This window comes from Streptomyces sp. NPDC008001 (genome assembly GCF_042958085.1).
GTDB lineage: Bacteria > Actinomycetota > Actinomycetes > Streptomycetales > Streptomycetaceae > Streptomyces.
Map to the genome: position 1 here is coordinate 113,171 of NZ_JBIBIZ010000010.1, position 112,959 is coordinate 226,129.

Below are 112,959 nucleotides of genomic sequence, written 5' to 3' on the forward strand. Positions count from 1 at the left end.
TTGAGGTCTACAGCGCCCTGGTCGCGGACCGGACGCGCGTCCAGGGCCCCGAGGATCCGGAGACCTTACGGGCCCGGCACGGCCTCGGCGTCAATCTCGGGCGGCTCGGCCGGTGGGAGGAGGCGCTGGCCGAGGCGCGTGCGGCGTGTGCCGTCCGGGAACGCGTCCTCGGCCCGGACCACCCCGACACGCTCGTCAGCCGCCGGGAGATCGCCGTGGCCCTGGGCTGGCTGGGCCGGTGGGAGGAGGCGCTGGACTCGTACCGGCAGGTGACACGAGGCCGTGAGGAGGCCCTCGGCCCGGCTCACCCGGACACTCTCGCCAGCCTCAACGACGAAGCCCACTGCCTCGAACAACTCGGTCGTGCGGACGAGGCCGTCGTGCTGTTCCGGCGGGCGGCCGCCGCGCGTGCCGCAGGGCGCCCGCGCGGCGTTGACGGGGCATGAGACCTCTCACCGCAACCGCATCCGCTCCTGTTTCCTTCAGAGCGCTGTTCGCCGCACTGCTCCTGGCCGTCGCGGGTGTGCTCGCCCTCGTCCCCCTCCCGTCCCGCGCCGCCGCCCCCTCCCCCGTCCCGGACCTCTTCGGCAAAGAGGTCAGGCTCCTGCCGGCCGAACGCCCCGTCGTCGCGCTGACGTTCAACGCGGCGTGGGACGAGGCCGGGATCGGGGACGTCCTGGCGACGCTCCGGCGGGAGGGGGTGCCGGCGGCGTTCTTCCCGACCGGGGACTTCGCCGAGCGGCATCCGGGGGCGGTGCGGGCGATGGCCGCGCAGGGGTTCGGGCTGGGCAACCATTCGTACAGCCACCCGCATTTCGACCGGCTGGGCGCCGGGGAGGCGGCCGCGGAGGTGCTGCGGGCGGACCGGGCGATCCGGGCGGCGGGGCGGGTGGAGCCACTGCCGTTCTTCCGCTTCCCCTACAGCGAGACGACGCCGGGCGGGATCGCGGTGGTCAACGCGCTGGGGTTCGCGGACCTCGAATTCACCACGGACACCAAGGGATACCTGGGGGCCTCCGGCGGCATGACGGCGGACCGTGCGGTCCGGCGGGCGCTGGACGCGGTACGGCCCGGGGCCGTCATCCAGATGCACGTGGGCAGCGACGACGGCGGTCCCGTACTGGACGCCCTGGCGCTTCCGCGGATCATCGCGGGCGTGCGGGCACGGGGGTACGGATTCGCCGACCTGCGGGCATATGCCCCGCAGGCCTGCCCGTTCATCCGTTCCGGTCAACTACCCGACCCATCCCCCTACTCTGCGTATTCACGTGTCACTCTGTGTGCATGACGCTGACTTGGGCGAAGCCCGCGGCGCCGGCCGGGATCGAGGACGTGCTGGCGCAGATGCGGATGCTGGACGGAGCGCTCCCCCCGAGGGACGGGCTGCATGTCTTCAACCGCGTGTATCTGTCGGTCACGCGGCGGGTCGCGGAGCGGGCGGAGGCCGGTGGGTTCCGGGAGGGCGCGGCGGCCACGGAGCTCGCCGTCCGGTTCGCGGCGCGGTATCTGGCCGCCGTCGATCACGTGGCGGCGGGCCGGCGCCCGCCGGCGTGCTGGCAGCCGCTGTTCCAGCTGCGCGGCCATCCGGCCGTCCGCCCGCTGCAGTTCGCGCTGGCGGGCATCAACGCGCACATCGGGCACGACCTCGCGCTGGCCCTCCTGGACACGTGCCGGTCGCTGCGCGTCCAGCCGTACGTGATGGAGGGCGACTTCGACCGGGTGGGCGGCCTGCTGGTCGCCATGGAGGAGCGGATCCGCGAGGATCTGATGCCCGGCCCGGATCTGCTGGACGTCGCCGATCCGCTGACGCACCTGGTGGGTTCGTGGTCCCTGCAGGCGGCGCGCCGCGGGGCGTGGGCGTCCTTCCGCGCGCTGTGGGCGGTGCGCGGGATGCCCGACGTGGCCGAGGAGCTGACCGAGCGGATCGACGCGAGCGTCGGGCTGGTGGGGCGCTGCCTGCTCACGCCCCTGGGGTGAGGCTCCCCGGCTGGGGGGCCGGGGAGCCTCTGTCAAGGGAGGAGGACCTCAGTCCTCCGGCAGCTCGACGGGCGCGAGCTCCTCGTAGCGGTCGCCGGGGCCCGGGTTGGACGGGTCGGTCGCGCCGCCGAACTGGTGCATGATGCCCCACACGGCGTTGAGCGCGGTCTGCACGGCGCCCTCGGCCCAGCCCGCCGTCCAGGAGATGTCGTCGCCGGCGAGGAAGAGCCCGCGCTTGTCCTCGGGCAGGCGGTCCTGCATGAAGTGCGTGAACAGGCGCCGCTGGTAGCGGTAGTGGCCCGGCAGGTTCGCCTTGAACGCACCCATGAAGTAGGGCTCGTTCTCCCAGGAGACGGTCACCGGGTTGCCGATGATGTGCTTCCGGATGTCGACCTTGGGGTAGATCTCGCCGAGCGACTTGAGCATGACCTCCATGCGCTCGTTGGCCGACAGCGGGAGCCACTTGAGGCTGTCGTCGCACCAGGTGTACGAGAGGCAGATGACGGCCGGCTTGTCCGGCCCGTCGTCCAGGAGGTAGGTGCCGCGCGTCATCCGGTCGGTGAGCGTCATCGACATGACGTCCCGGCCCGTCTCCTCGTCCTTGTCCAGCCAGAACGGCCGGTCCACCGGCACGAACAGCTTGGACGACTCCATGTAGTGGGTGCGCTCCATCGCCGTCCAGTGGTCGATGGGGAACAGCGAGTCGTCGCAGGCGATCTTCGACAGCAGCATCCACGACTGGGCGGTGAAGACCGCCGCCTTGTAGGTGCGGATGTCGCCGGAGGCGTCGGTGACGGTGATGCCGTTGTTCGCGGTGCGGTGCAGGCGGGTCACGGCCGGGCGCGGGTCGCCGCCGTGCAGCGAGGACAGCGAGGTGCCCGGCGCCCAGTGGACGATCTTCCCCGGCTCGCGGTCCCACAGCCGCAGCGGGAGCTGCTGGCTGCCGCCGACGATGCCGCGGTGGTGGTCGTCCGCCTCGGTGTAGACGACACGCAGGATCTCCAGGATGGAGTTGGGGAAGTCGGTGTCCCAGCCGCCCGTGCCGAAGCCGACCTGGCCGAAGATCTCCCGGTGCCGGAAGGACTTGAACGCCTCCGACTCGCACAGGAAGCCGTAGAAGGTCTGGTTGTCGAGCTTCTCGACGAGCTTCGCCCAGATCTCCCGGATGCGCGGCACGTCGCGCTCGCGCAGGGCGCGGTTCATGTCGGAGAAGTCCGCGCCCTCCTCCAGGCAGGCGCTCCAGGCGTCGGCGACCTCGCGGTAGACCGGCGGCAGGTCGTCGATGGTCTGCGCGTAGTGCGACTCGCCCTTGAGGTCGACGACGGTCGACGGGGTGTCGGGCGCGAGCGGGTTGGGGAACGGCTTGGTCTCCAGGCCCACCAGGTCGATGTAGTGCTGCAGCGCCGTGGAGCTCGGGGGGAAGCGCATCGCGCCCATCTCGGCGGTCAGCGACGGGTCGCAGCCCTCGAAGCCGACGGTGCGCAGCCGGCCGCCGATCTTGTCGGCCTCGTAGACGACGGGCTTGAGGCCCATCTTCATCAGCTCGTAGGCGGTGATGATGCCCGACAGGCCGCCGCCGATGACGGCGACCTCGGTGCCGTGCTCGGTCGCCGGTATCTGGCCGAGCCCCGCCGGGTGGGCGAGGAAGTCGTCGTAGGGGAAGGGGAAGTCCGGGCCGACCATGGTGATCGGGGGCAGGGCCGGCTCCGACGGCTCGTCGTGGGCGGCGGTGGGCACCATGGACGTCATCGGCTGAACTCTCCTGCGAAGTGGGGGTTGCGGCTCTGGAGCGGCGGGGGCGGGGCGGGGCGGGGCGGTCAGACGAGCGAAACGTACAGCTCCGGCCGCCGGTCGCTCAGGTAGGTGTTCTCGGCGCGCGAGGCCTTCAGCAGCGCCGGGTCCACGTCGGCGGTGATCAGGTCCTCGGCGTGCCCGGCCCGCGCCCGTACGGTCCCGTCGGGGGCGGCGAGGCAGCTGAGGCCGGCGAAGGCGAAGTCCCCCTCGTCGCCGCAGCGGTTGGCGTAGGCGATGTACAGCTGGCTCTCCCAGGCGCGCACCGGGATCACGCTCTGCGGCACGATCTCGTACGGGCGCATCAGCGCGGTGGGCGCGAGCAGCAGGTCCGTGCCGGCCAGGGCGTGGGCCCGGACGGGCTCGGGGAACTCGACGTCGTAGCAGATCAGCAGGCCCAGGCGGAGGCCCGCGAAGTCCGCCTGCACGACGGGGTCGGTGCCCGGCCGGAACTGGGCGGTCTCGTACGCGCCGAAGAGGTGGGTCTTGCGGTAGTTCGCGAGGCGCGCGCCGTCGGGGGCGATGAGCTGCAGGGCGTTGTAGACCACGGCGGGGTCGTCCGCGTCGCGCTCGGGGTAGCCGTAGGCCACGGCCAGGCCGTGCTCGGCGGCGATGCGGGCGACGGCCCGGGCGCCGGGGCCGTCGGCCGTCTCGGCGCGGTCGGCGACCGCGGAGCCGAGGGCGTAGCCGGTGAGGAACAGCTCGCTGGTCAGCAGCAGCCGGGCCCCTGCGGCGGCGGCCCGGCGGGCGGCGGCGTCGAGGGCGGCGAGGCTGTCCGAGGTGGAGGAGGGAACGCCGGCGGGGCCCTGGTACAGCGCAATACGCGGCGGCGTCATGCGGCCTCACTTCACCTGGATCGGAGGGGGCGTGCGGGGCCCCTGAGGGGGCGTGCGTTAAGACGCCTTGACGGTACGGGCCGCCGTCGGGGCCGGACAAGGCTCGTCCGTTGCGTGCGGCCGGGCGATTCGTTGCGCCTTTCGGGGCTTTCGGCGCGATTCGTTGCGTGGACCTCTCCGGGGCGTGAGGGGCGGGCGTCCGGCCGTGCCGGATCCGGAGCCTCACACGGTCCCGCGCACCGTGTCGCGGACGATGCCGCGCAGCCAGCGGTGCGCGTTGTCGGCGTCGTGGCGGGGGTGCCAGGCCATGGAGATGGCCAGCGCCGGCAGGTCGAGGGGGACCTCGAAGGTCACCAGGCCCAGGGCGGCCGCCGCGGGGCGGCCGATCCGCTCCGAGACGAGGCCGACCGCGTCGCTGCCCGCGATGACGAAGAGGGCGGAGGCGAAGGTCGGGGCGGTGCCGGCGACGCGGCGCCGCAGGCCGTGCGCGGCCAGGGCCTCGTCGACGGGCCCGGAGAGGCGGCCGCGCCGGGAGTCGACGAGATGGCTCGCGGCGGCGTAGCGGCGCAGGGTGACGGGCCCGTCGAGGAGGGGGTGGCCGGGCCGGGCGACGCCGACCATGCGGTCCTTCGTGAGGGGCTCGACGCGGATCTCGGGTTCGTTGCGGTCGATGACGCCGATCTCCAGGTCGAGGGCGCCGTCGCGCAGGGAGGGCACGCCGGCGGCGCCCTCGGCGAGGAAGCGGAGGGTGACGCCGGGGGCCTCCCGGGCGGCGCGGCCGAGGAGCGGCGCGCCGAAGGCCATCACCTGGCTGTCGTGGGCGCTGAGGGTGAAGGCGCGCTCCAGGGCGGCCGGGTCGCACGGCGCCGAGGGGGCGAAGAGGGAGCGGGCGTCGGCCAGGACGCGCCGCACCTCGGCCCGCATGGCGAGAGCCCGGGGCGTGGGGACCATGTGGCGGCCGGCCCGGACGAGCACGGGGTCGCCGAGCGCGCGCCGGATGCGGCCGAGGGCGCGGCTCATGGCGGGGCCGGACAGACCGAGACGGTCGGCGGCGGCCGTGACGCTCTCCTCGGTGAGCAGGGCGTCGAGAGCCACGATCAGGTTCAGGTCGACTTTCGCCAGCCCGCCCGCCGGGGAGGAGGGGGTCACACGCCGCTCATCTGCTTCCTTGCGCATGGCGCAAGTATTCCCTGCACTCATTGCATGGGAAAGCAATCCACGGGATCGTCCGCCGTGGTCGTCGTGGTCCTGGCCGCCGCGGTGGCGGCGGGGCTCAGGACGGAGCGCCGGAGCTGAAGCGGCGCAGCAGCGGGGAGAGCACGAGCACCGACTTGGTGCGCTCGACGAACGGCTCCCCGGCGATGCGCTCCAGCACGCGCTCGAAGTGGCGCATGTCGGAGGCGAAGATCTGCACGATGGCGTCGGCCTCACCGGTGACGGTGGAGGCCGAGGCCACCTCCGGGTAGCGCGAGAGGCCGCGGTGGATGGCCTCGGGCGAGGTGTTGCGGCGGCAGTAGAGCTCGATGAAGCCCTCCGTCTCCCAGCCGAGCGCCGCGGGGTCCACGCGGACGGTGAAACCGGTGATGGCGCCCTCGGCGCGCAGTCTGTCCACACGCCGCTTCACGGCCGGCGCGGACAGACCGACCTCCGCGCCGATGTCGGCGTAGGAGCGCCTGGCGTCTTCGGCCAGGGCATGCACGATGCGTTCGTCGAGCTCATTCAATCGCACGGCGGGTGGATCACATTTCTACGGGTAACCAGCTGCTGCTACGAGCAGTAGATCACGTACCCGGCGGTGTTCCCGACCCGGACGCCGCGCACCGCCCCCGGCGGGCCGGGGGCGGTGCGGTGTTCCTTTTGATCCCGGGCGGGGATCACGGGGGCGGCGGGCAGGAGGTCACTTCCTCTTGCCGCGTCCCTTCTTCTTCTGCGACTTCGGCCGGCTCTTGCCACCGGTCCTCGCGCCGGAGGTGCCCGCGGACGCGTTCCCGGCCTTGCGCGCCGGGGCGGCAGTGGCAGCCTTCTTCGCCGTCGCGGTCCCGGCCTTCGCACCCGCCTTGGCACCGGCCTTGGCCGGGCTCTTGGCACCGGTCTTCGCGCCGGCCCCTGCGGCCGCCTGCTCCGTCACCGGGGCGAGCTCGGCCGCACCGTCACCGGCCAGTCGCGACCTGCGCATGCCGTAGGCGAAGTAGATCACCAGGCCGGCGAGCATCCAGCCGCCGAAAACCTTCCAGGTGACGACGTCGAGGCTGAACATCATGAAGACGCACATCCCGAAGCCCAGGACCGGGAAAATCAGGCCGAGCGGCACCTGCACCCGGCCCACCAGGATGCGCACGCCCGACAGCGGCACCTGGAAGCTGCGGTGCATGTCCGGCCGGGTGAAGCGCAGCACGATGACGGCGACGTTCACCAGGGCGAAGGCGAAGAGCGTGCCGATGCTGGTGGCGTCGGCGAGCTGGCCGAGCGGGATCGCGGCGGCCAGGACGCCGCAGAACAGCGAGACGATCACGGTGTTCGCCATCGGCACGCCCTTGCGGTTGACCTTGGCGAAGGCCTTGGGGACCAGGCCGTCGCGGGACATCGCGAAGAGGATGCGGGTCTGGCCGTAGAGGACGGTCAGGACGACGCTCGCGATGGCGATGACCGCGCCGGCGGCGAGCAGCACGGCCCAGAAGCTCTGGCCGGTGACGTCCTTCATGATCCCGGCGAGGGCGGCCTCGGAGCCCTCGAACTTGCCCCACGGCATGGCGCCGACCGCGACGGCCGCGACCAGCACGTACAGCGCCGTGACGATCAGCAGCGACAGCATGATCGCCTTGGGCAGGTCCTTCTTCGGGTTCTTGGCCTCCTCACCGGCGGTGGAGGCGGCGTCGAAGCCGATGTACGAGAAGAAGAGCGTGGCGCCCGCGGCGCTGACGCCGCCGAGACCGAGCGGCATGAACGGCGCGTAGTTGCCGGCGCGGATGCCGGTGAAGGCCACGGCGCAGAAGAGCAGCAGGGCCACGATCTTCACGCCGACCATGATCGTGTTGGCGCGGGCGCTCTCCTTGGCGCCGCCGATCAGGAAGGCCATGCACAGCAGCACGACGAGCAGGGCGGGCAGGTTGAAGATGCCGCCGTCGGCGCCGGGCGGATTGGCCAGGGCGGCCGGGATGGTGACGCCGATGGTGCCCTCGAGGAGCTCGTTGAGGTACTGGCCCCAGCCGACGGCCACGGCCGCGACGGAGACGCCGTACTCCAGGATCAGGCACCAGCCGCAGACCCAGGCGATGATCTCGCCGAGGGTGGCGTAGGCGTACGAGTACGAGGAGCCGGAGACCGGGATGGTGCCGGCGAGCTCGGCGTAGGACACCGCCGAGAACAGCGCGGTGACGCCCGCGAGCACGAAGGAGATGACGACGGCCGGGCCGGCCTGGGGCACGGCGTTGCCCAGGACCACGAAGATGCCGGTGCCGAGCGTCGCGCCGATGCTGATCATGGTCAGCTGCCACATGCCGAGCGAGCGGCGCAGCGAGCCGCCCTCGCCGTGGCCGCCCTCGGCGACCAGGCGCTCGACGGGCTTGCGGCGCATCAGGCGGGCGCCGAAGCCGGTGGCCGGAAGCGGGGAAGGCCGCTTGTCACCGGTGACGGGGGGCGCGATGCCTTGGTCCAACACGGGGTTGCTCCGTTCATGACTGCCGGTCGGGGGATGCCGGTCAGGGAGCGGCGACACACGGCGGCCCCGGGGGCGCGCGGGCATGACAGAGCAAACCCGTAGCGAGGGGGTACCGCCGAGCAAGCGGTACCCGCCACTCCACGTTCTGCGCAGACCCTACGAGGTCAGGGCCCGCGCTCGTAATGCACCATTCTTGCGTATGCCCGGCTGATCATTGCGTCGGGGGGTCCAGAACGGGCGATCGTTGCACGTCGCGTTATGAATCGGTATATGGGCAGCAAAAAGGGGGCGCGACCCGGTGAACCGGATCGCGCCCCCATGGGGCCCGTGGAGGCTACTGCCAGCTGGCGTGCAGCGGCTTGCCCTCGGCGTAGCCGGCGGCGCTCTGGACGCCGACGACGGCACGCTCGGCGAACTCGGCCAGGGAGCCGGCGCCCGCGTAGGTGCAGGAGGAGCGGACGCCCGCGATGATCGAGTCGATCAGGTCCTCGACGCCCGGGCGGGCGGGGTCGAGGAACATGCGCGAGGTGGAGATGCCCTCCTCGAACAGACCCTTGCGGGCCCGGTCGTAGGCCGACTCCGTGGACGTGCGGTTCTGCACGGCGCGGGCGGAGGCCATGCCGAAGGACTCCTTGTAGGAGCGGCCGTCGGCGGTCTGCTGCAGGTCGCCCGGGGACTCGTAGGTGCCGGCGAACCAGGAGCCGATCATCACGTTGGACGCGCCGGCGGCGAGGGCCATGGCCACGTCGCGCGGGTGACGGACGCCGCCGTCGGCCCAGACGTGCTTGCCGTACTTCTTCGCCTCGGCGGCGCACTCCAGGACGGCGGAGAACTGCGGGCGGCCCACGCCGGTCATCATGCGGGTGGTGCACATGGCGCCCGGGCCCACGCCGACCTTGATGATGTCCGCGCCGGCCTCGACGAGGTCGCGCACGCCCTCGGCGGCGACGATGTTGCCCGCGACGATCGGGACCTGCGGGTCCAGGCCGCGGACGGCCTTGATCGCGGCGATCATCGACTCCTGGTGGCCGTGCGCGGTGTCCACGACGATCGTGTCGGCGCCGGCCTCCAGCAGGGCCTTGGCCTTGCCGGCCACGTCGCCGTTGATGCCGACGGCGGCGGCGATGCGCAGCTTGCCCTGCGCGTCGGTCGCGGGGGTGTAGAGCGTGGCGCGCAGGGCGCCCTTGCGGGTCAGGATGCCGGCGAGCCGGCCGTCCTTGTCCACCGCGGGGGCGAGCTTGCGGTGGGCGGCGTCGAGCTGGTTGAACGCCTCGCGCGGGTCGATGTCCGCGTCGAGGAGCAGCAGCTCGGTGGACATGACCTCGGACAGCTGGGTGAAGCGGTCCACGCCGGTCAGGTCGTGCTCGGTGACGACGCCGACGGGGCGCCGGTCCGCGTCGACGACGACGCCGGCGCCGTGGGCCCGCTTGGGCAGCAGGGACAGCGCGTCGGCGACGGTCTGGGAGGGGCTGAGGACGATCGGGGTGTCGAGCACGAGGTGGCGGCTCTTGACCCAGGAGATGACGTCGGTGACGACCTCGATCGGGATGTCCTGCGGGATGACCACGATGCCACCGCGGCGGGCGACGGTCTCGGCCATGCGGCGGCCGGCGATGGCGGTCATGTTCGCGACGACGAGGGGGATGGTGGTCCCGGTCCCGTCCTGCGCGGACAGGTCCACGGCCTGACGGGAGCCGACCGCGGAGCGGCTCGGCACCATGAACACGTCGTCGTACGTGAGGTCGTACGGCGGCTTCTGGTCGTTAAGGAAACGCATACTGGCTCTCTCACCTGCGATTTTACGTACAGAGCGGGTGGGGAGTCAGACCGGGCCGACACCGGAACGGGCTGAGGTTCCTGGACCCATCATCCACGATTACGGGCCGTTGTGGCGAACTGAAGTCGCATTCTGTGACTTCGGCCAAGCGACTCGGGCGCGGCCTGTGGCTTCGCCCGAGCCGTCCGGCTTGATGGCGTTTGCACCGTTATTCATGCGGTGCGGGCGTCCGGTGCATTCACGCGGTGCGGGTGCCCGGTGCCGCGCCGGCCCTCACGCCGTGCTGGAGATCCCCACTCCCGCGAGGTCCGTGTACTGCAGGCCCCGCGGGCTCCGGTGGCTGCCGACCAGCTGGTGCCGGTTGGCGCGGGCGACCGACAGGAAGTTCGCCACCACGAGCGACCGGGTGGCCCGGCGCCAGGCCAGGGCGATCTTCGTGACCGGCACCGGGGCGGTGAAGCGGCGCACGGACATGCCGTGACGGACGAACCGCTCGGCCACCCGCCGGTCCATGACGGCCACCGCACTCCCCCGCTCGACGAACGAGCACACGCTCTCGTAGTCCGGCTCCTCCTGGACGATGCGCGGGGCCGCGCCGTCGCCCCACACCTGGCCGACGATGCGGTCGTACAGCTCGGGGGCGAGCTTCCGGGGCCACATCACGAGGGGCTCGTCCCGGAGCTGCTCGCGGGCGACGCGCAGCGAGGAGCCGAGGCGGTGGCCGGACGGGAGGACGGCCACCAGCTCCTCCTCGGCGAGGACGAAGGAGTCCACCTCCGGGCAGCGGGCCTCCTGCCGGATGAAGGCGACGTCGACCTGCCCGTCGAGCAGCATGTCGAGGTTCCGCGCCGAGCAGCCCGAGTCGGTCTCCACCCGTACGGCCGGGAAGCGCTTGCGGAATGCCTCGACGATGTCCTGCTGCCCGAGCGAGGCGCCGGAGAGGCTGTAGGCCAGCGCGATCGAGCCGGCCCGGCCGGTCGCCACGTCGTGCAGGCGGGTGGTGAGGTCGTCGCAGAGGGAGAGGATGCGGTCCGCCCCCTCCACCAGCTCCCGGCCGGCCTCGGTGAGCTCGGGCCCCTTGGCCCCGCGGCCGGTGATGAGGTCGGCGCCGACGTCCTTCTCCAGAGCCTTCACCTGTTGCGACAGCGCCGACTGCGTGATGCCCAGGGCTTCGGCCGCACGTCCGAAGTGGAGCTCTCTCGCGAGCACGACGAAGTATTTCAGGCGCCGCAGGTTCAGCATGTGGCCCGGATCCCCCTTTGTGGTGCTGCTTTTGCCGATGTATGGGTGCCCAGCGGAATCAGCGTGGAATCCCCGCCCGGCTCCCCTGCCGATTTCTCTGCCGATTCCTCTGAGGTTCTTCTGAAGTTCCTCTGCCGGCTCCCGGTGGACTCCTGAGTGGGGTCAGGAGCGGGAGTCGACGGGCCCGGCGGACGTCTGCGGTGCCGCCGCCACCGTGGCCGCTGCGCCGCTCTCCGTACGGACCGCCGCCCGTGCGCCGATCGCGAGGACGACGAGGGCGAGCACCTCGAAGCCCGCGCCCGCCAGGGGCAGCTGCCGCAGGTGGCCGGCATCGGCGAAGAGGCCGCCGACCACGGCCGCCGCGGTCTGGCCGATGTAGACGGCGCTGTTGTTCAGCGCGAGGAGCATGTCCCCGTTCTTGCCGCCGATGGCGAGCAGGCGGTGCTGGATGAGCGGGAAGCTCGCCCAGTGGACGAGGCCCCAGACGGCGAGGCCGATGGCCGCGCCGACGACGGACTGCAGGGCGAGGGTGAGCGCCGCGAGAACGGCTGCGAGCACGGCGACCGTGCCGGCGAGGCCGCGGGTGGAGTCGACGCGGTCGGCGAGGCGGCCGCCGCCCATGACGCCGGCGAAGCTGCCGATGCCGAACAGCAGGAGCAGCCACGTCCGGTCCGCGTCGGCGGCACCGCTGACCTTCTCCAGCATCGTGCCGAGGTAGGTGTAGACGACGAACGTGCCGACGACCCAGAGCGTGGTGGTCAGCATGGCGGTGGGGGCGCGCTTGATGCGCACGGCGCCGAGGCGCTCGCGGACGCCGAGGCCCGCGGTGCCCGCCACGGAGGGGATGCCGGCCGCGGCGCCGAGCGCGGTGACGAGGGCGAGCAGGGCGACGAAGCCGAACGCCCAGCGCCACGAGGAGAGCTCGCCGATGGCGTTGCCGATCGGGACGCCCAGGGCGATGGCGCTGGTCATGCCCGCGTAGACGATCGCGAGGGCGCGGCCGCGGCGCTCGGGCGCGGTGATGCGGGCGGCGACGGCGGACGCGGTGGAGGCGTAGAGCGCGGCGGCCGCGCCGGCGACGACCCGGCTCAGGAGCAGCACGGCGTAGTTCGGGGCGAAGGCGGAGAGGGCGTTGCCGACGGCGAAGACGACGAGCACGGCCAGCAGCAGGGTGCGCCGGTCGAGCCGGGACGTGACGCTCGCGAGGATCGGCGCGGCGACGGCGTACGTGATCGCGAAGACGGTGACCGTCTGGCCGGCCGCGGCCGTCGACAGGTGCAGTTCGTCGCCGAGCGCGGGCAGCAGCCCGGACACGATGAACAGGTCCGTGCCTATCGCGAACATGCCGAGGGCCAGGAGCCAGACCTTCGCGGCCCCCGACCACCCCGCCTTCGACGCTCCGGCCACTGCCTGCTGGGACATCGCACAACCTCTCTCCCGGTCCTGCTAACCGGTAGTACGGTTACTGGGTCCGGGTAACCTACCATGGGGTTATGGCTGTGGAACAGGTACAAGATCGCTGGGTCTGGTACGGCGGCCGGCTGAGCGCCGACTTCGTGAACACCCTCCGCGACCGCTTCAAGGGCGGCCGGGAGCTGCTCGTGCACCCCGCCGACCTCGCCGAGTGGTTCGCCGCCGCGGGCCTCACCCCGGAGGGCGTCGCGGTGGACGAGGCGCTCCTCGTGCAGGCGCGGGAGCTGCGCGAGGCCGTCGACGCCGGGTACCGGTCGGTCGTCGCCGGCGAGGCCTTCCCCGCGGCCGCGGCCGGGACGATCAACGAGTGGCTCACGCGCCTCGCGGAGCACCCCTCGCGCCTGGACGTCGAGGACGGCACGGCCGTCTTCCGCGCGGACACCGCGCCGCCGGACGCCCGGCGGGCGCTGTGCCGGATCGCCGTCGACGCGGCGATGCTGCTCGGCGGCGGGGACACCCGGCCGCGGCTGCGCATCTGCGCTGGGCACAACTGCAGCGCCCGGTTCGTCGACAAGTCGGCGGGCAAGCGGCGCCGCTGGTGTTCGATGGCGGGCTGCGGCAACCGCGCGAAGGCCGCGCAGCACCGAGCGCGGGCGCACTGACCCGACGACGACGAGCGGGGCGGGCCGGATGGATCCGGCCCGCCCCGCTCGTCGCTGGTGGGAGGTTTACGGCAGGGCGCCCGCCAGCACGCGCCGGTCGGCCCGCTCCGCCTCGAAGCCGTCCCGTACGAGCCTGTGCAGCACTTCCTCCGCCCTGAGGGAAGCCACGGCCAGCTCCACCTCCAGCCCGCCCGGGCCGCCGCCGCGCGGCGAGACGTCGTCCGCCCCGACGCCGAAGCCGGCCACCGAGGCGAGCAGCCGCGCCAGCTCCCCCGGCCGGTCCCCGAGGACCACCCGGAGCCGCACCGGGCCGGCGGCCGGAGCGCCGCCGCGGCCCTGGATCGCGCTCATCCCGGCGATGCCCCGGTCCAGGAGGCCGGTGAGCTCCGCGACGCCGCCCGGGCTGCCGCCCGCGGGCGCGGCCGACAGCTCGGTGAGCGCGGCCAGCAGATCGGTGAGATCGGCCTGGAGCTCCCGCAGGACGCCCGCCACGGCGGCGGCGTTGGACTGCAGGATGTCGCACCACAGCCGGGCGTCGCCCGCGGCGATGCGGGTGACGTCGCGCAGCCCCTGCCCGGCGAGCCGGGACGCCTCCCGCGGCGCGTGCTGCAGGCGCGCGGCCATGAGGCTGGCCACCACGTGCGGCACGTGGGAGGTCAGCGCCACGGCGGCGTCATGCTCCTGACTGCCCATCAGCACCGGCACGGCACCGCACAGGGAGATCGCCTCCAGGGCACGGTTGAGGGTCTCCTGCGAGGTGGCCTCCGACGGGGTCAGCACCCACGAGCGGTCCTCGAAGAGGTCCGCCCGGGCGGCGAGCGGCCCCGACTTCTCCCGGCCGGCCAGCGGGTGGCCGCCCACGTAGGACGAGGCGTCGCCGAGCCCGGCCAGCACGTGCCGCTCGGGCACGGACTTCACGCTCGCGACGTCGGTGTAGGCCCGGGCGAGCCCGCGCATCTGCTGCTCCGCGAGGACGGGCGCGAGCTGGCTGGGCGGGACCGCGAGCACGGCGAGGTCCACCGGCCCGTCGGGGGCGGCCAGGACCCCGGCGCCGAGCGCCGCCGCGGTCCTGGCCGCCGTCTCGTCCCGGTCCATGAGGTGGACGGTCACGCCGTGCCGGCTCACCGCGAGCCCCACCGACGTGCCGATCAGCCCGGTGCCGACTACTGCCATCGTGCGCATCACGGTTCACGCCCTCTTTCGGATGAAGCCGGTCCCGACGGGATCGGGCCGGGGCTACGGGGTCGGCAGAGCGATGGACTGCGGGTGCCGGAAGACGTTCCCGGGGTCGTAGGCGGCCTTGATCCGCTGCAGGCGCGGGTAGTTGCCGCCGTAGTAGAGCGTCTGCCAGGGCACTCCCGACTTGTTGCAGGCGGGATCGGTGATGTCGGTGTCCGCGTAGTTGATGTAGCAGCCGTCGGTGGCCGGGCCGGGGACGGGATAGCCGCCGGTCGCGGCGAACACCTCGGCGTAGGACTCGCGGGTCCAGCGGACGTTCGCGTCGTCGTCGGCCGGGTCCGCCCACAGGGACTGGAACAGGGCCTTGTAGACCGAGTCGCGCTGCACGGAGGCGGTGTCCCCCGGGCGCACGGAGTTGATCCGCCCGCCGAAGGACAGCAGCGACACCATCGAGCTGGGGTTGCGGTGGTCGGTGCGGGTCAGGTGACGGTGGATGGCGGCGATCTGCCCGTCGGTGAAGGTCTTGCGCATGTACGCGGACTTGTGCGCACCCCGCAGGGTCGGGTTGACCAGCGCCGCGTTGTTCGTGCCGAGGAACTTCGTGGCGGTGAGCCAGGGCAGCCGGCGGGGGTGGAAGAGGTCCGGCATGGGGACGTTCTCCCCCGCCGGGCCGGTCATGGGCCGGGCCGTCCCCTTGCCGAGGGAGGCGGTGACCGCCGCGATGTAGTCGTGCAGCAGCTCCTCCGCGCCCGGCACGCCGGCGTCCATCTGCGTGAGCAGGCTGACGCTGCCGTTCGCCTGGTGGCACAGGGTCAGGAAGCTGCACAGCGAGGCGTAGGGGGAGTCGGCTCCGGCGTTCTTCTCGTGCCAGGTGCCGTAGTTGCGCACCAGCCCGGTGAAGGCCTTCTCGTCCAGTGCGCCCCAGGGCAGCGCCAGGGCGCTGACCAGCACTTCCTTGGGCGGGTGGATCAGCTGGGCGGCGGGGTCGGCGCCCTTGGCGCCGGGCGAGCGGAACCAGTAGCGGGTGATGACGCCGAAGTTGCCGCCGCCCGCTCCGGTGTGGGCCCACCACAGGTCCCGGTGCGGGTCGCCCTGCTCGCGCGTGGCGACGACGGGGCGCGCCTTGCCGTCGGCCCCCACGACGACGACCTCGACGGCGTACAGGTGGTCCACGGTGAGCCCGTGCTTGCGCGAGAGCATGCCGTAGCCGCCGCCGCTGACGTGCCCGCCGACGCCGACCGAGTGGCAGCGGCCGCCGGGAATGGTCACGCCCCAGCCCTTGTAGAGGGCTTCGTAGACGTCGAGGAGGGTGGCCCCGGCCTCGACGCAGAAGGCCCGGCGCGCGGCGTCGTAGGACACGGCGTTCATCGGCGTCATGTCGATGACGGTCTGCACCTGCGGGTTGAAGACGAAGTCGGCGTAGCAGTGGCCGCCGCTGCGGACCGAGATCCGCTTCCTGCCGTCGACGGCGTCCTGCACGGCGCGGACGACGTGCTCGGTGGTGCTCACGAGCCGCACGGTCTCCGGCTTGCCCACCCAGCGGGCGTTGTTGCCCACGACGAGGTCGCCGTAGCGGGGGTCCCCGGGGCCCACCGTGACGGCCGGCAGGGCGGCCGTACCCGCGAGGCCGCCGGGCGCGGCGGCCGGGGCGGCCGCCGCGGGGCGGGCGGTGAGGGCGGCGGCGGTGCCCGCCACGGTCCCCGCGAGGAGGGATCTCCTGCTCGGTCCGGTCATGCGGGCCTCTTCTCGTCGGTCAGCCACTCGGGGCGGGAGGAGCCGCGCGGCACGAGCACCTGCCGGTAGCCGCCGGGCGTCGCCGACATCCGGACCTGGTCCGTGACGCCCTGGTAGGCGCCCAGCGGGGTGTCGGCGGTGAAGGTCTCGGGGTCGAGGTAGAGGTGGCGGGGGCTCGATCCGGCGACCTGGTGGGCGTAGTCCCGGTCGAAGACGCCCATGCTCAGGATCCACAGGGCGGCCCGGACGAGGGAGACGTGGACGCGGTAGCTGCCGCCCTCGCGGGCGCGGCGGGCCAGGGCCTCGACGATGCCCACGGTGGTGAGCCAGGAGGTGATGTAGTCGTTGACGACCTGGACGGGCGGCAGCTGGGGGCGGTCGCCGTCGCCTTCGAGGTTCATGATGCCGGTGAGGCTGCCGGCGGTCTGGTCGAAGCCGATCCGGCCGGCCCACGGGCCCGTGCGGCCCGCCAGGGAGTTCGTCGCGTAGACGATGCCCGGCCGCAGGGCCGCGGCCTCCTGCTCGGAGATGCCGATCTTGTCGAGGTAGCCGGGGCGGCGGTTGGCGTAGAAGACGTCCGCGCCCCGCAGGAGCGTCCGGAGGCGCTCGGAGCCCTCGGCTCCGTACGGGTCGAGGTAGGTGGAGCGGACCCCGACGTTCGCGCTGATGTAGCTGCGCTCGTGCTCCAGCTCGTCCGGGCGCCAGAGGTTGAGCACGTCGGCGCCGTGCAGCGCGAGGGCGCGGCCGATCCCGGCGCCGGCGATGACGTGGCCCATGCCCAGGGCGCGGATCCCGTCCAGCGGCTGGGCGGCGCCCGGCGGCAGGGGCTCGGGGTCGCTGTCGCCGATCTTCTCGATCTCGATGAGCGGGGCGTGCGCGAGGACGTCGCGGTACTGCGGCTCGGCGAGGAACTCGCGGGTCTCGCGCAGCATCGCCATGACGATGCCGGCGGCGTTGCCCGCCTCCTCCAGCTCACGGGCGTCGCGGGCGGCGATGGCCGCGGCCACGGCGTCGGCGTCGTCCGGCACCCCCAGGAACCGCTGCGCCTCGACCTTGATCTTGGGGTACATGTTCTGCGGCATCATCCAGCGGCCGTCGCGGCTGCGGTAGAAGGCCCAGCCGAGGGCGTTGCTGGGGTTGGAGGACTCGCTGAGCGGGCTGCCGTTGATCAGCTCCCACTTGCGGTCGTAGAAGGGGCAGAGCCGGTGCGGCGCGACCCGTAGGTCCATGGAGATGTCCTGGCCCGCGCCGCCGCGCAGCCGCCACAGCTTGGCGACGGCGGCGGACTTGGCGACGAGGGCGATCCCGGCCGCCGCGCCCAGGCGCAGGGTGGAGGGTACGACGGGGTCGGCGCCCTCGAAGGTGATGGTGCCGCCGGTGTCGGCGGCGGTCATGCCGACGCCCGCGAGGACGTCCTCCAGGGCGGCGTGGACGTCGAAGGCGTCGTCGGTCGCCGGGGCGGCGAGGGCCTTCTCGATCCGCGCGGTGAGACCGTCCTGCCCGGTGGGGTTCCCGCTCACGCCCGCGCCTCCGCCGTGTCGTAGTCGGTGGACAGGGCGACATGCCGCCACGCCTCCAGCTCCCCGGCGACGTGGGCGAGCTTGGCCTCGATGCGGGCCACGCTGTCGCTGCCCAGCGGCAGCCGCAGCGGCGGTTCGGCGGTGTGCGCGAGGGCCACGACGGCCTGCGCGGCCTTGACCGGGTCGCCGGGCTGGCGGTGGTTGGTCCGGGCGAAGTCGGTGCGGCGGGCGCCGGCGGTCTCCGCGTAGTCGTCGATGGTGTGCGCGGCGGGGCGCAGGCTCGACGCGTCGAAGAAGTCGGTGCGGATCTGGCCGGGTTCGACCACCGTGACCTTGATGCCGAGGGCGGCCACCTCGGCGTGCAGGGCCTCGGTGATGCCCTCCAGGGCGAACTTGCTGGCCCCGTAGATGCCCGAGCCCGGGCCCTGGGCGAAGCCTCCGACGGAGCCGATGTTGATGACGTGGCCCGCGCGCTGGGCCCGCAGGACGGGCAGGACGGCGCGGGTGACCTTGAGGAGCCCGAAGACGTTCGTCTCGAACAGGTCGCGGACCTCGTCGTCCGAGGTCTCCTCGATCGCCCCGACCACCCCGTAGCCGGCGTTGTTCACCAGCACGTCGATCCGGCCGAAGTGCTCGGCGGCGCGGGCGGCGGCCGTACGGGCCTGCTCCTCGTCCGTGACGTCGAGCGGCAGGACGAGGAGGTTGCCGGTGGTGTCCGGCAGGGTGTCCGCGAGGGCGCGCGGGTCGCGGACCGCGGCGACGACCCGGTCGCCGTGGGCCAGTGCGGCCCGGACGAGTTCCAGGCCGAGGCCGCGCGAGGCGCCGGTGATGAACCACACCGTCATGTGATCAGCTCTCCAGAGGTTGTGCGTGGTGCTTCGTCGGTGCGGTGGGGTCAGAGGTTGCCGCGCAGCGCCTGCTCGCGCTCGATGGCCTCGAACAGCGCCTGGAAGTTGCCCTTGCCGAAGCCCTTGCACCCGCGCCGCTCGATGATCTCGAAGAAGACGGTGGGGCGGTCCTGGACCGGCTTGGTGAAGATCTGCAGCAGGTAGCCGTCCTCGTCGCGGTCGGCGAGGATGTTCAGCTCGCGCAGCTCGTCCACGGCCACCCGCATGTCGCCGATGCGCTCGGCGAGGACGTCGTAGTAGGCGCCCGGGGTGGTGAGGAACTCGGCGCCGGCCGCCTTCATGGCGCGCACGGTGGCGACGATGTCGTCGGTGGCGAGGGCGATGTGCTGCACGCCGGGGCCGCCGTAGAACTCCAGGTACTCGTCGATCTGCGACTTGCGCTTGCCGGCGGCCGGCTCGCTGACGTTGAACTTGACCTTGCCGCTGCCGTCGCCGAGGGCCTTGGACATCAGCGAGGAGAGCTCGGTGGCGATGTCCTCGTCGGTGAACTCCTGGATCTGGGTGAAGCCCATGACCTCCTGGTAGAAGTCGATCCACTTGTTCATGGCGCCGAGCTCGACGTTGCCGACGACGTGGTCGATGAGCTCGAACAGCGGCTCGCTCTGCGGGCCGAAGCGGCCGGGGTCGACGGCCTCGTAGCCCGGCAGGTAGGGGCCGTCGTAGCGGGTGCGGTCGACGAGCGTGTGGACGGTGTCGCCGTAGGCGGCTATGCGCGCGAGGGTGACGGTGCCGTGCTCGTCGGTCAGCTCGTGGGGCTCGGCGAGGCCCTGCGCGCCGCGCGCGACGGCGTGGGCGTACGCGGCGCGGGCGTCGGGGACCTGCAGGGCGACGTCGGTGACGCCGTCGCCGTGCGCGGCGATGTGCTCGGCGAGGACGCGGCCGGGGCCGGACTCCGGCTGGACCGGGGAGGTGACGACGAAGCGGACGTCCTTCGACTCCAGCACGTAGGAGACGGTCTCGGGGGTGCCGGTCTCCGGGCCGCGGTAGGCGGTCACGCGCATGCCGAACGCGGTCCGGTAGAAGTGCATGGCCTGGTAGGCGTTGCCCACGGCGAAGACGACCGCGTCGTTCCCGAGGAGCGGGAAGGGGTCGGCGGCGAGGGCGGCGGGGGGAGCCAGCGGGGCGGAGGAGGGGGCTGCCAGGGTCGTGGTGGCGGCGTTCATCGGTTGTTCCCGTCTCTGTCGTGGGGCAAGAGGGATCAAGGGAGGTCGGGGGAGACCAAGGGGTTCGGGGGGATCCGCGTGCTGCGGGGCCGGCCGGTCAGTCGCTGATGCGGGACCAGGTGACGGGCAGGGCGTCGAGCCAGCGCACGACCATGCCCTGCTTCCAGCTGAGCTCCTCCTCGGGGACCGCGAGCTGCAGGTCCTCGACGCGGCGGGCGAGGGCGGCGATGGCGACCTGCAGCTGCATCCGGGCCAGGTGCGCGCCGGGGCAGAAGTGGGCGCCGAGGCCGAAGCCGAGGTGCGGGTTGGGGCTGCGCTCGAAGTCGAGCTCCTCGGGCGAGCCGAAGACGTCCTTGTCCCGGTTGGCGGCGCAGATCGAGCCGACGACGGCCTCGCCCGCGCGCACGACCGTCCCGCCGAGCTCGACGTCCGCGGTCGCGTACCGGGGGAACATCGTCGACGTGTGGAAGGGGACGTAGCGGATGAGCTCCTCGACGGCGGTGGGCACGAGCTCGGGGTTCGACCGGATGCGGTCGAACTCCTTCGGGTGCTGCATGAGGGTGAGCACGAAGTTGGCCAGGGTGAGCACGGTGTTCTGCACGCCGGGGGCGAGCAGGCGGACCGCGACCAGCACCAGCTCGTCCTCGGTGAGCCGCTCGGGGTCCTCGTCCCGGGCCTGGATCATGCCGTTGAGGAGGCTGTCGGTCGGTTCGCTGCGGCGGATGCCGACCAGCTTCGCCATGTAGCGGTGGAGATTTCCCATGTATTCGCTCATCCGCTCCGGGGAGAGCGAGGTGGTGGAAACCACCGCCTGGGACCATTCCTGGAAATCTGCACGGTCCTCGAAAGGCACGCCGAGCAGTTCGCAGATGACCGTGACCGCCAGCGGGTTGATGAATTCCGCCATCAGGTCGGTCGGGGAATCCGCCGGGGATTCCTTGCGGGCGAGCGCGTCGAGCAGTTCGTCGGCCTTCTGCTCGGTGAGCGGGCGCAGCCGCTCGGTCTGCCGGGGCGTGAGGCCGGCGTTGGCGACGCGGCGCAGCCGGGTGTGGTCCGGCGGGTCCATCGACAGCAGACCGCGGTCGACGACCTCCTCGCCGATCCGGGGCTCGTCCCGGTGGAGCGTTTCCGCCCTGCTGAAGGTGTTGTCGGTCATCACCTTGCGGATGTCCGCGTAGCGGGTGGCGAGCCAGGCCTCGTCGCCGTACGGGAGTTTCACCCGGCTCAGCGGCTCGTTTTCGCGGAGCTCCGCGTACAGCGGGTCCAATTCGAGACCGGACGGCTCGCCGAATGGGTAGGACCGCACCTGGAGTGTCTTGTCTTCATTCACCTTCAGGACGTCCTTTCCGGAAGCTGCTGTGCACGGAAATTAAGTCTGCTGAGGCGAATTTGCAGTGTCAAGCAATCTTGTCTACTGGAGCCATTAGGGTTTGCTTGTCTTCGCTGGTGAAATTGGCTGAGGAAGGAACGGGCGAGCACCCATGACCTCGGTCACACGCCCGGAAAACCGGATCGCCGACCGGTGAATTAACCAATGGAATGCAAAGTTCCGCCCTGCGTTCTTACAAAGCTGAAAACGCGAAGGGAACAAGACGGAACCGGAAAGGAAAAAGCGGGCGCCGTGCCCGGTGGCACGTGCGCCCGCTCCCTGCCGGGGTGCTCCCCGCCCGCTCCTGCGGCTACAACCCGTCCGGGTCCGCCCGGTCGAGCGCCGGCCGCGGTCCCGGGCCGGTCTCCAGCAGCAGATAGTCGGCGGCGGCGGTGTCCGTCACCAGGCTCGTGACCAGCCCGGAGCGCAGCACCGCGCCGATGGCCGCGGCCTTGCGCAGGCCGCCCGCGATGGCGACGACCTCCGGTATCCGGCGCAGCCGGTCGGCCTCCACGGTGATGCAGCGCTCGCCCAGGTCACGCCCGATCCGGCGGCCCTCGGCGTCGAAGAGGTGCGCGGACATCTCGGCGGCGGCGCCGAGGGAGGCGTAGTGGGCCCGCTCCTCCTCGGTCAGCATGTCGTAGACCGTCGAGATGCCGGGCGCCCACGAGCCGATGGAGACCGCCGCGACGGTCACCTTGTCGAAGTAGTCGAAGGCGCGCGCGATGCCCGTCTGGCCGCGCAGCGCGGCGGCCGTCGCCGGGTCGGGCAGCAGCATCGGCGCGTAGATCGGGTGCGCCTCGCCGCCGGAGACCTGCGCGGCCCGGCGCACGGCCTCCACCGAGCCGCGCTCCGCCGTGCCCGCGTCGTAGACGCCGGTGAGCTGGACGACGGTGCACGGCGGCAGCCGGTGCAGGGCCGCGGCCATGTGAATGGTCGAGCGGCCCCAGGCGAGGCCCAGCACGTCGCCCTCGTGCACGAGCTCGCCGAGCAGGTCCGCCGCCACCTCGCCGAGGTTCTCGGGGTCGGGCGCGTCGTCGGCGGCGTCGGCCGGGGATTCGACGACGACCGCGTGGCGCAGGCCGTAGCGGGCGCGCAGCGCGTCGGAGCGCTCCGCGTCCAGCTCGGCGGGAACCCGGATCTCGATCCGCACGAGATCGCGTTCGAGCGCCGTCTCCAGCACCCGGGCGACCTTGAAGCGGCTCACGCCGAACTCCTCGGCGATCTGGATCTTCGACTTGCCCTCGAGGTAGAAGCGGCGGGCCATGGCCGCCGCCTGTACCAGCTCGGCGGGCCCCATCGGCGCGGCTGAACGGCCCGTCGACACCACCGTCTCCTCACTGTTCTTCATGCTGTTCGAGCTTGGACTCCACCGTCATCCTGTCAGAAACGGCGGTCCTTGATCAGACCTTGACCTTCGCGCTCAGCATTTCGGGCGAGCGCGGTGCCCCCCTCAGTGCCCGCAGGCCCAGGCCGCACCGGCCGTGACCTGCTTCGCCCGGGCGCGCAGGGCCCGTACGGTCGCCGCCGGATCCTCCGTACCGTAGACGGCGGATCCGGCCACGAACACGTCCGCGCCGGCCTCCGCGCACCGCTCGATCGTCTCCGCCGAGACACCGCCGTCCACCTGCAGCCACATCTGCAGGCCGTGCCGCGAGATCAGCTCCCGGGTGCGGCGGATCTTGGGCAGCATGATGTCCAGGAACGCCTGACCGCCGAAGCCGGGCTCGACCGTCATGATCAGCAGCATGTCCAGCTCGGGGAGCAGGTCCTCGTACGGCTCGATCGGCGTCGCCGGCTTCAGCGCCATCGAGGCGCGGGCCCCCTTCGCCCGGATCTCCCGCGCGAGCCGCACGGGCGCGGCGGCGGCCTCCACGTGGAAGGTCACCGACCCGGCGCCGGCCTCGACGTACTGCGGGGCCCAGCGGTCCGGGTCCTCGATCATCAGGTGGCAGTCCAGCGGGGTGTCCGTGGCGCGGCTCAGCGACTCGACGATCGGCATGCCGAGGGTGAGGTTGGGGACGAAATGGTTGTCCATGACGTCCACATGGAGCCAGTCGGCGCCCTTCACCGCCTCCGCCTCGTCGGCGAGGCGGGCGAAGTCAGCGGACAGGATGCTGGGGTTGATCTGCACGGCCATGCCTTAAGCCTGCCATGCCCGCCGCGCTCAGTTGTGCGGGGGCCTGCTTGAAGGGGCGCGGCCCCTACGGTTCCGTGCTGCTCCGTGCCGCCGCGGCGGCGATCAGCCACGGCGGGGGTTACGCGCCGCGGCGGCGGCGGAACGAAGAGGCACGGCCTCTTCGCTTTGTGCCGCCGCAACGGCGACCGGCCACCGCGGCGGAGCCCGGCGGTGCCGGACCAGCCCCGGCTGCAGCAGAAACCCGGAAGCCCGCCGCTAGGCGGTGCGGCGGAGCAGCGCCAGATACATCGCGTCCGTGCCGTGCAGATGCGGCCACAGCTGTACGTCCGGCCCCTCGCCCAGTGCCGGAACGCCCTGCATGTGGGGGCGCGCGTCGATCCACTCCGCGCTCACGCCGTCCCGCTTCAGCACGTCGTCCACGACGGCCTTCGTCTCCGCCGGGTGCGGCGAGCACGTGGCGTAGCCGACGACGCCGCCCACCCGCACGGCACGCAGCGCCTCGCGCAGCAGGTCGCGCTGGAGCGAGGCGAAGCCGGCGACGTCCTCCGGGCGGCGCCGCCAGCGGGCCTCCGGGCGCCGACGCAGGGCGCCGAGCCCGGTGCAGGGCACGTCGACGAGGACCCGGTCGAAGACGCCCTCGCGCCACGGCGGCCGCGTGCCGTCGGCGGCGATGACCTGGTACGGGCCGGGGTTCCCGGCGAGCGCCCGGCCCACCAGACGCGCGCGGTGCGGCTGCTTCTCGGAGGCCAGCAGCGCCGCTCCCCGCTCGGCGGCCAGCGCCGCCAGGAGCGCGGCCTTGCCGCCGGGCCCGGCGCAGCCGTCCAGCCAGCGGGTGTCCGGCCCGTCCACCGGCACCGACGCGAGGGCGAGCGCGACCAGCTGGCTGCCCTCGTCCTGGACGCCGGCCCGGCCCTCCCGGACCGCGTCCAGCGCCCCGGGCTCGCCGCCCTCGGCGAGCCGTACGGCGTACGGCGACCAGCGGCCCGGCAGCGCGGAGTCCTCGCCGACCGCGGCCAGCAGCTCCTCCGTCGTCGCGCGCCCCGGCCGGGCGACCAGTGTGACCTCGGGCCGCTCGTTGTCGGCCTCCAGCAGGTCCTCGATGCCCGCGCGGCCGCCGCCGAGGGCGTCCCACAGGGCGGAGACGACCCAGCGCGGGTGCGCGTGCACCACGGCCAGGTGCTCCTCGGGGTCGTCGTCGTACGGCGGGGCGACCTCCTCCAGCCAGCCGTCCATGTCGTGCGCGGTGATCTTCCGCAGCACGGCGTTCACGAACTTCGCCCGCCCGTCGCCGAGCACGACGCGCGCCAGCTCCACGCTCGCGGACACGGCCGCGTGCGGCGGGATGCGCGTGCCGAGCAGCTGGTGGGCGCCGAGGCTGAGGACGTCCAGGACCGGCGGGTCCACCTCGCGCAGCGGCCGGTCGACGCACGCCGCGATGATCGCGTCGTACGTGCCCTGGCGGCGCAGCGTGCCGTAGACGAGCTCCGTGGCGAGCGCGGCGTCCCGCGCCTCGAAGTCCCCGTTCTCCCGGGCCTTGCGCAGCAGCGGCGGCAGGACCAGGTTCGCGTACGCGTCCCGCTCGTCGACCGCCCGCAGCGCCTCGAAGGCGAGGATCCGCACCGGGTCCTTCTTGGGCCGGCGGTAGGGCTTTGCGGGGCGGCGGGCTGGGCGGTCGTTCACGAAAGGTGCTCCGGGGCTGGGGTGGCGAAGGTGTCCAGCCTACGCTCTGCGCTCAGGCCGCGCCGAGCCGCTCGCCTGCGGCGATACGGACGCCACGGGCCCAGTCGGCGGCCTTCATCGGCTTCTTGCCCTGCGGCTGGACCCACTGCAGCTCGACCGCGTGGGAGCCGGTGCCGACGTGCACGGAGTTCTTGGCGGCGGCGATCTCACCGGGGGCCAGGCCGGCCCGGTCGGGGGCGGGCGTCACGGACATGACCTTCAGCCGCTCGCCGCGGAAGACCGTCCAGGCGCCCGGCGCGGGGGCGCACCCGCGCACCACGCGGTCGACCCGCAGGGCCGGGGCGGACCAGTCCAGGCGGGCGTCCTCGACATTGATCTTCGGGGCGAGGGAGATGCCCTCGGCGGGCTGCGGCACGGCCTTCAGCGTGCCGTCCTCGATGCCGTCCATGGTCGCGGCGAGCAGCCCGGAGCCGGCGAACGCGAGCCGGGTCAGCAGGTCGCCGCTGGTGTCGGTGGGCCGCACCTGCTCGGTGACCACGCCGAAGACCGGGCCCGAGTCCAGGCCCTCCTCGATGAGGAAGGTGGAGGCGCCGGTGACCTCGTCGCCCGCGAGGATCGCGTGCTGCACGGGCGCCGCGCCGCGCCAGGCGGGCAGCAGCGAGAAGTGCAGGTTGACCCAGCCGTGCGCGGGGATGTCCAGGGCGGCCTTCGGCAGCAGCGCGCCGTAGGCGACGACCGGGCAGCAGTCCGGGGCGATCTCGCGCAGCCGGGCGAGGAAGTCCTCGTCGCGCGGGCGCGCGGGCTTGAGCACCTCGATGCCGGCCTCCTCCGCGCGCTCGGCGACCGGGCTCGCGACCAGGCGGCGGCCGCGGCCGGCGGGGGCGTCGGGCCGGGTGACGACTGCGACGACCTCGTGGCGGTCCGAGGCGAGCAGGGCGTCGAGGGCGGGAACGGCGACCTCGGGGGTACCGGCGAAGACGAGCCTCATGGGTGGCGAACTACCTCTCCTCGAGCGCCGAACGGAACGGCCCACCAGTCTAAGGGCCGCAGCCTCGGGGGGCGTACGGATTGTCACGCGCCTCATTCCGGCGGATGTGCGCCCCCATACCGTGACCCGGCGGCCAATGGCGCGTTGTGGTCAAGAGAGATTGACCGCACCGGGCCGCCGCCGCGGCCCTCTTCCGTTGCTCGTCGACTGACGCGTCAACTCTCGCCATTTTCCGTCCTTTTACCCCGCCGGTCCGAGAGGCTTCTTCATGGCCGACCACGCAACCCACGACGCCCAGGCACGGGCCAGCCTGCATCTGTTGGTCCGGGACATCGAGCGGGTCCGCAGGCAGGTGGACGCCCTGCGCACCCTCACCGCTCAGCTGGGCAACGTCTACCGCCCGCGGCGCACCGGCCCCTCGGCCGGCTTCGTCGTCTACGGGCGGGCCCCCGCGCCGACCGTACGGCTGGCGCAGGAGCTGCGGGACAGCGTCGAGACCCTGGTGACGGCCGCGGTCGACTTCGACCGCTCGCTCGGCTTCTCGTGGGACGCGGTGGGCTCGGCGCTCGGGGTCACCAAGCAGGCGGTGCACCGGCGTTACGGGGCGCGCCGTGCGAACGGGCAGGGGGCGGCGGAGGCCGCGGAGGCGGTCCGTACGGCCGAGCCGGCCCCGGTGCCGGTCGTTCCGGCCGCCCGCACGGTGCCCGGCCAGGCCCCGTCCCCGTCCCACCGCGAGGAACAACGCCCCCCGGCCTTCCCGGCCCCCCGCAACGGCTGACCTGCGGCCGGCGCGAGACATTCCCTCCGCCGCAACGGCGAGCAACCCACCACAAGCACATCGGCGGCGCCCGGCCCACCTCAGGCCGGCGGGGCACCGCCGGATCCGGCCGCGGGGGCTGGGCGCCATCGCGGCGGAGTAGAGACCGCCACAACGGCGATCCGCGCGAAACACCGCAGCGGTGCCCAGCCCGCCTCAGGTCGCCGGGCACCGCCGGACCCCGACGCGAGAGCCGAGCGCCGTCGCGGCGGAGTAGGGGCCGCCGCGACAGCGGCCAGCGCTGAGCAATTCCTCCGCCACGGCGGTGCTCCGCCCACCGCCAGGCCACTGGCCGTGCGGGTCACGCCGGGCCAAGGCCGACGGGCCCCCGCCGGAGGCAAGCCGTCAGCCGATGTCCGGAGGGTCGATCCGGAGGCGGACCGGTTCGCCGTTGCGGCGGGCCAGTCTCGCCGCCTGGGCGGTCTTGAGCGCCGCGGCGAGCGCCGCGCCGCGGCCGGGGCGGACCCGGACGAGGGCCCGGTCCCACCGCTCCCCCGGCTGGGGGTGCCCCCGGCCGGGAGCCGGGCGGCCCGCGGCCGGCACCGGCAAGGGCACCGGCCCGAGCACCTCCGCATCGTCCGGCAGCTCCGCCGCGGCGAGCAGGTCCGCGACGTCCTCCGGCGGGCCGGAGACCGACGCCATCCGGGACACCGGCGGAAATCCCAGCTCGGCCCGGTCGGCAAGCTCCCGCATCGCATGCCCGGCGGGATCCCACCGCACGAGCGCCTGCACGGGCCGCAGCGTGGGCTCGGCGACCACGACCACGACGCCGCCGTCCTCCTGCCCGCGGACCAAGGCGGCCGCGGACAGCCAGCGCCGCAGCGCCTCCTCCCCCGCCCGCAGGTCGGGGAAGCCGAGCAGCGCCCAGCCGTCCAGCAGCAGGGCCGCGGCGTAGCCGCCTTCGGCGACGGGCTCCGCGCCGGGCGTGGAGACGACGATCGCGGGCCGGTCGGGCACCGTGTCGAGGATGTGGTCACGCCCGGAGGTCCGTACGGGCACGGACGGGAAGGCCCGGCCGAGCTCCTCGGCGGTGCGTCGCGCACCGACGACCCGGGCCCGCAGCCGGGAGCCGCCGCACTCGGGGCAGTGCCAGCCGGGTGGCGCCTCCTGCCCGCACCACCCGCACCGCAGCGCGCCGTCGGCGTCCCCGGCCTCGAGCGGCCCCGCGCAGTGCCCGCAGCGGGCGGGCTCGCGGCACCGCTCGCAGCCCAGCCGGGGCACATAGCCGCGCCGCGGCACCTGCACCAGCACCGGCCCGTGCTTGAGGCCCTCGCGGGCGGCCTGCCAGGCGTGACTGGGCAGCCGGGCGGCCCGCGCGGCCTCGTCACGGGCCTCGTCGCTGTCGCCGACGGTCCGTACGACCGGGGCGACGGCCCGCACGGTCTCGCGGGCGGCGGCGAGCGGCAGGGCCCATCCCGTGTTCACCAACTGGGCGGCGTCCACCGTGCAGCCGAAGCCGCCCAGCAGGAACGCCGCCTTCTCGTGCACCGCACGCTGCACCAGCACCTCGCGCGCGTGCGGATACGGGGCGTTCTGCGCGCTGTGGCTGGAATCCCCGTCGTCCCAGACGGCGGCGAACCCGAGGTCCCGCACGGGCGCGAACATCGCCGCCCGCGTGCCGACCACGGCCCGCACCGAGCCCCGGCTGACCGCGAGCCAGCGGCGGTAGCGCTCCTCGGGGCCGAGCTCGGCCGTCAGCAGGACGTGCCGGCCCTCCCCCAGCAGCTCCCCGAGCGCGGCGTCGACGCGCGCCGCGGCCCGCCCGTCCGGCACGACGACCAGCGCACCGCGCCCGGCCGACAGCGCCGCGGCCGCGGCCCGCGCGAGCTCGTGCGGCCAGTGCGGGCCGGGCAGGGCGGTCCACACCGCCCGCGGGGTGTCCCCGCGGGCCACCGCGTCGAGAAACGCGGGCCCCGTGGGATACCGCGACCAGCTCCCGGCCTCCGGCGCCCCCGGCGGAGGCAGCGGCGCGGGCGAGGGCTCGGCCTCGATGCGGGCGTGCCGCGGCGGCACGGCCAGCTGCAGCACGTCGGCGAGCGAACCGGCGTACCGGTCGGCGACGGCCCGGCAGAGCTCGTAGAGCGCGGGGCTGAGCACGGGCTCGGGCGAGAGCACCTGGGCGATCGCGGCGAGCGGCCCCTGGAAGTCGGACTCGGCCACGCGCTCGACGATGTACCCGTCGAGCAGCCCGCCGCCTTCCCGGCGCCCCCCGCGCACATTGCGCGTCCCGGCGCCGAACCGCACCCGCACCCGCACGCCCGGCCGGGCATCGGCGTCGAGCTCCTCGGGGACCGCGTAGTCCCACAGGCGGTCCAGGTGGACGGGCCCCTTGTCCACGAGCACCCGCGCGACCGGCAGCGTCTTGGCCAGCGGCGCCCCCCGCCACGTGCGCGGCTTGGCCTTGGGCGCCTTGGCCTTGGCCGCGCGCACGCTCTCACGTATCAGCGCGAGCTGCTCCCCCTGCTCCGGGGTACCGCCCTGAGACCGCCCGTTCTCCCTGCTCACAGCCACAGTCCTACCAGACCCCACTGACAACGCCGGGCGGGCCGGAGTTCCGGCCCGCCCGGCGTCCGGACAGCGGTGACCGGGGCGTCGCCCCGGACTGCTTACAGCCCCGCGGCCTTCTTCAGGGCCTCCACGCGGTCCGTGCGCTCCCACGTGAAGTCGGGCAGCTCACGGCCGAAGTGGCCGTACGCGGCGGTCTGCGAGTAGATCGGGCGCAGCAGGTCGAGGTCGCGGATGATCGCGGCCGGGCGGAGGTCGAAGACCTCGGCGATGGCGTTCTCGATCTTGTCGGTGTCGATCGTGTTCGTGCCGAAGGTCTCGACGAACAGGCCGACCGGCTCGGCCTTGCCGATCGCGTAGGCGACCTGCACCTCGCAGCGCGAAGCCAGGCCCGCGGCCACGACGTTCTTCGCGACCCAGCGCATCGCGTACGCGGCCGAGCGGTCGACCTTGGACGGGTCCTTGCCCGAGAACGCGCCGCCGCCGTGGCGGGCCATGCCGCCGTACGTGTCGATGATGATCTTGCGGCCGGTCAGGCCGGCGTCGCCCATGGGGCCGCCGATCTCGAAGCGGCCGGTCGGGTTGACCAGGAGGCGGTAGCCGTCGGTGTCCAGCTTGATGCCGTCCTCGACGAGCTCCTTGAGGACGTGCTCGACGACGAACTCGCGGATGTCGGGTGCGAGGAGGGAGTCGAGGTCGATGTCGGAGGCGTGCTGCGAGGAGACGACCACGGTGTCGAGGCGGACGGCCTTGTTGCCGTCGTACTCGATGGTGACCTGGGTCTTGCCGTCGGGACGCAGGTAGGGGATCGTGCCGTTCTTGCGGACCTCGGAGAGGCGGCGCGAGAGCCGGTGGGCCAGCTCGATCGGGAGCGGCATCAGGTTGGGCGTCTCGTCGCAGGCGTAGCCGAACATCAGGCCCTGGTCGCCGGCGCCCTGCTTGTCGAGCTCGTCCTCGTCGCCCTCGACGCGGGCCTCGTAGGCGGCGTCGACACCCTGGGCGATGTCGGGCGACTGGGCGCCGATGGAGACCGAGACGCCGCAGGACGCGCCGTCGAAGCCCTTCTTGGACGAGTCGTAACCGATCTCGAGGATCTTGTTGCGCACGAGCGTGGCGATCGGCGCGTAGGCCTTGGTCGTCACCTCACCGGCGACGTGGACGAGGCCCGTGGTGATGAGGGTCTCAACGGCGACGCGGGACGTGGGGTCCTCGCGCAGCAGGGCGTCGAGGATGGTGTCGCTGATCTGGTCAGCGATCTTGTCGGGGTGACCCTCGGTCACGGACTCCGAGGTGAACAGGCGGCGGGACACATCGCTCCCTGGGGTTGCAGCGGCTGCTGGCTGATCATTGACGGACCCGGCCGAGAGCTGCGCTCGGCGCTGGGTCCTCGGTCAGTTTATCCGGCGTTCTCGTGGTTGGGGCATCCTGTCTCGTATCACCGGCCTGGTGACCTGCGACACCGGCACGCTCCGGCGCGCGGAAGGCTCACGGGAAGCGCCGTACGACGAGGTCCCAGACGGTGTCCGCGAGGTCCTCCTTGGGACCGTGGGGCACCGGGGTCTCGGAGCCGTCGGGGGCCAGGACGACGGCCTCGTTCGTTTCCGAACCGAAGGTCTTCCGCTCCCCCACCTCATTGACAACCAGCAGGTCACAGCCCTTGCGGGCGAGCTTGGCACGACCGTTGGCCAGGACGTCGTCGGTCTCCGCGGCGAAGCCCACGACGATCTGCCCGGGGCGCGGCCGGTGCGCCGAGAGCTCGGCGAGGACGTCAGGGTTCCGGACGAGCCCGACGGCCGCCGGCTCCTCGCCGTCCTTCTTCTTGATTTTGCCCTCGGCATAATGCGCAGGGCGAAAATCGGCCACCGCCGCGGCCATCACGACGGCGTCCGCGTCCTCGGCGGCCTTCAGGACCGCCTCGCGCAGCTGGAGGGCCGTGCCCACCCGTATGACGTCGGCGCCGGCCGGGTCGGGCAGCTCGCTGTTGGCGGCGACGAGCGTCACGCGGGCTCCGCGCGCGACGGCGGTACGGGCCAGGGCGTACCCCTGCTTGCCGGAGGAGCGGTTGCCGAGGAAGCGGACGGGGTCGAGCGGCTCGCGGGTGCCGCCGGCGCTGATGACCACGTGGCGGCCGGCGAGGTCGGCGACCGGGCCCTCGGGGCCGCGGGCCAGCACCCGGCGGCAGACCTCGAAGATCTCCTCGGGGTCGGGCAGCCGGCCCTTGCCGGTGTCGGCGCCGGTGAGGCGGCCGACGGCGGGCTCGATGACGATCGCGCCGCGGCGGCGCAGCGTCGCCACGTTCTCCTGGGTGGCCGGGTTCTCCCACATCTCGGTGTGCATGGCGGGCGCGAAGACGACCGGGCAGCGGGCGGTGAGGAGCGTGTTCGTCAGCAGGTCGTCGGCGAGGCCGTGGGCGGCCTTGGCCAGCATGTCGGCCGTGGCGGGGGCGACCACGACGAGCCGGGCCTCCTGGCCGATGCGCACGTGCGGCACCTCGTGGACGTTCTCCCACACCTCGGTGCCGGCGGGGTGGCCGGACAGCGCCGACCAGGTCGCCTCGCCGACGAAGTGCAGGGCCGAGGCCGTCGGCACCACGCGGACGTCATGGCCCGACTCGGTGAGCCGGCGCAACAGCTCGCACGCCTTGTAGGCGGCGATCCCGCCGCTGACTCCCAGGACGACCTTGGGCTTGTCCATCGCTCGCGCTCTCCCCATCCTTCGGTTGCGTACAGGTCCCATGACACACCAAGGGCCCGGCAGCGGCGCTACCGGACCCGTGGTGACGAAAAAGACGAAGGCGACGCGTGCGCCGCCGCGCGCTTACTGCGCCGGGGCCTCGATGGCCTCGGAGGTCAGCAGGCCCGCGTTGATCTCGCGGAGCGCGATGGAGAGCGGCTTCTCGTGGACGTGGGTGTCCACCAGCGGACCGACGTACTCCAGCAGGCCCTCGCCGAGCTGGGAGTAGTACGCGTTGATCTGACGGGCGCGCTTGGCGGCGTAGATCACCAGGCTGTACTTCGAGTCGGTTGCCTCGAGCAGCTCATCAATCGGCGGGTTGATGATGCCCTCGGGCGCGGTGATGGAAGAGGACACTCTCTGCCTTCCGAAGGGGGGTGAAGAAAGATGGTCAACGGAGCAAGGCTAGCAGTTCACGCGCAACGTCCTCGACGGAGGTGTTGACCAGCGTGACGTCGAACTCCGACCCCGCGGCGAGCTCGACCTCGGCCGCGGCGAGGCGGCGCTCGATCACCTCGGGCGACTCGGTGCCCCGGCCGGTGAGCCGGCGGACCAGCTCGTCCCAGCTGGGCGGCGCCAGGAAGACCAGCTGGGCGTCCGGCATGGTCTCGCGGACCTGCCGGGCGCCCTGCAGGTCGATCTCCAGCAGCACCGGCTCGCCGGCCTCCAGGCGGTCGAGGACCGCCCGGCGCGGCGTGCCGTAGCGGTTGCCCGCGAACTCGGCCCACTCCAGCAGCTCGCCGTTGGCGACGAGCTTGTCGAACTCCTCGTCCTCGACGAAGAAGTACTGGACACCCTCCTGCTCGCCGGGGCGCGGCTTGCGGGTGGTGGCCGAGACCGAGAGCCAGACCTCGGGGTGTGCCTTGCGCATATGGGCGACGACCGTGCTCTTACCGACCCCGGAGGGGCCGGAGAGCACGGTCAGCCGCGGTTGTCTGGCCGGGGGTACGGGGGACGTCCCCCGGGAGACTGCAGTACTCATGCAGCGATTATCCCGGTTCGCGGGAGTGCCTGGGAACGTCAGGCGGCCTTGCCGCCGAACTCACGCTCCAGAGATGCGATCTGGTTCGAGCCGAGCCCGCGCACCCGGCGGCTCTCGGAGATCCCGAGCCGCTCCATGATCTGCTTGGCGCGGACCTTGCCCACGCCCGGCAGGCTCTCGAGGAGTGCGCTGACCTTCATCTTGCCGATCACTTCGTTCGTCTGGCCCTGCGCGATGACATCGTGCAGCGAGGCACCGGAGTGCTTGAGCCGATTCTTGACCTCGGCGCGCTCCCGGCGAGCCGCGGCGGCCTTTTCGAGCGCGGCAGCGCGCTGTTCAGGGGTAAGGGGCGGAAGAGCCACGCCTACGTCACCTCGGATATCGAACTGTCGGATAACGGACCGGTGAGGAACCTAGTCGGCCCACACCTGGGGAGCAACGAGCAACGCGCTTGCACGTTCGCTCTCGTCGGAGACTAGCGGCCGATTCCGCTCCAGTCAGCGAGAACAAGCGAAAAGTCCTGGTCAGACTCGCTCGACCAGGACTTTTCCGGACATATAGACCAACAATTTTGACGCTTCCGCGGCGGACGGTGGCACGGCCGCCCGCGCCGCGGACCCCCGGCGGCTACCCGGCCGACGGATCCGCGGCGCTCACGGCCTCCCGGACCTCGCCGGCGAACCGCTCGGCGCTCGCCCGCAGCGCCGTCACGTCCGGGCCGTGCCGGAGCACGCCCCGGCTGACGTTCGGCACCACGTCGCGCACGGCCGCGCCGAAGACCTTCGGCAGGTCGGCCGCGGTCGCGCCCTGCGCGCCGATGCCGGGGGCGAGCAGCGGGCCGTTGATGTCCAGATCCGCACGGGCCGCGCCGAGGGAGCCGCCCAGGGTGGCTCCGACGACCGCGCCGTACGAGCCCATGGGCGCGGCGTCCGCGTTCTCGGCCCGCAGGTGGTCCAGCATGGTCGCGGCGACGCTCGCCCCGTCGGCGCGCACGGCGTGCTGCACCTCGGCGCCCTCCGGGTTCGAGGTGAGCGCGAGCACGAACACGCCGGTGCCGCTCTCGCGGGCCAGCTCCAGGGCGGGGCGCAGCGAGCCGTAGCCGAGGTAGGGGCTCACGGTCACGGCGTCGGAGAAGAGCGGCGAGGCGGGGTCGAGGTAGGTGGCGGCGTAGGCGGCCATGGTGGAGCCGATGTCGCCGCGCTTGGCGTCCATGAGGACCAGCGCGCCGGCCTCCCGGGAGTCGGCGACGGCCTGCTCCAGGACGGCGATGCCGCGCGAGCCGAAGCGCTCGAAGAAGGCGGACTGCGGCTTGAGGACGGCGACGCGGTCGGCCAGGGCCTCCACGACGGTGCGGGTGAAGCGCTCCAGGCCGTCGATGTCGTCGGAGAGCCCCCAGTCGGCCAGCAGCGAGGCGTGCGGGTCGATGCCGACGCAGAGCGGGCCGCGCTCGTCCATGGCGCGGCGCAGCCGGGCACCGAAGGGTTCGAGGGTCATGCGGCAGCCTTCTTCCGGGTCTCGGCGCCGACCGCTTCGGCGAGGGTGGCGTACGGGCTCGCCGCCAGGCGCTCGGCCAGACCCGCGTGGATCTTCCGGCACCAGAACGGGCCCTCGTAGATGAAGGCGCTGTAGCCCTGGACCAGGGTGGCGCCCGCCAGGATGCGCTCCCAGGCGTCGTCGGCGGTCTCGATGCCGCCGACCCCCACGAGGGTGATCCGGTCGCCCACGCGGGCGTACAGGCGGCTCAGGACCTCCAGGGAGCGGGCCTTGAGCGGGGCGCCGGACAGGCCGCCGGCGCCGATGGCCTCGACGGTGCGCTTCGGGGTGCGCAGGCCCAGGCCGTCGCGGGCGATCGTGGTGTTGGTGGCGATGATGCCGTCCAGGCCCAGCTCGACGGCGAGGTCGGCGACGGCGTCGACGTCCTCGTCGGCGAGGTCGGGGGCGATCTTCACCAGCAGCGGGACGCGGCGCGAGGTGACCGTGCGGTCGGCGGCCTCGCGGACGGCGGTGAGCAGCGGGCGCAGCGCCTCGGTGGCCTGGAGGTTGCGGAGCCCGGGCGTGTTGGGCGACGAGACGTTGACGACGAGGTAGTCGGCGTGGGCGGCGAGGCGCTCGGTGGAGGTGACGTAGTCGGCGACGGCCTCCTCCTCCGGCACGACCTTGGTCTTGCCGATGTTGACGCCCACCGTGGTACGGCCGTGCTTGTTGCCGAGGGCCGCCTTGCGGGCCGCCAGGCGCTCCGCCACGGCCGCCGAGCCGTCGTTGTTGAAGCCCATGCGGTTGATGAGCGCGCGGTCCGCGACGAGGCGGAAGAGGCGCTTCCGGGGGTTGCCGGGCTGCGGCTGCGCGGTGACGGTGCCGATCTCGACGTGGTCGAAGCCGAGCATGCTCATGCCGTCGATGGCGGCGGCGTTCTTGTCGAAGCCGGCGGCCAGCCCGAAGGGGCCGTGCATGCGCAGGCCGAGGGCCTCGGTGCGCAGCTCCTTGTGGCGCGGGGCGAGGACGGCCGCGACGAAGGTGCGCAGGACGGGGACGCGGGCGGCGGCGCGGATCCAGGCGAAGGCCAGGTGGTGGGCCTTCTCGGGGTCCATCCGCTGGAAGATCAGTCGGAAGAAGAGCGAGTACATGGTGGTGCCGGGCCTTCCGCGGGCGAGAGGGAGGTTCCGAGGGACCGCCCACCCGCCCCCGGTGGTGACCGGGGGCGGGTGGGCGGGAGGGGTCAGGACCGGGCGGCGGTCAGGTGTTCGGCGTGCTCCTGCAGGGAGCGCACGCCGACGTCGCCGCGGGTGAGCGCCTCGATGCCCTGGACGGCGGCCGCGAGGGCCTGGACCGTGGTCAGGCACGGCACCGCGCGGGCGACCGCGGCCGTACGGATCTCGTAGCCGTCGAGGCGGCCGCCGGTGCCGTACGGGGTGTTGACGATCAGGTCGACCTGGCCGTCGTGGATCAGCTGGACGATGGTCTTCTCGCCGTTGGGGCCCTCGCCCTCGCTCTGCTTGCGCACCACGGTGGCGTTGATGCCGTTGCGGCGCAGCACCTCGGCGGTGCCGGAGGTGGCGAGCAGCTCGAAGCCGTGGGCGACGAGCTCGCGGGCCGGGAAGATCATCGAGCGCTTGTCGCGGTTGGCGACGGAGACGAAGGCGCGGCCCTTGGTGGGCAGGGCACCGTAGGCACCGGCCTGCGACTTGGCGTACGCCGTGCCGAAGAGGTTGTCGATGCCCATGACCTCGCCGGTGGAGCGCATCTCCGGGCCGAGGACGGTGTCGACGCCGCGGCCGTGGATGTCGCGGAAGCGCGACCACGGCATGACGGCCTCCTTGACGGAGATCGGCGCGTCCATCGGGAGCGTGCCGCCGTCGCCCTCCCGGGGCAGCATGCCCTCGGCGCGCAGCTCGGCGACGGTGGCGCCCAGGGAGATCCGGGCGGCGGCCTTGGCCAGCGGCACGGCGGTCGCCTTGGAGGTGAAGGGGACGGTGCGGGAGGCGCGCGGGTTGGCCTCCAGCACGTAGAGGATGTCCCCGGCCATGGCGAACTGGATGTTGATCAGGCCGCGCACGCCGACGCCCTTGGCGATGGCCTCGGTGGAGGCGCGGAGCCGCTTGATGTCGAAGCCGCCGAGGGTGATCGGGGGCAGCGCGCAGGCGGAGTCGCCGGAGTGGATGCCGGCCTCCTCGATGTGCTCCATGACGCCGCCGAGGTAGAGCTCCTGGCCGTCGTAGAGCGCGTCGACGTCGATCTCGATGGCGTCGTCGAGGAAGCGGTCGATGAGGACCGGGTGCTCGGAGATCAGGCCCGCGTGGCGCTCCAGGTAGCCGGCGAGGGAGGGCTCGTCGTAGACGATCTCCATGCCGCGGCCGCCCAGCACGTAGGAGGGGCGGACCATGACCGGGTAGCCGATCTCGGCGGCGATGGCCTTGGCCTCGTCGAAGGAGAAGGCGGTGCCGTACTTCGGGGCGGGCAGGCCGGCCTCGGTGAGGACGCGGCCGAAGGCGCCGCGCTCCTCGGCGAGGTCGATGGCCTCGGGCGAGGTGCCGACGATCGGCACGCCGTTGTCCTTGAGCGCCTGGGCGAGGCCCAGCGGGGTCTGGCCGCCGAGCTGGACGATGACGCCCGCGACGGGCCCGGCCTCCTGCTCGGCGTGGACGATCTCCAGGACGTCCTCCAGGGTGAGCGGCTCGAAGTAGAGCCGGTCGGAGGTGTCGTAGTCGGTGGAGACGGTCTCGGGGTTGCAGTTGACCATCACGGTCTCGTAGCCGGCGTCGCTGAGGGCGAAGGAGGCGTGGACGCAGGAGTAGTCGAACTCGATGCCCTGGCCGATGCGGTTCGGGCCGGAGCCCAGGATGATCACCGCGGGCTTCTCGCGGCGCGCGACCTCGGTCTCCTCGTCGTAGGACGAGTAGAAGTACGGGGTCTTCGCGGCGAACTCGGCGGCGCAGGTGTCGACCGTCTTGTAGACGGGGCGGACGCCGAGGGCGTGCCGCACCTCGCGGACGACGGCCTCGGGCAGGCCGCGGATCGCACCGATCTGGGCGTCGGAGAAGCCGTGCCGCTTGGCCTCGGCCAGCAGCGCGGGCTCCAGCCGGACGGCGGCGGCCAGGTCGTCCGCGACCTCCTTGATCAGGAAGAGCTGGTCGACGAACCACGGGTCGATCCGGGTGGCCTCGAAGACCTCCTCGGGGGTGGCCCCGGCGCGGATCGCGGCCATGACGGTGTTGATCCGGCCGTCGGTCGGGACCTTGGCCTTGGTCAGCAGCTCGGTCTTGTCGCCGGGGGCGGAGACGAAGTCGAACTGGGAGCCCTTCTTCTCCAGCGAGCGCAGGGCCTTCTGCAGCGCCTCGGTGAAGTTGCGGCCGATGGCCATGGCCTCGCCCACCGACTTCATGGTGGTGGTGAGGGTGGCGTCGGCGGCCGGGAACTTCTCGAAGGCGAAGCGGGGGGCCTTGACCACGACGTAGTCGAGCGTGGGCTCGAAGGACGCCGGGGTCTTCTCGGTGATGTCGTTGGGGATCTCGTCCAGCGTGTAGCCGACGGCGAGCCGGGCCGCGATCTTGGCGATCGGGAAGCCGGTGGCCTTGGAGGCGAGCGCGGAGGAGCGCGAGACGCGCGGGTTCATCTCGATGACGATGACCCGGCCGTCCTCGGGGTTGACCGCGAACTGGATGTTGCAGCCGCCGGTGTCGACGCCGACCTCGCGGATGATCGCGATGCCGACGTCGCGGAGGATCTGGTACTCGCGGTCGGTGAGCGTCATCGCCGGGGCGACGGTGATGGAGTCACCGGTGTGCACGCCCATGGGGTCGAAGTTCTCGATGGAGCAGACGACCACGACGTTGTCGTTCTTGTCGCGCATCAGCTCCAGCTCGTACTCCTTCCAGCCGAGGATGGACTCCTCCAGGAGCACCTCGGTGGTCGGGGAGAGCGTGAGGCCCTGGCCGGCGATGCGGCGCAGCTCGTCCTCGTCGTGGGCGAAGCCGGAGCCGGCGCCGCCCATGGTGAAGGAGGGGCGGACGACGACGGGGTAGCCGCCGAGCTCGTCGACGCCGGCGATGACCTCGTCCATGGTGTGGCAGATGACCGAGCGGGCGGACTCGCCGTGGCCGATCTTGGTGCGGACGGCCTCGACGACGCCCTTGAACAGGTCGCGGTCCTCGCCCTTGTGGATCGCCTCCACGTTGGCGCCGATGAGCTCGACGCCGTACTTCTCCAGGACGCCGTTCTCGTGCATGGAGATCGCGGTGTTGAGCGCGGTCTGGCCGCCGAGGGTGGGCAGGAGGGCGTCGGGGCGCTCCTTGGCGATGATCTTCTCGACGAACTCGGGGGTGATCGGCTCGACGTAGGTGGCGTCGGCGATCTCCGGGTCGGTCATGATCGTGGCCGGGTTGGAGTTGACGAGGATGACCCTCAGGCCCTCGGACTTCAGCACGCGGCAGGCCTGGGTGCCGGAGTAGTCGAACTCCGCGGCCTGGCCGATGACGATCGGGCCGGAGCCGATGACCAGAACGGACTGGATGTCGGTGCGCTTAGGCACGCTGGCCCTCCATCAGGGAGACGAAGCGGTCGAACAGGTACGCGGCGTCGTGCGGGCCTGCGGCTGCCTCGGGGTGGTACTGGACGCTGAATGCCGGCTGGTCGAGCAGCTGGAGGCCTTCCACCACGTTGTCGTTGAGACACACGTGGGAGACCTCGACCCGCCCGTACGGCGTGTCGGTCGCCCGGTCGAGCGGGGCGTCGACGGCGAAGCCGTGGTTGTGCGCGGTGACCTCGACCTTGCCGGTCGTGCGGTCCTGCACGGGCTGGTTGATGCCCCGGTGGCCGTACTTCAGCTTGTACGTGCCGAAGCCCAGGGCGCGGCCGAGGATCTGGTTGCCGAAGCAGATGCCGAACAGCGGGGTCTTGCGGGAGAGGACCTCGCGCATGACGGCGACGGGGTGGTCGGCGGTGCTCGGGTCGCCCGGGCCGTTGGAGAAGAACACGCCGTCGGGGTTCACGGCGTAGACGTCCTCGGCGGTGGCCGTGGCGGGCAGGACGTGCACCTCGATGCCGCGCTCGGCCATCCGGTGCGGGGTCATGCCCTTGATGCCCAGGTCGACCGCGGCGACGGTGAAGCGCTTCTCGCCGACCGCGGGGACGACGTAGGTCTCCTTGGTGGCGACCTCGGCGGAGAGGTCGGCGCCCGACATCTCGGGGGCCTGGCGCACCTCGGCGAGCATCGTGCCCTCGTCGGGCAGGGAGTTCCCGGAGAAGATGCCGACGCGCATGGCGCCGCGCTCGCGCAGGTGGCGGGTGAGGGCGCGGGTGTCGATGCCGCAGATGCCGACGACGCCCTGCTTGGCCAGCTCCTCGTCCAGGGACCGGCGGGAGCGCCAGTTGGACGGGACGCGGGCGGGGTCGCGCACCACGTAGCCGGCGACCCAGATGCGCGCCGACTCGGGGTCCTCGTCGTTGACGCCGGTGTTGCCCACGTGCGGGGCGGTCATCACGACGACCTGGCGGTGGTAGGAGGGGTCGGTCAGGGTCTCCTGGTAGCCGGTCATGCCGGTGGAGAACACGGCCTCGCCGAAGGTCTCCCCCACGGCCCCGTAGGCCCGGCCGCGGAAGATCCGGCCGTCCTCCAGGACGAGTACGGCGGGGATCTGCCTGTCCCGCTGGGAGAAGCTCCCCCTTGTGGAGGTCGTCATCGTGCGCCTTCCGTGTCGCTGTTCAGGTGGTGCAGGTGGGTGAGGGCCTCGACCCAGGCGGGGTGCTCGGCCGCCTGGTCGGAGCGGAAACCGGAGTCGATCTCCCGGTCGCCGTGCACCCAGGTGATCACCAGCAGGCCGCCCTCGGTGAGGACCTTGCCGGCGATGCCCTTGTCGAGCCGGGCGCCGCGCACCCGGTCCGCGGGGATGAAGAAGTCCTGGGCGCCAAGGCGTACGACGGTGACGCCCTGCTCCGTCAGGGTGAGCTCGGCGCGGCTGCGGGTGCCGAGGCCGTGCGCGACGATGCGGTCGAGCCACTGGCCGGCCGTGGTGGAGCCGTGGTAGCGGCCCGTCATCGTCAGGGTGGGGTCGCCCCGGCCGGCGGGGGCGGCGGGCAGCTCGGGCAGGTCGCCCTGGAGCGTGCCGCGCCACTTCCAGCCCTCGCGCATCAGCCAGTAGACGAGCGCGATGAAGAGCAGCAGCCCGACGACCCAGCCGGCGCGTGCGGCCCAGTCGGTGACCGCCTGCGACTTCTGCTCGTCCGCCAGATTGATCAAAGGTGTCACGCCAGATTCCCGTCCACGACCGTTGCCCGGCCCCGCAGGAAGGTGTGGGTGACGCGTCCCGGCAGCTCGCGGCCCTCGTAGGGGGTGTTGCGGCTGCGGGAGGCGAAGCCCGCGGGGTCCACGACACCACGGTAAGCGGAATCGACCAGGGTGAGGTTGGCGGGCTCACCGGCGGCGACGGGGCGGCCGTGGCCGGCGAGGCTGCCGATGCGGGCGGGCTTGAAGGACATGCGCTCGGCGACGCCGGCCCAGTCCAGCAGCCCGGTCTCCACCATCGTCTGCTGGACGACGGACAGCGCGGTCTCCAGGCCCACCATGCCCATGGCGGCCGCGGCCCACTCGCAGTCCTTGTCCTCGTGCGGGTGCGGGGCGTGGTCGGTGGCGACGATGTCGATCGTGCCGTCGGCCAGGGCCTCGCGCAGGGCCATCACGTCGCGCTCCGTGCGCAGCGGCGGGTTCACCTTGTAGACCGGGTTGTACGAGCGGACGAGCTCGTCGGTCAGGAGCAGGTGGTGCGGGGTGACCTCGGCGGTGACGTCGATGCCGCGCGACTTGGCCCAGCGGACGATCTCGACGGAGCCGGCCGTGGAGAGGTGGCAGATGTGCACCCGGGAGCCGACGTGCTCGGCGAGGAGGACGTCGCGGGCGATGACCGACTCCTCGGCGACGGCCGGCCAGCCGCCCAGGCCCAGCTCGGCGGAGACGACGCCCTCGTTCATCTGGGCGCCCTCGGTGAGCCGCGGCTCCTGGGCGTGCTGGGCGACGACGCCGCCGAAGGCCTTCACGTACTCCAGGGCGCGGCGCATGATCACCGCGTCGTCCACGCACTTGCCGTCGTCGGAGAAGACGGTGACGCCGGCGGCGGAGTCGTGCATGGCGCCCAGCTCGGCGAGCTGCTTGCCCTCCAGGCCGACGGTGACGGCGCCGATGGGCTGCACGTCGCAGTAGCCGGACTCCTTGCCGAGGCGCCAGACCTGCTCGACGACGCCGGCGGTGTCGGCGACGGGGAAGGTGTTGGCCATGGCGAAGACGGCCGTGTAGCCGCCGCTCGCGGCGGCGCGGGTGCCGGTCAGGACGGTCTCGGAGTCCTCGCGGCCGGGCTCGCGCAGGTGGGTGTGGAGGTCGACCAGGCCGGGCAGCAGGATCTTGCCGGCGGCCTCGATGACCTGGGCGCCCTCGGCGCTGAGGCCCGTGCCGACCTCGGCGATGGTCTCGCCGTCGATCAGGACGTCCTGGGGCTCACCGCCGAGGACCTTCGCACCGCGGATCAGGATCTTGGACATTACTTGTTCTCCTCGGTGCGGGCGGAATCAGCGGGGCGGCGCGAAGCGCCTCCATCAAGGGTGGTGGTGGGCGACGGGTGGGCCACGGCGGGCTCGGAGCCGCCGAGCAGCAGGTAGAGGACGGCCATCCGGGTGCTGACGCCGTTGGCGACCTGCTCGACGGCCGTGCAGCGCGCGGAGTCGGCGACCTCGGCGGTGATCTCCATGCCGCGGTTCATCGGGCCGGGGTGCATCACGACGGCGTGCTCGGGCATCTTCGCCATGCGGTCGCCGTCCAGGCCGTAGCGGCGGGCGTACTCGCGCTCGGTCGGGAAGAAGGCGGCGTTCATCCGCTCGCGCTGGACGCGCAGCATCATCACGGCGTCGGACTTCGGCAGCACCGCGTCGAGGTCGTAGGAGACCTCGCAGGGCCACGTCTCGACGCCGACCGGCACCAGGGTGGGCGGGGCGACGAGGGTGACCTCGGCGCCGAGGGTGGTCAGCAGGTGGACGTTGGAGCGGGCCACGCGGCTGTGCAGCACGTCGCCGACGATCGTGATGCGGCGCCCGGAGAGGTCGCGGCCCAGCCCGGCGTCCCGGCCGACCAGGCGGCGGCGCATGGTGAAGGCGTCCAGCAGGGCCTGGGTGGGGTGCTCGTGGGTGCCGTCGCCGGCGTTGACGACGGCTCCGTCGATCCAGCCGGAGTTCGCCAGCCGGTAGGGGGCGCCGGAGGCGTGGTGGCGGATGACGACGGCGTCCGCGCCCATCGCCTCCAGGGTCAGGGCGGTGTCCTTCAGCGACTCGCCCTTGGAGACCGAGGAGCCCTTGGCCGAGAAGTTGATGACGTCGGCGGAGAGCCGCTTGGCGGCGGCCTCGAAGGAGATGCGGGTGCGCGTCGAGTCCTCGAAGAAGAGGTTGACGACGGTGCGGCCGCGCAGGGTGGGCAGCTTCTTGATCGGCCGGTCGGCGACCCGCGCCATCTCCTCGGCGGTGTCGAGGATCAGGACGGCGTCGTCGCGGGTGAGGTCGGCGGCCGAGATGAGGTGGCGCTTCATCCGGGTGACTCCGTGGGTAGGAGGTATGTCCGTATCCGGGGGATACGGGATACGGGTGACGGGTGCGGCCGGGCGCGGCCGGGCATGCGGGGGCACGGCCCCGCGGCGGCGGGGTCCGGGAGGAGCTCGCTACTGCGCGTCGGCAGGGGTGGCCGCGCGCACGCCGAGCAGGACGCTGTCGCGCCCGTCCTCCTCGGTGAGCTGGACCTTGACCGTCTCCCGCAGTGACGTCGGGAGGTTCTTGCCTACGTAGTCGGCACGGATGGGGAGTTCGCGGTGGCCGCGGTCGACGAGGACCGCGAGCTGGACGGCGCGCGGACGGCCGATGTCGTTCAGGGCGTCCAGCGCGGCGCGGATCGTGCGGCCGGAGAAGAGCACGTCGTCGACGAGGACGACCAGGCGGCCGTCGAGGCCCTCACCGGGGATCTCGGTGCGGGCGAGCGCCCGCGCCGGGCGGAGCCGCAGGTCGTCGCGGTACATGGTGATGTCGAGGGAGCCGACCGGGGTCTTGCCACCGGTGATCTCTTCGAGCTTGGCGGCCAGCCGGCGGGCGAGGAAGACGCCGCGCGTCGGAATGCCGAGGAGCACCACGTCGTCTGCGCCCTTGGCGCGCTCGACGATCTCGTGGGCGATGCGGGTCAGGACCCGGGCGATGTCCGGTGCCTCGAGCACGGGACGGGCGGCGGAGCCCGCGGGGCTCGCCTCGGAAATTGCGTCCATACGAAACGGACCTCCTTCTCCGCCTCACGGGACGGACATTAAAGGACGTCGGATTTACCCCTTCACCGTACCAGGCGCGGTGCGGGGCGCTCGCCGTCACCCCTCCTGGAGGACGGTATGGACCATTCGGCTTGACGAAGTCAGATTACGCTGCGTAACCTCACAGTGAGTTACCAGACACGCGGCAGTCGGAGAAGACGCCGTCGCACGTCGATACAGCGTCCGGGGAGCTTTATGTCCAGCGAATACGCCAAACAGCTCGGGGCCAAGCTCCGCGCCATCCGCACCCAGCAGGGCCTCTCCCTTCACGGCGTGGAGGAGAAGTCCCAGGGTCGCTGGAAGGCCGTCGTAGTGGGTTCGTACGAGCGCGGCGACCGTGCCGTGACCGTGCAGCGCCTGGCCGAGCTGGCCGACTTCTACGGGGTTCCCGTGCAGGAGCTGCTGCCCGGCACCACGCCGGGCGGCGCCGCCGAGCCGCCGCCGAAGCTGGTTCTGGACCTTGAGCGCCTGGCCCACGTGCCGGCCGAGAAGGCCGGCCCGCTCCAGCGTTACGCGGCGACCATCCAGAGCCAGCGCGGCGACTACAACGGCAAGGTCCTCTCGATCCGCCAGGACGACCTGCGGACCCTTGCCGTCATTTACGACCAGTCGCCCTCGGTGCTCACCGAGCAGCTGATCAGCTGGGGCGTGCTCGATGCGGATGCGCGCCGCGCGGTCCAGCACGAGGACGCCTGACGGCTGGTCCGCTTCATCACTACAACCGCCTGGGGGCGGGAAGACCTCAAGGTCTTCCCGCCCCCAGGCGGTTTGCTTTGTGTGCGGTCACAGCCGCGCGTGCCCGGGCCGGGCAGTCGCGAGCGGGCTCGCTACTGCTCGTCCCGGCGCAGGCTCGGCTTGAGCTCCTTGAAACGGCCGAGCAGACCGTTGACGAAGGCCGGCGACTCGTCGGTGGAGAACTCCTTGGCGAGCTGCACCGCCTCGTCGATCGCCACCGCGTCCGGGGTCTCGTCCTCCCAGATCAGCTCGTAGGCACCGAGCCGCACGATGTTCCGGTCCACGACCGGCATCCGGTCCAGGTCCCAGTCGACCGCGTAGGTGGAGATCAGCTCATCGATCCGGGACACGTGCTCGGCGTACCCCTCGACCAGCTGCATCGTGTACTCGTTCACCGGCGGCTGGCGGTCGTCGGACCGCGAGTGCCGGATCCAGTCCGCGAGGACGTTCTGCACGGTGATGCCGCGCTGGTCCGCCTCGAAGAGGATCTGGAAGGCGCGCTTGCGGGCCTTGCTGCGGGCGGCCACGGTTAGCTGTTCACCCGGCCGAGGTAATCGCCGGTGCGCGTGTCGACCTTGATCTTCTCGCCGGTGGTGACGAAGAGCGGGACCTGGATCTCGTAGCCCGTCTCCAGCTCGGCGGGCTTGGTGCCACCGGTGGAGCGGTCGCCCTGGACGCCCGGGTCGGTGTGCTTGATGGTCAGCTCGACGGCGGCCGGCAGCTCGACGTAGAGCACCTCGCCCTCGTGCGTGGCGACGGTGGCCTCGAAGCCCTCGATCAGGAAGTTCGCGGCGTCGCCGACGGCCTTCCGGTCGATCATGAGCTGGTCGTAGTCCTTCATGTCCATGAAGACGAAGTAGTCGCCGTCCATGTAGGAGAACTGCATGTCGCGGCGGTCGACAGTGGCCGTCTCGACCTTCACGCCGGCGTTGAAGGTCTTGTCGACGACCTTGCCGGAGAGCACGTTCTTCAGCTTCGTACGGACGAAGGCGGGGCCCTTGCCGGGCTTGACGTGCTGGAACTCGACGACGGACCAGAGCTGGCCGCCTTCGAGCTTGAGCACCATGCCGTTCTTGAGGTCGTTCGTGGATGCCACGGTTGCGGTATCTCCTGGACTGGTGGAACCAGAAAGTGCGGTGCGCCCCGCTAGAGCGCGAGCAGCTCTTTGGTCGTGATGGTGAGTAGCTCGGGTCCGCCGTCCGCCTCGGGGCGGACGACGAGCGTGTCATCGATCCGGACTCCGCCGCGGCCCGGGAGGTGTACCCCCGGATCTACGGTGACCGGCACGCAAGCGTCCAGTTTACCCATTGCCGAAGGTGTCAGCCGAGGGTCCTCGTCGTTTTCGAGCCCCACGCCGTGTCCGATCCTCGGCCCGACCCGCTCACCGTGCCCCGCGGCCTCCAGCACCACCCGCGCCGCACGGTCCACCTCCCGGTACGGCGTGCCCGGCGCGAGCGCCTCCCGGCCGGCCCGCTGCGCCGCGAACACCTGGTCGTACAGCTCGATCTGCCAGTCCGCCGGGCTGGTGCCGATCACGAACGTCCGGCCGATCTCGCTGCGGTAGCCGCCGTAGTCGGCGCCCACGCACACGCTGAGGAAGTCGCCCTCCTCCACCCGGCGGTCGCCGGGCAGGTGCCCGGCCAGCCCCGAGTTCGGGCCGGTGCCCACCGAGGTGGGGAAGGCCGGGCCCGTCGCACCGTGGTCGACCAGCCGGCGCTCCAGCTCCAGCGCCAGGTGCCGCTCGGTCCGCCCGACCAGGATCGACTCCAGCAGCTCCCCCAGCGCCTGGTCGGCGATCTCCGCGGCGATCCGGAGCGAGGAGATCTCCTCGGCGTCCTTGACGAGCCGCTGCTGCTCCACGGCGGTCCCGAGGTCGGTCAGGCGCAGCCGGGGAGCGGCGGACTGCAGGGCGCGGTGCCGGGAGACCGTCAGGTGGTGCTCCTCCACGGCGAGCGAACCGGCCCCGGCGGCCGCGGCGCGCTCGGCCCCGGCGACGGCCGGGTCGCCCTCCGCCTCCGGCACCACGACGACCTGCAGGTCCTCCGCGGCCCGGGGGCCGGCGGTGTCGCCGCTGGGATCGTCGCGCGGGCACAGCAGGACGTCCCGGCCGGGGCACACGAGCAGGGCCGCCCCGGCCGGGGCGGTGCCGGCCAGATAGCGGACGTTGGCGTTCCCGGTGACCAGGGCGGCCGCGCTCCCGCCCGCGTGGCAGCGCTCGCGCAGCCGGTCGCGGCGCGCCGCGTAGACCTCGGACATGGCACCGAGCCTACGGCGGCACCGCGTTCCCGGCCGTCCCAGCGCGTCCGACCGGGCGCCCGCTGCCGGAGGGGCGGCCGGGAGCCGGTCACCAGCTGGGCGGGCTGGCCAGCGAGCGGGCGACGACCTCGTCGAGGAGGCGGGCGGTGGTGGTGACGTCCTGCTGGGAGTTGTCGATGATCGGCAGGCCCGAGCCGTACCAGCCGGCCATCCGGCCGTGGATCCGGGCGACCTCCTCGTCGCCGAGGCGGCGGTTGCCCGTGCGCTCGGCGTTGCGCTCCAGGACGACCTCCAGGCCGGGGAGCAGGACCACGGGCAGCAGGCCGGGGCCCACGTGGCGCTTCCAGCCGCCGAGGCCGACGGCGGGCCGGTCGGGGAAGACGGCGTCGTCGAGGATGCAGGAGATGCCGTTGGCGAGGAAGTTGCGGGCGGCGAAGCCGCAGGTGCGGCGGGCCAGCCGGTACTGCGCCTCGGAGTGGTCGTTCCAGCCGGACTGCGGGTCGGCGAAGCCCGAGCGGACCCACTCGCGGACGTCGTCCAGGCTGATGTGGGCGGTGGGCACGCGGCGGGTGTCCGCCCAGTGCCGGGCCACGGTGGTCTTCCCGGCGCCGGCCGGGCCGATGAGGAGCACCGCGACGGCCGCGTGGGCGGGGTCCGGCGGGGGCGCGCCGGGCACGGATCCCGGCGCGGGCGCGCCCTGCGGGACCATGAGGTGGCCGGTCGGGTCGGCGGGCGCCGGGGCCGGCGGCGGGACCTGCGGGTGCGCGTGCGGCTGCGGGGCGGGCCAGCCCGGCGCGGGACCCGCGGCGGGCGGGGCCACGGGGGCGGGCGGGACGGGAGGTACGGGGTGGGACCCCAGGGGCGGGTGGCCGTTCGGCCGGCTGCCCGGCCCCTGCCCGGGGGGCGGTGGCAGCGGCGCTCCCACTGCGTGCTGCATGCGGTGGCACTCCGTCTCGTGCGGGCGACTGGCGCGTGGTGATGGGCCGCGAGGCCGGCCAGGAGGGGAGAGTACCGGAGAGGCCCGGGCCTCCCCCCTTGCCCCGGCCGCCGTGGGATGAACGGCCGGGGAAGGCGGGAAGTGCCCGAAGTGGGCGGAATCAGCCGGGAAGTGAGCCGGAAGCCGGCTCAGCCGGGTGCGCCCGGGAGCTCCTCGGCCAGGGCCCGCAGCGCGAGCCGGTACGAGCCGATGCCGAAGCCCGCGACGGTGCCGCTGGCGACCGCGGCGATCACCGAGGTGTGGCGGAACTCCTCGCGCGCGTACGGGTTGGAGATGTGCACCTCGACGAGCGGCGCGGTGCGCTGGGCGGCCGCGTCGCGCATGGCGTACGAGTAGTGCGTGAACGCACCGGGGTTGATGACGACGGGGAGGGCGCCGTCGGCCGCCTCGTGCAGCCAGCGGACCATCTCGCCCTCGTCGTTGGTCTCGCGCACCTCGACGGCGAAGCCGAGCTCCGCGCCGAGCCGGGTGCACTCCTCGACCAGGCCCTTGTAGGAGGTCGAGCCGTAGACGTCGGGCTCGCGGGAGCCGAGGCGGCCCAGGTTGGGGCCGTTGAGGACCAGGACCTTCTGCGGCTGTTCCGGCACGGCGCTCACGCCGCGATCTCGGCGTGCGCCGCGAGGAGCATCGCCGGGTCGGGGCCCTCCAGGACCGTGGGCCGGGCCAGGCCGTCCAGGACGATGAAGCGCAGCAGGTCCCCGCGCGACTTCTTGTCGACCTTCATGGTGTCCAGCAGCTTGGGCCACTGGTCGCCGCGGTAGGTGACCGGCAGGCCCACGGACTGCAGGATCGCCTTGTGCCGGTCGGCGGTCGCGTCGTCGAGCCGGCCGGCGATGCGGCCGAGCTCGGCGGCGAAGACCATGCCGACGGAGACCGCCGCGCCGTGCCGCCAGTTGTAGCGCTCGTTCTTCTCGATGGCGTGCGCGAGGGTGTGGCCGTAGTTGAGGATCTCGCGGCGGCCCGACTCCTTGAGGTCGGAGGAGACCACGTCGGCCTTGACCCGGATCGCCCGCTCGATCAGCTCGGCGGTGTGCTTGCCGGCGGGGGTGCGGGCCGCCTCCGGGTCCTCCTCGATCAGGCCGAGGATGGCCGGGTCGGCGATGAAGCCGGCCTTGATGATCTCGGCGAGGCCGCTGACGTAGTCGTGGACCGGCAGCGACTCCAGCGCGGCCAGGTCGCACAGGACCCCGGCCGGCGGGTGGAAGGCGCCGACGAGGTTCTTGCCCTCGGCGGTGTTGATGCCGGTCTTGCCGCCGACGGCGGCGTCGACCATGCCCAGCACCGTGGTGGGCACGGCGATCCAGCGCACGCCGCGCAGCCACGTCGCGGCGACGAAGCCGGCGAGGTCCGTGGTGGCGCCGCCGCCCACGCCGACGATGACGTCGGTGCGGGTGAAGCTGGTCTGCCCGAGCGCCTTCCAGCAGTAGGCCGCGACCTCGACGGTCTTGGACTCCTCCGCGTTCGGGAGCTGGATCGCGATGGCCTCGTAGCCCTGCTCGGCGAGGTCCTGCCGGAGCACCTCGCCGGTCTCGGCGAGCGCCTCGGGGTGGAGCACGGCGACCCGCTTGGCCTTGGTGCCGATGAGGCCGGGCAGCTCGCCCAGCAGCCGGTGTCCGACCAGGACCTCGTACGGGTCGGTGCCCGCGCTGCCGGCGACCTGGATGCGGGTGGGGGCGTCGGTCATGCGTTCCTCACTGCGTGGTGTCCTGTGTGCGGTCTCCGGGCACCGGCGCCAGGTGCAGGGCCTCCAGCACGGCGTCGGCGACCTCGTCCGGCGTGCGGCCGCCGGTGGCGACGGTGGCCCGGGCGACCTCCGTGTAGAGCGGGCGGCGGGCCTCCATCAGCTCGCGCCAGCGCTGCCGCGGGTTGACGGCGAGCAGCGGGCGCGGGGCGTCGAGGCCGACGCGCCGCACGGCGTCGGCCAGGTCGACGTCGAGGAAGACCACCGGCAGCCCCGCGAGGAGGGCGCGGGTCCCGTCGTCCATGATCGCGCCGCCGCCCAGCGAGAGCACGCCGGGGTGCCCGGCGACGGCGGCGCGCACGGCCTGCCGCTCCAGCTCCCGGAAGTGCGGCTCGCCCTCGTCGATGAAGATCTCCGGAATGGGCTTGCCGGCGGTCTTCTCGATGTCGGCGTCGGTGTCGCGGTAGCCGGTGCCCAGCCGCTGCGCGAGCAGGGCGCCGATGGTGGACTTGCCGGCTCCCGGCGGGCCCACCAGCACGACGACGGGCGTGGTCACTTGATGGCCAGGTTCTCGAGGTAGCCCCGGACGTTGCGGCGGGTCTCGGCGACGCTGTCGCCGCCGAACTTCTCCGCCACCGCGTCGGCCAGGACCAGGGCGACCATCGCCTCGGCGACGATGCCGGCGGCCGGGACCGCGCAGACGTCGGAGCGCTGGTGGTGGGCCTGGGCGGCCTCGCCGGTGGCCACATCGACCGTGCGCAGGGCGCGCGGGACGGTGGCGATCGGCTTCATCGCGGCGCGGACGCGCAGCAGCTCGCCCGTGGACAGGCCGCCCTCGGTGCCGCCGGAGCGGCCGGAGGTGCGGCGGATGCCGTCCTCGGTGGAGACGATCTCGTCGTGGGCCTGCGAGCCCGGCACGCGGGCCAGCTCGAAGCCGTCGCCGACCTCGACGCCCTTGATCGCCTGAATGCCCATCAGCGCGGCGGCCAGGCGGGCGTCCAGGCGCCGGTCCCAGTGGACGTGCGAGCCCAGGCCGACGGGAACGCCGTAGGCCAGGACCTCGACGACGCCGCCGAGCGTGTCGCCGTCCTTGTGGGCCTGGTCGATCTCGGCGACCATCGCCTTGCTCGCGGCCTCGTCCAGGCAGCGGACCGGGTCGGCGTCGAGCTTCTCGACGTCCGAGGGCTTGGGGTAGACGCCGAGCGGGGCCTTGGCCGCGGCCAGCTCGATGACGTGGGAGACGATCTCGATGCCCGTCGTCTCCTTCAGGTAGGAGCGGGCGACGGCGCCGAGCGCCACGCGGGCCGCGGTCTCGCGCGCGGAGGCGCGCTCCAGGATCGGGCGCGCCTCGTCGATCCCGTACTTCTGCATGCCCGCCAGGTCGGCGTGGCCGGGGCGGGGGCGGGTCAGCGGGGCGTTGCGGGCCAGCTCGGCGAGCTCCGCCGGGTCCACGGGGTCGGCCGACATGACCTTCTCCCACTTGGGCCACTCGGTGTTGCCCACCATCACCGCGACCGGGGAGCCCATCGTCAGGCCGTGCCGCACGCCGCCGAGGAAGGTGACCTCGTCGCGCTCGAACTTCATGCGTGCGCCGCGGCCGTAGCCGAGCCGCCGGCGGGCCAGGTGGTCCGCCACCATGTCCGTGGTGACCGGCACGCCGGCGGGCAGGCCCTCCAGCGTCGCCACGAGTGCCGGACCATGCGACTCACCGGCAGTCAGCCAGCGCAACCTGCTCAACGGGACTCCTCTTGCTCGCGCGCCTTGGATCGTGCGGCGACCGGTACGCGGTCCCGGCCCGCCGCTTCCGATCCTCCCATGCCGGGCGGGGCGTCCCGCTCTCCGGTCCGCGTTGCGGGACGGTCCGCGTCAGGTCGTGGGCAGGTCTCGGCCAATTTCTGTCAGGTTCAGGTCAGCCGGGGCTCCGAAGAGCGGCCGGCCGCGGGCGATTCCGGTCAGCCGCGGGCCATGAGGGCGGCCTCGCCAGCGGCGCGCATCGCGGCCAGCGGCGCCTCCGGGCACCCGGTCATCCGCTCGACCTGGAGGACCGCCTGGTGGACGAGGAGGTCCAGGCCGCCGAGGACCGTGCCGCCGCGCGCGGCCCAGGCCGCGGCCAGGGGCGTGGGCCACGGCTCGTAGAGGACGTCGAAGAGCGCGCCGGGGCGGTCCGGGACGGCCTCCGCGAGGGCGTCGGTGGCCCCGGCGGGCGTGGTGGCGACGACCAGCGGGGCGGCGAAGGCCCCGGCCGCCCGGGCCCAGTCCTCGGTGCGGACGGGCACGCCGAGCCGCTCGCCCCACTCGCGCATCTCGGCGGCGCGGGCCTCGCTGCGGACGTACACGGTGACCTCGCCGGTGCAGATCCCCGCGAGGGCGGCGAGGGCCGAGGACGCGGTGGCGCCCGCGCCGAGCACGGCCGCGGAGGCGGTCCGCGTCACGCCGCGCTCGCGCAGGGCCGCGGCGATGCCCGGGATGTCGGTGTTGTCGCCGAGACGGCGGCCGTCGTCGGTGAACACGACGGTGTTGACGGCCTCCACGGCGGCGGCCGTGTCGCTGACCCCGTCCAGCAGCGGGATTACCGCCCGCTTGAGCGGCATGGTCAGGGACAGCCCCGCCCAGCTGTCGTCCAGCCCGCCGAGGAAGGCGGGCAGCGCGGCCTCGCCGACCTCGAAGCGCTCGTACGTCCACTCCCCCAGGCCCAGCTCCGCGTACGCCGCCCGGTGCAGGACCGGGGAGAGCGAGTGGGCGATCGGGGAGCCGAGGACCGCCGCGCGGTGGCGTCGCGTCACTGTCCCGCCGCCTTCTTGTGCTCCTTGTTGTACCGCTCGCGGTTCTTGTTGTGCTCCTCGTTGGTCACCGCGAACAATGTCTCGTTCTCGTTGATCGAGACGAAGTAGTACCAAGGACCGGGCGTGGGGGCCAGCGCCGACTTCAGGGCCTCCAGGCCGGGGTTGTTGATCGGCCCGGGGGGCAGTCCCTTGATCTTGTACGTGTTGTACGGGTCCTTGAACTGCCGCAGGTCGCTGACGGCGCCGGTGTCCAGCGTGGAGGTGTTCTTGGCGTAGTTGACCGTCGAGTCGAAGTCGAGGAGGCCGTACGTCTCCTTGTTGTCCGGCTTGAGCCGGTTGTAGATGACGCGCGAGACCTTGTCGAAGTCGTGCTTGTAGCGGCCCTCGGCCTGGACGAGGCTCGCCACCGTGATCACCTGGAGCGGCGACTTCAAGCCGAGCTCCTTGGCCTTGCCCTCCAGGTCCTGCTTGCCGTAGTTGTCCTTGGCCCGGGTGACCATCTGGCGGAGGATGTCCTCGGGCTTGGTGCCCTTGCCCGCGCTGTACTGCGACGGGAAGAGGAAGCCCTCCAGCGGGTCCTTGATGTTCGGGTCGGTGTTCGCCCAGTCCGGCAGGCCGAGATTCTTCGCCTGGCTCTTGGCGGCGCCCTTGGTGGTGCCCTCGGCGAGCCCGAGCTTCTTGTCGATCGCGGCGTAGATCTGCCCGGCCCGCTGGCCCTCGCCGATCGTCAGGAAGTTGCCGGCGTTGGTCATCATCTCGACCGCGGCCGCGCCGGACATCTCCTTGTGCAGGGTGTACGTGCCCGGCTGGATGGCCTTCTTGGCGGCGGCGTTGGTGAAGGCGCCGACGCTCTTGACGACCCCGGCCTCCTGCAGGACCTTGCCCATCTCCGTCAGGCTGGCCCCCTTGGGGATCTCGACCTGGACCTGGCCGCTGCCCTGGCCCTCGTAGTCGGGCGCCGCGCCGAAATGGGTCTGCCAGTAGTCGTAAGCGAGGTAGCCGCCACCGCCCACGGCGCCGATGAGGACCACGGCCACCACCAGACAGGCGGTGCCGCTGCGGCGCTTGTTCTTCTTGGGCTTCTTGGACTTGCCGCGCCGGTCCCGGCCGCGGGAGGGCTCCTCGTGGTCCTCGTCGTCCTCGTCGCCGGCCGCACCGGCCGCACCGGACTCGTCGTCCCGCTCACCGGGGCGGGGCGTGGCGGGCGGCAGGTCGTCGAAGAGGGAGATCTTCTCGTCGTCCGGCTCGGACCACTCCTGCTGCGGCTGGTACGCCTGCTGCTGCGGCACGTGCTGGTCCTGCTGGAGATGCTGCTGGGGCTGCCCGCCCTGCTGATGCCCCTGCTGGTGTCCCTGCTGGCCGTGAGGCTGCTGATGCGACTGCTGGTGCTGAGGCTGCTGCTGGTAGCCGTCGGGCGTGCCGTAGTAGTCGGACTGACCGCCGCCGTAGGTGTCGCCGGGCTGCTGCACGTACTGGCCGCCCTGGCCGCCCTGCGTGTCGCCCGGGTGCCCGGGGTGGCCGCCCTGGCCGCCGTACGGACCGGGCCCGCCGCCCTGCGCGGGGTCCCAGCCGTATTGCTGCTGACCGTACTGAGGCTGCTGCGACTGCTGCGGATGCTGCTGCTGTCCGCTGTAGCCCTGGTCCCCGTACAGCGGGTCGTCAGGATGCCACGGTTGGGAGCCGGAGCCCCGGCCGTACTCAGTCATCGATCCCCTAGAGCCGCGCAGCGGCAGCAGGTGGGCGCTCCGAGGAGCGCGGTTCCCAGTCGTCCGGCCGTCGACAGAGACGACGGCCGGACGGCTGCCATGTGTTCAGCGCGGAACGTTACCGTACTGCGATCAGATGACCACTTCGACGGTCTCGCCCGGAGGCCTTCCGGAGACCTTCTCGGTCTCCAGGGCGTTCTGCAGGATGACGACCGCGGCCGCCTGGTCGACCACGGACCGCCCCTTCTTCGAGCTGACGCCCGAGGCCCGCAGCCCCTGCGTCGCCGTCACCGTGGTCATGCGCTCGTCGACGAGGCGCACCGGCACGGGCGCCACGCGGCGGGCCATCTCCCTGGCGAAGGTGCGGACCTTGGCCGCGGCCGGCCCCTCCCCTCCCTTGAGGGAACGGGGCAGGCCGACGACGACCTCGATCGGCTCGTATTCCGCGACGATCTCCACGAGCCGCTTGTGGGCCTTGGGGATGTCACGGCCGGGCACGGTCTCCACCGGGGTGGCGAGGATCCCGTCGGGGTCGCACGAGGCGACCCCGATCCGGGCGTCCCCGACGTCGACGGAGAGGCGTCTTCCTCGGCGCACGGAGATCAGGCCGCCTCGGCCACGAGGCGCTCGACGGCGGCCATGGCCTCGTCGAGGGCCTCGGGGTTCTGGCCGCCGCCCTGGGCGACGTCCGGCTTGCCGCCACCGCCGCCGCCGAGGGTCTTGGCGGCCGTACGGACCAGGTCGCCGGCCTTGAGACCGCGCTCGCGGGCGGCCTCGTTGGTGGCGATGACCGTCAGCGGGCGGCCGTTGGCGACCGTGAACAGGGCCACGACGGCCGGGCGGCCGCCGCCGATGCGGCTGCGCACGTCGAGGACGAGCTTGCGCAGGTCGTCGGCGCCGGTGCCGTCCTGCACGCGGCCGGTGACCAGGGCCGTGCCGTGCACGTCCTTGGCGCCCTCGGCCAGGCCCGCGGCGGCCTGCAGGACCTTCTCGGCGCGGAAGCGCTCGATCTCCTTCTCGGCGTCCTTGAGCTTGGCGAGCATGCCGGAGATCTTCTCCGGCAGCTCCTCCGGGCGGCCCTTGACGAGCTCCTGGAGCTGGGCGACGACCGTGTGCTCCCTGGCCAGGAAGTTGTAGGCGTCGGCACCGACGAGGGCCTCGACACGGCGCACGCCCGAGCCGATGGACGACTCGCCCAGCAGCTTCACCAGGCCCAGCTGGGCGGTGTTGGCGACGTGCGTACCGCCGCACAGCTCCTTGGAGAAGTCGCCGATGGTCACGACGCGTACGCGCTCGCCGTACTTCTCGCCGAACTCGGCGATCGCACCGGACTTCTTGGCCTCGTCCAGGCTCATGACCTCGGCGTGGACATCGAGCTCGTGGGAGAGGACCTCGTTGATGCGCTGCTCGACGTCGGTGAGGACCGAGCCGGGTACGGCGGTCGGCGAACCGAAGTCGAAGCGGAAGCGGCCCGGCGAGTTCTCCGAGCCGGCCTGGGCGGCCGTCGGGCCGAGCGCGTCACGCAGGGCCTGGTGGGTGAGGTGCGTGGCCGAGTGGGCACGGGCGATGGCCCGGCGGCGCTTGACGTCGATCGAGGCGTAGGCGGAGGCGCCCACGGTGACCTCGCCGACCTGGACGACGCCCTTGTGCACGTGCACGCCCGGAACGGGCTTCTGCACGTCGCGGACCTCGATCACGGCACCGGTGTCGAGCTTGATGCGGCCGGTGTCGGCGAGCTGGCCGCCGCCCTCGGCGTAGAAGGGGGTGCGGTCCAGGACGACCTCGACCTCGTCGCCCTCGGTGGCGGCCGGCGAGGGCAGGCCGTCGACGAGGAGACCGACGATCGTGGACTCGTTCTCGGTGCGCGTGTAGCCGGTGAAGTCGGTCTCGCCGGCGGTGTCGGCCACCTCGCGGTAGGCGGACAGGTCGGCGTGGCCGGTCTTCTTGGCCTTGGCGTCGGCCTTGGCCCGCTCCCGCTGCTCCTTCATCAGGCGGCGGAAGCCGTCCTCGTCCACGGAAAGGCCCTGCTCGGCGGCCATCTCCAGGGTGAGGTCGATCGGGAAGCCCCAGGTGTCGTGGAGCAGGAACGCCTTGTCGCCGGCCAGGACCTTGCCGCCGGCGGCCTTGGTCTCCGTGACGGCGGTGTCGAGGATGTTGGTGCCGGCCTTGAGCGTCTTGAGGAAGGCGGCCTCCTCGGCGAGGGCGACCGTCTCGATGCGCTTGCGGTCGGTCTCCAGCTCCGGGTACTGCTGGCCCATCGTCTTGATGACGACGTCGAGCAGCTCGGCCACCACGGGACCGGTGGCACCCATCAGGCGCATGTTGCGGATGGCGCGGCGCATGATGCGGCGCAGGACGTAGCCGCGGCCCTCGTTGCCGGGGGTGACGCCGTCGCCGATGAGCATCGTGGACGTGCGCATGTGGTCGGCGACCACGCGCAGCGAGACGTCCGTGTCGTGGGCGGCGCCGTAGCGCACGCCGGTCAGCTCGGTGGCCTTGTCCATGACGACGCGCAGGGTGTCGGTCTCGTACATGTTCTGCACGCCCTGCAGGATCATGGCGAGGCGCTCGAGGCCGAGACCGGTGTCGATGTTCTTCGACGGCAGGTCGCCGAGGATCGGGAAGTCCTCCTTGCCGTCACCCGCACCGCGCTCGTACTGCATGAAGACCAGGTTCCAGATCTCCACGTAGCGCTCGTCGTTGACGGCCGGGCCGCCCTCGGCGCCGAACTCGGGGCCGCGGTCGTAGTTGATCTCGGAGCACGGGCCGCACGGGCCGGGCACGCCCATGGACCAGTAGTTGTCCTTCTTGCCCAGGCGCTGGATCCGCTCGGCGGGCACGCCGACGACGTCGCGCCAGATGCGCTCGGCCTCGTCGTCCTCCAGGTAGACGGTGATCCAGAGCTTCTCCGGCTCCAGGCCGAAGCCGCCGTCCGCCACGGGAGTCGTGAGCAGCTCCCAGGCGAGCTTGATGGCGCCTTCCTTGAAGTAGTCGCCGAAGGAGAAGTTGCCGCACATCTGGAAGAACGTGCCGTGCCGGGTGGTCTTGCCGACCTCCTCGATGTCCGGCGTGCGGACGCACTTCTGCACGCTGGTGGCGCGCGTGAAGGGCGGCTTGACCTCGCCGAGGAAGTACGGCTTGAAGGGGACCATGCCCGCGGGGACCAGCAGCAGGGTCGGGTCGTCCGCGATGAGCGACGCCGACGGCACGACGGTGTGCCCACGCTCCTCGAAGAAGCGCAGCCAGCGCCTGCGGATTTCAGCCGACTCCATCAGTGGTCCTCTTTCCGGGTGAGCGAATGGTGGGTGTGGTGCGGGTCGAGCGCGACGAGGTGCCGCTGACCGGGGAGCGCGTGGCGCTCGGGGGCGGGCGGCGCCGCCGTGAGGCCGAGCGCGTCCTTGAGCGCCGCTTCCCGGTGCGCCATCCCGTCCCGGACGTCCAGCGCGAAGAGCTTGACCTTGCGCCCCGCGATGACCGCGCGGTCCGCGGCCTGCAGGGCCAGGCTCTCCGGAGTGAGCTTGGCGAGCTTCCGGTTGACCTTGGTGGTGGCCCAGACACCGGCTGCTACACCGGTCGTGAACCAGAAGGTGCGGCGGAACATTCCTGGGGTCAACCCTTCCCACGGGTGCGGCGGCGGCCGGCGCGGGCGGACGGCAGCGGGCTGCCGACGGCCTTGCCGGCGAAGACGGAGCCCTCCGGCTCGGAAACGGCCCGGCGGCCCATCGCCCGCCGGACGCCGTAGCCGAAGGCGGCGACCTTGACCAGCGGGCCGCCGAAGGCGGAGGAGACGGTCGAGGAGAGCGCCGAGGCGTTCGCCGTGACCTCCTGGACGTCAGCGGCGATCGAGTCGACGCGGGCGAGCTGGGTGTGCGCGGACCGGACGGTCGCCGAGGCGTCGGCGAGGAGGGGCACGGCCTGCTCGGTGACGTCGGCGACCAGCTTGGTGGCCGCCTTGAGCGTCTGCGCGAGGCGCACCAGCACCAGGGCGATGAACGACACCAGGATGGCCCAGAAGACGGCCACGAGGATCCCGGCCACCTCTCCACCGGACACGCTGCACCCGCTCCCTAGCTGGTCTTCGTCGCTATGTCTTGTCCCTGCCCGGGTGTTTCCCGGGGGCAGGTACTGACCTTATCGCGCCGGGCATCGCGGCCAGCACCGCATTTCCCGCGGCGTACGGCGGGACCTGCGGCCCGGCGCTCCCCCGGCGCTCCGGATACGCGGCAGCCCGCCGCTCCGCCGGCCGCGGGGGCCGGGGAGACAGCGGGCTGTGCGTACAAGGAGGTGCGAAGCGCCACCCCCGCCGGATCAGCGGGCGTAGTACTCGACGACGAGCTGCTCGTCGCAGATGACCGGAACTTCCTTGCGGTTGGGCAGGCGGTCCAGGCGGAAGGCCAGGGCGCCCAGGTTGACCTGCAGGTAGCGCGGGGTCTCACCCTCGGCGGCGAAGCCACCGGCGCGGGCGGTCTCGAACAGCGGCTTGCTGCGGCTGCGCTCGCGGACCATCACGACGTCGTTCGGGGCGACGCGGAAGGACGGCTTGTCGACCTTGCCACCGTTGACCTCGATGTGGCCGTGGACGACCATCTGGCGGGCCTGGTAGATGGTGCGGGCGATGCCCGAACGCAGGACGAGGGCGTCGAGGCGGCGCTCGAGCTCGACCACCAGGGCCTCGCCGGTCTTGCCCTCGGCCTTGCGGGCGCGGTCGTAGGCGCGGACCATCTGGCGCTCGCTGATGTCGTACTGGGCGCGCAGACGCTGCTTCTCGAGCAGACGGACCTTGTAGTCGCTGTTCTGCTTGCGGCCACGGCCGTGCTCACCCGGCGGGTAGGGGCGGGCCTCGAAGTACTTGACAGCCTTCGGGGTCAGCGCAATGCCGAGCGCACGAGACTTCTTGACCTTGGGACGCGACTGGTTAGGCACGTTCTCCAGACCTCCGATATAGGTTAGGTTAGGCTCACCTTACTCAAGGAGATCGCATGTCTCGCCCGGGGAACACCAGTCACATCACGGACGACAACACGAAAGGCGACGCTCTCGATGGCGTCGACGTGACGGAGGTCCGATCAGATCGTGGTCAGCCGCGTCCCAGCGGACTTGAAATCGCGCGGATGCCGTCAGCAGCCGAGCGCACACGAACTCTCGTACAGAGTACATGCTCCGCGGTGCTGCTCGTTCCCGGGGCCGCCGCCACCCGTCCCGACCAGCTGATGCCCGAGGCGCGCAGCGTCGGCCCCGACGGCGAGATCTTCCTCGTCTTCCCCGCCGACAGCCCGGTCGTGCGCGCCGCCACGCACGCGCAGGACGACGAGCTGGCCGCCGTCCTGGAGCTCACCGACGTGGCACCGGTCTCCGTGCCGAGCCGCATCCGCGGGCGGGCCTGGATCTCCGGCTGGGTCACCTGCGTCCCCGGCGTCACCGAGCCCGGCCGCATGATGGTGCGCCTGGAGGTCGGGGAGGCGAGCGTGGACGACCTCTGGGGCGCGGAGGACGTCGAGCCCGAGGACTTCGCCCGGGCCCACCCGGACCCGCTGGTCGCCCACGAGACCGAACTGCTGCAGCACCTGCACGCGGGCCACGGCGATCAGGTGCGCGGGCTGTACTCGCTGGTCGGCGAGCGGGCCGAGGACGTGCGCCGGGCGGGCGACCGGGCGGTGCCGCTGGCTCTGGACCGCTTCGGGCTGCGGGTGCGGTTCACCCGTGCGGGCAGCGGGGCACCGGCGGACCGGTCCTTCGACGCGCGGTTCGAGTTCCCGGAGCCGGTGCGGGACGTGGCCGGGCTGCGCCGGGCGATGCACACGCTGTTCGAGGCGGCCTCGGATTGACGGCGACCGGCCCGGTCAGCCCTCCTGCTCACCGCGCAGACGCGAGCGCACCCGCTCCGCCACGTCCGCGTAGCGAGCCTCCGCCCCGTACCGCGTCGGCGTGTAGTAGCGGCGCTCGCGGACCGTGTCCGGGGCGTACTGCTGGGCCGCGATGCCGCCGGGCACGTCGTGCGGATACACATACCCCTGCGCGTGCCCCAGCTTCTCCGCGCCCTTGTAGTGGCCGTCCCGCAGATGCGGCGGCACGGGCCCGGCCAGCCCGGCGCGTAGGTCGGCGAGGGCCGCGTCGATCGCGAGGTAGGCCGCATTGGACTTCGGGGCCAGGGCCAGTGTGATCGCCACCTGGCTGAGGGTGATCCGCGCCTCGGGGAAGCCGATCAGGGCGACGGCCTGGGCGCCGGCGACCGCGGTCTGCAGGGCCGTCGGATCGGCCAGGCCGATGTCCTCGCTCGCGGAGATCATCAGCCGCCGGGCGATGAACCTCGGGTCCTCGCCCGCCTCGATCATGCGGGCCAGGTAGTGCAGCGTGGCGTCGACGTCGGAGCCGCGGATCGACTTGATCAGGGCGCTCGCCACGTCGTAGTGCTGGTCGCCGTCGCGGTCGTACTTCACCGCGGCCCGGTCGACCGCGTCCTCCAGCGTCTCCAGGGTGATCTCGGCCTCGCCCTTGGCGATGGCCGACCCGGCCCCCGCCTCCAGCGCGGTGAGGGCCCGCCGGGCGTCGCCGCCGGCGATCCGCAGCAGATGGGCCTCGGCGTCCGCGGGGAGGGTCACGGCGCCGCCGAGCCCGCGCTCGTCGGTGAGGGCGCGGTGCAGCAGGCCCCGCAGGTCGTCGTCGGTGAGGGCCTGCAGGGTCAGCAGCAGGGAGCGGGACAGCAGCGGCGAGATGATCGAGAAGTAGGGGTTCTCGGTGGTGGCCGCGATGAGCGTGACCCAGCGGTTCTCCACGGCGGGCAGCAGCGAGTCCTGCTGGGCCTTGCTGAAGCGGTGGATCTCGTCCAGGAAGAGGACCGTCTCCTTGCCGTAGCCCCCGGACGCGCGGCGGGCGCCGTCGATGACGGCCCGCACCTCCTTGACCCCGGCGGTGATCGCGGACAGCTCCACGAAGCGCTTGTTGGTGGCCTGGCTGACGACGTAGGCGAGCGTCGTTTTGCCGATGCCGGGCGGGCCCCAGAGGATCACCGACGAGGGGCCGGCCGGGCCGCCGCTGCCCTCCCCCACCAGCCTCCGCAGGGGGCTGCCGGGCTTGAGCAGGTGCCCCTGCCCCACGACCTCGTCGAGCGTGCGGGGGCGCATGCGCACGGCCAGGGGACTGCTCGCCGGGTCTTTCTCCTGGCGGTCCTCTGCGGCGGCGGTGAACAGATCGGGCTCCACGTTCGAAACCCTATGCCACGGCACTGACAAGGCCGCCGGACCCGGGGTCCGGCGGCCTTGATCAAGCCAGATGCGCGGCGGGGATCAGGCGGTGCCGCCCGTCCAGAAGTCCCACCACCGGGTCAGGATCAGCATGCCGATGACGCCGATCCAGAGCACGGGCACGACCCAGTGGAACTCCAGCACCGCGCGGCGCGGGCCGCGCGGAAGCGGGATGAAGCCGTGCCGGATGTTCTGCACGGTCACGTAGCAGAACATGAAGATCGTGGCGACCCAGGCCAGGCAGCACCACAGGCACAGCGACCCGATGACGTACAGCGACTGGTACTGGAGCCAGGTGACGAAGCCGACGCCGAAGAGGCAGCCGGCCTCCATGCCCAGCCAGTACCACCGGGGGAAGCGGGCGCCGGAGAGCAGCGCCAGGCCGATCGCGATGATCGCGCCGTAGCAGACGAGCCCCAGCATCGGGTTGGGGAACCCGAAGGCGTGGGCCTGCTCGCTCTTCATGATGTTGCCGCAGGACACGATGGGGTTCAGGCTGCAGCCCGGCACGAAGTTCGGGTCTTCGAGCAGCTTGAACTTGTCGAGCGTGATGACCCAGGAGGCGAGCACGCCCATCGCACCGGTGATCACCAGCAGCAGCGCGAAGGCACGGCTGCCGCCCACGGCGCCCGTCGCGGGGCCGTCCCGCTCGTCGCCGTCGGTGTCGGAGCGGTCGAGTGCCGAAGTGGTCATAGCGCCGTTGATCCCATCAGTCGGTCCTTGGCGCCCATTCTGCACCAGGAGACGTGCAATCAGCCCTGCTTGGCCAGGACTTCACCCGCGACATCGGCGAGGGCGACGGCCTTCTGCTCGCCGCTCTCCAGGTCCTTGAGCTGCACGTTGCCCTCGGCCAGGTCGCGCTCGCCCGCGATGACCGCGAAGCGGGCGCCGGAGCGGTTGGCCGACTTCATCGCGTTCTTCAGGCCCTTGCCGCCGAAGGCGAAGTCGGTGGCGACGCCCTTCCGGCGCAACTCGGTGACCAGGCCGAAGAGGACCCGGCGGGCCTCCTCGCCGAGCGGCACGGCGTAGACCTCGGTGGGCGCGGGCAGGTCGAGCGCGATGCCCTCGGCCTCCAGGGCCAGGACGGTGCGGTCCACGCCGAGGGCCCAGCCGACGGACGGCAGCGCCGGGCCGCCGATCATCTCGGACAGGCCGTCGTAGCGGCCGCCGCCGCCGACCGCGGACTGCGAGCCCAGGCCGTCGTGGACGAACTCGAAGGTGGTGCGGGTGTAGTAGTCGAGGCCGCGGACCAGCTTGGGGTCGTCCTCGAACTCGACGCCCGCGGCGGTCAGCAGCTCGCGCACCTGCTCGTGGTAGGCCTTGCAGGCCTCGCACAGGTGGTCGCGGAAGAGCGGGGCGCCGGTGAGCTGCTTCTGGACGTCCTCGCGCTTGTCGTCCAGGACGCGCAGCGGGTTGATCTCGATGCGGCGGCGGGTGTCCTCGTCCAGCTCCAGGCCGCGCAGGAAGTCCTGCAGGGCCGCGCGGTAGACGGGGCGGCACTCCTTGTCGCCGAGCGAGTTCAGCAGCAGGCGGAAGTTCCGCAGGCCGAGCGACTTGTACGCGTCGACCGCCAGGATGATCAGCTCGGCGTCCAGCGCCGGGTCCTCGGCGCCGATGGCCTCCGCGCCGACCTGCGAGAAGTGGCGGTAGCGGCCCTTCTGCGGGCGCTCGTAGCGGTAGTACGAGCCGGAGTACCAGAGCTTGACGGGCAGGTTGCCGTCCTTGTGGAGGTTGCCCTCCAGGGCCGCGCGCAGCACGGAGGCGGTGCCCTCGGGGCGCAGGGCGAGCTGGTCGCCGCCGCGCGTGGTGAGGGTGTACATCTCCTTGGTCACGATGTCGGTCGACTCGCCGACGCCGCGGGAGAACAGCTCGACCTGCTCGAAGCCGGGGGTCTCGACGTAGCCGTAGCCGGCCCGCTTGAGCGGGGCGGCGATGGCCTCGCGGACCGCGAGGTAGACGGCGGAGGTAGGGGGCTTGAGGTCGTAGGTGCCCTTGGGGGCCTTGAACGTACTCACGGGAAAATCGTCACATTCCTCTTCGCGGAGCGGCGGTAGGGCCGCCTCCGGAGCCGCCGAGCGTGTCCGCCACTTCCCGCAGGTACGGGTTGGTGGCGCGCTCGCGGCCGATGCTGGTCTGGGGGCCGTGGCCGGAGAGGACCACGGTCGAGTCGTCCAGGGGCAGGCACACGCGTGCCAGCGACCGGAGCATCTCGGCGTGGTCACCGCCCGGCAGGTCGGTGCGTCCGATGGAGCCGGCGAACAGCAGGTCGCCCGAGAAGAACACCGACGGAATGTCGGAGGTCTCGGGCATCCTGAAGGTCACCGACCCCTTGGTATGGCCGGGCGCGTGCGCGACGGTGAACTCCATCCCCGCGAGGTCGAGGCGCGAGCCGTCGGTCAGCTCCTTGACGTCGTCCGGCTCGCCGACGGTCAGCTCGCCCATGAGCTGCTGCCCGACGGAGCGGCCGAGGGCCTTCTCCGGGTCGCTCAGCATGTAGCGGTCGGCGGGGTGGATCCAGGCCGGGACGTCGTGGGCGCCGCACACGGGGACGACCGAGGCGACATGGTCGATGTGGCCGTGGGTGAGGACGACGGCGACGGGCTTGAGCCGATGCTTCCTGAGCGCCTCCTCGACCCCGGGGGCCGCCTGGTGGCCCGGGTCGATGATCACGCACTCCTCGCCCGCTGCCGGGGCGACCAGGTAGCAATTGGTCCCCCAGGCCCCGGCGGGGAACCCGGCAATCAGCACATTCGTCCTTAATGATCGACCAGCAGAATTTCGTCAGCGGTGCGGCCGGGACATCCCGCGGGGATCACCGGCTGCGGACAAGAGCCTACCGGCGGCACCTCCGCGGCCGCGAACCCGTATACGGTACGGGCACACCAGCAACACAGGGCTCATGACATGGACAAGTCGGTATGAGGAGTAGACCCGGTGGTCAGTAACGAGCAGCGGCGGCGGCAGCTCGCCCGGGAGAAGTTCGAGCGGCAGCAGCAGCGCCGCGAGGAGGCCCGGCGCAAGGCCCGCCGGCGGAACGCGGTGATCGCCGCCGGCCTCGCGGTGGTCCTGGCCGCCGGCGCGACCGCGTACGCGACGGGTGCGCTGTCCGGCGACGACAAGAAGGACACGACCGACGCCGCGGCCCCGGACACCTCGAAGGCGCCCACGGCGCCGTCCAAGGGTCCCGACCCGTGCGCCAAGCCCGCCCCGGGCTCCCCCGCCACGAAGACGTGGAAGTCGGAGCCGGACATGAGCATCGACAAGTCCGCGTCGTACGCGATGGACTTGAAGACGACCTGCGGCACGATCGACGTCAAGCTCGACGCCGCGAACGCCCCGCACACGGTCAACTCCTTCGGCTTCCTGGCCGGTGAGGGCTACTTCGACCACACCAAGTGCCACCGCCTGACCACCAGCGGCATCTACGTCCTGCAGTGCGGCGACCCGAAGGGCACCGGCCAGGGCGGCCCCGGCTACACCCTGCCCGACGAGAACCTCAAGGACGAGAAGCTCAAGGGGAACGTCTACCCCGCGGGCACGGTGGCGATGGCCAACACCGGCCAGCCGCACACCGGTGGCAGCCAGTTCTTCCTCGTCTACCAGGACAGCCCGCTGCCCCCGACCTACACGCCCTTCGGCACGATCGGCGCCGAGGGCATGAAGACGCTCAAGAAGATCGCTGACGCGGGTGAGGCGACCGGCGCCGGTGACGGAGCCCCGAACGCGACGGTGGTCGTCGACAAGGCGACGGTCGCCAAGTCCTGACACCGGCTCGCAGCCCTATCAGGCTTCCGGTGCCCGGTTGTTGCCCGCTCAGCGAAATTTCGGTCGCGCGGGATACGGACAGCCAGGGCGCCGGTCGCCTATGTTGGCGTTGTGTAGGGTGCCTGATCCGGCGGCTGCCCGCACCCGAATGATCAAGCCAGTGATCAAGCCGTCGGACCGGCCAGGGCGCGGCCCTGCCCGGAACAACTGTGGACGATGCGCGAGGGCCGCACGCCGGCCCCGGCATCATGTGGAGGAGGCGCTGTGAGCAGCGACCCATGGGGCCGCGTCGACGAGACGGGGACCGTGTACGTGCGTACTGCCGACGGTGAGCAGGTCGTCGGATCGTGGCAGGCCGGGTCTCCCGAGGAGGCCCTCGCTTACTTCGAGCGCAAGTACGAGGGCCTGGTCGTCGAGATCGGCCTCCTCGAGAAGCGGGTCAAGACCACCGACCTGTCGGCCAAGGACGCGATGGCCGCGATCGACCACCTGCGCACGCAGGTCGACGAGCACCACGCCGTCGGTGACCTCGACGCGCTGCGGACCCGGCTCGACAAGCTCGTCGCGACGGTCGAGGCGCGCCGCGAGGAGCGCAAGGCCGCCAAGGCCAAGCAGGCCGACGAGGCGCGGACGGCCAAGGAGGCGCTGGTCGCCGAGGCCGAGGAGCTGGCGGCGAGCGAGCAGTGGCGGGCCGCCGGGGAGCGGCTGCGCGCCCTGGTCGACACCTGGAAGGGCCTGCCGCGGCTGGACCGCAAGGCCGACGACGAGCTGTGGCACCGCTTCTCGCACGCCCGCTCGGCGTTCTCCAAGCGGCGCAAGGCGCACTTCGCCTCCCTCGACGCCCAGCGCGAGGAGGCCCGCAAGGCCAAGGAGAAGCTGGTCGCCGAGGCCGAGGCGCTCTCCGGGTCGACCGACTGGGGCCCGACGGCGGCGCGTTACCGCGAGCTGATGGCCGACTGGAAGGCCGTCGGCCGTGCGCAGCGCGAGGCGGAGGACGAGCTGTGGAGCCGCTTCCGCGGTGCGCAGGACGTCTTCTTCCAGGCGCGCAGCGAGGTGTTCGCCGAGCGCGACGCCGAGCAGCAGGTCAACCTGACGCGCAAGGAGGAGCTCGCGGTCGAGGCCGAGAAGCTGCTGCCCGTCACCGACCTGAAGGCGGCCCGTGCCGCGTTCCGCTCGATCAACGAGCGCTGGGAGGCCATCGGCCACGTCCCGCGCGACGCCCGCCCGAAGATCGAGGGCCGGATGCACGCGGTGGAGCGGGCCATCCAGGAGGCCGAGGAGGCCGAGTGGCGGCGGACGAACCCGGAGGCGCGGGCCCGTGCGGCGGGTCTGACCGGTCAGCTGCAGGCGGCGGTCGACAAGCTGCAGGAGCAGGTCGACAAGGCGCGTGCCGCCGGTAACGACGCCAAGGCCGACAAGCTCGCCAAGGAGCTGGAGGGCCGCAGGGCCCTGCTGGACCAGGCCCTGAAGGGGCTTGAGGAGTTCGGCGGCTGAACGGCCATATGAGTAAGGGGCTCCGGCTATTGCCGGAGCCCCTTACTCATATGGGGACGCTTACGGCCTGCGGGCCGACGTCACGCGGTAGACGTCGTAGACGCCCTCCACGCCCCGCACGGCCTTCAGGACGTGACCCAGGTGCTTCGGGTCGCCCATCTCGAAGGTGAAGCGCGAGGTGGCGACGCGGTCCCGGGACGTCTGCACGGCCGCGGAGAGGATGTTGACGTGCTGGTCGGACAGGACGCGCGTGACGTCCGACAGCAGCCGGGAGCGGTCCAGCGCCTCGACCTGGATGGCGACCAGGAAGACCGAGGACTGGGTGGGCGCCCACTCCACGTCGATGATCCGTTCGGGCTGCTGCGAGAGCGACTCGACGTTGACGCAGTCGGCGCGGTGCACCGAGATGCCGTTGCCCCGGGTGACGAAGCCGATGATGGGATCGCCCGGCACCGGCGTGCAGCACCGGGCCAGCTTCACCCAGACGTCCTCGACACCCTTGACGATCACGCCCGGGTCGGCGCTGGAGCGGCGCTTGGAGCGGCCGCGGATCGGGGTGGTCTCCTCGATGTCCTCGGTCGCCGCGTCCTCGCCGCCGAGGGCCTGCACGAGCTTCTGCACGACGCCCTGCGCCGCGACGTGGCCCTCGCCGATGGCGGCGTAGAGGGAGGAGATGTCGGGGTAGCGCATCTCGTGCGCGAGGGTGACCAGGGAGTCGCCGGTGAGGATCCGCTGGATCGGCAGGTTCTGCTTGCGCATGGCGCGCGCGATGGCGTCCTTGCCCTGCTCGATGGCCTCGTCGCGGCGCTCCTTGGAGAACCAGGCACGGATCTTGTTGCGGGCGCGGGGGGACTTGACGAAGCCCAGCCAGTCGCGGGAGGGGCCGGCGCCGGACGCCTTGGAGGTGAAGACCTCCACCAGATCGCCGTTGTCGAGGGTGGACTCCAGGGGCACGAGCCGCCCGTTGACCCGGGCTCCTATCGTGCGGTGGCCGACCTCGGTGTGCACGGCGTAGGCGAAGTCGACCGGGGTGGCACCGGCCGGGAGCGCTATGACATCGCCCTTGGGGGTGAAGACGAAGACCTCGTTGCGCGAGAGGTCGAAGCGCAGGGACTCCAGGAACTCGCCCGGGTCCTCGGTCTCCTTCTGCCAGTCGAGCAGCTGCCGCAGCCAGGCCATGTCATTGACGGTGTCCTGGTTCTTGCCGGCGTTCTTCGGCACGTCCGTGCGGACCTTGGAGGCGCCCGCGACGGCCTCCTGCTTGTACTTCCAGTGCGCGGCGATGCCGTACTCGGCGCGGCGGTGCATGTCGAACGTGCGGATCTGCAGCTCGACGGGCTTGCCGCTGGGGCCTATGACCGTCGTGTGCAGCGACTGGTACATGTTGAACTTGGGCATCGCGATGTAGTCCTTGAACCGCCCCGGGACCGGGTTCCACCGGGCGTGGACGGTGCCGAGCGCCGCGTAGCAGTCGCGGACGGTGTCGACGAGGACGCGGATGCCCACCAGGTCGTAGATCTCGGCGAAGTCGCGGCCCCGCACGATCATCTTCTGGTAGACGCTGTAGTAGTGCTTCGGGCGGCCGGTGACGGTGGCCTTGATGCGGGCGGCGCGCAGGTCGGCCTGGACCTCGTCGGTGACGATCGCCAGGTACTCGTCGCGCTTGGGGGCCCGCTCGGCGACGAGACGGACGATCTCGTCGTACATCTTGGGGTAGAGGATCGCGAAGGCGAGGTCCTCCAGCTCCCACTTGATGGTGTTCATGCCCAGCCGGTGCGCCAGCGGGGCGTAGATCTCCAGCGTCTCGCGGGCCTTCTTCTCCTGCTTCTCCCGCTTGAGGTAGCGCATGGTGCGCATGTTGTGCAGGCGGTCGGCGAGCTTGATGACCAGGACGCGCGGGTCCTTGGCCATGGCGACGACCATCTTGCGGACGGTCTCGGCCTGCGCGGCCTCGCCGAACTGCACCCGGTCGAGCTTGGTGACGCCGTCGACGAGCAGGGCGACCTGGTCGCCGAAGTCGCGGCGGAGGTCGTCCAGGCCGTACTCGGTGTCCTCGACGGTGTCGTGCAGGAGGCCCGCCATCAGCGTGGCCGGGTCCATGCCGAGCTCGGCGAGGATCGTGGTCACCGCGAGGGGGTGGGTGATGTACGGATCGCCGCTCTTGCGCTTCTGGCCGCGGTGCCAGCGCTCGGCGACCTGGTAGGCGCGCTCGATCTGGCGCAGGGTCGTGGCGTCGGCCTTGGGGTCGTTGCCGCGGACGATGCGCAGGAGCGGTTCGAGGACCGGGTTGTACGGGCTGGAGCGCTGGACGCCGAGGCGGGCGAGGCGGGCCCGGACGCGGCTGGAGGAGCCGGGGCGGGGAGCGCTCGGCGGGGGCGTGGGCCGGGCGGGTGACGTACCGGCGACGGCCGGGACGGGGCTCTTCGGCCCGCTGTTCGCCTCCGGGCCGGCGGGCGGCCGGGGCGTGGACTCAGGCGCGCTCTGCGGGCGGCCCTTGGGCGTGCCCGCGGCCGCCGCGGCCTCGGGAGACGGCTTGTCCGGTGTTGCGGCGGTGAGCGGCTGGGCCTCGTCTGGCAAGAGCACTCCTCATGCGGGGTCCGGCCCCCCGATCAGGTCCGGACTCCCATGGTATCGACCCGGGCGGCGGGGCTGCCGCGCACCCGGCTGTGCTCAGGAGAACGCGGGACGGCCCCCGGGGTCTTCCCCGGGGGCCGTCCCGCGTGCCGTGCCCGCGCCGTCGTGGCCGGTCAGACCGTGATCAGCGCCTCCAGCGGCGCACCGCCGAGGGCGTCGGCCAGCCGCTCGCGGCCGGGCAGGAAGCCCAGCTCCATGAGGACCACGACACCGGCCGGCTCGGCGCCGGCCCTGCGGATCAGCCGGAGCGAGGCCTCGGCGGTGCCGCCGGTGGCCAGGACGTCGTCGATAACGAGGACGCGGTCGCCCGGGCCCACGGCGTCGGCGTGCATCTCGATCTCCGCGGTGCCGTACTCCAGCTCGTACGCCTGGGTGAGCGTGGCCCCGGGGAGCTTGCCGGCCTTGCGCACGGGCACGAAGCCGAGCCCCGCGCGGACGGCGGCCGGGGCGCCGAGGATGAAGCCCCGGGCCTCCAGGCCGACGACCTTGGTGGCGCCGTGGCGCTTGCACAGCTCCGCGAGGGCGTCGGTCAGGGCGGCGAAGGCCGTGGCGTCGGCGAGCAGCGGGGTGATGTCCTTGAACATCACGCCGGGCTTCGGGTAGTCGGGTACGTCGTGGATGTGCGTGAGCAGCAGGTCGCGCAGCTTCTCGTCGGCCGGGCCGACTCCGGTGGCGCTCATCGGCGCTTCCCCGGCGTACGGCCGCGGGTGCCGCGGGAGCGGGGGGCGACGACACCGGCCGCGGCGTCCTCCGCGTCCTCGTCGGTGCTGCCGGGGACGGCGTCGCGCGGCCCGGACTCGCCGGTCTCGCCCGACTCGCCCTTCGCGGCCGCGGCGGCACGCTTGGCGCGCACCCGCTTGGCCAGGGCCTTCATCTGCGGGTCGCGCTCCTTGAAGTCGGCGACCAGCGGGGTGGCGATGAAGATCGAGGAGTAGGCGCCGGCCGCGAGGCCGACGAACAGGGCGAGCGAGATGTCGTTGAGCATGCCCGCGCCGAGGAGGCCGCCGCCGATGAACAGCAGGCCGGCGACCGGCAGCAGCGCCACCACCGTGGTGTTGATCGACCGCACCAGGGTGCCGTTGAGGCTGCGGTTGGCGATCTCGCTGTACGTGAAGCGGGTCTGCTTCGTGATGTCCTTCGAGCTCTCCTTCAGGCCGTCGAAGACGACGACGGTGTCGTAGAGGGAGTAACCGAGGATGGTGAGCAGACCGATCACGGTGCCCGGGGTGACCTCGAAGCCGACCAGGGCGTAGACGCCGACGGTGATCGTGAGGTCGTGGATCAGGGCGACCAGGGCGGCGAGCGCCATGCGCCACTCGAAGGCGATCGCGAGGTAGATCACCACGAGGATCATGAAGATGCCGAGGCCGGTCCACGCCTTGTTGGCGATCTGGTCGCCCCAGCTCGGGCCGACGATGTCGGTGTTGACCTTGTCCGTGGAGACGCCGAGCTTCTTCGCCAGGGCTTCCTGGGTGGCGCGCGACTGCTCGGTGGTGACGTCGCTGACCTGGATGCGCAGCGGGCCGTTGCCGAGCTTCTGGGCGATCGCCGTGTGGCCGGAGGCCTCCTCCGCGGTCAGCCGGCCGGCTTCGGCCGAGACCTTGGTGCTGGGCGTGGTGAAGACCGCGCCGCCGGAGAACTCGATGCCCATGTTCAGGCCGCGCACCCCCAGGCCGACGATGGCCGTGATGGTGATGAGGATCGAGATGCCGTACCAGATCTTCCGCTTGCCCACGAAGTCGTAGCCGACCTCGCCGCGGTAGAGCCGGGCGCCGAGATTGCCGAGCTTGGACATCTCACGCCTCCTTGGGGTCGACGGGGGCGGAGGGGCGGCGGCGGGAGGCCCGCAGCGGCGGCTTGACGCCGAGCCGCTTGGGGTCGAGCCCGGACCACGGGTGCCCGCTCGCGAAGAACTTGCGCCGGGCGAGGAGCGTCATCAGCGGCTTGGTGAAGAAGAAGACCACGACGACGTCGAGGAGGGTGGTCAGACCGAGCGTGAACGCGAAGCCCTGCACCTTGCCGACGGTGACGATGAAGAGCACCGCGGCGGCGAGGAAGGACACGAAGTCGGAGACCAGGATCGTGCGGCGGGCGCGCGGCCAGCCGCGCTCGACGGCCGGGCGCAGGGTGCGGCCCTCGCGGATCTCGTCCCGGATGCGCTCGAAGTAGACGATGAAGGAGTCGGCGGTGATGCCGATCGCGACGATCGCACCGCAGACGGCCGGCAGGTTCAGCGCGAAGCCGATGGCCTGGCCCAGCAGCACCATGATCGTGTAGGTGAGGATCGCCGAGCACAGGAGGCTGGCGAGGGCGACGAGCGCGAGACCGCGGTAGTACGCCACCAGGTAGACGATCACCAGGGCGAGGCCGATGGCACCGGCGAGGAGACCGGCGCGCAGCTGCTCGCCGCCGAGGGCGGCGGTGACGGTCTGCTCGGTGACGACGTCGAAGGAGAGCGGCAGGGCGCCGTAGGACAGCACGTTGGCGAGGTCCTGGGCGCTGGCCTGCGTGAAGCCGCCGGAGATCTCCGCCTGGCCGCCCGTGATCGACGTGGAGACGGAGGGGTCGGAGACGACCTCGCCGTCCAGGACGATCGCGAACTGGTTCTGCGGGGGCTGCTTGCTCGCGAGCTGGCCGGTGACGTCGGCGAACTTCTTGGAGCCGCTGGAGTCGAACTTCAGCTGGACGAGCCAGCCGCGGCCCTGCTGGCTGTCGAAGACGGCGCTGGCGCTGGAGACGCCGGTGCCCTCGACGGAGACGGGACCGAGGATCTCCTTGGCCGAGCCGTCCTTCTTGCACGCGACGATGACGTCGCTGGTGGCCGCACTCGAGGCGGCCTCGCCGGCCTTGGCACGACCCTCGGGGGTGGTGCAGTCCAGGGCGTCGAGCTTCTTCTGCAGCGCGGCGACGTCGGCCGGGGAGGGCGTGGGCTCCTTGGCCTTGCCGTCCTTCTTGCCGTCGTCCTTCTTGGCGTCGTCCTTCTTCTCGTCCTTCGCCTTGTCGTCCTTGGCGACGGCCGAGGCGGACGGGGTGGCGTCGGCCTTGACGGCGTCGGTGACGGGGCGGCCCTGCTGACGCGGGCTCGCGCTCGACGACGGGCTCGCGCCGGCCGAGGCGGAGGCGGAGGGCGCGCCGGACGGCTTGCTCTTGTCGTCCTTGGCCTTGCCGTCCTTGTCCTTGCCGGAGTCCTTGGCGGAGGAGGAGGCGTTGGGAGTGGGCTCGGTCTTGGCGCCGGGCGCCACGGACAGCACGGGGCGGAAGCCGAGCTTGGCGGTGGTACCGACCTGCTGGCGGGCCTGCTTCGCGTTCGTCCCCTTGGGGATGTTCACGATGATGTGGTTGTCGCCCTGCGTCTGGACCTCGGCCTCGGTGACGCCGAGGCCGTTGACGCGCCGCTCGATGATGCCGACCGCGGTGTTCATGTTGGTCGGGTTGATCGCGTTGGGCTTGCCGGGCTCGTTCTTGGCCTCCAGCGTGAAGCTGGTTCCGCCCGCCAGGTCGATGCCCAGCCGCGGCGTGGTCCGCCCGGAGGCGAACATCCCCCCGGTGAGCGCCACCATGGCGATCAGGATCAGGGCCAGGACCCGGCCCGGCCTGCCCTGGCCGCCCGGGGACCTGCGGCCCTTCTTCGGTGCTGCCACCTTGTCGTTTCTCCCTGTCCAACCGCCCGGTTCCGTGCTTTCGCCGGGCGGCCACGAATGTAGTGGGGACCTGCCCCCCGCCGGAGCCTAGACCGTCAGGGAACCGCGGCGCACTGCGCCGGGCAGTGCTCCGCGGTTCCTCGAAGGGCTACTTCGCGTCGGTGTCGCCGTCCTGCTTGCCGTCCCGCCCGGCGTCCTTGGCGTCCTTGGCGTCCTTGATCTCGGGCTCGGTGGTCTCCGGCTCGGCGGCCTCGCCCTTGCCCAGGTCGATCTTCTTCTCGTCCGCGGCCGCGGACTCGGTCAGCGACGAGGCGTCGTCCGGGACGACAGGGGTCTCGGACTCGGCCGGATCGATCCCGTGGACGATGCGGTTGTACTCGGCGTCCTCCAGGACGGCGCCGATGGCGTTCTTCGCGTAGATGGCGTGGACGCCGGGGGCCACCTCGAGGAGGACCGTGTCGTCGTTGACCTCCTTGACGGTGGCGTACATGCCGCCGATCGTCCGCACACCGGTGCCCGGGTGCATCTGGTCGCGCATCTGCGCCGCCTGGCGCTGCTTGTTCTTGGCCGACCGCGTCATCAGGAACATGGCCCCGATGAGCACGATGAACGGCAGGAGAGTCACGATATTCACGGGACGGGGTTTCCTTCACACGACCGCGGGGGTGCGGCCTTCTACGGGGGTGGTATGCCGCGCCGGTACGGACGGCATCGGCGGAGTCTAAGCGAGTCCGCGCCTATGGAACAACGCCCAGCATGGCACCGTGGTTCCTGACCGGACCAGCCCCCGCGCCGTCACCCGCCGAAGAGGCCCTGCTGGGGCGGGGTGCCCGCCGGACCCGCTTCGTTGACGAGGCCGAGGTGGGCCCACGCGGCCGGAGTGGCGATGCGGCCCCTGGGCGTACGGGCCAGCAGCCCCTCGCGGACGAGGAACGGCTCGGCGACCTCCTCGACCGTCTCGCGCTCCTCGCCGACCGCCACGGCCAGGGTCGACAGGCCGACCGGGCCGCCGCCGAAGAGCTTGAGCAGGGCGGTCAGGACGGCGCGGTCGAGGCGGTCGAGGCCGCGGGCGTCGACCTCGTAGACGTCCAGGGCCTGGGCGGCGATCTCGCGGGTGATCACTCCGTCGGCCTTGACCTGGGCGTAGTCGCGGACGCGGCGCAGCAGGCGGTTGGCGATGCGGGGGGTGCCGCGGGAGCGGCCGGCGATCTCGGCGGCACCCTTCTCGTCTATCTCCACGTCGAGCAGGCTCGCCGAGCGGTGGACGACGCGCTGCAGCTCGGCGGGGGCGTAGAACTCCATGTGGCCGGTGAAGCCGAAGCGGTCGCGCAGCGGGGGCGGGAGGAGGCCCGCCCGGGTGGTCGCGCCGACGAGGGTGAAGGGCGGCAGCTCCAGGGGGATGGCGGTGGCGCCGGGGCCCTTGCCGACGATCACGTCGACGCGGAAGTCCTCCATCGCCATGTAGAGCATCTCCTCGGCGGGCCGGGACATGCGGTGGATCTCGTCGAGGAAGAGGACCTCGCCCTCGGTGAGGGAGGAGAGGATCGCGGCGAGGTCGCCGGCGTGCTGGATGGCGGGGCCGGAGGTGATGCGGATGGGGGCGCCCATCTCGGCCGCGATGATCATCGAGAGGGTGGTCTTGCCGAGGCCGGGGGCGCCGGAGAGCAGGACGTGGTCGGCGGTGGCGCCGCGGGCGCGGGCGGCCTTGAGGACGAGGTCGAGCTGCTCGCGCACACGCTCCTGGCCGACGAACTCGCCGAGGTCCTTGGGGCGCAGCGCGGCCTCGACGGCGCGGTCCTCGCCGTCGGCGTCGGTGCCCACGAGGCGGTCGCCTGCGGGGGGTGTCTCCGCGTACGCGGAGTCGTCGTCCCAGTTCACGGGTTGAACCTCATGGTCGTCTCGTCCTCTTGTCCTCGTGCCCTCATGTGCGCGTGCCCTCGCCGGGCTGCGGTCAGCGGGCCCGGTTCAGCGTCTGCAGCGCCGCCCGCAGCAACTGGCTCACCTGCGGCTGGCCGCCGTCGGCGAGAGCGGCCTCCGCCCGGGGCGCCACCGCTTCCACCGCCTCGTCGGCCTCCCGGGCGGCGTAGCCCAGGCCGACGAGCGCGCCGTGCAGCTGATCGCGCCAGCCGCCGGCGGCGGGGGCGGCGGCCGGGGCTGCGGAGCCGATGGGCTTGCCGAGCCGGTCCTTCAGCTCCAGGAGCAGCTTCTGCGCGCCCTTCTTGCCGATGCCGGGGACGGCGGTGAGCGCCTTCTCGTCGCCCGAGGCGAAGGCGCGCCGCAGGGCTTCGGGGCTGTGGACGGCGAGCATGGCCTGGGCGAGGCGGGGGCCGACGCCGCTGGCGGTCTGCAGCAGCTCGAAGGTCTGGCGCTCGTCGTCGTCGGCGAAGCCGTAGAGCGTCAGGGAGTCCTCGCGGACGACGAGGGAGGTGGCGAGGCGGGCCGGCCGGCCGACCCGCAGGCCCGACAGGGTGTTGGGCGTGCACTGGACGGCCATGCCGATGCCGCCGACCTCGACGACCGCGGTGTCGGGGGCGAGGGCGGCGACGGGGCCGGAGACGAAGGCGATCATCGGGTGCCCTTCGGGAGGCGGACGGGAGCGGTGGTGCGGCGCTGGGCGGCGGCGAGCTGCTGCAGGCGGGCGGCCGCGGGGGCGCGCCAGATGTGGCAGATGGCCAGGGCCAGGGCGTCGGCGGCGTCGGCCGGCTTCGGCGGCGCGTCGAGCCGCAGGAGGCGGGTGACCATGGAACCGACCTGGGCCTTGTCGGCCCGGCCGGAGCCGGTGACGGCCGCCTTGACCTCGCTGGGGGTGTGCAGGGCGACGGGCAGGCCGCGGCGGGCGGCGCAGAGCATGGCGACGGCGCTGGCCTGGGCCGTGCCCATGACCGTACGGACGTTGTGCTGGCTGAAGACGCGCTCCACGGCGACGAATTCGGGCCGGTGCTCGTCGAGCCACTGCTCGATGCCGCGCTCTATGAGGACGAGGCGGTCGGCGACCTCGGCGTCCGCGGGGGTGCGCACCACGCCGACGCCGATCATGCGCAGCGGACGGCCCGCGACGCCTTCGACCACGCCGACGCCGCACCGCGTCAGCCCCGGGTCCACGCCCAGCACCCGCATCGGTCCCTCCCCTTCGCTCACCTGCCCGGGCAGGCTACCGGCTGCCACTGACAACGGCCGATCATGCCGACGGGCCGGCGGGGTGTGTTCCCCGCCGGCCCGTCCGCCGGCCGCAGCCGGAAGCCTTACGCGTCGACCTTCTCCATGACGTCGTCGGAGACGTCGAAGTTGGCGAAGACGTTCTGGACGTCGTCGCTGTCCTCGAGCGCGTCGATCAGCTTGAAGATCTTGCGCGCGCCCTCCTCGTCGAGCTCCACCTGCATGGTGGGGACGAAGTTGGCCTCGGCGGAGTCGTAGTCGATGCCCGCCTCCTGGAGCGCGGTGCGGACCGCGACCAGGTCGGTGGCCTCGCTGATGACCTCGAAGTTCTCGCCGAGGTCGTTGACCTCTTCGGCACCGGCGTCCAGGACGGCGCCCAGGACGTCGTCCTCGGTCAGCTCGCCCTTGGGGACGATGATGACGCCCTTGCGGTTGAACAGGTACGACACCGAGCCCGGGTCGGCCATGGAGCCGCCGTTGCGGGTCATGGCGACGCGCACGTCGGAGGCGGCGCGGTTGCGGTTGTCGGTGAGGCACTCGATGAGCACCGCGACGCCGTTCGGGCCGTAGCCCTCGTACATGATCGTCTCGTAGTCGGCGCCGCCGGCCTCGAGGCCGCCGCCGCGCTTGACCGCGGAGTCGATGTTCTTGTTCGGGACCGACTGCTTCTTCGCCTTCTGGATGGCGTCGTACAGCGTCGGGTTGCCGTCGATGTCGACGCCGCCCATGCGGGCCGCGACCTCGATGTTCTTGATCAGCTTCGCGAAGAGCTTGCCGCGCTTGGCATCGATCACGGCCTTCTTGTGCTTCGTCGTAGCCCATTTAGAGTGGCCGGACATCCGCCTGTCTCCTTCGCGTAACCAACTTCTGAAACGAACGACAGAGATCCTACCGGGACCGGGCTACCGGGCTGCGCGCACCATGTCCACGAACATGGCGTGGACGCGGTGGTCGCCGGTGAGTTCCGGGTGGAAGGACGTGGCCAGCACGTTGCCCTGGCGCACGCCGACGGTGTGGCCGTCGTGCGTGGCGACGACCTCGGCGCCGGCGCCGACGGACTCGACCCAGGGGGCGCGGATGAAGACGCCCTCGACGGGGCCGCCCTCGATGCCGGCCACCTCGACGGCCGCCTCGAAGGACTCGTTCTGCCGGCCGAAGGCGTTGCGACGGACGATCATGTCGATGCCGCCGAGCGTCTCCTGGTCCTCGCGCCCGTCGAGCAGCTTGTCGGCCAGCATGATCATGCCGGCGCAGGTGCCGTAGACGGGCATCCCGGCCTTCACGCGCTCGCGCAGCGGCTCCAGCATGCCGAAGACGACGGCGAGCTTGGACATGGTGGTGGACTCGCCGCCGGGTATCACCAGGCCGTCGATCTCCGCGAGCTCTTCGGGGCGGCGCACGGGGCGGGCGAGGGCGTCGGCGGACGCGAGGGCGACGAGGTGCTCGCGGACGTCGCCCTGCAGGGCGAGGACGCCGATGGTGGGCGTGGAAAGGGATGCCACGAGGTTTCTCCGTCTCGGGTCTCTCGGGTCTGGACGACGGGCGGGCGGCCCCCAGCGTGCGCGGGCCGCCCGGCCGGGGAAGCGGTGTGCGTTACCAGCCGCGGTTGGCGTAGCGCTCGGCCTCGGGGAGGGTGTCGCAGTTGATGCCGACCATGGCCTCGCCCAGGTTGCGGGAGGCGTCCGCGATGACCTTCGGGTCGTCGTAGAAGGTGGTGGCCTTCACGATGGCGGCGGCGCGCTTGGCCGGGTCGCCGGACTTGAAGATGCCGGAGCCGACGAAGACGCCCTCGGCGCCGAGCTGGCGCATCAGCGCGGCGTCGGCCGGGGTGGCCACGCCGCCCGCGGAGAAGAGGACGACCGGCAGCTTGCCGAGCTCGGCGACCTCCTTGACGAGCTCGTACGGGGCGCGCAGGTCCTTGGCGGCGGCGAACAGCTCGTTGTTGTCGAAGCCGCGCAGCTTGGCGATCTCGTTCTTGATCTGGCGCAGGTGGCGCACGGCCTCCACGACGTTGCCGGTGCCGGCCTCGCCCTTGGAGCGGATCATGGCGGCGCCCTCGGCGATGCGGCGCAGGGCCTCGCCCAGGTTGGTGGCACCGCAGACGAAGGGGGTCGTGAAGGCCCACTTGTCGGAGTGGTTGATCTCGTCGGCCGGGGTGAGGACCTCGGACTCGTCGATGTAGTCGACGCCGAGGGACTGCAGGACCTGCGCCTCGACGAAGTGGCCGATGCGGGACTTGGCCATGACCGGGATGGAGACGGCGCCGATGATCTCTTCGATCATGTTGGGGTCGGACATGCGGGCCACGCCGCCGTCCTTGCGGATGTCGGCCGGCACCCGCTCGAGCGCCATGACGGCGACCGCGCCCGCGTCCTCGGCGATCTTCGCCTGCTCGGCGTTGACGACGTCCATGATCACGCCGCCCTTGAGCTGCTCGGCCATGCCGCGCTTGACACGGGCGGTACCGGTCTCGGGGGTGGTGGACGTGCTGGGGACCGTGCTGGACACGTTGTGACCTCACTATCAAGGGCGGTAATGCTGCGACCCTCATACAACCCAGCCGGTATTCCCCGGAAAAAGAGCCAATCCGAGGCCGGTGGCCTGTCCGGTCCTCCGGTGGCCGGTCAGGCGCCGGCCCGGGGCTCCAGGGCGGCGGGCGGCTCGTCGTCCATCTCGAAGGCCAGCGGGAAGGGCGCGTGGCCCGCGAGGCGGAACCAGCGCACGACGCGGTGCTTGCGCACGGCGCGGGCGGCGCGGACCGCGTCGTTGTGGAAGCGCCTGGCCATCGGCACCCTGCGGACCGCCTCGGACAGCTCGTTCAGCGACTCCTCGCCGCCGGGCGCCTCCCGGACGACCTCGACCTGCGGCGCCTCCGCGAACACCGCGCGCAGGGCCTGGCTGAGCTCGCTCTCGGCGACCTCGCGCTGCTCCTCCTCGGCCTGCCGGGCGGCGTGCGCGGCCTGGTAGAGCACGATCGAGGCGGCCGGATCGAGGACTCCCGCCGTACCCAGCTCCTGGGCGACCGAGGCGCGGCGCAGCAGCTGGGCGTCCAGGGCGGCGCGGGCGGCGTCGATACGGCTGTGCAGGCGGTCCAGCCGGCCGGCGGTCCAGCTCAGATAGACGCCGATGACGACCAGTGCGGCGACGATCCAGATCAGTGTGGTCACGCCGGGCCACGTTACCGCTCGCCGCGGGGCCGCCGGCGCGGAGCGGGCCCGCTGCGCGGAGCGAGGCGTCGCGGGGGCGGAACCCTGGTACGGCGCCGCGTGGCCTTGCCGGGCGGCGGGCGGGGGCGGGCCGCCGCCGGCCAACAGCGGGCGGGACCAGGGGAATCCGCCACGGTGGCTGCTCCTCGCGGCAGCGGGCTACCGGGCGGGTCCGGGGCGGCGCTCCACCTGTGGGTGGAGACGTGGCGCCGGGAACTCCACCCTCGTCTCTGCCCTGGCTCCGATCCGTCTCCACCCGGCCCCCGCCTAGCGTCGGTCATGACACCGGAGGCCCGTGAAGGACCGGCACCGCACGGGGGAGGAAACCCCATGACACCGCACGCCCGGCGAGCGCTGCTCGTCCCCTTGACCGTCACGATCGCTCTGCCCCTCGCGCTGTACTACGTGCTGCGGGCGCAGGGCGCCCCGCAGTGGCAGGCCCTGCTCATCAGCGGCGCGATACCGGCCGCGCATGCGGCCGTGACGGCCGTCCGCCGCCGTCACGCCGCCCTCTTCGACCTGCTCGTCACCGCCCTGCTCGCCGTCTCCGCGGCCACGTCGCTCGTCAGCGGGGATCCGCGGGTGCTGCTGCTCAAGGACGCCGCACTACCGGCCGTGCTGGGTCTGTGGATCACGGGCAGCCTGTTCCTCGCGCGGCCCTTCGCCTTCCACTTCGGCGACCATCTGCGCCGGGGCGCTGCGCGGGAGCAGGCCGAGGGCGCCTGGCGGGATGTGCCCGCATACCGGCAGGCGTTGCGGAACCTGACTCTGCTGTGGGGTGGCATACAACTGCTCGATGCCGTGCTGAGCACGGTGCAGGCGCTGGTGCTGCCCGTCGACGTGGTCCCGGTGATCGGCCGGATCCAGTCGTTCACCCTGCTGGCGCTGGTGGCGGTGATCACGGTGCGGCGCAGCCGGCGCTTCCGGGCGGAGCACGGCATATCCCTGTTCGGGACGGCGGGCATGGAGGGCACGGCGAGTGCGGAGGGCAGGGGCGAGAGTCCGGTGCCGCAGGAGGCGGAAGGCCGCGCGTAGCGCGCCGCTCCCCCGGCCGCGGCTGCGGCTCGGCTCCGGCTCCGGCTCCGGCTCGGAGAGGCTCCCGGCCGGAGCCGACCGGAGACAACGAGCCGCCGCATCGGCGACAAGCCACCATGGCAGACAAGCCACCACGGCAACAGCCCGGCGGAATGCTCAGCCTGCGGCCACCGGCACGGACCGGCCCCCGGCGGGCGATCCGCCGGAAGGGCTAGTCGCGGGCGAGGCCGAAGCGGGCGCGCAGGCCGCTGCGTTCGTCGGCGGCGACCGAGGCCGCGCCGGCCGTGACCGTCTCGTAGACGGCCAGGATGTCGGCGCCCACGCGGGACCAGTCGAAGCGGCGCACATGCGTACTGCCGCGCTCGCTCAGTCCGGCCCGCAGCTCCGGGTCGCCCAGCAGCCGCACGGCCGCGGCGGCGAGCGCGTCGGCGTCCTCGTTGGCGAACAGCTCGCCGGCCGAGCCCTGGTCGAGCACCTGGGCGAAGGCGTCGAGGTCGCTGGCGAGGACGGGAGCGCCCGCCGACATCGCCTCGACCAGGATGATGCCGAAGGACTCCCCGCCCGTGTTGGGGGCGACGTAGACGTCGACGCTGCGCAGCAGCCGCGCCTTGTCCTCGTCGCTGACCATGCCGAGGAACTCGACCCGGTCGCGCATCTCGGGGGGCAGGCCGGCCACGGCCTCCTCCTCGTCGCCCCGGCCGGCGACCAGCAGCCGGGCGTCCGGGCAGGCGGCGAAGATCTTCGGCAGCGCCCGCATCAGCACCGGCAGGCCCTTGCGGGGCTCGTCGATGCGGCCGATGAAGCCGATCGTCCCGCCCTGCCACTCCCGCTTGGGCTCGGCGCGGGCGAAGAAGTCCACGTCGACGCCGTTGGGGATGACCACGGCGTCACCGCCCAGGTGCTCGACGAGCGTCCTGCGGGCGTATTCGCTCACCGCGATCCGGGCGCTGATCTTCTCCAGGGCGGGCTGCAGGATCGGATAGGCCGCGATCATCGCCCGGGAGCGCGGATTGGAGGTGTGGAAGGTCGCCACGATCGGGCCCTGCGCGGCCCAGCAGGTCAGCAGGCCCAGCGAAGGGGAGGTGGGTTCGTGGATGTGGATGACGTCGAAGCCGCCGTCGTGCAGCCAGCGCCGCACCCGGGCGGCCGACAGGAAGCCGAAGTTCAGCCGCGCCACGGAGCCGTTGTACGGGACGGGCACGGCCCGCCCGGCCGAGACGACGAACGGCGGCAGCGGGGTCTCGTCGTCCGCCGGGGCCAGCACGGACACCTCGTGGCCCAGCCGGATGAGATGCTCGGCCAGGTCCCGGATGTGGAACTGCACGCCGCCCGGCACGTCCCACGAGTAGGGACAGACGATCCCGATCCTCATGCCCCGGTCCTCCGGTCGCTCTCGGCCCTGCCCGCGCCTTCGCCTTCACCCGCGACCTCGCCCACGGCCTCGCCCCCCGCGTCCTGCCCGGGCCGCGCGTCCTGCGCCGGACCGCCGGACGGTGCACCGTCCGCCGTGTCCGGGCGCGGCTCGAGGTCGGCGAGCCACAGTCGCTGGAGCATATGCCAGTCCTCGGGGTGCTCGGCGATCCCGGCCGCGAAGACGTCGGCGACCTGCTGGGTCATCGCCGCGGCCTTCGCGGCGCGCGTGCCCTCCTCGGGCACCTCGACCGGAGCGTGCACGCGCCCCTTCATCACCGGCGAGCGGTCGTACCAGAGCGTCACCGGAAGCAGCAGCGCCCCGGTCTGCACGGCGAGCATCGCGGGCCCGGCGGGCATCTTCGTGGCCTCGCCGAAGAAGGTGACCTCTATGCCGGAGGCGGACAGGTCGCGGTCGGCCACCAGGCACACCAGGCCCCCGGCGCGCAGCCGGCGCGCCAGCGTGCCGAAGGCGCTGCCGCCCGCGTGGGGCAGCACCTCCATGCCCAGTCCCTCGCGGTAGGCGACGAACCGGTCGTAGAGCGTCTCGGGCTTCAGCCGCTCGGCCACGGTGGTGAAGGGCACCCCGAGCCGCGTGGTCACCCACGCGCCCGCGAGGTCGTAGTTGCCCATGTGCGGCAGCGCGACGACCACGCCGCGGCCGCTCGCCAGGGCCTTCTCCAAGTGGTCCAGGCCCTCCGGGGCGAAGGACGTGCGCCTGCGCTCCGCACTCCACACCGGCAGCCGGAAGGATTCCATCCAGTAGCGCATGTACGAGCGCATGCCCGCCCGCGACACCTGCGCCAGGCGCTCCGCGGACGCCCCGGGCAGCACCCGGGCCAGGTTGGCCTCCAGGCGCAGCACCCCGCCGCCGCGCCGCCGCCACGCCGCGTCCGCGATCTGCTGCCCCAGCCGTACGGCCACCGGCTCCGGCAGCTTCTTGACCGCGGCCCAGCCGAGCCCGTAGAGCGCGTCGGTCAGCCGCTCCTTCACCCGTTGCCACCGCCCTGCGCCGCAGCGGCCTCGGCCTCGGCCTCCGCCTCGGCCGACTCGCGGCGCACCGTCACCACGCGCTGGATCAGGGTGACCAGGCTGCCCGCGGCCACGATCCACAGCGCCACCGGGAGCAGGTACTGGATGCCCGGCACGCCGAACTCGTGCAGGCCCGCGAGGCCGCACGCCACCAGCGAGATGACGAGCCGCTCGGCCCGCTCGACCAGCCCGTTGACGTTCACCGGCAGGCCGATGCTCTCGCCGCGCGCCTTCGTGTACGACACGACCTGGCCGCTGGCGAGGCAGAAGATCGCCACCGCGCACAGCACGTTGTCGTCGCCACTGCCCGCGTACCACAGCGCCAGCCCGCCGAAGATCGCCGAGTCGGCGACCCGGTCGAGCGTCGAGTCGAGGAAGGCGCCCCAGCGGCTGGAGCGGCCCAGCTGCCGGGCCATGTTGCCGTCCACCAGGTCCGAGAAGACGAACAGGGTGATGACGACCGTGCCCCAGAAGAACTCCCCCCGGGGGTAGAAGACCAGTGCACCCGCCACGACGCCGCCGGTACCGACGAGGGTCACCGCGTCCGGACTGACGCCGAGGCGGATGAGCAGGGCGGCGAACGGCGTGAGAACACGCGTGAAGAACGCACGCGCGTACTTGTTCAGCATGGCCTTCCCGGAGGGGTGTCGTATCGGGCCGCGTGGTCAGGAGGCCACCGGCTGGCCCATCGTAGCCAGGCGCCCCCTCGGCGCCGCGCACGCACTGCTCGCAGCGCGCGCACCGGCGCCTCCGCCGCCCCGGCGGAGCCCCCGCGGGGCGTACGGGTGTACCTGCCTGTGCGACGTATGGACGCAGCGTTACCGCAGTGGAAAGCTCGGTGTACCGCAGGTGTCGACCGGGAGGCGGGACACATGGGCGAGAAGACGAGCACGTACCCAGGGGCCGCGGGCAGAGCAGTATCGGCCGACCGGCCGAGCCACGTACGCAATGTGGTGCTGGTCGGCCACAGCGGCTCCGGAAAGACGACGCTGGTGGAGGCCCTCGCGCTGGCGACCGGCGCGGTCAACCGGGCCGGCCGCGTCGAGGACGGCGGCGCACTGTCGGACTACGACGAGATCGAGCACCGCCAGCAGCGCTCGGTCCAGCTGTCGCTGGCCCCCGTGGAATGGGCCGGAATCAAGATCAACCTGCTGGACACCCCCGGCTACGCCGACTTCGTCGGGGAGCTCAGGGCCGGTCTGCGAGCGGCGGACGCGGCCCTCTTCGTCGTCTCGGCCGCCGAGGGCGCCGAGAACATCACCGGCGCCACCCGCGCGGTCTGGGAGGAGTGCGCCGCCGTCGGCATGCCCCGCGCCATCGTCATCACCCATCTGGAGGCGGCCCGCTCCGACTTCGACGAAATGACGGAAACCTGCCGGACGGCCTTCGGCGGCGACTCCCCCGACAGCGTCCTGCCGCTCTACCTGCCGCTGCACGGACCCGAGGGAGCCGACGGGCACCGCTCCGTCGCCGGCCTGATCGGCCTGCTCTCCCAGCGCGTCTTCGACTACTCCTCCGGCGAACGGGCCGAGGCCGCACCCGGCCCCGAGCACCTGCCGCTCATCGAGGAGGCCCGCAACCGGCTCATCGAGGGGATCATCGCCGAGAGCGAGGACGAGACCCTCATGGACCGCTACCTCGGCGGCGAGGAGATCGACGTCAAGACCCTCATCGAGGACCTGGAGCGCGCCGTCGCACGCGGCAGCTTCCACCCCGTCCTCGCCGCCGCACCCGCCCCCGAGGGCGCCCGGCAGGGCCTCGGCACCGTCGAGCTCCTGGAGCTGATCACCGGCGGCTTCCCCACCCCCCTCGAACGCGAGGCCCCGGCCGTCACCACCCCCGACGGCCGCCCCCACCCGCCCGTCACCTGCGACCCCGCGGGCCCCCTCGCCGCCGAAGTGATCAAGACCTCCTCCGACCCCTACGTCGGCCGGATCTCCCTCGTCCGCGTCTTCTCCGGCACCCTGCGCCCCGACGAGACCGTCCACGTCTCCGGCCACGGCCTGGAGGACCGCGGCCACGAGAGCCACGACGTCGACGAGCGCATCGGCGCGCTCTCCTCCCCCTTCGGCAAACAGCAGCGGCCCCTCCCCCAGGCCATCGCCGGCGACATCGCCTGCGTCGCCAAGCTCTCCCGGGCCGAGACCGGCGACACCCTCTCCGCCAAGGGCGACCCCCTCCTCATGGAGCCCTGGCAGATGCCCGACCCGCTGCTGCCCGTCGCCATCCAGGCGCACAGCAAGGCCGACGAGGACAAGCTCTCCCAGAGCCTCGCCCGGCTCGTCGCCGAAGACCCCACCATGCGCCTCGAACAGAACGCCCAGACCCACCAGGTGGTCCTGTGGTGCCTGGGGGAGGCCCACCGGGACGTCGCCCTGGAACGGCTGCGCACCCGCTTCGGCGTCCAGGTCGACGTCGTGCCCCACAAGGTGTCGCTCCGCGAGACCTTCGGCGGCAAGGCCGCCGGGCGCGGCCGGCACGTCAAGCAGTCCGGCGGCCACGGCCAGTACGCCATCTGCGAGATCGAGGTCGAACCGCTGCCCGGCGGCTCCGGCATCGAATTCGTCGACAAGGTCGTCGGCGGTGCCGTCCCCCGCCAGTTCATCCCCTCCGTGGAGAAGGGCATCCGCGCCCAGGCCGCCCGCGGCGTCGCCGCCGGCTACCCCCTGGTCGACATCCGGGTCACCCTCCTCGACGGCAAGGCGCACTCGGTGGACTCCTCCGACGCCGCGTTCCAGACCGCGGGCGCCCTCGCCCTGCGCGAGGCCGCCGCCGAAACGAAGATCCACCTCCTGGAACCCGTCGCCGAGGTCGAGGTCCTGGTCTCCGACGACTACGTGGGCGCCGTCATGAGCGACCTGTCCGGCCGCCGCGGCCGCGTCATCGGCACCGAGCAGTCCGGCTCCGGCCGCACCCTCGTGCGCGCCGAGGTCCCCGAGATCGAGATCGGCCGCTACGCCGTCGACCTGCGCTCCCTCTCGCACGGCACCGGCCGGTTCACCCGCTCCTACGCCCGCCACGAACCGATGCCCCCTCAGATCGCCGAGCGGGTAAGGGAATCGGCGGAATCCGGAGCGTAACGGGCGCGAACCGCCCGCCCCGCACCATACGGGGCGGGCGGCCTTCACGATCTCTGCGACAGCCGGCACCGCACGCCGATACGCTGGGTCCGCGGACCAACACGTATGACGCGGGCGGTCGTCGGCATCCGTCGGAAGGCCGCAGCACCGGACATGCGCGGCATTGGGGGCAGCAGTGGCAGCAGGGGACCCGTTCGACTTCAGCCCCGGGGCACAGATCCCGCTCTCGGGCTCCTCCGGACAGACCGCGGCGACCCAGGCGCTCGCCTCGGCCGCCTACCGCGACGGACCGGTCGACCAGCTCCTCAAGGCCAACTCCGAATGGGCCAAGTCCGAGGTCAAGCCACCCCGCATATCGCTCTTCGAACCCAACCTGGGCGAGGCCTTCGCCCGCGCCGTGCAGCTGCGCGTGCTCGGCGGCGGCCGCAAGCCCCTCATCCAGTCCTTCGGCCTCGACCCGCAGCCCGTCGTCGAGCACTGCCTCGCGGCCAACCGCATCCGCAAGCAGCGCGACGCCAGGCTCACCCTCATCATGGGCCTCTGCGGGCTGCTCTTCCTCCCCGGCGTCCTGCTCTGGCTCGGCGTCTTCCAGCTCCGCCGCACCATCGCCGGCGCCCAGAACAAACGCGCCGGAGCCCTCGGCACGGCCCTCCTGGTGGCCCTGGGCATCCTCGCCCTCATCATGCTGATCAAGCTGCCTTTCCAGGGCTTCTGGGCCTTCTACCTGCGCGCCATGCTCATCGTCCCGCTCATCGGCGGCTTCTGGGCCAAGACCGTCTGCGAGCGCACCGCCAAGGACCTGCGCGACCGCTGGGCCGGCCTGCTCTCCGGCGGCGGCATCGGCGCCAAGATCCCCGAAGCCGTCCCCAAGAACCCCGGCGAGACCGCCGCCGAACGGCTCCGCCAGTCCCTGGAACGGCTCGCCGCCGAACAGCAGAGCAACGTCGCCTTCTACGCCGGCACCAAGGGCATACTCGGCATGGGCACCCGCTGGGGCAGCTGGCACCTCGCCGAGGAGCTCGTCCCGCTCGAACCCGGCAAGGAGATCAACCCCTTCCGCAGCTGGGACGTCATCCGCGCCATCCACGACCAGCTCCACCTCCTGGAGCGCAGCCCCCTGCACACCGGCGGCTTCCCCACCCCCTCCGTCGAGCACTGGGTCGTCTCCGACGTCGGCGAGGGCGCCGGTGCCGTCTCCCGCCCCGAGGGCACCGACGGCTTCCAGATAAGGGGCGCCGAACTCCAGAAGATCTGCAACGAACAGCAGTTCGGCGCCGGCAGCCGGCACTATCTCGGCGTCCAGTTCGTCCTCTGGGACGGCCAGCTCGTCATCACCCTCCTCATCACCGTCACCGTCCTCCACAAGACCCTGCGCATCGAGGTCACCGGACACGCCCTCGGCCCCGTCAACGGCATCTTCATGGGCAAGCCCGCCGCCCGCACCAAGACCACCCCCAAGACCATCAAGTTCTGGGAGAACCGCACCAGGACCCTCTCCGTCGTCCCGCCCCGCGAGGTCGTCCGCCTCGCCGCCCGCGCCCCCCTCACCTGGTACCCCCCGCTCCTGGAGTACTGGGGCGGCAAGCTCGTCCTGCCCGAGCCCTTCGGCCTGCGCCACGCCTGGGCCGACAAGCCCTGGCGGCACCGCTTCATGGCCGACGACGCCCTCCGCGCCACCACCCCCGTCCTCCGCGTGGTGCACGAGGCCGCCCTGCGCGTCCTCAAGGAACACGGCGTGAACACCGAACGCTTCACCAGCCGCGCCATGTCCCTCAGCGGCGCCGTCCAGGACGCCAAGCCCTCCGCCGCGGACGTCTACAACGCGTGAGCGGGCGCCGGCACGACGCCTGCCTGAGTGAGCGCCGGCACAACGCGTGAGCGGGCGCCGGGACCGGCCCGGCGCCCGCCTCCTCGCCTACGTCAGCGGAAGATCCCCGTGTGGCCCAGCGAATACCGGCCCGGCTGCGGGTACACCGCCAGCCCGTGCGGCCCCGCACCCACCCGGATCTTCGCGATCTGATGCCCGTCCCGCGTGTCGATCGCGTACACCTCCGAGTCGTAACGGCCCGACAGCCACAGCACGTTGCCGTCCGCCGACACCCCGCCCATGTCCGGGCTTCCGCCCTCCGGCAGCTCCCACTTCTTCACCAGCTTGCGGCTCGGCAGGTCCAGCACCGAGATCGAACCCTCACCCCGGTTCGAGATGTACATCGACTTCGAATCCCGGCTCACGTACAGCCCGTGCGCCCCCTTGCCCGTCGGCATCAGCCACGGCTCGGTGAACTTGTCACCGTCCAGCACCCACACCCCGTCCGCCATCATGTCGGCGACGTACCACGTCTTCCCGTCCGAGGAGATCTTCACGTCCTGCGGCATCGCCCCCTCGAACGGCAGCTTCTGCTGCCCGATCACCTTCATCCGCGCCGTGTCGACCTTCAGCAGCTCGCCCGAGAACTCGCACGACACGATGAAGTACCGCCCGTCCGGCGAGAAGTCCGCATGGTTCACCCCCTTGCACGACACCGGCTCCGTCTTCATCCGCTTCATCGTGTGCGCGTCCCGGAACACCAGCTCCCGGTCCATCGACGCCATCACCACCGCGTACTTCCCGTCCGGCGTGAAGTACAGGTTGTACGGATCGTGGACGTCGACCGTCCGCCCCTTCTTCCCCGTGGCCGGATCGATCGCCGTCAGCGTGTGACCCCGGTCGTTGTTCACCCACAACGTCTTCAGGTCCCACGACGGCACCACGTGCTGCGGCTGCGCCCCCACCGGAATGGTCTCGATCACCTTGTACGTCTTCGGATCGATCACGCTCACGGTGTCCGACTCCGTATTGGGCACGTACACCCGCGACGGGAAGTCCTTCACCACCGGCGACAGCTGGTTCGGCCGGTCCGCCGCGTACAGGTCGTGCGGATCCAGCAGCGGCGGCATCCCCGGCAGCCCCGCGGGCGCCGCGCCCCGCTGCTGCGGCTGTTGCTGCTGCTGCCGCCCGTCCTTGTGCGGCGCACGGTCCGCCGCCTCATCGCTGGAATCCCCGCCCCCGCAGCCGGAGGCCAGCAGAGCGCAGGCGGTCGCGAACAGCACGGCACGGCGCACCCCGCGCAGTCGCGGCCGCCGCAGGGAGCTCGGGAACGAGGAGAACTGGTTCATCAGGTCAGCAGCTCCGTAGTCGTCACCGCGCGCAGACCGCGGCGGTGCAGGCCGTCGAGGATCGCGGGCAGCGCGGCCACCGTGCCCGCGTGCCCGAAGTGCAGGCTCACCACCGACCCCGGCCGCACCGCCCCCAGCACGGTGCGGCGGACCGCCTCGGGCCCGGGGTCGGTGAAGTCGAGGGAGTCCACGTCGTAGGAGAGGACGTGCGGATAGCCGGCCTGCCGCGCCAGCCGGGCCACCTGCTCGGTGGCCAGCCGCGCGCGCGAGGGCCGGAACCAGCGGCCGATCCCGCCCGTCAGCCGCCGCAGCCGCTCCGCGCACTGGGTGATCTCCGCGGAGGCGGCGGCCGCGGGCATGGTGCAGATGTCGAGGTGGCGCATCGTGTGGTTGCCCAGCTCGTGCCCGCCGTCCAGGATCCGCCGCGCGAGCTGCGGCTGGGCGTCCAGCCAGGTGCCCACGGCCAGCACCGTCACCCGCGCCCCGGCCCGCTCGGCCTCCGCCAGCAGCTCGGTGACGGGCTTCGGCTCCCCCTGGCCGTGGAAGGTCAGGGCCACGGCCTTGGCGGTGCGGGGGCCGTGCTCGATCTGGGCGGGGAGCCCCGGCGGGAGCGGCGGGAGCGTCAGGGGCGGCGGCTTGGACGGCGAGGCCGACCGGGATCCCTTGGGGGGCCCGGGGCCCTTGGACCTGCCGGACGGCTCGGTCGGGGGCGCCGTGGCCCGTACGGACGGATCCGCTGCGGCCCGGGAGCCCGCTTCGCCGTCGGACCGGCCGCAGCCCGCCGCCGCGGCCCCGGCGAGGGCACCGCCGGCGGCCGCGCGCAGCACGGTGCGGCGGTGGAGGAAGGTCACCGCACCATTAGAACTGCTTTTCATTAGGAATCTGGGAGATTTGCCCGCTTTTCTCGGGCGCGTGTCCTCAGACGGCGGGCCAGGAGTCCGCCAGCATCTTGCGGGTGTCCGCGAGCAGTTGGGGAAGGACCTTGGTGTGGCCCACGACCGGCATGAAATTGGTGTCGCCGCCCCAGCGGGGGACGACGTGCTGGTGCAGGTGGGCGGCGATGCCTGCGCCGGCGGTCGCCCCCTGGTTCATGCCGATGTTGAACCCGTGCGCGCCGGAGGCGGTGCGCAGGGCCGTCATGGCCCGCTTGGTGAAGTCGGCCAGCTCGGCGGTCTCCGCCTCGTCGAGCTCGGTGTAGTCGGCGACGTGCCGGAAGGGGACCACCATGAGGTGCCCGCCGTTGTACGGGTAGAGGTTCAGGACTGCGTAGACGCGCTCGCCCCGGGCGATGACCAGCCCGTCCTCGTCACTCTTCTCCGGGATCGAGCAGAACGGGCAGCCGTCGTCGGCGCCCGGACCGGACGGCTTGTTCTCGCCTTGGATGTACGCCATCCGGTGGGGCGTCCACAGGCGCTGGAACGCGTCCGGCGCCCCGACTCCGATCTGCTGCTCCGGCTCACTCGTCATGGTGGGAAGCATATGCGCCCGGGAGGGCGCGGATGCAGAGAGGGGCGGCCCTGATGGGCCGCCCCTCTCACCCCGCACGGGGAACGCGTCACACCTGTACGCGACGCTCCACCACGTCGACGAGCTTCGCCAGCGCCTGGTCACGCGGGATGCCGTTCTCCTGCGAACCGTCGCGGTAGCGGAAGGACACCGTGCCCGCGGCCATGTCCTCGTCACCAACGATGATCATGAACGGAACCTTGAGCTTCTGGTGGTTCCGGATCTTCTTCTGCATGCGGTCGGACGAGGCGTCCACCTCGACCCGCAGGCCCTTCTTCTTCGCCTCGGCGGCGAACTCCTGCAGGTACTCGACGTGGGCGTCGCCGATCGGGATGCCGACCGCCTGGACCGGGGCCAGCCACGCCGGGAACGCACCCGCGTAGTGCTCCAGGAGCACCGCGAAGAAGCGCTCGATCGAGCCGAACAGCGCCCGGTGGATCATGACCGGCTGCTGGCGCGAGCCGTCCGCCGACGTGTACTGCAGGTCGAAGCGCTCGGGCAGGTTGAAGTCGAGCTGGATGGTCGACATCTGCCAGGTGCGGCCGATCGCATCCTTTGCCTGGACCGAGATCTTCGGGCCGTAGAAGGCCGCGCCGCCCGGGTCGGCGACGAGCTCCAGGCCCTGCTTCTCGGCCACCTTGCGCAGCGTCTCGGTGGCCTCCTCCCAGGCCTCGTCCGAGCCGACGAACTTCTCCGGGTCCTTGGTGGAGAGCTCCAGGTAGAAGTCGTTCAGGCCGTAGTCGCGCAGCAGGTCCAGGACGAAGGTGAGCGTCCGGTCCAGCTCCTCGGCCATCTGCTCGCGGGTGCAGTAGATGTGCGCGTCGTCCTGCGTGAAGCCGCGGGCACGGGTGAGGCCGTGCACGACGCCCGACTTCTCGTACCGGTACACGGTCCCGAACTCGAACAGGCGCAGAGGCAGCTCGCGGTACGAGCGTCCCCGGGCGTCGAAGATCAGGTTGTGCATCGGGCAGTTCATGGGCTTGAGGTAGTAGTCCACGCCCTCGTCGAGCTGCATGGGCGGGTACATGCCGTCGGCGTACCAGTCCAGGTGGCCCGAGGTCTCGAAAAGCTTCCCCTTGGTGGCGTGGGGGGTGTAGACGAACTCGTACCCCTCCTCCTCGTGCCGCCTGCGGGAGTAGTCCTCCATGACCCGGCGGATGATGCCGCCCTTGGGGTGGAAGACGGCCAGGCCGGAGCCGATCTGCTCCGGGATGGAGAAGAGGTCAAGCTCGCTGCCGAGGCGGCGGTGGTCGCGCTTCTCGGCCTCGGCCAGGAACTCCAGGTGCGCCTTCAGCTCGTCCTTGGTCGGCCATGCGGTGCCGTAGATGCGCTGGAGCATCGGGTTCTTCTCGCTGCCGCGCCAGTACGCGGCGGCGTTGCGCATCAGCTTGAACGCCGGGATGACGCGGGTGGTCGGCAGGTGCGGACCGCGGCAGAGGTCCTTCCAGCACAGCTCGCCGGTCTTCGGGTCCAGGTTGTCGTAGATGGTGAGCTCGCCCGCGCCCACCTCGACGTCCGCGCCGTCGTCGTGCGAGGCGGAGCCCTTGAGGCCGATGAGCTCCAGCTTGTACGGCTCGGCCGCGAGCTCGTCGCGGGCCTCCTCGTCGGTGACCACGCGGCGGGAGAACTTCTGCCCGCGCTTCTGGATCTCCTGCATCTTCTTCTCGATGAGCTTGAGGTCATCGGGGGTGAACGGCTTCTCGACGTCGAAGTCGTAGTAGAAGCCGTCCTTGACCGGCGGGCCGATGCCCAGCTTGGCCTCGGGGAAGAGCTCCTGCACGGCCTGGGCCATGACGTGCGCGGTGGAGTGGCGCAGGATGTCGAGGCCGTCCTTGGAGGAGATCTCGACGGGCTCGATCTCCTCGCCGTCGGCGACGACGTAGGCGAGGTCCTTGAGCTCGCCGGCGACGCGCGCGGCGACGATGGTGCGCTCGCCGGAGAAGAGGTCGGCGGCCGTAGTGCCCGTCGTCACCACGCGCTCTTCCCGCTCGGAATCGCGTTGGATGATCACACGGACGTCTGACACCGGTCTCTCCTGACGTATGGGTCGCCGCAGCGGTCACTGCGCGCCTGAATCGTACCGAGAGCGGCAGCCTGGTCGCGAAACGGTTTTCCGGGCGGTCCGCGGGGCGGGCCCTCACTCGCCTCCGCAGGCCTCTTCGAAGAAGCCGAGGTTCTCGTGGAGCGACTTCAGCAGGCGGTCGCGTTCGCCGTCCTCGACCCGTACGGGCATGACGTCGCGGGCGTCGGTCAGGCGCCGGAAGCCGCCCTTGCTCTCCAGGCGGCCGCTCATGCGGACGGGGAGGCCGAGGAGGTGGGCGTGGCCCGCGGTGCGGTAGTCGTCCTCGTCCAGGACGGCGCGGATCTGGGGTACGTCCGCCCCGGCGATGACCTTGAGCCGGACCGCTCCGGGGCCGCTCTGGCCCTCACGGCGCATGCGGAGGACCACGCCGGTGAGGTGGACGGGGACGGGCGGCTCGTCGCGTACGTAGCGGGCGCCGGCCTCGCGGAGGACGGGGAGGTCGGCGGGGGTGAACTCGACCGGTTCCGGGTGGGCGGCGAAGCCTTCGGGCGGGCCGGCCGCGGGGGCCCAGTGGAGGGTGATGCGGATGCCGCCGGAGCCGCGGACGAGCTTGCCGATCGCCTCGGTCAGCTCCTGGCAGACGCCTGCCTCGACGGCCGTTTCGAAGGCGTCGTGCCTGCCGGTGGTCCGCTGGTGGTCGGTGGCGTCGCGGGCGGCGGAGAGGGCGCGCAGCAGCGCGGTGGTGACCGGGCGCCCGTCGTCGGTGCCGGGTGCCGCGTCCGCGCTCCTGTCCGGGCTCGTGGGCGGGTCCACCGGGAGGAAGGTGGTCAGCTCGCGGGCGCCGGCGGTGGTGCCGGCGAGCAGGCGGGCGAGGCGGGCTTCGGCGTGCCGGCGGTGCCGGGCGCCGTGGTAGCCGGTCCGGCTGCGGGTGGCCAGGGCGGCGGCGAGGAGGAGGGCGCGGGCTCCGGCGCGCAGGTGTTCCTGGGCGGCCCAGGCGGCCGCGGGTGCGTCGGGCTCGGGGGTGTCGCGCTGCCAGTGGATCTCGTCGAGGGGTGTGCGCAGGGCGGTGAGGATGCCGGGGGCGGAGGGGGCGGCGCTGTGCTGGAGTGCGGTGAGGGCTTCGGCGAGGAGGTCGGTGCTGTCGGGGTAGGTGCGGTTTTCGGGGACGAGGAGGCTGATGCGGCTGCGGGCGCCGGTGCCGGGGGTGTCTGGGGGTGTCCAGCGGCTGTACGGGCCGGCTGCCGGGCCGTGGCGGCGCCAGCCGTGGCGGGCGAGGAGGGCCGTGAGGACGGCGGGGTCGGCGGTCTCGGGCGGGGGGCCGCCGGGCGGGGTGTGCCGGGGGTGGTGCCCGGGGTGTTCGGTCGGCCGGTGCATCAGGGTCTCCCTCCCGCCCCGACCCGCGTCATGATCTCGCAGAGTGCGCGGTCGTCGAAGACGCTTGTGGCCGGGATCCGCACGGTGGTCCTCTGCCTGCCGGTCACGGGGTGGCCGGCGAGGTTGGTCCAGTAGCAGCAGTGCCTCAGGTGGAGGCTGTCGTGGCCGGCGCGCAGCCAGTCGTCGCGCGATCTCGGCACGATCATCACGACGAGGATGCGGTGGACGGCGACGGGGGTGCGGGCGAGCTTGGCGAGGTGCCCGTTGTCCAGAGTGAAGGCGAAGCTGGGCGCCGGCGCGGGGCGGGGTGCGGGGGTGCGGGGCGGCGGTGGTGGGGCCGGGCGGGGGCCGAGTTGGTAGGTGCATTTGAGCTGCACCTTGATGGTGACCTCGTCGTCGACGGCGTGGCCGGGGGCGGTGTGGCTGAGGTGCCAGTCGATGCCGTGGTCGGGGAAGGGCTGGGCGAGGGAGCAGCCCGCGGCGGCGGCGACGGCGTGCAGATAGCCGATCTGGAGCGTCTCCATGCAGGCGGTGGTGGCGAGCGAGCCGCGCGGGGCGGCGGTGGCGGGAGCGGCCTGTTCGGAGATCTCTGAGAGCCCGGACAGCAGCCCGCCCGGTTCGGGCCGCGGGAACGCCATGTCCGAATCCTTCCGGGCGTCTTCGGGCGTTCGATCCGTACATCTGTGTTGTTTCCTTTGCAACTCCCGTGCAAACAACGGCGGTTCGCATGACTTGGCCTCCGGGTATCACCTGCCGGGGAGGGTGGAACACGCCATTCGCCGGGCAAGTGCGAGGAGTTGTGAAGATGTGCTGGTTCGAGGGGCCACTCGCCGCGTTCGACACCGAGACCACCGGGGTGGACGTCGAGCACGACAGGATCGTGTCGGCGGCCCTCGTGGTGCAGTCGGCGGCCGTGTCCGCCCCGGTCGTGACGCGCTGGCTGGTCGACCCGGGGGTCCCGGTGCCGGAGGGTGCCACGGCGATACACGGGCTGACGGATGACTATGTGCAGCGGAACGGCCGGTGGCCCGCGCCGGTCATGGAGGAGGTGGCGCGGGCGCTGGCCGGGCAGGCGGCGCGCGGGACGCCGCTGGTGGTGATGAACGCGCCGTTCGACCTGACGCTGCTGGACCGCGAGTTGCGGCGGCACCGCGCTTCGTCGCTGGCCGGCTATCTGGGGACGGCCTCGTTGTGCGTGATGGATCCGTGGGTGCTGGACAAGCACCTGGACCGCTACCGCAAGGGGCGGCGGACGCTGACGGACCTGTGCGCGCAGTACGGGGTGGAGCTGGCGGATGCGCATGACGCGGCGTCGGACGCGCTGGCGGCGTTGCAGGTGGTGCGGGCGGTGGGGCGCCGGTTCGCGGCGCGGCTGGAGCGGCTGAGCCCGGCGGAGCTGCACGCCCGGCAGACGGTGTGGCACGCGGCGCAGGCGCGGGGTCTGCAGGCGTGGTTCGCGCGGAACGGGGCGGAGGAGGCCTGCGACCCGGCGTGGCCGCTGCGTCCGGTGCTGCCGGCGGCGGCGTGAGCGGAGCCGCGGGGATGGAGCCGGGGGTGCGGATGCCGTACGGGCCGGAGGGGTAACGCACAAGGCCGGTCCGTCGCTTGACGGACCGGCCTTGCCTGCGTGTGGGCGATACTGGGATCGAACCAGTGACCTCTTCGGTGTGAACGAAGCGCTCTCCCGCTGAGCTAATCGCCCGGGATTCGTGCGGGGTTTCCCCCGGCAACGCACTGAACAATACAGGTCGCGGCGGCCCTCCATCAAATCCCTCCCGGCTCCCCCGCCGTCCTGCCGGCGAGCAGGGCCCGCAGGCCGCGCCGGCCGCTGCGCATCATCCAGGCGTGATTGGCCGCGAAGAGGGGCCTGGCGGGCAGGGCGAGGCGTCTGAGGAGGGGCTTGCGGATCTCGACGTCCTGCTCGTAGCGGGCGGCGCAGGCGGCGGGGCCGCGGGTGAGGACGGTCCAGCGGGCCCAGCCGTCGAGGTCGCCGGTCATGGTGATCTCGAGGACGCGGGCGGCGGGGTCGTGCCGGGTGGCGCGGACGGTCATGGCGAGGTCGTAGGGGAGGAAGGAGCGGACGCGGGCGGCGCCGGAGGTGGCGTCGGCCCGGTGGACCTCGCGGATCTGCGGCCACCAGGCGGGGTAGCCGTCGACGGCTTCGAGGCGGGCGTAGACGGCGTCGGGCGGGGCGGGGAGGGCCCAGGCGCCGTGGAAGCGGTAGCGGTGGGCCCGGGCGAGGGCCGCGGCCGGGAAGGGCATGGGGCCAGCGGACACCAAACGACCGAGGGTCCGCAAGGGGTGAACCTTGCGGACCCTCGGTCCTGTGTGGGCGATACTGGGATCGAACCAGTGACCTCTTCGGTGTGAACGAAGCGCTCTCCCGCTGAGCTAATCGCCCGGGCGCACCGCAAACATTACCGCATGTCAGACGGTGCCTTGAACCGGTGCCGGGCCGTCCGGCCGCACGCCCGGCCGCTGTCCTGCTGCTGCCTAGCCGTGCACCTTCCAGGGCATGACCATGCCGAACTTCCACAGGTAGATCCCGAGGAGCGCGCCGGCGATCACCAGGCCGGTCACGGTGAGGATGATGTTCCGCCGCCGGACCCGGGGGTCGAGGGCGCGCTGGGCCGCTTCGGTGACCTTGCGCTTGGTCCAGCGCAGGACGAGCTGGGCCCAGACGAACTCCGTCGCCCAGATCGCCATGCCCGCGAAGATCACGAGCCAGCCGGGGCCGGGCAGGGGCAGCATGATGATGCCCGCGACGACGACGGCCAGGCCGACGACGAAGACGCCGACCTGCCAGCTCAGGTGCAGCGCCCGTGAGCGCTTGATGAAGTGGGGGGCGCGCGATCCGAGCCCGGGCCCGTCCGCGTCCCCGGCCGGCGGCCCGTCCCCCGAGGCGGCGGGATCCTGCCGCCGGTCACTCTCCGCATTCATACACCCCAACCTACCGGACCGATCCGGAACTCACCGGAATGGCGGTATTCCCGCCCGGGCGACTGGGCCGTCCGAGGTATCCGAACAGCCTCAAAACGGTCAGAGGGGTTTACAACGGCACCGTAGGTGGCATGTCGATTTCGCCGACGTGCGAATCCCCGAGCGCACACTGAGCGAAAGGCCCTGGCGCTTATGAACACCACGGTCAGCTGCGAGCTGCACTTGCGCCTCGTCGTGTCGAGCGAATCCTCACTGCCTGTCCCCGCAGGCCTGCGGTACGACACGGCCGACCCGTATGCCGTGCACGCCACGTTCCACACCGGAGCCGAAGAAACCGTCGAATGGGTGTTCGCCCGCGATCTGCTCGCCGAAGGGCTGCACCGGCCCACCGGCACCGGCGACGTCCGTGTCTGGCCGTCCCGCAGCCACGGACAGGGCGTCGTGTGCATCGCGCTCAGCTCCCCTGAGGGCGAGGCCCTGCTGGAGGCCCCCGCGCGGGCCCTGGAGTCGTTCCTCAAGCGGACGGACGCCGCGGTGCCGCCGGGCACCGAGCACCGTCACTTCGACCTGGACACGGAGCTCTCCCACATCCTTGCGGAGAGCTGAGCCCAGGCCGGGGCCGACCCGGAGCGCGCCAGCCCACTCGGGGAGGCTGCGCGCCACATCTCGCACACAGGGCACGGCACGGCGCCGTCGTCCGCGGAGCGCTCCGCGGGCGGCGGCGCCGTCGCGCTGCGGAGCCGCGCGGATGCCGCCCAGCCAGTAAGGTCGTGGGCCGCGGTCGAACACTTGCCGCCTCCGTCCGGCCAGGGAGCGAACGAACGTGCAGATCAACCACGACACCAAGGCCGCGCTCGGCTCCGTCGTCGATCTCCTCAACACGGGTCCGCAGGACCTGGCGGAGCTGCGCGCCTTCGTGGCGCGGCACGGGATCACCGGGGTCGTGCTGCAGGAGCGGGACATCGCGGCGGTGCAGTCGATACGCGAGCGGTTCGGGCAGGTCTTCGACGCGACGAGCACGGGCGAGGCGGCCCGGCTGATCAACGAGCTGGTGGCCGAGGCCGGGACGACGCCGCAGCTGAACGCGCACGACGGCTACGACTGGCACGTGCACTACTTCGCGCCCGGGGCGTCGGTGGCCGAGAACCTGGCGGCCGACGGCGCCATGGCGCTGGCGTTCCTGCTGGTCGCGGGCGAACGGGACCGGCTGCGGCGCTGCCACGCCCCGGACTGCGGGCACGCCTTCGTGGACCTGTCCCGCAATCGCTCGCGGCGCTACTGCGACGGCCGCACCTGCGGGAACCGGCTGCACGTGGCGGCGTACCGGGCGCGGCGGCGGGACGCCGAGGCCGAGGGCTCCGGCGCGGTGGTCTGAGGACGCCCGGCCCGGAGAGCCGTGCCTCAAGCGCTTCGATTCCGGCAGGCGGGCAGGAAATTCCGGAAAGGGCGCGGCATACGCATCCGGATACGCCCCCGCTGCACACGCCGATACATGCCCGGTGAATTATCCGGAAAATGGTATCTGCAGACAGTGTCCCCGTCGCCCGCGGAGCGGACGGCCCGTCATATTCCGTGCTTCTTGAGAATCGCCTCGATATCCGAGAAGTCCTCGCCGTCGGCCGATTTCTTCGCCTTGCCCTGCGGACGGCCCGCGCCGCTGCCCGGGCCCAGTGACGGAGCGGAGGCGGCGGGGGCCATGGCGTCGCGCTGCGCAGCGGCGGCAGCGGCCTTGCGCTCCTTGCGGCCGCTCCCGGCGCCGCGCCGTTCGGCCGCCCGGCTCGCCATGAACAGCAGGGCGGAGAGTGCGAGGATCCCGAAGCCGGCCCAGACGCTGGGCTTGAGGACGATGTCGGTGAGCCAGTCGACGACGCCGGTCAGGACGAGCCCGATGGGGACGAGGGAGAAGGCCGCGATGCGGGTCGCCGCGAGGAAGCGCTTGCGGTAGGCCGTGAGCGCGGCGATGCCGAGGCCCGCCGCGGACACCGCGGCGCAGATGGTCGAGGTCAGCATCGGACTCCTCCTGGGACGTCGCTGCCGGGTCCGGCCCTTCCATCGTGCACCGCCCGCCGCCGGAGGGGCCATGGCCGGACGACGAGCTCAGGGAGAACTGGGGGATGACCCCGACGCGGCCTCCGGCCGGCCGGAGGGGCCCGGAAAGCCGCCGCCCCCGCAGCCTGGAAGACTGGCCGCATGAGTGAGACCGACACCGCCCGCGTCACCCTCGACGTGTGGTGCGAGCTGCAGTGCCCCGACTGCCGTGCCGCCCTGGACGACCTGCGTGCCCTGCGCGCACGCTACGGCGACCGGCTGGAGCTGCGGCTGCGGCACTTCCCCCTGGAGAAGCACAAGCACTCCTACGCCGCCGCGCAGGCCGCGGAGGAGGCGGCCGAACAGGGGCAGGACTGGGCGTACGCAGAGGCCGTGCTGGCGCGGACCGAGGAGCTGGCCGCGCGCGGCGAGGACCTGCTGACCGAGGTGGCCCGCGAGCTGGGGCTGGACGCCGAGGAGCTCGACACCGCCCTCGTCGACGGCCGCCACATGCTGATCGTGGACGCGGACCAGGCCGAGGGCAAGGCGATCGGCGTGACGGGCACGCCCACGTACGTCATCGGCGGCGAGCTGCTGGACGGCAGCAAGAACCAGGACGGGCTGCGCGAGCGGATCGAGGAGATCGCGGACCGGCTCCTCGCGTAGGCCGCGCTCTCAGAACAGCTCAGAACAACGGCTTGTACAGGTGGAACGCGGTGGGCTCGTAGCCCAGCGACTCGTACAGCCGCAGGGCCGGTGTGTTGCCGGCGAAGACGTTGAGGCCGAGGGTCCGCGCGCCGTGTGCGAGCGCCTCGGCCTCGGCCAGCAGCATCAGCGACCTGCCGTGCCCCTTGCCCCGGTGCGCGGGCGCGACCTCGACGTCGAAGACGTAGCCCTCCGGCTCGCCCGTGGCGGCGTCGCGCAGGGCCAGCCAGAGGATGCCGACGGCGGTGCCGCGGTGGGTGAGGACCCGCAGCAGCGCGCCGGCGGTGTGCAGGCCGCCGGGCAGCAGGGCGCGCTCGTCGGCATCGGCCTTGGCGCGGGCCTGGTCGGCCGGGACGCCGCGGTCGATCAGATCCTGGGCGAAGCCGGCGCGTGAGGCCTCTCGCCAGCCGGGGTATTCGGCTTCGGTCATCCGCCGTCCTTCGGTGCCCTCGGGCAGCCGGGGGGCGGCGGTCAGCGTTTTGGCCATGTTGCGGTTGCGCTCGGTGTAGCCGAGGGCAACCGCGAGGCCGAGCCCCACGCCGGCGCCCGCGTCGACGGACACCTCGATGCGGGTGCAGCCCCAGCCGCGCAGGACCTCCTCGGCGGCGAGCGCGGCGACGGTGCCGCGGCCGCGGTGCCGGTCGCGCTCGTCGATGGTGAGCCTGACTATGCGCCCGGCGGCCGGACCGAACCGGTCGTCGGTGGCCAGGTCGACGGCGCCGACGGGCCTGCTGTTGACGCAGACCTCGTAGGAACGGGACCGGGCGCCGCCGGGGCCGCGCTGCTCGGGTGCGGTGGGCCGCAGGGTGGTGGTCACCTTGGTGTTGTACCGGCCCGGCGGCCCCGCGTCACGGGGTTTGTGCACGTCCTGCCCGCCCGGGGGCCGGGTCTACGGGTCGAGGTCCGCCGCCGCCCGCTCCTCGAAGATCCGGGCGGCCTTGGCGGTGACCGGGCCGGGCGCCGCGGGCAGCTCCCGGCCGTCGACGGCGCGCACGGCCTGGACGTCGCGGAGGGAGGAGGTCAGGAAGATCTCCTCGGCGCGCTCCAGGGCCTCGTAGGGCAGCTCGGTCTCCCGGGCTCCGGCCCATTCGAGGACGAGGGCGCGGGTGATGCCGGCGAGGCAGCCGGAGGCGAGGGGCGGGGTGTGCAGTTCTCCGTCGAGGACGACGAAGACGTTGGAGGCGGTGCCCTCGCAGAGCGCCCCGGCGGTGTTGGCGAGCAGGGCCTCGGTGGCGCCGTGCTCCTTGGCGCGGGCGAGGGCGACGACGTTCTCGCCGTAGGAGGTGGACTTGACTCCGGCCAGGGCGCCGCGTTCGTTGCGGGTCCAGGGGACGGTCACGACGGAGGTCGCGCCGGGGGGCCGGGTCGTCTCCGCGACGGCGACGACGAGGGTGGGGCGGGCGGCGCCGCGCTCGGAGCCGAGCGGGGCGAGCCCGCCGGTGTAGGTGATGCGCAGACGGCCGAGCGGTACGGGGTTGGCGCCGAGGACGGCGGCGCAGGCGGTGCGGATCTCGTCCGGGTCGGGTTCGGGCAGGCCGAGGGCGCGGGCGGAGGCGGTCAGCCTGGCGAGGTGGCGGGTCAGGGCGAACGGGCGGCCCCGGACGGCCTTGAGGGTCTCGAAGACGCCGTCGCCGACGGTCAGGCCGTGGTCGAGGACCGAGACGCGCGCGCTGTCGGTGTCGTGCAGGGAACCGTTGAGCCAGATCGTCACCGGATCGTCCCTCCGAGCGGCTGATGGGTGCCCGACGCTATCGCGAGCAGCCGGGAAGCCTTGAGTTCCGTCTCGGCCCACTCGCGCTCGGGGTCGGAGCCCCAGGTGATGCCGGCTCCGGTGCCGAAGCGGAGGACGGGGCCGGGGGCGGCGGTTCGGTCGATCCAGAAGGTGCGGATGCCGACGGCGAGCTGGCCGGTGCGGCGGTCGGCGTCGACCCAGCCGATCCCGCCGCAGTAGGGGCCGCGGGGGGCGGTCTCCAGGGCGTCGATGATCTGCAGCGCGCTCTCCTTGGGGGCGCCGGTGACCGAGCCGGGCGGGAAGGTGGCCGAGAACAGCTCGGCCCACCCGGCGTCGTCGGCGAGCCTGCCGCGGACGGTGGAGACGAGGTGGACGAGCCCGGGGTGGGGCTCCACCACGCAGAGCGCGGGGACGGTCACGGAGCCGGTGGTGCAGACCCGTCCGAGATCGTTGCGGACGAGGTCCACGATCATCACGTTCTCGGCGTGGTCCTTCTCCAGGAGGTCGGCGGCGGTGCGGCCGGTGCCCTTGATGGGCCCGGACTCGACGGTGCGGCCGGTGCGGCGCAGGTAGAGCTCGGGCGAGGCGGTGGCGACCTCGACGCCGTGGGCGGGGAGCCGGATGCAGCCCGCGTACGGGGCGGGGTTGTCGCGCGCGAGGAGGGCGGTGAGGGCGTCGACGTCGGCCGCGGCGGGGTCGGGCAGGGGCGCGCTGAGGACGCGGCAGAGGTTGGCCTGGTAGACCTCGCCGGCCGCGATGTGCTCGCGGATGCGGCGGACGCCCGCGGTGTAGGCGGCGCGGTCCAGGGAGCTCGTCCAGTCGCCGGCGGCCGGGCCGCGCCACCGGGCGGGGTCCGCGGGGAGGGGCGGCGCGGGCCGGACGTCACCGAAGCGCGCGCAGGTCAGCCGCCCCTCGTAGTCCGCGACCACCGCCCACCAGCCCGTGGACTCCAGGGCTGCCGGGTCGCGGGTGACGTCGCGCAGATCGGTGGCAAGGAGGCCGCCGAAGCGGGCCATCGGAGGGAGGCTCGGGGGGAAGCTGTGCACGTCATCGAGTCTATGGCGGGGCCGTCCGGAGCGGCCCGGGCGAACAATCAGGGCAGCACGCTGCGGAAACGGAATTTGAGCTGGCGCTGGAATCCGCTAGAGTTCAACACGTCGCCGGGACGCGGAAGCGGACCGGAGGGACACTGCGGACGTAGCTCAGTTGGTAGAGCACCACCTTGCCAAGGTGGATGTCGCGAGTTCGAGTCTCGTCGTCCGCTCGAGTTGGGGGATCTTCCCGGACCCCCGCACTCCTGGTGGAGTGGCCGAGAGGCGAGGCAACGGCCTGCAAAGCCGTCTACACGGGTTCAAATCCCGTCTCCACCTCCAAGGACGATTAGCTCAGCGGGAGAGCGCTTCCCTGACACGGAAGAGGTCACTGGTTCAATCCCAGTATCGTCCACCAGGGTCTTCACGGACCTTCCCGCGCGATTAGCTCAGCGGGAGAGCGCTTCCCTGACACGGAAGAGGTCACTGGTTCAATCCCAGTATCGCGCACGCCGTACCTGCGAAAACGCAGTGCACATCCCGGACGATTAGCTCAGCGGGAGAGCGCTTCCCTGACACGGAAGAGGTCACTGGTTCAATCCCAGTATCGTCCACCAGGGTCCTCATGGACCTTCCCGCGCGATTAGCTCAGCGGGAGAGCGCTTCCCTGACACGGAAGAGGTCACTGGTTCAATCCCAGTATCGCGCACACCGATCGGCCGGAGGCCGGGGCTCAAGGGCTCCGGCCTCCGGCCGTTTCCGCAGGCAGAACGTGCACTGGGCGGAACGTGCCGGCGGGCAGGACGCGCCGTGCCGGGAGCAGTACGAAGGGCCGGGCGCCTCCCCAGGTGCCCGGCCCTTCGTGCCGTCCGCCGTACCCCCGTCCCCACGGGGTTTCATCCACCGGCCTGTCCCCGGCCCGGGCCGCTCTCCCGGGCCCTGGGCGCTCAGCGCCCCAGCATTCCGGCGACGGACGACGCTTGTGTGACGACGGCGTCCCAGCCGCCGAAGAGGAAGGCGAGGAGCGCCGCCAGGGGCAGCACCATGGCCGCCGCGACCAGCGGGTGCCGGGTGTCCCCGGTCCGCGGCGCGAAGAGGCCCCCGACCAGACCGGCCGCCAGGTCGGCGGCGCGGTGGCCGCGTGCCCGGCTGACGGTGCGTCCCGCCGTGTCCGCCATGGTTCCGCTCCCGTTGTATGCCTGTCCCCTGCCCGTGAAGTCGCACGAGCGGCGGGCGTCCGACCTCGGGGGACGAGTGCTGCACCCGCCGCTCGTTCTCCAATCTAGGTGCGCGGGTCCGGGCGGGCGTCATGCCCTCGTACCGATTGGCGGGCATCCGGGAGGATGAGCGGGCCCCCGGCGGCTACTCCCCTGGTTGGAGACCGGTGGCACGCCCCTTGGGGTCTTCCCGGAGGGGGCGCCCCCGAGATGTCCGGGAACCGCCCTGCTGGGTGTGGTTTCGCTCACGTCCGGGCCACCCCGCGCCGTAATGATCTTCACTGCTCCGGCGGCCCCTCCCCTGCTCGCCGCACCCGTCACAGACACCCCTCCCACCTCGTGCAGAACGTGCGGCCCCGGGCCCGGAGCGGGCCCAATCCCCGTGCCGGGGCGGCCCTTTGGTCCCGCTCCCCCGCGCGGGGGGTGCGCGGCGGCCGGGCCGGGCCCGCGGGCGCCCGCTCGAACCGGGTGCGCGCAATCCACTTGCCGACGCATGCGCGGCCTATCAGCGCGCCCGCCGCTCAATCCGTAAGCTGTGCCACGTCAGACGGACCGGGCAGCGGGGATGAAGATGGCGATGATGCGGCTCCGGCGCGAGGACCCGCGTGTCGTCGGCTCGTTCCGGCTTCACCGCCGGCTCGGCGCGGGCGGCATGGGCGTGGTGTACCTCGGCTCCGACCGGCGCGGGCAGCGCGTGGCGCTGAAGGTGATCCGGCCGGATCTCGCCGAGGACCAGGAGTTCCGTTCGCGTTTCGCGCGCGAGGTGCAGGCGGCCCGGCGGATCCGCGGCGGCTGTACGGCGCGGCTGGTGGCCGCCGACCTGGACGCGGACCGCCCCTGGTTCGCGACGCAGTACGTCCCCGGGCCCTCGCTGCACGACAAGGTGAACGAGGAGGGGCCGCTGTCGGCGGCTCAGACCGCGTCCATCGGGGCGGCGTTGGCGGAGGGCCTGCTGGCCGTGCACGACGCGGGCGTGGTGCACCGGGACCTCAAGCCGTCGAACATCCTGCTGTCCCCCAAGGGCCCGCGCATCATCGACTTCGGCATCGCGTGGGCGACGGGCGCGAGCACGCTCACGCACGTGGGCACGGCGGTCGGCTCGCCCGGCTTCCTCGCGCCCGAGCAGGTCCGGGGCGCCGCCGTCACCCCCGCCACGGACGTCTTCGCGCTCGGCGCGACGCTGGCCTACGCCTCGACCGCGGACTCCCCCTTCGGCCAGGGCAGTTCGGAGGTCATGCTCTACCGGGTCGTCCATGAGGAACCGCAGCTCATGGCCGTGCCGGACGCGCTGGCGCCGCTGATCCACGCCTGCCTGGCCAAGGATCCCGAGGAGCGGCCGAGCACGCTGCAGCTGTCCCTGCGGCTGAAGGAGATCGCGGCCCGGGAGGCGCACGGCCTCTCCGAGGGGCGGCATCCCCTGACGCGCCGCGAGCCCGAGCGGCCGGCGGACCGGCGGGCCGCGGAGTACGCGGAGCAGCGCACCGAACGTCCCACCGTCAAGGCGCCGGCGCCACTTCACCCCCCGCAGAGCCGGCCCGAGCCCGGTCGCCGGCCGGCCGCGCGGCCGCCCCGTGCGAACGGTGCGCGCGGGCAGGCCGCCCGGGGTGCCGCAGGGGCCGCGGCCCGGCGCGGCGGGCAGACTCCGGCGCGGACGGGCACGGGCACCGGGGCCCGGCGGCCGCCGCGGGATCCGCGGCTGCTGCGGCAGCGGGTGACCGTCTTCATCGTGGTAACGCTGCTGGTCGCGCTGGGCATCGCCGTGGCGCAGGGGTGCCAGGGGCCGGACCGGCGCCCGGACGGCTTGCGGCAGCACCCCTCCGTGTCCCGGAACGACTCGGTGCCCCGGAATGACTCCGTGTCCCGGAGCGACGGGCTTTCAGCCGCTCCCGGCGGCGGCCTGGGCCTCGCCGAAGGCGTCGTGCCGGTGCGGCTGCCGCAGTAGGGCCCAGGGCGTACGGGCCGGCGCCGGCTTCTCCGGATTTCCTGGATTCCCCGGATTCCGCCGGGTCAGTCCTGCGGGCGGCCCGCCGTCACCGCGTAGAAGGACACGGCCGCCGCCGCGCCCACGTTGAGCGAGTCGATGCCGTGGGCCATGGGGATGCGCACCCATTCGTCGGCCGCCATCAGGGCGCGCGTGGACAAGCCCTCGCCCTCGGCGCCGAGCATCAGCGCGACGCGGTCCAGGCGGTGCGGCGCGGCCGCGTCGATGGACGTGGCCTTCTCGTCGGGGGTGAGGGCCAGGATCCGGAAGCCCGCCTCGCGCACGGTCTCCAGGTCGCGCGGCCAGGTCTCCAGGCGCGCGTAGGGCACGGAGAAGACGGCGCCCATGGAGACCTTGACCGAGCGCCGGTAGAGGGGGTCGGCGCAGTCCGGGGAGAGCAGGACCGCGTCCATGCCGAGGGCCGCCGCGCTGCGGAAGATGGCCCCGATGTTCGTGTGGTCGTTCACGGCCTCCATGACCGCGACGCGGCGCGTGGTCCGCAGCAGCTCGGCCGCGGTCGGGAGGGGCTTGCGCTGCATGGAGGCGAGGGCGCCGCGGTGCACGTGATAGCCCGTCACCCGTTCGGCGAGCTCGGGGCTCACGGCGTAGACGGGGGCGGGCCCCTCCTCGATGACGTCGCGCATCACGTCGACCCACTTGGCGGACAGCAGCATCGAACGCATCTCGTACCCGGCGTGGCGGGCGCGCCGGATGACCTTCTCGCCCTCGGCGATGAAGAGTCCTTCGGCGGGTTCGCGGCGGCGGCGCAGCTCGACGTCGGTCAGACCGGTGTAGTCGTGCAGGCGCGGGTCGGCGGGGTCGTCGATGGTGATGATGTCGGCCATGGTGTCCGGTCCTCGGTACGGGTGCTCGGTCGCGGGGCGTTGCGGTGGGACGTCAGCGGCCGGTGCCGGTGCCGACCGTCACGACGTCGCCGATGACGATGACCGCGGGGGGCCGTATGCCTTCGGCCTTGACGCGCTCGCCGACGGTGGCGAGGGTCGCGTCGACGCGCCGCTGGGCGGCGGTGGTGCCCTCCTGCACGACGGCGACGGGGGTGCCGGCGGGCCGGCCGTGGCGGACGAGGGTCCCGGCGATGGCCGCGATGTTCTCGACGGACATCAGCAGGACGAGCGTGCCGCGGAGCCGGGCGACGGCCTCCCAGTCGACCAGGGAGCGCGGGTCGTCGGGGGCGACGTGGCCGCTGACGACGGTGAACTCGTGGGCGACGCCGCGGTGGGTGACGGGGATGCCGGCGGCGCCGGGGACGCTGATGGTGCTGGAGATGCCGGGGACGACGGTGCAGGGGATGCCGTGCTCGGCGAGCGCCTGGGCCTCCTCCATGCCGCGGCCGAAGACGTAGGGGTCGCCGCCCTTGAGGCGCACGACGGACTTGCCGGCGCGGGCGTGCTCGATCAGGGCGTTGTTGATGGCTTCCTGGGCCATGGCGCGGCCGTACGGGATCTTCGCGGCGTCGATGACCTCGACGTGCGGGGGGAGCTCGTCGAGGAGGTCGCGCGGGCCGAGGCGGTCGGCGATGACGACGTCGGCCTGGGAGAGGAGGCGGCGGCCGCGCACGGTGATGAGGTCGGGGTCGCCGGGGCCGCCGCCGACGAGGGCGACGTGGCCCGCGGCGGGGTGGGTGCGGAAGTGCGGGGCGGTCAGGGAACCGTCGCGCAGGCCCTCGACGATGGCGTCGCGGACGGCGGCGGAGCGGCGGGGGTCGCGGCCGGTGAGGACGGCGACGGTCACGCCTTCGCTGCGGCCCGTGGCGGGCGTCCAGGCGGACGCGGCGTCCGCGTCGTCGCTGCGCACGGCCCACACGCGGCGGGCCTCGGCCTCGGCGGAGGCGGCCCGGTTGGCGTCGGGGTCGTCGGTGGAGATCAGGGCGTACCAGGCGCCGTCGAGGTCGCCGTCGGCGTAGCGGCGGCGCTCCCAGCGCACCTCTCCGGCCTCGGCCATGGCCTCGACGGAGGGGGTGGCGGACGGGGAGATCAGCAGGACGTCGGCGCCGGCGGCGATCAGGGCGGGGAGCCGGCGCTGGGCGACCTGGCCGCCGCCGAGCACGACGACGCGGCGGCCGGCGAGGCGCAGTCCGACGGGGTAAGCGGCCGTGTCCGCGTGCGCGGCGTGCGAAACCATGGGATGCGGTCTCCTCGTGCGAAGTGCATGCCGCTGCGGCGCCGGAGCGGCTGATCAGGGACACCTTATGGGGCCGGGTGCCTTCGGGGCATGCGCGGGCCCGCGGCCGGTGCGGGCCGGGTGGTGACGCGGCGGTCGCCGGGCGGGCTCTCTTCGGGCCCGCCCGGCGACCGGGGGCGTTCTCGGGGCTGTCTCCCCGCCGGGTCAGCTCTTCTCGGTGACGCCGGCCGCGTCGAACGTGGCGACCTCGTGCATCGCCCGCGCGGCGCTCTGGACGACGGGCAGCGCCAGCAGCGCGCCCGTGCCCTCGCCCAGACGGAGGTCCAGGTCGACCAGGGGGCGCAGGCCCAGCTTCGTCAGGGCGGCGACGTGGCCCGGTTCGGCGCTGCGGTGGCCGGCGATGCAGGCCGCGAGCGCCTCGGGGGCGATCGCCCGGGCCACGAGGGCGGCCGCACCGGCACTCACGCCGTCCAGGATCACCGGCGTGCGCAGCGATGCGCCGCCGAGGATCAGGCCGACGAGGGCCGCGTGCTCCAGGCCGCCGATCGCGGCGAGGACGCCGATGGGGTCCTTCGGGTCCGGCTGGTGGAGTTCGAGCGCGCGCCGGACGACATCGATCTTCCGGGCGTGCATCTCGTCGTTGATGCCGGTGCCGCGGCCGGTGATCTCGGCCGGGTCGGCGCCGGTGAAGACGGAGATGAGGGCGGCCGACACGGTGGTGTTGGCGATGCCCATCTCGCCGGTCAGCAGCGCCTTGTTGCCGGCCGCGACCAGGTCACGGGCGGTTTCGATGCCCACCTCCAGGGCGTGCATCGCCTCCTCGCGGGACATGGCGGGGCCCGCGGTGAAGTCGTCCGTGCCGGGCCGGATCTTGCGCGGCAGGAGGCCGGGGGTGCTGGGCAGGTCGCCCGCGACGCCGACGTCCACGACGCAGATCTCGGCGCCGACCTGGTTGGCGAAGGCGTTGCACACGGCCCCGCCACCCAGGAAGTTGGCGACCATCTGCGAGGTGACCTCCTGCGGCCACGCCGTGACGCCCTGGGCGTGCACGCCGTGGTCGCCCGCGAAGATCGCGACGGCGGCGGGCTCGGGGATCGGCGGCGGGCACTTGCGCGACAGGCCGCACAGCTGCGCGGAGATGATCTCCAGCATGCCGAGCGCGCCGGACGGCTTCGTCATCCGCTTCTGCCGCTCCCAGGCCTCGCCGAGCGCCTTGGCGTCGAGCGGGCGGATGCCGCGGAGCGTCTCGGCGAGCAGGTCGTGCGGCTCCTCGCCGGGCAGGGCGCGGCGCCCGTACTCCTCCTCGTGGACGACCCACGACAGCGGGCGGCGCTTGGACCAGCCGGCCTGCATCAGCTCGGGCTCGTCCGGGAACTCGTCGACGTACCCGACGCACAGGTAGGCGACGACCTCCAGGTGCTCGGGCAGGCCGAGGGCGCGGACCATCTCGCGCTCGTCGAAGAAGCTGACCCAGCCGACGCCGAGGCCCTCGGCGCGGGCGGCGAGCCACAGGTTCTCCACGGCGAGCGCGGAGGAGTACGGCGCCATCTGCGGCTGGGTGTGCCGGCCGAGGGTGTGGCGGCCGCCGCGGGTGGGGTCGGCGGTGACGACGATGTTGACGGGCGTCTCGAGGATCGCCTCGATCTTCAGTTCCTTGAACTGCTTGGCCCGGCCCTTCGGCAGCGACTTCGCGTACGCGTCGCGCTGGCGCTGGGCCAGCTCGTGCATGGCCTGCCGGGTCTCCGCGGAGCGGATGACGACGAAGTCCCAGGGCTGGGAGTGCCCGACGCTCGGGGCGGTGTGCGCGGCCTCCAGGACGCGCAGCAGCACCTCGTGCGGGATGGGGTCCGTACGGAAGCCGTTGCGGATGTCGCGCCGCTCCCGCATGACCCGGTGGACGGCCTCGCGCTCGGCGTCGCCGTAGCCGGTGGCGGCGGGGACGGGCTCGGCCGCGGGCTCCGCTGCCGGCTCCGCTGCGCGGGGCGCGGGGACGACGACGGGGTCGGTGGCGGCTTCGGCTGCGCCCGCGGTGACGGCCTGCTCGGCCGGAACGGCCGGTTCGTCCGGGGCCTGCTGGGGAGCGGGGATGCGGACTTCGGCGACGGGCTGGGCGCCGGCGCCGTCGGCTGCTGCTGCCGGGTCGGGCAGGTCGGCTGCGGCCTGCGCGGGCTGCAGCGTCTGCGAATTGCTGTCGGCCGCCGGGGTCTGTGCTGCGGCCGCGGTCTCGGGTGCCTGTGGTTCGGAGATGGTGGCCTGCTCGGGCTGCGGTACGCCGGGGGCGTGCGGGGCGGACGGGTTGTCGGCAGTGGCGTCGGCACTGACGGCCTGCGGGGCCTCCGGGCCGGGCGCCGGGGCGATGACGGATTCCTGCGGGCTGCCGGCCGACGGGGCGTCAGCGGACTGCCCGGCCTCGGGAGCGGCAGGGTCAGCGGCCTGCTCGGCCGGCGGGGTGCCGACCGGAGCGGCCGGGACGGGCAGCTCGACCGGCGGAACGGCGTCGGCCTCGGCAGCGGGCTCGGCACCGGCGTCGGTGGGGGCCACTGCCTGCGGGGCATCGGCCGGAGCGTCGGCGGCGGGCTGCACGGCCTGCGGGGCGTCAGCCGGAGCGGCCGGGGCGGGCTGTTCAGCCTGCGGAGCATCGACCGAAGCCTCCACGGCCGGCTGCGCGGCCTGCGGAACGGCATCGGCAGCGGGCTCGGCAGCGGCGTCGGTGGGGCCCGTTGCCTGCGAGGCGTCGGCCGGAGCGTCGGCGGGGGGCTGTACGGCTTGCGGGGCGCCGTCGGCGGCGACCTCGGCGGGCTGCGCGGTCTGCGGGGCGTCGACCGGTACCTCCACGGCAGGCTGCGCGGCCTGCGCGGCGTCGGCTGAAGCGTCGGCGGCGGGCTGTACGGCCTGCGGAACGGCGTCGGCAGCGACCTCAGCAGGCTGTACGACCTGCGGGGCGTCAGCCGGAGCGGCCGGGGCGGGCTGTTCAGCCTGCGGAGCATCGGCCGAAGCATCCGCCGCGGGCTGCGCGACCTGCGGGGCATCGGCCGAAGCGTCCACGGCCGGCTGCTCCGCTTGCGGAACGGCGTCGGCAGCGAGCTCGGCGGTCTGCGGGGCGTCGACCGGTACCTCCACGGCAGGCTGCGCGACCTGCGGGGCAACGGCCGAAGCGTCCACAGCAGGCTGCACGGCCTGCGGGACGTCAGCCGGAGCACCCACGGCGGGCTGCTCAGCCTGCGGAACAGCGTCGGCAGCGGCCTCGGTGGACTGCACCGCCTCCGGGGCGTCGGCCGGAGTCTCTGCGGCAGGCTGTACGGCCTGCGGAGCGGCGTCGGCAGCGACCTCAGCGGTCTGCGCGGCCTGCGGGACGTCAGCCGGAGCATCCACCGCGGGCTGTTCAGCCTGCGGAACAGCATCGGCAGCGACCTCGGTGGCCTGCACGGCCTGCGGGACGTCGACCGGGACCTCCACCGCAGGCTGTACGACCTGCGGAGCGGCCTCGGCAGCGGCCTCAGCGGGCTGCGCGGCCTGCGGGGCGTCAGCCGGAGCGTCCACGGCGGGCTGCACGGCCTGCGGGGCCTCGACCGGAGCCTCTACCGCAGGCTGTACGGCCTCGGCAGCGGGCTCGGTGCCGGCCTCAGCGGGCTGCACGGCCTGCGGGGCATCCGCAGAGGCGTCCCCTACTACGGGTACTACGGGCGCGGCGTCGGCGGAAGCCGCGGCATGCGAAGCGGCAGCCTCGGCACCGGGGTCCACGGGCTGACCGTCCTGCGGAGCGGCCACGGCGTCGGGAGCGGCTACCGGCCCCTCCTGCGGAGCCGACGGCTCGGCAGCAACGGGGGCGGCGGGCTGCGGCTCGGCGTGCGGGGCAACGGCCGTAGCGTCGGCGGCGACGGGAGCAGCAACCTGCGTATCGGCCTCGGCCGGAGCGGCGTCGGCTGCAGGGTCTGCAGGCTGACCGTCCTCGGGAGCGGCCGCGAACTCCGCACCGGCGGCAACAGGAACCTGCGCCTCGGGCTGCGGCACCGCAGCGGCATCGCCTGCCATCTGGACAGCGGGGTCCGTGACCTGCGCGGCCTCCGCACCGACAGCGGCAACGGCGTCGGCAACAGGGGCTGCGGGCTGCCCCTCCTGCGTAACGGCCACGCCATCCGGCACGACCTGGGCCGCAGCCTCGGCAGCGGCATCCGCCGGCTGACCGGCCTGCGGGGCAGCTACGCCGCCCGGCACGGCCTCCGCGTCGGCGGTAGGAGCGACCTGCGGCTCGGCGTGCGGAGCAGCGGCGGCATCAACGGCGGCCGCAGCCTCCGCAACCGCCTCCTGGCCACCGGGCTGCCCGGTCTCCCCGGTCGTCTCCGGAGCCGGCGCAGCCGCACCCGCAGTCGCCGGAACCTGGATCTGCCCGGTCGCCGCGGCGACCACCGCGTCGATGGCGGAGAGCCCGGTCGACGTCGCACCGGCCGGGGGTGCCGGGTGGCCGGCGGGGTCGGCCGGGACGGTTGACGGCGCGTCACCGGCGGGGGCGGCCGGGGCCGCTGCCTGGGACGGTACGAAGGCCGTCGCGGCCGGCGGCTGCGGCTGGGCGTCCCAGGTGCCCGGCTGCTGCTGCGGCACCTCGCCGAGGCGCGGCGCCTGCTGAGGGCCCGTCTCGTCCGCGGTGCCGTCGAGGTATTCGGGCCCCGGTACGGGCGCGGCCGGCGGGACGGGCGGGCGGACGGCGGGGGCCGGGGCGGCGGGGCCGCGGTCGGCGAGGGAGCGGACGACTCCGCTGGTGGGGTCCGGGACGGGCGGGCCCATGTGCAGGGGGCGGCGCGGGGCCGCGGGAGCGGCGGGGGGCAGGCGGACGTCGCCGTAGTCGACGGAGCCGGTGTCGCGCCCGCCGCTCTCGTGCGTGCCGCCCTGGACGGCGGGCTGTTCCATCCAGGCGCCCTGGGCGCCCGGCATGAGCAGGAGGTCGTCCTCGTCGGCGCCGTCCGCCTCGGTGACGTCCCCGTGGTCGAGGAACGTGAACGCGGCCGGGGCACCGGGGTCGGCAGGGGCTGCGGCGTCCGCGGGGAACGGATGGCCGGGCAGCGCGCCTGCGTTCTCCGGCTGTCCCTCGCCCGGGAACTGGCCGGTGTCGGTCATGCGTACCCCTCGCCCATCGGTAGTGCTCCTTCCAACCGCTCACGCCCATAGTCAAGAACGAGCGTCCGTGCCTCGCGGCACGTTGTACGTCGCCCGCCCCTACCTTGCCGTGCTCCCGCCAAAAGGAGGGTGCGTTCGGGACATTGACGACTGTGGTGTCGGACACCGAGGGGGCGGTACAACGATCCGCCAGCCTACCCCGCGCCCGGCGCGGCGGGGTCACAGGTGGGTGCGGCGTCCGCTCAGCAGGAAGGCGACGGACCGTTCGC

The 112,959-nt window shown here is 72.7% G+C and carries 100 protein-coding genes and 8 tRNA genes (2 of these 108 only partly in view); 23 read left to right on the forward strand and 85 right to left on the reverse strand.

The annotated features are described in order from the left end of the window. The 3 genes in view from ACFZCD_RS26525 to ACFZCD_RS26535 are tightly spaced (each overlapping or abutting the next) and all read left to right on the forward strand, a layout consistent with a single transcriptional unit that may run on beyond the window. Positions 1–446 carry the 3' portion of a tetratricopeptide repeat protein gene (locus tag ACFZCD_RS26525; protein WP_391835045.1) on the forward strand. The gene continues 1,963 nt to the left of window position 1, outside the view, so only the last 446 of its 2,409 coding nucleotides appear in the window; its start codon lies beyond the left edge, outside the window; it ends in the stop codon at positions 444–446. Next, a complete protein-coding gene (locus tag ACFZCD_RS26530; protein ID WP_391835047.1) occupies positions 443–1,288 on the forward strand; it encodes a polysaccharide deacetylase family protein in 846 nt (281 codons plus the stop codon). The genes ACFZCD_RS26525 and ACFZCD_RS26530 overlap by 4 nt, the downstream gene beginning before the upstream one ends. Continuing rightward, complete coding sequence (locus ACFZCD_RS26535) at positions 1,285–1,977, forward strand: DUF5995 family protein (RefSeq protein WP_391835049.1); 693 nt, start codon at positions 1,285–1,287, stop codon at positions 1,975–1,977. Before ACFZCD_RS26530 ends, ACFZCD_RS26535 begins: the two co-directional genes overlap by 4 nt. A gap of 48 nt (positions 1,978–2,025) precedes the next feature. Here ACFZCD_RS26535 and ACFZCD_RS26540 read toward each other — a convergent pair whose 3' ends face one another. From ACFZCD_RS26540 to ACFZCD_RS26575, 8 genes are all read right to left on the reverse strand, one after another. Continuing rightward, complete coding sequence (locus ACFZCD_RS26540) at positions 2,026–3,726, reverse strand: flavin monoamine oxidase family protein (RefSeq protein WP_391835051.1); 1,701 nt, start codon at positions 3,724–3,726, stop codon at positions 2,026–2,028. Positions 3,727–3,794: 68 nt separating this feature from the next. Continuing rightward, positions 3,795–4,604: a carbon-nitrogen hydrolase family protein gene (locus ACFZCD_RS26545; protein WP_391835053.1), complete on the reverse strand. Its 810-nt coding sequence runs from the start codon at positions 4,602–4,604 to the stop codon at positions 3,795–3,797. A gap of 222 nt (positions 4,605–4,826) precedes the next feature. After that, positions 4,827–5,780 carry a LysR family transcriptional regulator gene (locus tag ACFZCD_RS26550; protein WP_391835055.1) on the reverse strand — a complete coding sequence of 318 codons (954 nt, stop codon included), beginning with the start codon at positions 5,778–5,780 and terminating at the stop codon, positions 4,827–4,829. A gap of 97 nt (positions 5,781–5,877) precedes the next feature. Then, the gene (locus ACFZCD_RS26555; RefSeq protein WP_086572781.1) at positions 5,878–6,333 is read right to left on the reverse strand and encodes an Lrp/AsnC family transcriptional regulator; all 456 of its coding nucleotides are present in this window, start codon (positions 6,331–6,333) and stop codon (positions 5,878–5,880) included. 168 nt (positions 6,334–6,501) lie between these two features. After that, positions 6,502–8,262, reverse strand: coding sequence for an amino acid permease (locus ACFZCD_RS26560; protein ID WP_391835057.1), 1,761 nt, complete (start codon positions 8,260–8,262; stop codon positions 6,502–6,504). A gap of 334 nt (positions 8,263–8,596) precedes the next feature. Continuing rightward, on the reverse strand, positions 8,597–10,039 hold the full coding sequence (locus tag ACFZCD_RS26565) for a GuaB1 family IMP dehydrogenase-related protein (protein WP_391835059.1): 1,443 nt from the start codon (positions 10,037–10,039) through the stop codon (positions 8,597–8,599). A gap of 273 nt (positions 10,040–10,312) precedes the next feature. Continuing rightward, the gene (locus ACFZCD_RS26570; protein ID WP_391835061.1) at positions 10,313–11,281 is read right to left on the reverse strand and encodes a LysR family transcriptional regulator; all 969 of its coding nucleotides are present in this window, start codon (positions 11,279–11,281) and stop codon (positions 10,313–10,315) included. 162 nt (positions 11,282–11,443) lie between these two features. Beyond that, complete coding sequence (locus ACFZCD_RS26575) at positions 11,444–12,703, reverse strand: MFS transporter (protein ID WP_391835063.1); 1,260 nt, start codon at positions 12,701–12,703, stop codon at positions 11,444–11,446. Positions 12,704–12,774: 71 nt separating this feature from the next. On the opposite strand from ACFZCD_RS26575, the gene ACFZCD_RS26580 reads away from it, so the two are divergent. Then, the gene (locus ACFZCD_RS26580; RefSeq protein WP_391835065.1) at positions 12,775–13,356 is read left to right on the forward strand and encodes a CGNR zinc finger domain-containing protein; all 582 of its coding nucleotides are present in this window, start codon (positions 12,775–12,777) and stop codon (positions 13,354–13,356) included. Between the two features lie 66 nt (positions 13,357–13,422). On the opposite strand, the gene ACFZCD_RS26585 is transcribed toward ACFZCD_RS26580, so the two are convergent. The 10 genes from ACFZCD_RS26585 to fmt form a co-directional block, all read right to left on the reverse strand. Further along, on the reverse strand, positions 13,423–14,538 hold the full coding sequence (locus ACFZCD_RS26585) for a prephenate dehydrogenase (RefSeq protein ID WP_391835629.1): 1,116 nt from the start codon (positions 14,536–14,538) through the stop codon (positions 13,423–13,425). Between the two features lie 54 nt (positions 14,539–14,592). Continuing rightward, on the reverse strand, positions 14,593–16,269 hold the full coding sequence (locus tag ACFZCD_RS26590) for an FAD-binding oxidoreductase (protein WP_391835067.1): 1,677 nt from the start codon (positions 16,267–16,269) through the stop codon (positions 14,593–14,595). Next, positions 16,266–17,789 carry a CoA transferase gene (locus ACFZCD_RS26595; RefSeq protein ID WP_391835069.1) on the reverse strand — a complete coding sequence of 508 codons (1,524 nt, stop codon included), beginning with the start codon at positions 17,787–17,789 and terminating at the stop codon, positions 16,266–16,268. Before ACFZCD_RS26595 ends, ACFZCD_RS26590 begins: the two co-directional genes overlap by 4 nt. Further along, on the reverse strand, positions 17,786–18,634 hold the full coding sequence (locus ACFZCD_RS26600) for an oxidoreductase (protein WP_391835071.1): 849 nt from the start codon (positions 18,632–18,634) through the stop codon (positions 17,786–17,788). The genes ACFZCD_RS26595 and ACFZCD_RS26600 overlap by 4 nt, the downstream gene beginning before the upstream one ends. A 50-nt stretch (positions 18,635–18,684) precedes the next feature. Beyond that, positions 18,685–19,860, reverse strand: a complete 1,176-nt coding sequence (gene hppD, locus ACFZCD_RS26605) for a 4-hydroxyphenylpyruvate dioxygenase (RefSeq protein WP_391835073.1) — start codon at positions 19,858–19,860, stop codon at positions 18,685–18,687. Positions 19,861–19,957: 97 nt separating this feature from the next. Beyond that, positions 19,958–21,190: a cytochrome P450 gene (locus tag ACFZCD_RS26610; RefSeq protein WP_391835075.1), complete on the reverse strand. Its 1,233-nt coding sequence runs from the start codon at positions 21,188–21,190 to the stop codon at positions 19,958–19,960. Between the two features lie 349 nt (positions 21,191–21,539). After that, positions 21,540–22,580 (reverse strand): sugar-binding transcriptional regulator, encoded by a 1,041-nt coding sequence (locus ACFZCD_RS26615; protein WP_391835077.1) that lies wholly within the window; start codon positions 22,578–22,580, stop codon positions 21,540–21,542. A 102-nt stretch (positions 22,581–22,682) separates the two neighbouring features. Continuing rightward, entirely contained in the window at positions 22,683–23,369 is a 687-nt protein-coding gene (gene rpe / locus ACFZCD_RS26620) for a ribulose-phosphate 3-epimerase (RefSeq protein WP_391835079.1), read from the reverse strand. A gap of 255 nt (positions 23,370–23,624) precedes the next feature. Then, positions 23,625–25,049, reverse strand: a complete 1,425-nt coding sequence (locus ACFZCD_RS26625) for an RsmB/NOP family class I SAM-dependent RNA methyltransferase (RefSeq protein WP_391835081.1) — start codon at positions 25,047–25,049, stop codon at positions 23,625–23,627. A gap of 52 nt (positions 25,050–25,101) precedes the next feature. Then, entirely contained in the window at positions 25,102–26,037 is a 936-nt protein-coding gene (gene fmt, locus ACFZCD_RS26630; protein WP_391835083.1) for a methionyl-tRNA formyltransferase, read from the reverse strand. A gap of 268 nt (positions 26,038–26,305) precedes the next feature. Between fmt and ACFZCD_RS26635 the strand changes: the two genes are divergently transcribed. Then, a complete protein-coding gene (locus ACFZCD_RS26635) occupies positions 26,306–26,815 on the forward strand; it encodes a hypothetical protein (RefSeq protein ID WP_391835085.1) in 510 nt (169 codons plus the stop codon). A gap of 384 nt (positions 26,816–27,199) precedes the next feature. Here the strand turns inward: ACFZCD_RS26635 and ACFZCD_RS26640 are convergent, their stop codons facing one another. From ACFZCD_RS26640 to pyrR, 14 genes are all read right to left on the reverse strand, one after another. Then, a complete protein-coding gene (locus ACFZCD_RS26640) occupies positions 27,200–29,359 on the reverse strand; it encodes a primosomal protein N' (RefSeq protein ID WP_391835087.1) in 2,160 nt (719 codons plus the stop codon). Positions 29,360–29,460: 101 nt separating this feature from the next. Then, complete coding sequence (gene metK, locus ACFZCD_RS26645) at positions 29,461–30,669, reverse strand: methionine adenosyltransferase (RefSeq protein WP_391835089.1); 1,209 nt, start codon at positions 30,667–30,669, stop codon at positions 29,461–29,463. 175 nt (positions 30,670–30,844) lie between these two features. Then, entirely contained in the window at positions 30,845–32,053 is a 1,209-nt protein-coding gene (gene coaBC / locus ACFZCD_RS26650) for a bifunctional phosphopantothenoylcysteine decarboxylase/phosphopantothenate--cysteine ligase CoaBC (RefSeq protein WP_391835091.1), read from the reverse strand. Positions 32,054–32,176: 123 nt separating this feature from the next. Next, positions 32,177–32,449 carry a DNA-directed RNA polymerase subunit omega gene (gene rpoZ / locus ACFZCD_RS26655; RefSeq protein ID WP_004948662.1) on the reverse strand — a complete coding sequence of 91 codons (273 nt, stop codon included), beginning with the start codon at positions 32,447–32,449 and terminating at the stop codon, positions 32,177–32,179. A 34-nt stretch (positions 32,450–32,483) separates the two neighbouring features. Further along, positions 32,484–33,074, reverse strand: coding sequence for a guanylate kinase (gene gmk, locus ACFZCD_RS26660; RefSeq protein ID WP_391835093.1), 591 nt, complete (start codon positions 33,072–33,074; stop codon positions 32,484–32,486). A gap of 38 nt (positions 33,075–33,112) precedes the next feature. Beyond that, a complete protein-coding gene (locus ACFZCD_RS26665) occupies positions 33,113–33,436 on the reverse strand; it encodes an integration host factor (protein ID WP_030365336.1) in 324 nt (107 codons plus the stop codon). A 265-nt stretch (positions 33,437–33,701) separates the two neighbouring features. Further along, a complete protein-coding gene (gene pyrF, locus ACFZCD_RS26670; protein WP_391835095.1) occupies positions 33,702–34,568 on the reverse strand; it encodes an orotidine-5'-phosphate decarboxylase in 867 nt (288 codons plus the stop codon). Beyond that, positions 34,565–35,698, reverse strand: coding sequence for a quinone-dependent dihydroorotate dehydrogenase (locus tag ACFZCD_RS26675; RefSeq protein WP_391835097.1), 1,134 nt, complete (start codon positions 35,696–35,698; stop codon positions 34,565–34,567). Before ACFZCD_RS26675 ends, pyrF begins: the two co-directional genes overlap by 4 nt. Positions 35,699–35,790: 92 nt before the next feature. Further along, positions 35,791–39,099, reverse strand: a complete 3,309-nt coding sequence (gene carB, locus ACFZCD_RS26680) for a carbamoyl-phosphate synthase large subunit (protein WP_391835099.1) — start codon at positions 39,097–39,099, stop codon at positions 35,791–35,793. Then, entirely contained in the window at positions 39,092–40,249 is a 1,158-nt protein-coding gene (gene carA, locus ACFZCD_RS26685) for a glutamine-hydrolyzing carbamoyl-phosphate synthase small subunit (RefSeq protein WP_391835101.1), read from the reverse strand. Before carA ends, carB begins: the two co-directional genes overlap by 8 nt. Then, a complete protein-coding gene (locus tag ACFZCD_RS26690) occupies positions 40,246–40,815 on the reverse strand; it encodes a hypothetical protein (protein WP_391835103.1) in 570 nt (189 codons plus the stop codon). The genes carA and ACFZCD_RS26690 overlap by 4 nt, the downstream gene beginning before the upstream one ends. After that, positions 40,812–42,098: a dihydroorotase gene (locus tag ACFZCD_RS26695; protein WP_391835105.1), complete on the reverse strand. Its 1,287-nt coding sequence runs from the start codon at positions 42,096–42,098 to the stop codon at positions 40,812–40,814. Before ACFZCD_RS26695 ends, ACFZCD_RS26690 begins: the two co-directional genes overlap by 4 nt. Further along, entirely contained in the window at positions 42,098–43,132 is a 1,035-nt protein-coding gene (locus ACFZCD_RS26700; protein WP_391835107.1) for an aspartate carbamoyltransferase catalytic subunit, read from the reverse strand. Before ACFZCD_RS26700 ends, ACFZCD_RS26695 begins: the two co-directional genes overlap by 1 nt. Before the next feature lie 129 nt (positions 43,133–43,261). Continuing rightward, positions 43,262–43,852 (reverse strand): bifunctional pyr operon transcriptional regulator/uracil phosphoribosyltransferase PyrR, encoded by a 591-nt coding sequence (gene pyrR, locus ACFZCD_RS26705; RefSeq protein ID WP_391835109.1) that lies wholly within the window; start codon positions 43,850–43,852, stop codon positions 43,262–43,264. A gap of 234 nt (positions 43,853–44,086) precedes the next feature. On the opposite strand from pyrR, the gene bldD reads away from it, so the two are divergent. Further along, positions 44,087–44,587 carry a transcriptional regulator BldD gene (bldD, locus tag ACFZCD_RS26710; RefSeq protein ID WP_004948690.1) on the forward strand — a complete coding sequence of 167 codons (501 nt, stop codon included), beginning with the start codon at positions 44,087–44,089 and terminating at the stop codon, positions 44,585–44,587. A 131-nt stretch (positions 44,588–44,718) separates the two neighbouring features. Here bldD and nusB read toward each other — a convergent pair whose 3' ends face one another. The 15 genes from nusB to rpsD all read right to left on the reverse strand — a co-directional run bounded on the left by nusB (position 44,719) and on the right by rpsD (position 58,972). Next, positions 44,719–45,153 (reverse strand): transcription antitermination factor NusB, encoded by a 435-nt coding sequence (gene nusB / locus ACFZCD_RS26715; protein WP_391835111.1) that lies wholly within the window; start codon positions 45,151–45,153, stop codon positions 44,719–44,721. A gap of 2 nt (positions 45,154–45,155) precedes the next feature. Further along, positions 45,156–45,722, reverse strand: coding sequence for an elongation factor P (gene efp, locus ACFZCD_RS26720; RefSeq protein WP_391835113.1), 567 nt, complete (start codon positions 45,720–45,722; stop codon positions 45,156–45,158). A 50-nt stretch (positions 45,723–45,772) separates the two neighbouring features. Beyond that, on the reverse strand, positions 45,773–46,882 hold the full coding sequence (locus tag ACFZCD_RS26725) for an aminopeptidase P family protein (RefSeq protein ID WP_391835115.1): 1,110 nt from the start codon (positions 46,880–46,882) through the stop codon (positions 45,773–45,775). A gap of 88 nt (positions 46,883–46,970) precedes the next feature. Continuing rightward, positions 46,971–47,819: an AAA family ATPase gene (locus tag ACFZCD_RS26730; RefSeq protein WP_391835117.1), complete on the reverse strand. Its 849-nt coding sequence runs from the start codon at positions 47,817–47,819 to the stop codon at positions 46,971–46,973. Positions 47,820–48,007: 188 nt separating this feature from the next. Further along, the gene (aroQ, locus tag ACFZCD_RS26735) at positions 48,008–48,475 is read right to left on the reverse strand and encodes a type II 3-dehydroquinate dehydratase (RefSeq protein WP_391835119.1); all 468 of its coding nucleotides are present in this window, start codon (positions 48,473–48,475) and stop codon (positions 48,008–48,010) included. After that, the gene (aroB, locus tag ACFZCD_RS26740) at positions 48,472–49,563 is read right to left on the reverse strand and encodes a 3-dehydroquinate synthase (protein ID WP_391835121.1); all 1,092 of its coding nucleotides are present in this window, start codon (positions 49,561–49,563) and stop codon (positions 48,472–48,474) included. The genes aroQ and aroB overlap by 4 nt, the downstream gene beginning before the upstream one ends. Positions 49,564–49,570: 7 nt before the next feature. Next, the gene (locus ACFZCD_RS26745; RefSeq protein WP_391835123.1) at positions 49,571–50,116 is read right to left on the reverse strand and encodes a shikimate kinase; all 546 of its coding nucleotides are present in this window, start codon (positions 50,114–50,116) and stop codon (positions 49,571–49,573) included. Continuing rightward, complete coding sequence (aroC, locus tag ACFZCD_RS26750) at positions 50,113–51,297, reverse strand: chorismate synthase (protein WP_391835125.1); 1,185 nt, start codon at positions 51,295–51,297, stop codon at positions 50,113–50,115. Before aroC ends, ACFZCD_RS26745 begins: the two co-directional genes overlap by 4 nt. A 215-nt stretch (positions 51,298–51,512) precedes the next feature. Continuing rightward, positions 51,513–52,343: a shikimate dehydrogenase gene (locus ACFZCD_RS26755; protein WP_391835127.1), complete on the reverse strand. Its 831-nt coding sequence runs from the start codon at positions 52,341–52,343 to the stop codon at positions 51,513–51,515. Further along, on the reverse strand, positions 52,340–54,049 hold the full coding sequence (gene mltG, locus ACFZCD_RS26760) for an endolytic transglycosylase MltG (protein WP_391835129.1): 1,710 nt from the start codon (positions 54,047–54,049) through the stop codon (positions 52,340–52,342). The genes ACFZCD_RS26755 and mltG overlap by 4 nt, the downstream gene beginning before the upstream one ends. A gap of 132 nt (positions 54,050–54,181) precedes the next feature. Next, a complete protein-coding gene (gene ruvX, locus ACFZCD_RS26765) occupies positions 54,182–54,652 on the reverse strand; it encodes a Holliday junction resolvase RuvX (RefSeq protein WP_391835631.1) in 471 nt (156 codons plus the stop codon). Further along, positions 54,652–57,321, reverse strand: a complete 2,670-nt coding sequence (gene alaS, locus ACFZCD_RS26770; RefSeq protein WP_391835131.1) for an alanine--tRNA ligase — start codon at positions 57,319–57,321, stop codon at positions 54,652–54,654. The genes ruvX and alaS overlap by 1 nt, the downstream gene beginning before the upstream one ends. After that, positions 57,321–57,650 carry a DUF6167 family protein gene (locus ACFZCD_RS26775; protein WP_391835133.1) on the reverse strand — a complete coding sequence of 110 codons (330 nt, stop codon included), beginning with the start codon at positions 57,648–57,650 and terminating at the stop codon, positions 57,321–57,323. Before ACFZCD_RS26775 ends, alaS begins: the two co-directional genes overlap by 1 nt. Positions 57,651–57,658: 8 nt before the next feature. Beyond that, complete coding sequence (locus ACFZCD_RS26780) at positions 57,659–58,102, reverse strand: DUF948 domain-containing protein (protein ID WP_391835135.1); 444 nt, start codon at positions 58,100–58,102, stop codon at positions 57,659–57,661. Between the two features lie 255 nt (positions 58,103–58,357). Continuing rightward, on the reverse strand, positions 58,358–58,972 hold the full coding sequence (gene rpsD / locus ACFZCD_RS26785; RefSeq protein ID WP_058045279.1) for a 30S ribosomal protein S4: 615 nt from the start codon (positions 58,970–58,972) through the stop codon (positions 58,358–58,360). 188 nt (positions 58,973–59,160) lie between these two features. On the opposite strand from rpsD, the gene ACFZCD_RS26790 reads away from it, so the two are divergent. After that, the gene (locus tag ACFZCD_RS26790) at positions 59,161–59,874 is read left to right on the forward strand and encodes a DUF2470 domain-containing protein (RefSeq protein WP_391835633.1); all 714 of its coding nucleotides are present in this window, start codon (positions 59,161–59,163) and stop codon (positions 59,872–59,874) included. Between the two features lie 15 nt (positions 59,875–59,889). Here ACFZCD_RS26790 and ACFZCD_RS26795 read toward each other — a convergent pair whose 3' ends face one another. The 4 genes from ACFZCD_RS26795 to ACFZCD_RS26810 all read right to left on the reverse strand — a co-directional run bounded on the left by ACFZCD_RS26795 (position 59,890) and on the right by ACFZCD_RS26810 (position 64,038). Continuing rightward, positions 59,890–61,248: a replication-associated recombination protein A gene (locus ACFZCD_RS26795; RefSeq protein WP_391835137.1), complete on the reverse strand. Its 1,359-nt coding sequence runs from the start codon at positions 61,246–61,248 to the stop codon at positions 59,890–59,892. A gap of 84 nt (positions 61,249–61,332) precedes the next feature. After that, positions 61,333–61,983, reverse strand: coding sequence for a vitamin K epoxide reductase family protein (locus ACFZCD_RS26800; RefSeq protein ID WP_391835139.1), 651 nt, complete (start codon positions 61,981–61,983; stop codon positions 61,333–61,335). Positions 61,984–62,042: 59 nt separating this feature from the next. Continuing rightward, positions 62,043–63,305 (reverse strand): histidine--tRNA ligase, encoded by a 1,263-nt coding sequence (gene hisS, locus ACFZCD_RS26805; protein WP_391835141.1) that lies wholly within the window; start codon positions 63,303–63,305, stop codon positions 62,043–62,045. A 10-nt stretch (positions 63,306–63,315) separates the two neighbouring features. Continuing rightward, on the reverse strand, positions 63,316–64,038 hold the full coding sequence (locus ACFZCD_RS26810) for an MBL fold metallo-hydrolase (RefSeq protein ID WP_391835143.1): 723 nt from the start codon (positions 64,036–64,038) through the stop codon (positions 63,316–63,318). Between the two features lie 186 nt (positions 64,039–64,224). Between ACFZCD_RS26810 and ACFZCD_RS26815 the strand changes: the two genes are divergently transcribed. Both ACFZCD_RS26815 and ACFZCD_RS26820 read left to right on the forward strand, forming a co-directional pair. Beyond that, positions 64,225–65,055 (forward strand): peptidylprolyl isomerase, encoded by an 831-nt coding sequence (locus ACFZCD_RS26815; RefSeq protein ID WP_391835145.1) that lies wholly within the window; start codon positions 64,225–64,227, stop codon positions 65,053–65,055. Between the two features lie 264 nt (positions 65,056–65,319). Continuing rightward, complete coding sequence (locus ACFZCD_RS26820; protein ID WP_391835147.1) at positions 65,320–66,549, forward strand: DUF349 domain-containing protein; 1,230 nt, start codon at positions 65,320–65,322, stop codon at positions 66,547–66,549. Between the two features lie 60 nt (positions 66,550–66,609). Here the strand turns inward: ACFZCD_RS26820 and ACFZCD_RS26825 are convergent, their stop codons facing one another. The 12 genes from ACFZCD_RS26825 to ACFZCD_RS26880 form a co-directional block, all read right to left on the reverse strand. Then, a complete protein-coding gene (locus ACFZCD_RS26825) occupies positions 66,610–69,126 on the reverse strand; it encodes a RelA/SpoT family protein (protein ID WP_391835149.1) in 2,517 nt (838 codons plus the stop codon). Positions 69,127–69,296: 170 nt separating this feature from the next. Continuing rightward, positions 69,297–69,863, reverse strand: coding sequence for an adenine phosphoribosyltransferase (locus ACFZCD_RS26830; protein WP_391835151.1), 567 nt, complete (start codon positions 69,861–69,863; stop codon positions 69,297–69,299). Further along, on the reverse strand, positions 69,860–70,978 hold the full coding sequence (gene secF, locus ACFZCD_RS26835) for a protein translocase subunit SecF (protein WP_391835153.1): 1,119 nt from the start codon (positions 70,976–70,978) through the stop codon (positions 69,860–69,862). Before secF ends, ACFZCD_RS26830 begins: the two co-directional genes overlap by 4 nt. Before the next feature lies 1 nt (position 70,979). Continuing rightward, the gene (gene secD, locus ACFZCD_RS26840; protein WP_391835155.1) at positions 70,980–72,824 is read right to left on the reverse strand and encodes a protein translocase subunit SecD; all 1,845 of its coding nucleotides are present in this window, start codon (positions 72,822–72,824) and stop codon (positions 70,980–70,982) included. A 148-nt stretch (positions 72,825–72,972) separates the two neighbouring features. Then, entirely contained in the window at positions 72,973–73,458 is a 486-nt protein-coding gene (yajC, locus tag ACFZCD_RS26845; protein WP_391835157.1) for a preprotein translocase subunit YajC, read from the reverse strand. A gap of 161 nt (positions 73,459–73,619) precedes the next feature. Next, entirely contained in the window at positions 73,620–74,702 is a 1,083-nt protein-coding gene (gene ruvB / locus ACFZCD_RS26850; protein WP_391835159.1) for a Holliday junction branch migration DNA helicase RuvB, read from the reverse strand. A gap of 73 nt (positions 74,703–74,775) precedes the next feature. After that, entirely contained in the window at positions 74,776–75,393 is a 618-nt protein-coding gene (gene ruvA, locus ACFZCD_RS26855; RefSeq protein ID WP_391835161.1) for a Holliday junction branch migration protein RuvA, read from the reverse strand. Further along, entirely contained in the window at positions 75,390–75,941 is a 552-nt protein-coding gene (gene ruvC / locus ACFZCD_RS26860; protein ID WP_391835635.1) for a crossover junction endodeoxyribonuclease RuvC, read from the reverse strand. The genes ruvA and ruvC overlap by 4 nt, the downstream gene beginning before the upstream one ends. A 125-nt stretch (positions 75,942–76,066) precedes the next feature. Further along, complete coding sequence (locus ACFZCD_RS26865) at positions 76,067–76,819, reverse strand: YebC/PmpR family DNA-binding transcriptional regulator (RefSeq protein ID WP_391835163.1); 753 nt, start codon at positions 76,817–76,819, stop codon at positions 76,067–76,069. 63 nt (positions 76,820–76,882) lie between these two features. After that, complete coding sequence (pdxT, locus tag ACFZCD_RS26870; protein WP_391835165.1) at positions 76,883–77,482, reverse strand: pyridoxal 5'-phosphate synthase glutaminase subunit PdxT; 600 nt, start codon at positions 77,480–77,482, stop codon at positions 76,883–76,885. 91 nt (positions 77,483–77,573) lie between these two features. Continuing rightward, complete coding sequence (gene pdxS / locus ACFZCD_RS26875) at positions 77,574–78,488, reverse strand: pyridoxal 5'-phosphate synthase lyase subunit PdxS (protein WP_030365296.1); 915 nt, start codon at positions 78,486–78,488, stop codon at positions 77,574–77,576. A gap of 116 nt (positions 78,489–78,604) precedes the next feature. After that, a complete protein-coding gene (locus ACFZCD_RS26880; RefSeq protein ID WP_391835167.1) occupies positions 78,605–79,147 on the reverse strand; it encodes a hypothetical protein in 543 nt (180 codons plus the stop codon). Positions 79,148–79,516: 369 nt separating this feature from the next. On the opposite strand from ACFZCD_RS26880, the gene ACFZCD_RS26885 reads away from it, so the two are divergent. Then, positions 79,517–80,221: a VC0807 family protein gene (locus ACFZCD_RS26885; RefSeq protein ID WP_391835169.1), complete on the forward strand. Its 705-nt coding sequence runs from the start codon at positions 79,517–79,519 to the stop codon at positions 80,219–80,221. Positions 80,222–80,432: 211 nt separating this feature from the next. Here ACFZCD_RS26885 and ACFZCD_RS26890 read toward each other — a convergent pair whose 3' ends face one another. Genes ACFZCD_RS26890 through pgsA form a run of 3 tightly spaced genes read right to left on the reverse strand, consistent with a single transcriptional unit; the run spans position 80,433 to position 83,292 of the window. Further along, positions 80,433–81,593: a glycosyltransferase family 4 protein gene (locus ACFZCD_RS26890; RefSeq protein WP_391835171.1), complete on the reverse strand. Its 1,161-nt coding sequence runs from the start codon at positions 81,591–81,593 to the stop codon at positions 80,433–80,435. Continuing rightward, positions 81,590–82,624, reverse strand: coding sequence for a phosphatidylinositol mannoside acyltransferase (locus tag ACFZCD_RS26895; RefSeq protein ID WP_391835173.1), 1,035 nt, complete (start codon positions 82,622–82,624; stop codon positions 81,590–81,592). Before ACFZCD_RS26895 ends, ACFZCD_RS26890 begins: the two co-directional genes overlap by 4 nt. Further along, the gene (gene pgsA / locus ACFZCD_RS26900; RefSeq protein ID WP_391835175.1) at positions 82,621–83,292 is read right to left on the reverse strand and encodes a phosphatidylinositol phosphate synthase; all 672 of its coding nucleotides are present in this window, start codon (positions 83,290–83,292) and stop codon (positions 82,621–82,623) included. The genes ACFZCD_RS26895 and pgsA overlap by 4 nt, the downstream gene beginning before the upstream one ends. 243 nt (positions 83,293–83,535) lie before the next feature. On the opposite strand from pgsA, the gene ACFZCD_RS26905 reads away from it, so the two are divergent. After that, positions 83,536–85,743, forward strand: a complete 2,208-nt coding sequence (locus ACFZCD_RS26905) for an elongation factor G-like protein EF-G2 (RefSeq protein ID WP_391835177.1) — start codon at positions 83,536–83,538, stop codon at positions 85,741–85,743. A gap of 175 nt (positions 85,744–85,918) precedes the next feature. Next, the gene (locus ACFZCD_RS26910; protein WP_391835179.1) at positions 85,919–87,571 is read left to right on the forward strand and encodes a hypothetical protein; all 1,653 of its coding nucleotides are present in this window, start codon (positions 85,919–85,921) and stop codon (positions 87,569–87,571) included. A gap of 92 nt (positions 87,572–87,663) precedes the next feature. On the opposite strand, the gene ACFZCD_RS26915 is transcribed toward ACFZCD_RS26910, so the two are convergent. The 6 genes from ACFZCD_RS26915 to ACFZCD_RS26940 all read right to left on the reverse strand — a co-directional run bounded on the left by ACFZCD_RS26915 (position 87,664) and on the right by ACFZCD_RS26940 (position 94,440). Continuing rightward, positions 87,664–88,899 (reverse strand): hypothetical protein, encoded by a 1,236-nt coding sequence (locus ACFZCD_RS26915; RefSeq protein ID WP_391835181.1) that lies wholly within the window; start codon positions 88,897–88,899, stop codon positions 87,664–87,666. Further along, positions 88,899–89,774 (reverse strand): polysaccharide deacetylase family protein, encoded by an 876-nt coding sequence (locus ACFZCD_RS26920; protein ID WP_391835183.1) that lies wholly within the window; start codon positions 89,772–89,774, stop codon positions 88,899–88,901. The genes ACFZCD_RS26915 and ACFZCD_RS26920 overlap by 1 nt, the downstream gene beginning before the upstream one ends. 43 nt (positions 89,775–89,817) lie before the next feature. After that, positions 89,818–90,378 carry an HIT family protein gene (locus ACFZCD_RS26925; RefSeq protein WP_391835185.1) on the reverse strand — a complete coding sequence of 187 codons (561 nt, stop codon included), beginning with the start codon at positions 90,376–90,378 and terminating at the stop codon, positions 89,818–89,820. Positions 90,379–90,454: 76 nt separating this feature from the next. Beyond that, positions 90,455–92,431, reverse strand: a complete 1,977-nt coding sequence (gene thrS / locus ACFZCD_RS26930) for a threonine--tRNA ligase (protein ID WP_391835187.1) — start codon at positions 92,429–92,431, stop codon at positions 90,455–90,457. 111 nt (positions 92,432–92,542) lie between these two features. Continuing rightward, positions 92,543–93,802, reverse strand: a complete 1,260-nt coding sequence (locus ACFZCD_RS26935; RefSeq protein WP_391835189.1) for a hypothetical protein — start codon at positions 93,800–93,802, stop codon at positions 92,543–92,545. After that, the gene (locus tag ACFZCD_RS26940) at positions 93,802–94,440 is read right to left on the reverse strand and encodes a DUF4365 domain-containing protein (protein WP_391835191.1); all 639 of its coding nucleotides are present in this window, start codon (positions 94,438–94,440) and stop codon (positions 93,802–93,804) included. Before ACFZCD_RS26940 ends, ACFZCD_RS26935 begins: the two co-directional genes overlap by 1 nt. A gap of 167 nt (positions 94,441–94,607) precedes the next feature. On the opposite strand from ACFZCD_RS26940, the gene ACFZCD_RS26945 reads away from it, so the two are divergent. After that, positions 94,608–95,330, forward strand: coding sequence for an exonuclease domain-containing protein (locus tag ACFZCD_RS26945; protein ID WP_391835193.1), 723 nt, complete (start codon positions 94,608–94,610; stop codon positions 95,328–95,330). 102 nt (positions 95,331–95,432) lie between these two features. On the opposite strand, the gene ACFZCD_RS26950 is transcribed toward ACFZCD_RS26945, so the two are convergent. The 4 genes from ACFZCD_RS26950 to ACFZCD_RS26965 form a co-directional block, all read right to left on the reverse strand. Then, positions 95,433–95,504 (reverse strand) — tRNA-Val (locus ACFZCD_RS26950). Positions 95,505–95,566: 62 nt separating this feature from the next. Beyond that, positions 95,567–96,064 carry an SRPBCC family protein gene (locus ACFZCD_RS26955; protein ID WP_391835195.1) on the reverse strand — a complete coding sequence of 166 codons (498 nt, stop codon included), beginning with the start codon at positions 96,062–96,064 and terminating at the stop codon, positions 95,567–95,569. Positions 96,065–96,131: 67 nt separating this feature from the next. Further along, positions 96,132–96,203: transfer RNA gene (locus ACFZCD_RS26960), tRNA-Val, on the reverse strand. Positions 96,204–96,295: 92 nt separating this feature from the next. After that, positions 96,296–96,742 (reverse strand): TIGR02611 family protein, encoded by a 447-nt coding sequence (locus tag ACFZCD_RS26965; RefSeq protein WP_391835197.1) that lies wholly within the window; start codon positions 96,740–96,742, stop codon positions 96,296–96,298. Positions 96,743–96,934: 192 nt separating this feature from the next. On the opposite strand from ACFZCD_RS26965, the gene ACFZCD_RS26970 reads away from it, so the two are divergent. Both ACFZCD_RS26970 and ACFZCD_RS26975 read left to right on the forward strand, forming a co-directional pair. Then, positions 96,935–97,348 carry an SsgA family sporulation/cell division regulator gene (locus ACFZCD_RS26970; RefSeq protein ID WP_003959770.1) on the forward strand — a complete coding sequence of 138 codons (414 nt, stop codon included), beginning with the start codon at positions 96,935–96,937 and terminating at the stop codon, positions 97,346–97,348. Positions 97,349–97,565: 217 nt separating this feature from the next. Then, positions 97,566–98,117 carry a CGNR zinc finger domain-containing protein gene (locus tag ACFZCD_RS26975; RefSeq protein ID WP_391835199.1) on the forward strand — a complete coding sequence of 184 codons (552 nt, stop codon included), beginning with the start codon at positions 97,566–97,568 and terminating at the stop codon, positions 98,115–98,117. A gap of 188 nt (positions 98,118–98,305) precedes the next feature. Here the strand turns inward: ACFZCD_RS26975 and ACFZCD_RS26980 are convergent, their stop codons facing one another. Next, positions 98,306–98,752: a hypothetical protein gene (locus tag ACFZCD_RS26980; protein ID WP_391835201.1), complete on the reverse strand. Its 447-nt coding sequence runs from the start codon at positions 98,750–98,752 to the stop codon at positions 98,306–98,308. A 180-nt stretch (positions 98,753–98,932) separates the two neighbouring features. Here ACFZCD_RS26980 and ACFZCD_RS26985 point away from each other — a divergent pair, with 180 nt between their 5' ends. Beyond that, complete coding sequence (locus ACFZCD_RS26985) at positions 98,933–99,436, forward strand: DsbA family protein (protein WP_391835203.1); 504 nt, start codon at positions 98,933–98,935, stop codon at positions 99,434–99,436. A gap of 19 nt (positions 99,437–99,455) precedes the next feature. On the opposite strand, the gene ACFZCD_RS26990 is transcribed toward ACFZCD_RS26985, so the two are convergent. The 3 genes from ACFZCD_RS26990 to ACFZCD_RS27000 form a co-directional block, all read right to left on the reverse strand. Next, the gene (locus ACFZCD_RS26990) at positions 99,456–100,292 is read right to left on the reverse strand and encodes a GNAT family N-acetyltransferase (protein ID WP_391835205.1); all 837 of its coding nucleotides are present in this window, start codon (positions 100,290–100,292) and stop codon (positions 99,456–99,458) included. Between the two features lie 72 nt (positions 100,293–100,364). After that, positions 100,365–101,186, reverse strand: coding sequence for an aminotransferase class IV (locus ACFZCD_RS26995; RefSeq protein WP_391835207.1), 822 nt, complete (start codon positions 101,184–101,186; stop codon positions 100,365–100,367). Then, positions 101,183–102,223: a chorismate-binding protein gene (locus tag ACFZCD_RS27000; RefSeq protein ID WP_391835637.1), complete on the reverse strand. Its 1,041-nt coding sequence runs from the start codon at positions 102,221–102,223 to the stop codon at positions 101,183–101,185. The genes ACFZCD_RS26995 and ACFZCD_RS27000 overlap by 4 nt, the downstream gene beginning before the upstream one ends. A 175-nt stretch (positions 102,224–102,398) precedes the next feature. Here ACFZCD_RS27000 and ACFZCD_RS27005 point away from each other — a divergent pair. From ACFZCD_RS27005 to ACFZCD_RS27030, 6 genes are all read left to right on the forward strand, one after another. After that, positions 102,399–102,471, forward strand: a tRNA-Gly gene (locus ACFZCD_RS27005). A 35-nt stretch (positions 102,472–102,506) separates the two neighbouring features. Next, positions 102,507–102,580: transfer RNA gene (locus ACFZCD_RS27010), tRNA-Cys, on the forward strand. Between the two features lies 1 nt (position 102,581). Then, positions 102,582–102,656 (forward strand) — tRNA-Val (locus tag ACFZCD_RS27015). A 20-nt stretch (positions 102,657–102,676) separates the two neighbouring features. Further along, positions 102,677–102,748: transfer RNA gene (locus ACFZCD_RS27020), tRNA-Val, on the forward strand. 32 nt (positions 102,749–102,780) lie between these two features. After that, positions 102,781–102,855: transfer RNA gene (locus ACFZCD_RS27025), tRNA-Val, on the forward strand. 20 nt (positions 102,856–102,875) lie between these two features. Further along, positions 102,876–102,947, forward strand: a tRNA-Val gene (locus ACFZCD_RS27030). A gap of 238 nt (positions 102,948–103,185) precedes the next feature. Here ACFZCD_RS27030 and ACFZCD_RS27035 read toward each other — a convergent pair. Next, positions 103,186–103,416 carry a hypothetical protein gene (locus ACFZCD_RS27035; protein WP_391835209.1) on the reverse strand — a complete coding sequence of 77 codons (231 nt, stop codon included), beginning with the start codon at positions 103,414–103,416 and terminating at the stop codon, positions 103,186–103,188. A gap of 610 nt (positions 103,417–104,026) precedes the next feature. Between ACFZCD_RS27035 and ACFZCD_RS27040 the strand changes: the two genes are divergently transcribed. Next, complete coding sequence (locus ACFZCD_RS27040) at positions 104,027–105,397, forward strand: serine/threonine-protein kinase (RefSeq protein ID WP_391835639.1); 1,371 nt, start codon at positions 104,027–104,029, stop codon at positions 105,395–105,397. Between the two features lie 65 nt (positions 105,398–105,462). On the opposite strand, the gene ACFZCD_RS27045 is transcribed toward ACFZCD_RS27040, so the two are convergent. From ACFZCD_RS27045 to cbiE, 4 genes are all read right to left on the reverse strand, one after another. Further along, positions 105,463–106,281, reverse strand: a complete 819-nt coding sequence (locus ACFZCD_RS27045; RefSeq protein WP_391835211.1) for a TrmH family RNA methyltransferase — start codon at positions 106,279–106,281, stop codon at positions 105,463–105,465. Between the two features lie 52 nt (positions 106,282–106,333). Next, positions 106,334–107,578 carry a uroporphyrinogen-III C-methyltransferase gene (gene cobA, locus ACFZCD_RS27050; RefSeq protein WP_391835213.1) on the reverse strand — a complete coding sequence of 415 codons (1,245 nt, stop codon included), beginning with the start codon at positions 107,576–107,578 and terminating at the stop codon, positions 106,334–106,336. Between the two features lie 204 nt (positions 107,579–107,782). Continuing rightward, positions 107,783–112,690 carry a nicotinate-nucleotide--dimethylbenzimidazole phosphoribosyltransferase gene (gene cobT, locus ACFZCD_RS27055; RefSeq protein WP_391835215.1) on the reverse strand — a complete coding sequence of 1,636 codons (4,908 nt, stop codon included), beginning with the start codon at positions 112,688–112,690 and terminating at the stop codon, positions 107,783–107,785. Positions 112,691–112,909: 219 nt separating this feature from the next. Next, positions 112,910–112,959, reverse strand: the 3' portion of a protein-coding gene (gene cbiE, locus ACFZCD_RS27060; RefSeq protein ID WP_391835217.1) for a precorrin-6y C5,15-methyltransferase (decarboxylating) subunit CbiE. Its footprint extends 1,201 nt past the window's final position; the window shows 50 of its 1,251 coding nt (coding positions 1,202–1,251); the start codon falls outside the window, past its right edge; the stop codon is at positions 112,910–112,912.

What these genes read in the sequence shown, in the direction of transcription:
- ACFZCD_RS26530 (WP_391835047.1), top strand. Translation starts at nt 443, where the DNA reads ATGAGACCTCTCACCGCAACCGCATCCGCTCCTGTTTCCTTCAGAGCG.
- ACFZCD_RS26535 (WP_391835049.1), top strand. Translation starts at nt 1,285, where the DNA reads ATGACGCTGACTTGGGCGAAGCCCGCGGCGCCGGCCGGGATCGAGGAC.
- ACFZCD_RS26540 (WP_391835051.1), bottom strand. Translation starts at nt 3,726, where the DNA reads ATGACGTCCATGGTGCCCACCGCCGCCCACGACGAGCCGTCGGAGCCG.
- ACFZCD_RS26545 (WP_391835053.1), bottom strand. Translation starts at nt 4,604, where the DNA reads ATGACGCCGCCGCGTATTGCGCTGTACCAGGGCCCCGCCGGCGTTCCC.
- ACFZCD_RS26550 (WP_391835055.1), bottom strand. Translation starts at nt 5,780, where the DNA reads ATGCGCAAGGAAGCAGATGAGCGGCGTGTGACCCCCTCCTCCCCGGCG.
- ACFZCD_RS26565 (WP_391835059.1), bottom strand. Translation starts at nt 10,039, where the DNA reads ATGCGTTTCCTTAACGACCAGAAGCCGCCGTACGACCTCACGTACGAC.
- ACFZCD_RS26570 (WP_391835061.1), bottom strand. Translation starts at nt 11,281, where the DNA reads ATGCTGAACCTGCGGCGCCTGAAATACTTCGTCGTGCTCGCGAGAGAG.
- ACFZCD_RS26575 (WP_391835063.1), bottom strand. Translation starts at nt 12,703, where the DNA reads ATGTCCCAGCAGGCAGTGGCCGGAGCGTCGAAGGCGGGGTGGTCGGGG.
- ACFZCD_RS26580 (WP_391835065.1), top strand. Translation starts at nt 12,775, where the DNA reads ATGGCTGTGGAACAGGTACAAGATCGCTGGGTCTGGTACGGCGGCCGG.
- ACFZCD_RS26585 (WP_391835629.1), bottom strand. Translation starts at nt 14,538, where the DNA reads ATGCGCACGATGGCAGTAGTCGGCACCGGGCTGATCGGCACGTCGGTG.
- ACFZCD_RS26590 (WP_391835067.1), bottom strand. Translation starts at nt 16,269, where the DNA reads ATGACCGGACCGAGCAGGAGATCCCTCCTCGCGGGGACCGTGGCGGGC.
- ACFZCD_RS26600 (WP_391835071.1), bottom strand. Translation starts at nt 18,634, where the DNA reads ATGACGGTGTGGTTCATCACCGGCGCCTCGCGCGGCCTCGGCCTGGAA.
- hppD (WP_391835073.1), bottom strand. Translation starts at nt 19,860, where the DNA reads ATGAACGCCGCCACCACGACCCTGGCAGCCCCCTCCTCCGCCCCGCTG.
- ACFZCD_RS26615 (WP_391835077.1), bottom strand. Translation starts at nt 22,580, where the DNA reads ATGAAGAACAGTGAGGAGACGGTGGTGTCGACGGGCCGTTCAGCCGCG.
- rpe (WP_391835079.1), bottom strand. Translation starts at nt 23,369, where the DNA reads ATGGCCGTGCAGATCAACCCCAGCATCCTGTCCGCTGACTTCGCCCGC.
- fmt (WP_391835083.1), bottom strand. Translation starts at nt 26,037, where the DNA reads ATGAGGCTCGTCTTCGCCGGTACCCCCGAGGTCGCCGTTCCCGCCCTC.
- ACFZCD_RS26635 (WP_391835085.1), top strand. Translation starts at nt 26,306, where the DNA reads ATGGCCGACCACGCAACCCACGACGCCCAGGCACGGGCCAGCCTGCAT.
- coaBC (WP_391835091.1), bottom strand. Translation starts at nt 32,053, where the DNA reads ATGGACAAGCCCAAGGTCGTCCTGGGAGTCAGCGGCGGGATCGCCGCC.
- gmk (WP_391835093.1), bottom strand. Translation starts at nt 33,074, where the DNA reads ATGAGTACTGCAGTCTCCCGGGGGACGTCCCCCGTACCCCCGGCCAGA.
- pyrF (WP_391835095.1), bottom strand. Translation starts at nt 34,568, where the DNA reads ATGACCCTCGAACCCTTCGGTGCCCGGCTGCGCCGCGCCATGGACGAG.
- ACFZCD_RS26675 (WP_391835097.1), bottom strand. Translation starts at nt 35,698, where the DNA reads ATGTACTCGCTCTTCTTCCGACTGATCTTCCAGCGGATGGACCCCGAG.
- carA (WP_391835101.1), bottom strand. Translation starts at nt 40,249, where the DNA reads ATGACGACCTCCACAAGGGGGAGCTTCTCCCAGCGGGACAGGCAGATC.
- ACFZCD_RS26695 (WP_391835105.1), bottom strand. Translation starts at nt 42,098, where the DNA reads ATGTCCAAGATCCTGATCCGCGGTGCGAAGGTCCTCGGCGGTGAGCCC.
- ACFZCD_RS26700 (WP_391835107.1), bottom strand. Translation starts at nt 43,132, where the DNA reads ATGAAGCGCCACCTCATCTCGGCCGCCGACCTCACCCGCGACGACGCC.
- pyrR (WP_391835109.1), bottom strand. Translation starts at nt 43,852, where the DNA reads ATGGACGCAATTTCCGAGGCGAGCCCCGCGGGCTCCGCCGCCCGTCCC.
- bldD (WP_004948690.1), top strand. Translation starts at nt 44,087, where the DNA reads ATGTCCAGCGAATACGCCAAACAGCTCGGGGCCAAGCTCCGCGCCATC.
- ACFZCD_RS26725 (WP_391835115.1), bottom strand. Translation starts at nt 46,882, where the DNA reads ATGTCCGAGGTCTACGCGGCGCGCCGCGACCGGCTGCGCGAGCGCTGC.
- ACFZCD_RS26730 (WP_391835117.1), bottom strand. Translation starts at nt 47,819, where the DNA reads ATGCAGCACGCAGTGGGAGCGCCGCTGCCACCGCCCCCCGGGCAGGGG.
- aroB (WP_391835121.1), bottom strand. Translation starts at nt 49,563, where the DNA reads ATGACCGACGCCCCCACCCGCATCCAGGTCGCCGGCAGCGCGGGCACC.
- mltG (WP_391835129.1), bottom strand. Translation starts at nt 54,049, where the DNA reads ATGACTGAGTACGGCCGGGGCTCCGGCTCCCAACCGTGGCATCCTGAC.
- alaS (WP_391835131.1), bottom strand. Translation starts at nt 57,321, where the DNA reads ATGGAGTCGGCTGAAATCCGCAGGCGCTGGCTGCGCTTCTTCGAGGAG.
- ACFZCD_RS26775 (WP_391835133.1), bottom strand. Translation starts at nt 57,650, where the DNA reads ATGTTCCGCCGCACCTTCTGGTTCACGACCGGTGTAGCAGCCGGTGTC.
- ACFZCD_RS26790 (WP_391835633.1), top strand. Translation starts at nt 59,161, where the DNA reads ATGCCGTCAGCAGCCGAGCGCACACGAACTCTCGTACAGAGTACATGC.
- ACFZCD_RS26800 (WP_391835139.1), bottom strand. Translation starts at nt 61,983, where the DNA reads ATGACCACTTCGGCACTCGACCGCTCCGACACCGACGGCGACGAGCGG.
- ACFZCD_RS26830 (WP_391835151.1), bottom strand. Translation starts at nt 69,863, where the DNA reads ATGAGCGCCACCGGAGTCGGCCCGGCCGACGAGAAGCTGCGCGACCTG.
- secF (WP_391835153.1), bottom strand. Translation starts at nt 70,978, where the DNA reads ATGTCCAAGCTCGGCAATCTCGGCGCCCGGCTCTACCGCGGCGAGGTC.
- ruvA (WP_391835161.1), bottom strand. Translation starts at nt 75,393, where the DNA reads ATGATCGCCTTCGTCTCCGGCCCCGTCGCCGCCCTCGCCCCCGACACC.
- ruvC (WP_391835635.1), bottom strand. Translation starts at nt 75,941, where the DNA reads ATGCGGGTGCTGGGCGTGGACCCGGGGCTGACGCGGTGCGGCGTCGGC.
- ACFZCD_RS26865 (WP_391835163.1), bottom strand. Translation starts at nt 76,819, where the DNA reads ATGTCCGGCCACTCTAAATGGGCTACGACGAAGCACAAGAAGGCCGTG.
- ACFZCD_RS26885 (WP_391835169.1), top strand. Translation starts at nt 79,517, where the DNA reads ATGACACCGCACGCCCGGCGAGCGCTGCTCGTCCCCTTGACCGTCACG.
- ACFZCD_RS26890 (WP_391835171.1), bottom strand. Translation starts at nt 81,593, where the DNA reads ATGAGGATCGGGATCGTCTGTCCCTACTCGTGGGACGTGCCGGGCGGC.
- pgsA (WP_391835175.1), bottom strand. Translation starts at nt 83,292, where the DNA reads ATGCTGAACAAGTACGCGCGTGCGTTCTTCACGCGTGTTCTCACGCCG.
- ACFZCD_RS26905 (WP_391835177.1), top strand. Translation starts at nt 83,536, where the DNA reads ATGGGCGAGAAGACGAGCACGTACCCAGGGGCCGCGGGCAGAGCAGTA.
- ACFZCD_RS26915 (WP_391835181.1), bottom strand. Translation starts at nt 88,899, where the DNA reads ATGAACCAGTTCTCCTCGTTCCCGAGCTCCCTGCGGCGGCCGCGACTG.
- ACFZCD_RS26920 (WP_391835183.1), bottom strand. Translation starts at nt 89,774, where the DNA reads ATGAAAAGCAGTTCTAATGGTGCGGTGACCTTCCTCCACCGCCGCACC.
- ACFZCD_RS26925 (WP_391835185.1), bottom strand. Translation starts at nt 90,378, where the DNA reads ATGCTTCCCACCATGACGAGTGAGCCGGAGCAGCAGATCGGAGTCGGG.
- ACFZCD_RS26935 (WP_391835189.1), bottom strand. Translation starts at nt 93,802, where the DNA reads ATGCACCGGCCGACCGAACACCCCGGGCACCACCCCCGGCACACCCCG.
- ACFZCD_RS26940 (WP_391835191.1), bottom strand. Translation starts at nt 94,440, where the DNA reads ATGGCGTTCCCGCGGCCCGAACCGGGCGGGCTGCTGTCCGGGCTCTCA.
- ACFZCD_RS26945 (WP_391835193.1), top strand. Translation starts at nt 94,608, where the DNA reads ATGTGCTGGTTCGAGGGGCCACTCGCCGCGTTCGACACCGAGACCACC.
- ACFZCD_RS26955 (WP_391835195.1), bottom strand. Translation starts at nt 96,064, where the DNA reads ATGCCCTTCCCGGCCGCGGCCCTCGCCCGGGCCCACCGCTACCGCTTC.
- ACFZCD_RS26965 (WP_391835197.1), bottom strand. Translation starts at nt 96,742, where the DNA reads ATGAATGCGGAGAGTGACCGGCGGCAGGATCCCGCCGCCTCGGGGGAC.
- ACFZCD_RS26970 (WP_003959770.1), top strand. Translation starts at nt 96,935, where the DNA reads ATGAACACCACGGTCAGCTGCGAGCTGCACTTGCGCCTCGTCGTGTCG.
- ACFZCD_RS26980 (WP_391835201.1), bottom strand. Translation starts at nt 98,752, where the DNA reads ATGCTGACCTCGACCATCTGCGCCGCGGTGTCCGCGGCGGGCCTCGGC.
- ACFZCD_RS26985 (WP_391835203.1), top strand. Translation starts at nt 98,933, where the DNA reads ATGAGTGAGACCGACACCGCCCGCGTCACCCTCGACGTGTGGTGCGAG.
- ACFZCD_RS27000 (WP_391835637.1), bottom strand. Translation starts at nt 102,223, where the DNA reads ATGGCCCGCTTCGGCGGCCTCCTTGCCACCGATCTGCGCGACGTCACC.
- ACFZCD_RS27035 (WP_391835209.1), bottom strand. Translation starts at nt 103,416, where the DNA reads ATGGCGGACACGGCGGGACGCACCGTCAGCCGGGCACGCGGCCACCGC.
- ACFZCD_RS27040 (WP_391835639.1), top strand. Translation starts at nt 104,027, where the DNA reads ATGGCGATGATGCGGCTCCGGCGCGAGGACCCGCGTGTCGTCGGCTCG.
- ACFZCD_RS27045 (WP_391835211.1), bottom strand. Translation starts at nt 106,281, where the DNA reads ATGGCCGACATCATCACCATCGACGACCCCGCCGACCCGCGCCTGCAC.
- cobA (WP_391835213.1), bottom strand. Translation starts at nt 107,578, where the DNA reads ATGGTTTCGCACGCCGCGCACGCGGACACGGCCGCTTACCCCGTCGGA.
- cobT (WP_391835215.1), bottom strand. Translation starts at nt 112,690, where the DNA reads ATGACCGACACCGGCCAGTTCCCGGGCGAGGGACAGCCGGAGAACGCA.